Raw genomic sequence first — 111776 nt, 5'->3', positions numbered from 1 at the left:
GCCTCGCTGGCGGGATGTTTCTTGCGGCGCAATGCCTCAACGTGCGCCGGCCGGACCGACAGCAGGACCGCCTCGGAGATCGAACACAGGAAGGACACGACAAGTGCAAGGGCCAGATAGGCCAGGAGAAGCGTCATTTGCGGGCCGTCATGGGCAGCTGCAGCATGGATACGCGACCGGTCTAGCCTGTTTCGCGATCCATGCCGAGCCTGGAGCCGCCTACTCCGCCGCGACAGCCATTTGCCCGGCGCGGTAGAGCGTGCCGGGTCGCGCACCGGTCAGCCGGCCCTTTTCCATCACGATCTCGCCGGACACGATGGTCGCGTCATAGCCGCGCGCGCCCTGCAACAGGCGCTGACCGCCGGCCGGCAGGTCCTTCTCCATGTGCGGCGGTTCGGACTGGAGATTGTCGAGATCGATAATGTTGATATCGGCCTTCATCCCGGCACGCAGATAACCCCGATCCGTCATGCCCAGATAATCGGCCTGGGCACCGGTGAGCATGCGCACGACCTTCTCCAGGGTGAGGCGCCGTCCGCGTGTGCGGTCGCGTGTCCAGTGGGTGAGCATGTAGGTCGGCATGGACGCATCGCATACCGTGCCGACATGGGCGCCGCCGTCGGACAGGCCGTAGAGCGCCTGGGGATGCTCCATCATCTCGAGCACATTGTCGTAGTTGAGCTCGGTATAATTGTAGAGCGGCAGGTAGATCAGTTCCTGACCGTCGCGCTCGAGCAGCGTGTCATAGACCATCTCCATCAGCGGCACGCCGTTTTCGCGGGCCCGCGCGGCGAGCGAACGTTCCGGCGGCTGCTCATAGTCCGGCGGATCGCCGAGCTGGAAGAATTTCTCCGCCACCATCTCGATATGCTCCATCAGCAGATCGGCGAGCGGCGGCACGGACGAACCCGGCCCGGACAGCTTGTCGGTCTTTTCCGACAGGATCTGCGCCTTGAAAGCCGGCTCCTTCATCTTCGCGACCCGCTGGTCCAGCGGCAGGTGCGCGATGGTCTTGTAGCTGGGATAGCCCATGAAGGGGTGGAAGGTGCAGTTGAAGCCAAGGAAAACACCGATCGCACGCGGCGCCACCTGCATGCGGGCATCCACGCCCTCTGCCTTCAGCTTCTCGGTCAGCCCGATCAGCTTCTTCCACTGATCCGGCGCGAAATCGCGCTGCATCAGGGAGAAGGAAAACGGCCGGCCCGATGCCTTGGCATAGTCGGCGATGATCTCCCATTCTTCGTCGAAATCCTGCTCGCCGCGTTCGAGATTGAAATCGGACACAGCCTGCACCACGCCATGGCCCAGCCCTTCGAAGGCACGGGCAATGCCGGTCAGCTCGTCACGCGTGGATTCCGAGGACGGCGTCCAGTCGCCGTCGGCCGTCTTGTGCACATCCGACCGGCCCGTGGCGAAACCGATGGCGCCCGCTTCCAGCGCCTCGCGGGTGAGCCGTCGCATGGTGGCGATGTCGTCGTCATTGGCCGGTTCGGAGAACACGGCCCGGTCGCCCATGACATAAACCCGCAGCGGATCGTGCGGCACCATGGCGGCGATATCGATGGTGCGCGGCATTTTCGCCAACGCGTCCATGTATTCCGGAAAGCTTTCCCATTCCCAGGTCAGCCCCTCGTAGAGCGCGGTGCCGGGGATATCCTCGACGCCTTCCATCAGCTTGATCAGCTTGTCGTGATCGGCTTCGCGCACCGGGGCAAAGCCGACGCCGCAATTGCCCATCACCGCCGTCGTCACGCCATGATAGATCGAGGGACGCAATTCCTCGTCCCAGCTGGCCTGCCCGTCATAATGGGTGTGGATGTCGATAAAGCCCGGCGTGACGATCCGGCCGCTGGCGTCCAGCGTCCGCTTCGCCTCGCCCAGATCGGTGCCGATGGCAGCGATGCGTCCGTCCTTGACGGCTATGTCGGCAACACGCCCCTCGCCGCCCGAACCATCATGGATCGTGCCGCCCGTGATCTTCAGATCATACATGTCAGACCTCCCGGTTTCGCCCTCTTACGGGGCTGTTTTCGTCTCCCGCGCGATCTTCAGCCAATCGAGGCCGCGGTACAAGCCGATCAGCCCGGTACCCGCAACGAGGTGCCAGATGCTCCACATGCCGGTGATCGCGGCCGCGCCGCCCAGCCCGTCGAACTGGCTGAGCAGTATGATCAGGCCGAGACCGGAATTCTGGATACCGACCTCGAAGGTCAGCGAGCGCCGGCTGGGCGCATCCAGACGCAGCACCCGGCCGCTCAGCGCACCGAGACCGAAGGCCGACGCATTGTGGATCACGGCAATCGGAATGATGATCACCCCGATGGCGAGGATGATCGTCCAGTTCTGCACCACGCCGACGACGATCAGCACGCCGATCCCGGCCAGCGACAGAGGCATGAGCACGGCGCGGATGCGCGCAGCAAGCCGCGGCCAGCGCGCCGCGACCAGCATGCCGGCCGCCAGCGGTACGGCCAGCAGGGTCACGGTCTGGGTCACGAAGGGCATGGGCGAGATCTCGAGCTGCTGCACCAGTTGTGCGGTGGGCCCGTAGACCGACGACCAGAACAGGATCGAGACCGGCGTCGCCAGGGCTGCGGATACGCTGGAAATGGTCGTCAGCGAAACCGAGTACGCCGTGTTCCCCCGCGCGAAATGGGTCAAAAGGTTGGAGACATTGCCGCCCGGGCAGGACGCGACGACGAACATGCCCAGCGCGATACTGGCCGGCGGCGCCAGAATCAGCACGAGGCCGAGGGTGAGCAGCGGCAGCCCGAGGATCTGGGCGATGACCCCGCCGATAACGCGCACAGGCTGCTGCCGAACGGCCCGGAAATCCTCGATGTTCAACGCCAGTGCGACGGTGAACATCATCCCCATGAGGATGAAGGCCATCGCCAGCCGCGTTTGGTCATCAACTATGACCCGAAAAGAATCTATCTCGGCACCGGTCACGATTTCCCCTTAAAAACAATATTTTAAGTTCTGAACGTTGTTTGCCCGGGCAGCCTAGGCGAGTTGCAACCAATTGTCATTGGCCTGCAAAGGGTCGCAAAACTCCACCAAATCTGTATTCTCCGCCGCCAAACGCGGCGCGAATCCAGCCGGAAACGCAACCGGCGGCCGTGTTTTCGGGCAGGAATGAGTCTCCAGAACAGGAGTCGCCATTCCGATTTTTGCGTTTTGGGAGGACCGCTTTGGGCAGCGGTCCGGAGTTTGGGGGACCGGAAATGGGCCGGAAACGTTTCGACGAGATGTCGTGCGCGATTGCGCAAACCCTGAATCAGGTGGGCGACTGGTGGACACTTCTCATCGTCCGCGACGCGATGAAGGGGGCGCGACGCTTCAGCGATTTCCATGAAAGCACCGGCATAGCCAAGAACATCCTCACCGACCGGCTGAACAAGCTGGTGGAGAACGGCATCATGGTGCGCGAGGAAGTCGGCGTGCGCGGACAGCGTCAGGAATACGTGCTGACGGAGCGCGGCGAGGCGCTTTTCCCGATCCTGATGGCGATGCAGCAGTGGGGCGACAAGTGGATCTACGGCGAAGCGGGCGCGCCCGTCGAGATGTACGACACGCGCACCGGCGATCCGCTGGCGCCGATCCAGGTTGCCAATCATCGCGGCGAGGAAGTCACCCATCGCGATGTCGCCACCCGCGACAAGTCCGGCAAGATGCGCGAAGCGGGATAATCCCCTCCGGTTTTTGAATCGACATGAACATTGTTCACTCCTAGTCTGACGGCAAAACTGCCGTCATGTCAGGGAGGGGACACACGACATGAATCGACTCGTCTTTGCCGCGATTGCCGGCACGGCCGCGCTGACGCTCACGGCTTGTGGCGGCCAGCCGGAACGCGATATCACGACCGCTGACCGCGACTACCAGAACCAGCTGATCGAACAGCTGATCGATGCGCAGCCCGGCGATGTGATCGAGATACCCGAGGGGGTGTTCGCCTTCGATCGTTCGCTCAGCCTGACGGTCGACGGTGTCACCATCCGGGGCCAGGGCGCCGACCGGACCATCCTGTCCTTCCAGAACCAGTCCCAGGGCGCTGAAGGCCTCCTCGTGACGGCCAGCGACTTCACCATCGAGAACCTCGCCATCGAGGACACGGTGGGCGACGGGCTGAAGGTGAATGAGGGCGAGAACATCATCATCCGCGGCCTGCGGGTGGAATGGACCAATGGTCCGGACACCCGCAACGGCGCCTACGGCATCTATCCGGTACAGACGACGAATGTCCTGGTCGAGGACTCCATCGCCATCGGCGCTGCCGATGCGGGCATCTATGTCGGCCAGTCGCGCAATGTCGTGGTGCGCCGCAATCGCGCCGAGCGGAACGTCGCCGGTATCGAGATCGAGAACACGATCGGAGCCGACGTCTACGACAATGTCGCCACGGAAAACACCGGCGGCATCCTCGTCTTCAACATGCCCAACCTGCCGCAGCCGGGCTATCGCACGCGCGTCTACGACAATCACGTCTTCGCCAACAATACCGGCAATTTCGGCCATGAAGGCACGCCGGTCGCCTCGATCCCGGCGGGCTCCGGCATCGTCATCAATTCCAATGACGAGGTGGAGATCTTCAACAACACGATCGCCGACAACCGCACGGCCAACATCATCGTGTCGTCGCTGCATTCGACGGGGTATTCGGATTATGCCGTCCAGCAGGACTTCGACCCCTATCCCGAAGGCATCCACATTCACGGCAACACCTTCTCCGGCGGCGGCGACAATCCCGACGGGCTGGACCTGCAGGGCCTGAAAATCCTTGTCGCCGGACCGCTGGGACGCCTGCCGGACGTGCTGTGGGACGGTTATTACGATGCGGACAAGATGGTCGATGGTGCGATGCCCGACGACCGCCGCATTTGTCTGGACAATGGTGAGGCGGAAATCGTCAATGCCGACGGTCCGAACGGGTATGAAAACCCGGCAGTCGTGACCGATAACCACCGCTGTTCCCTGCCGCCGCTGCCGGCGGTCGAGCTGGCGCTGGCCGAATAGGCGCTCCATGTTGCGTTTCAGTGTCCTGGCCCTGGCCCTCCTGACCGCCGCCTGCGGCGGACGGGAGGCCGCCACGCCGCAATTCATCGAGACCGGCAATCCGGCCCTGTTGAGCGCATGGGGCATGATGAGGTCGGACGGGCGCTCGCTCGTCCTGGGTGACGGGGTCGTGCCCTATGATCTCAACACGCCGCTCTTCTCCGACTACGCCCACAAGCAGCGCACGATCTGGATGCCCGAGGGCGTCAGCGCGACCTATCGCGAGAATGACGTGCTGGACTTTCCGGTCGGCACCGTCATCACCAAGACCTTCTACTATCCGCGGACCGGTACGCCGGACGAGGTTCGCAGCACGCTGGAAACCGCGCCGGGGTGGAGGCCCGACGGTCTCGATCTTGCCGGAATACGCCTGGTGGAGACGCGCATCCTCGTCCACCGCGAAAGCGGCTGGGTTGCCCTGCCCTATGTGTGGAATGCCGACCAGACCGATGCCGAACTGCGCCGCGCGGGCGAGATCATCCGCCTGACGGCCACCGACGCAGACAGCCGTGAGCAGGACTTTGCCTATGCCGTGCCGAACGCCAATCAGTGCGCCGGCTGCCACGCGGTGAACAATACGACGCGGCAAATCCAGCCGATCGGCCCCGCGCCGCGCCACATCAATCGCGACTATGCCTATGCCGGCGGCGCGCAGAACCAGCTGGAACACCTTCACGCCGCAGGCTATCTGGGCGACTGGCCGGGCGCGGAAACAGCCCCGCGCGCGGTCAATTATCTCGATGCCGCAGAACCGCTGGATGCGCGCGCACGCGACTATCTCGACATCAATTGCGCGCATTGCCACAACCCCTCAGGCCCGGCCGACACGTCGGGCCTGCACCTGCAGCACGACGCCCCCACCGGCCCCAATCTGGGTCTGTGCAAACTGCCGATCGCGGCGGGTGGCGGCACGGGCGGGCGGCGGTTCGGGATCATGCCGGGCGAGCCGGAAGAATCCATACTCCTCTATCGAATGGAGACGAATGACCCCGGCGCGATGATGCCTGAACTGGGGCGCGCAATCCGTCATGAGGAAGGCATTGCCCTGATACGGCAGTGGATTTCAGAGCTGGATGCGGATTGCCAGGCGCGCGGCTGACCCTCGCCTGTCACGCGAATTTCGCGAACCGGCATATTGAGAGAGGTGAGCGGCAAGGTTAACGTCACGGCTGGCGCGTCACGACAACCGGACAATCCAGCCAGGCGCGCCGTCAACGGGGAGATCATCCATGCTTCTGACAACCATCGCCGTCCTTGCCCTGCAAACCGCACCGGCCGACATGCTGGTCGAGAACGCGCTTCAGGTATCGACCGCCCAGGGCAGCTACATCACCTATTTCAATGCCGACGGCACCTACACCTCCAATATCGGTATCGAAGGCACCTGGGAAATCCGCGGCAATGAAGTGTGCGTCGAGCGTTCGACCGGCGAACACGGCTGCGCGCCGATCCAGGAAAATCTCGAACTCGGCGCCAGCTGGGAAGGCGAGAATGCCGCAACCGGCGAAACAGTGACCTATACCATCGTCGCACGCGAATAGGCCCGCGCCAGCGCTGCAAATAAAAGGGGCGCTCGTTACGAGCGCCCCTTTCGTCTGCGTCCCGATCGCGACGGCGCGCTACTCGCCAAAGCTCCCGGCTGGTCCCGGGAAGACGACCGGCGTTTCCGAACCGTCCGTGGCGACAGCACTGACGCCGAAATAATAATTGTCGATCACGACATTCTCGAGCGTGTAGGTATCGGTGCGGCCGACGAACCGGCTCCACTGCCATTGCGGCTGATCGGTCAGGCGCCAATGCACGCGATAGCCGGCGAGATTCTCTGCCGCCTCGCCTTCGGCCATGTCCCAGCTCAACGTGGTGGACGGCTGCACCGCGCCCTCGATCTCCACATTGGCCGGGAAAGGCGGCGCGCCCGCCATCTGGGCCATAACGGCGACATTGAGCGCGGTCAGCTTGGCAGCATGGCCCGCATCCACGCCATCCATCGTATCGCCATAGACGCGGCCGTCCTCGGTGCGCAGATCCTGGTGCTGGCGGTCATAGTGCTCGTTCGTCTCCATGATCCGCACGCCCGGCATGCCCGCCTCGTTGAACGGGCGGTGATGGCCGCCGCGGCCGAACCGGTCGAGCCGGTAGACCATCATGACGTCAAGATTGGGGATGTACTGGTCGGCCGTACGATCGACGAAGCGCGCCAGATTGCGCGACGGGCTGTCGACCTCGCCTCCGGTAAAACGGCGCTGGCGGGCCTCTTCCTCGGTCTCCACATAACGCGTCCCTTCGGAGAAGACCCGCGCCGTCGTATTGTCGATCACGCCATTGATCCCGGCGATGTTGGAGATCATGTCATTGTTCAGCACGCCCTTGATGCGCCAGCCCTGCTCCAGCGCGTGCGCTGCGACGATACGGCCGCCAAACAGACCCTGCTCCTCGCCGGACAGGCCGGCATAGATGATCGAACCGGCGAACTCGTGCTGTGACAGGACGCGCGCCGCCTCGATGACGCCGGCCATGCCGGAGGCATTGTCATTGGCACCGGGGCTGTCGGATGTGCCGTCGAGCGGATCGGAGACCCGGCTGTCGATATCGCCGGACATCATCACGAAACGGTCCGGATCCAGCGTTCCGCGCTGGATGGCGATCACGGAGACAACCTCGGCAGGCTCGGGAATGCGCCGCTCGCCGGAGATCGTGTCCGAAACATACATCACCTCCAGACAGCCGCCGCACTCGGCCGAGATGCGCTCGAACTCGTCATGGATCCAGCGGCGGGCGGCACCGATACCGCGGCTGTCGCTTTCGGTTTCCGAGAGCGTGTGGCGGGTGCCGAAATCCACCAGCGTCTGGATATCCCGGCCGATCCGGTCGGCGGAGACCGCCGCAACATAATCGTGGACGGCGAGGACTTCAGCCGGCGGCGCGTGCTCCTGGGCCAGGGCCGGCATGGACAGGAGCGCCGCCGCAGCGGCGGCGGTGGTCAGATTACGCATGAGAGACTCCCCAATTCGTCTTGCCGCCAGTTTGGCGGCGATGCCGCGCGGGTCAAGCGGCGCGGCGCCCGGCCGGTGTGGCTTACGTCCGGCTAACCATACGCGCAGGTATACCGGAATTCAGCCTCTGATTGTGCTAGCGGTTGAACACTCAAAGCGGGCAAGCAGCTCTGCGATCACGGAGCACCAACCGGAGACGGGCAGATGGGGTTCTTCACGGCAATCGGGCACGGCTTCGCGCACTATGCCGACTTCAAAGGACGCGCGCGGCGCAGCGAATACTGGTGCTGGACACTGTGCGTCACCCTGGTGACAATCCTCACGCTGTATGCTGCCGCAGCGGCGGCTCAGCCCAAGAGCGGTACGGTCCTTTCCGGCCTGATCGGACTGGGACTTTTAGCCTTCTACCTGGCGATCCTCCTGCCCAGCCTGGCCGTAACGGTCCGCCGCCTCCATGACAGCGGCAAGTCCGGCTGGTGGTATCTTCTGACCTTCCTGCCCTTCGGCGGCTTCGTCGTCCTGATCTTCACCCTGCTCGACAGCGAGCCCGGTCCCAACCGGTTCGGCCCCTCGCCGAAGACGCCGGGGAGTTCGTACGGAGGAAGACAGCCGCAGGGAGCACCCGACTGGGTCGAACGGGCCGGGGCACGCGCAGCAGAGATTGCGCAGACCGGGCACCCGGCCGGCAATACATTGAGCAGTCGGCGACCGCCTGTATCGGGCGGTTTCGGTCAGCGCCCGACCTTCGGACGCCGCCAGACTCCGCCGGGCCCGGCGAGGGCCTAGTGATCTAGGGAACCAGCACGACCTTGCCGATCGCCTTGCGGCCGGAGAGCGAGTTGAAGGCGTCGAGGAAGTTCTCGAGCTTGTAGGTGCCCGCCACGTAGGGCTTGATCTTGCCCGCTTCGAACATGTCGAAGAGTTCCTGCATGTTCTTGCGGTGCTCCTGCGGCAGTGCCCCGGCCCAGGCACCCCAGAACACACCGACCACGCTGGCCACTTTCAGGAGCGGCAGGTTGAGCGGCAGTTTCGGGATATCGCCCGCCGCAAAACCGATCACCAGATGCTTGCCCCCGAAGGCGATGCCACGGAAAGCCGCTTCAGTGTACTCGCCGCCGACCGGGTCGTAGATCACGTCCACACCCTTGCCGCCGGTCAGTTCCTTGATGCGGGCCTTGAGGTCCTCGGTGGAGTAGTTGATCAGCTCGTCCGCGCCGTGCTCCTTGCACACCGCCAGTTTCTCGTCCGAGGAAGCCGCGGCGATCACCTTCGCGCCCATCGCCTTGCCCAGTTCCACCGTTGCCAGGCCGACGCCGCCGGCGGCACCGAGCACGAGAAGGGTCTGACCCGGCTTCAGCTCGGCCCGCTGTTTCAGGGCATGATAGGAGGTGCCATAGACGATGGTCAGGCCCGCAGCCGCCTCGAACGGCATGCTGTCAGGGATCTTCGTCAGGGCGGGTGCCGGCAGGACGGCCTCGGCAGCGAACGCGCCGGTCGGCGTGTTGAACATCACCCGGTCGCCAACGGCAAAGCCCTCGACACCCTCGCCCAGCTCGCGGATCACGCCGGCCCCTTCCGTGCCCGGCACGAAGGGCAGTTCCGGCTTGAACTGGTACTGGCCCCGCACACACAACAGGTCCGGGAAGTTGAGACCGCCCGCCTTCACATCGACCAGGACATGGCCCGGCTTCAGTTCCGGCGCGTCGATCTCCTCGACCTTCATGTTCGCTTCGGGTCCGAATTCGCGGCACAGGAGCGCTTTCATGGATGTCCTCCCCGGACTGTTCGTGTGTGGGTTTGAAACCTAGCCCAGCTTGACGCCGTGATGGGCAGCGGCCTTGGTCAGGAACTTGATCGTCTGTTCGCCGCCGGCCTGGAACTCCTTCTGGGCGGCGGGATCCTTGATAGCGTCGAACTGCGCCGCGACATTCTCCGGCGTCAGCTCTTCCGGCGGCAGATAGATGCCGTCGGTCTCGTAGATTTTCGTCGCGGCAAAACCGCCGGCACCGGCGCACAGGATGGTGCGCGAGGGGCCGTCTTCAGACACGAGGTAGACGAGCCCCGTCGACACGGTCTCCGGCTTCATCAGATCGAGCGCGGCCGGCGGCAGCAGGCCCTCGGTCATGCGCGTGGCCGCGGTCGGGGCCAGGCAGTTGACGCGGATGTCGTATTTCTGGCCTTCCAGATGCAGCGTGTTCATGAAGCCCACGACAGCCATCTTGGCGGCGCCGTAGTTGGACTGGCCGAAATTGCCGTAGAGGCCGGACGAGGACGAGGTCATCGCGATACGGCCGTAATTCTGCTCGCGCATGATGTCCCAGACCGCCTTGGTGCAGACGACAGAGCCCATCAGGTGCACGTCGACCACGGCCTGGAAATCGGCAATATCCATCTTGGCGAAGGACTTGTCGCGCAGGATGCCGGCATTGTTCACCAGCACATCGACCCGGCCCCAGCTGTCCATGGCCTGCTTGACCATGTCCGCGACCTCGTCGGCCCTGGTGACATTGGCGGTGTGCGAGATGGCCTCGCCACCCGCAGCGCGGATCTCGTTGGCCACGTCTTCCGCGGCCGAACCCGTGCCCGTGCCATCCACGGAACCGCCCAGATCATTGACCACCACCCTGGCACCGCGTGCCGCCAGCGCCATGGCGTGGCAACGTCCCAGACCCAGGCCGGCGCCGGTGACAATGGCCACGCGGCCGTCGTAACGAATCTCACTCATAACCAGTCTCTTCTCTTGAACGTGTCCGGTTCAGCCGACGATCTGCAGGGTCAGCCAGTGCGCCATCAGGGCCGGCTTGTCCTCGCCCTCGATCTCGACGGTGACGGCGTATTTCAGCATCCATTGCCCCGGATTGCGCTCGGTCGCGTCTTCCAGGACGAAACGGCCGCGGATCTTCTTTCCGGCCCGCACGGGCTGCAGGAAGCGCACCTTGTCGAAGCCGTAATTGATGCCCATCGCGATGCCGTCGAGCACCAGCGTCGTGTTTCCAGCGAGCGCGGACAGCATCGACAGCGACAGGAAGCCGTGGGCGATCGTGCCGCCGAACGGCGTTTCCTTCGCCGCGCGCTCCGGGTCGATGTGGATGAATTGATGGTCTTCGGTCACATCGGCGAAGACATCGATGCGCGACTGGTCGATCTCGATCCAGTCGGACACACCGATTTCCTGTCCGATATGGTCCTTCAGCGTGTCGGCCTTGATTACCGGCATCAGGCAGTCTCCTCGTCGTTCAGAAGCATTTTGCGCAGCCCCGGCTTGTCGATCTTGCTCGTGCCGCCACGCGGCAGCGGCCCGTCCATGCGCCAGATACGATCGGGCAGCTTGAAGGCCGCCAGGTGCGGTTTCAGGAAGTCGATGATGTCCTGGTCGGACAGATCAGCGCCGTCACGCAGCAAGAGCGCCGCGCCGACGCGCTCGCCCAGGCGCTCGTCGGGAATGCCGATCACGGCTGCTTCCAGAATGTCCGGATGCTTGGCCAGCGCGCCCTCGACCTCGAGGCAGGAGACGTTCTCGCCGCCGCGGATCACCATGTCCTTGATGCGGTCGACGATGAACAGGAAACCGTCCTCGTCGATGATCCCGACATCGCCGGTCTTGAACCATCGGTCCTCGGTCAGAACGGCCGCCGTGGCTTCGGGCTGGTTGAGATAGCCGCGAAACACCGCCGGCGACTTGATCCACACCTCGCCCGGTTCGCCGCGCGGGGTTTCGTTGCCGGCCTCGTCGACCGTCTTGATGAAGGTGACCGCCGGCAGCGGCAGACCGCAGGAGCCCGGCTTGGCCTGGTATTCCGAATAGCCGTTATAGGTGCCCAGCGCGTTGGTCTCGGTGAGGCCGTAGCCGGACGATGCCCAGGCCTTCGGGAAGACCTGGTTGATCTTCTCGACATGCGCCTCGGGACGTTTGGCACCGCCTGTACCCATGCCCTGCAACGTATCCAGTGTGACGCCGCGGCGCTCGGCTTCCAGCGTCAGCTCGTGCGACATGGTCGGCACACCCACCATATCGGTCAGCTTCTCGCGCTGGATCAGTTCGACCGCTTCACCCGCGTCCCATTTGCGCATCAGCACCATCTTGCGGCCGGAGAAAAGCGACAGCAGGAAAACGGCATGCGAACCGGTGCAGTGGAAAAGCGGCAGGCACACCAGCACACCCGGATCGCCTTCGGTGAAGTCCTCGTCATTATTGGCGAGGCGCAGGGATGCACCGAGCAGCGCAAAGGACAGGATCGTCGTCACGGCACCGCGATGGGTGAGCACGGCGCCCTTGGGCGAGCCCGTTGATCCCGAGGTATAGAAGATGGCGAAGTCGCTGTCCGGATCGATGGCGATGGCCGGCGGCTCCTGCCCTGCGCAGGCCGCGACCATGGCGTCGAACGTGTCGGCGACATCGTCGAGCTCACCACGGCCGGCAATCAGTGTGAGGCCCAGGCTTGCCTGGTGCGGCCGCAGCCGCTCGATCTGCCGCGCCCCGGCAATGACGATCTTGGCCCCGCAATCGGACAGGCCGAAGCCCATCTCCTCGCTGGTCCACCAGCCATTGAGCGGCACCACGACACCACCGGCGGCGATGACGCCGAGAAAGGCCGCCATCCATTCCGGCGAATTTCGCATCGCCAGGGCGATGCGCGTGCCGGGTGTCACACCGTGACGCTGGATCAGCGCGTTGGCAAAGGCCACGGAGCGGCCGACCAGTTCACCGAACGTCCAGCGCTGATCCTCGAAGATCACGCCCTCCTTCTCGGCGTGCTCCATCGCCTTCATCAGCAGGAAGCGCAGATCGCCCGGTGCATTCACATAGGCCGGCTGGCGAACGCCGAGAATTTCGGCCTCGCCAACATTGAGGACTTCCTCGGCCTGGGTGATCTGGCGGGCAATCGCTTCCAGCTGCGCGCGGGCGGGCGCCTGCTTGCGCTGAGCCATGATCAGCCCTCCAGGGTTTCGTTGATGTAGCGCTTGAGTTCCTTGCGCGCGATGACCATGCGGTGCACCGCGTCCGGACCGTCAGCGAAGCGCAGCGTGCGCAGACCAGTGAACATCATGGCCAGCGGCGTGTCCTGGGAAATGCCCGTACCACCATGCATCTGCATGGCCTCATCCACGGTTTCCAGAGCGACACGCGGTGCGATCACCTTGATCTGGGAAATCCACGGCGCGGCCGCGCGCGGATCGCCCTGGTCCATCATCCAGGCCGCCTTGAGGCACAGGAGGCGAGCCTGTTCGATCGCCATGCGGCGTTCGGCGATGATGTCGCGATTGGCGCCCAGCTTGGCCAGCGGCTGGCCGAAGGCCGTGCGAGAGACCGAGCGGCGGCACAGGAGCTCCAGCGCCCGCTCGGCCTGACCGATGGCCCGCATGCAGTGGTGGATACGGCCCGGCCCGAGGCGGCCCTGGGAAATCTCGAACCCGCGGCCGCGGCCGAGGATCAGCGCATCCTTGGGCACACGCACATTGGTGAACTTGATATGCATATGGCCATGCGGCGCATCGTCATGGCCGAACACGGTCATCGGACGCAGGATCTCGATGCCCGGCAGGCCGGCCTCGACGAGGAATTGCGAATGGCGGCCGTGACGGGGGGCGTCGTCGCCCTCGGTCTTGGTCATCAGCACATAGACCGAACAGCGCGGATCGCCGGCACCGGAGGCCCAGTATTTTTCGCCATTGAGCACCCACTCATCGCCATCCAGCTCGGCCTTGAAGGCGATATTGGTGGCGTCCGAGGAGGCGACGTCCGGCTCGGTCATCAGATAGGCCGAGCGGATCTTGCCCTCGAGCAACGGCTCCAGCCATTTCTTCTTCTGCTCGGCATTCCCGTAGCGCTCGATGACTTCCATATTGCCGGTGTCCGGCGCGGAGCAGTTGAAGGTTTCCGCGGCCAGGTGGGACCAGCCCATTTCCTCGGCGAGGTAGGCATACTCGACCGTGCTGAGGCCGTAGCCGCGATCGGAACCGGTCAGCCAGAAATTCCACAGGCCGCGCTCGCGCGCCTTCGCCTTGAGGCTTTCCAGGATCTCGGTCTGGCGGTCGGTAAAGGCGAAACGGTCGCCCGCCTTGCCGATCTCCGCGTGATACTCCGCTTCAAGCGGCATCACCTCGTCGCGAATCATCGCGCGAACCTGTTCCACCAGCGGACGTACCCGCTCCGTCATACCCAGATCCATCATTACTCCCCTTTATCGTCCTGGCTGTTGTCGTTTCTCGTTGAATTGTCAGACCGGCCGGCCGCGCTCGGCAACCATCATCCGGCGGAATTTCCGCATCCCGCCGAGCCAGCGGTCGCGCTGGGTTGCGCGGGCAGCTTCGTAGCCGGCGACGCTGGCGTGCGGCAGGGCAAGGAAACGCTTCTCTTCGATCGCAGCAATCGCTTCGGCCGCCACGTCGGAGGGTTCCACCACACCGTCGGCGCCGGCGATACCGCCATCCGAGGAATTCTCGCCCAGCATGGCCGTGCGGACCGCCTGAGGGCAGACACAGACCACCTGCAGCCCGTCATCGCCGTGCGTGATCGCCAGGCTTTCTGCGAAAGAGACCGCTGCGTGTTTGCTGGCCGTATAGGAAGACGCCCCGATCTGGGCGAGCAGGCCGGCGGCCGAGGCGACCAGGATGAACACCCCGCCGCCGCGCGGTTTCATGCGCGGCCAGACCTGGCGCGCACCGCGCACGGCGCCCATCACATTGACCTCGAAACTGTCCAGCCAGTCCTTGTCCGACGCGCCTGCCGCATCCCAGCTGGGGGCATCGGCGCGCAGGATACCGGCATTGGAGACATAGATATCGACCGGGCCGAGCTCGGCTTCGGTGCGATCGAGAAAGGCCGCGATATCGGCTTCCTTGGTCACATCCACCGTCGCGCCGATCCCGCCGAAGGCCTGGGCCGCCTCTTCAGCGCCTTGAAGGTCGGCCAGGGCGATCTTTGCGCCGCGGGCATGAAAGGCTTGCGCCATGGCGAGGCCGATGCCGCGCGCACCACCGGTGATCGCGACAACCTTGTTCGTGTAGTCCATCTTGTCCTCCCGGTGGACCGGCCTCAATACTTCCGCATGCGGGCGAACTTGTCAGCGTGGTAATTGGCGTCGCCGTAGAGCGCCTCGGCCACGCGGACCCGCTTCATGTAGAAGCCGATGTCGAATTCATCGGTCATGCCCATGCCGCCATGCATCTGCACGCCTTCGCGCGCCGCCAGCTGGGCGACCTGGCCCAGCTTGGCCTTGGCCGCGCTGACCATCATCGCCGCATGATCCGGCGCCGCATCGAGCGTCTGCAGGGCTTTCAGCACGATCGACTTGCCCAGCTCGACCTCGGAATAGAGGTGCGCCGCGCGGTGCTGCAGAGCCTGGAAGGTGCCGATGATCTGGCCGAACTGCTTGCGCTCCTTCAGATAACCGACCGTGCTGTCGAGGCATTGCTGGGCAGAACCCGACATCTCGGCCGACAGGCCGGCACGGCCTGCGTCCAGAACCGCTTCCAGCGCACCCAGACCATTGTCGACCTCGCCCAGAACGGCGTCGGCCGTCACATCGACATTGTCGAGCACGATGTCGGCCGCATGCCGGCTGTCGACCGTATCCTTGCGTTCGACCGTCACACCGGCCGCATCCCGCGGCACGAGGAAGAGCGTGATGCCCTCGGCCTCGTTTTCGCTGCCGGCAGTCCGGGCCGACACGATCAGCATGTCGGCGACATGACCTTCGGCGACGAAGGTCTTGCGGCCGTTCAGCTTGAAGCCATTGCCGGAGCGTTCGGCAGAGACCGCCACGCGGGACGGGTTGTGCTTGCGGCCCTCGTCGGCGGCGAGTGCGGTGATCGCCTCGCCGGCCGCAATCCGCGGCAGCCATTCCGACTTCTGACCATCGGACCCGAAACGCGACAGCGCGGTCGCGCCCATGATGGCGGTCGAGATATAGGGCGACGCCGTCAGCGTGCGGCCCATTTCCTCGGCGATCACACCGGCGGCAACATGCCCCATTTCCACGCCGCCATGGGCTTCGGGCACGAGAACGCCCGTCCAGCCCATTTCCGCCATGTCGGCCCACGTCTTGCGGTCAAATCCGTCTTCCGAGCCGCTGTCGCGCAGTTTGCGCAGCTGGCTTACCGGCGCACTCGCCTTGAGATAACCCCGGGCGGCATCCTTCAGCATGCCGGCTTCTTCATTCAGCACCATGGCCATGATGTTTTACTCCTTGGGTGCCCGGCTCAAGCAGACGGCAGTTCGAGAATGCGCTTGGCGATAATGTTGAGCTGCACTTCCGACGTGCCGCCCTCGATGGAATTGCCCTTGGAGCGCAGCCACATACGGGCCACATCCTCATCGGCATCCCACTCCAGGCCGGACGAACCGGCGCTGTCCATCATCAGCTCCATGCGGCGCTTGTTCAGCTCGGTGCCGTAGTATTTCAGCATCGACGAATTGGCCCCGGTGCCCTGCCCCGCCTTGGCCTCGTCGGCCACGCGTTCCATGGTCGACATGAAGGCGAGCCCGTCGATCTCGGCCCGGACAACATCGGCCCGCAGGATCGGATCGGCCAGCATGCCATGCTCGTTCAGCCCGACCTGCTGCACCGCGACATCGCCCATCGGGCGCATCGCGCCGGAGCCCATGCCGCCGATCATCTCGCGCTCATGGGTCAGGAGGTATTTGGCGACCGTCCAGCCCTTGTTCAGCTCGCCGACCAGATTGTGCTTCTCGGCCCGCGCATCGTCGAAGAAGGTCTCGCAGAAGGGCGACTTGCCGGAGATCAGCTTGATCGGCTTGGTCGTCACGCCCGGCTGGTCCATGTCGACGAGAATGAAGGAAATGCCCTCATGCTTGGGCGCCTGGAAATCGGTCCTCACCAGCACGAAGATCCAGTCGGCCTTGTCGGCATAGGAGGTCCAGATCTTCTGGCCATTGACCAGATAATGGTCGCCCTTGTCCTCGCACTTTGTCATCAGCGCTGCGAGGTCGGAGCCCGCATTCGGCTCGGAATAGCCCTGCGCCCAGCGGATCTCGCCGCGGGCGATCTTCGGCAGGTGTTCCAGCTTCTGCTCGTGCGTGCCGTATTTCAGAAGCGCCGGCCCGAGCATCCAGATCCCGAAGGACTGGACCGGTGCCCGGGCGCCGATCTTGCGCATTTCCTCGCGCAGCACCTTGGCATGTGCCTTGTCGAGACCGCCCCCGCCATATTCCACAGGCCATTCCGGCACCGTCCAGCCTTTTCCGGCCATCCGGTCGAGCCACAGTTTTTGCGGTTCGGTGAAGTTGAACGTCTTGCCGCCCCAGACGACATCTTCCTCGTCCTGGATGGGCTGGCGCATTTCCTCGGGACAATTGGCTTCGAGCCAATCCCTCACATCGGCACGGAAGGCGTCTAGATCGGCCATACTCTCCCCTTTATCGATCGTTTTCGAGCATTCGGTATGATGCACTTGCGAAGACGTTAGCGCCGTTGCAGCAAGGCGTCCATGGGTGTGTGCGGCGATTTCAGGGGAAAATTGGTCGCAGGCCAGCTCCGGTGCGCGTGCGAAACCGGATGTGAAAAAGCCCCGGCCGTGCGGCCGGGGCTTCCGTTCAGCGATAAGGTACCGCCTCAGGCAAACTGCGGTGCAATCTGCAGATTCTTGGCAAGACCGAGCCGGTGCATGATCAGCAGCATGGTGCCGTTATAGTCGACAATCCGGTTCCAGATGCCCTTGCGCGGCAGGTGCAGCGCGGATTGCGGGAATTCATGGTGATGATCGTGCAGCGCCTCGCCGCCGGTCAGCAGCGCCAGCAGATAGTCGACCCATTTCGGCGTCTTCATGTGGCCATAGACGTTCACGCCCAGCGTCGTGGCGTGGAACTGGATTGCGCGGCCGATCACGGCGCTGGCGTGCAGCAGGGCGGTAAGAATCAGCGAACCGCCGCTCAGCGCCACGACGAGATAGATGACCGCCGGAATGATCAGGTGCATCACCAGCGACAGGGTGATGTGGAAACGGTCGGCAAAGCGCACGACGGCGTTTTCCTTGAGCCACAGCGGCATCGGGCGGGCGAGATCCTTCTCGTCGCGCCACAGGATCCAGCCGACCCAGGCCCAGGCCTTGCTTTCGAGCGGATTGTGCGGATCGCCCGGCTTGTCGGCAAAACGGTGATGCTGGGAGTGATAGTTCACCCAGTCCTTCAGGGAGCCCTGCATCGCCAGGATGCAGTTGAACATGATGATCACCTGGGCCGGCCATTTGATCTCGCCGGCGCGGTGCTGCCAGATCCGGTGCAGCGGGCCGATGCCCTGGTTGCACACGAAGATCGACAGCCCGATGACGGCGATGCAGAGCGGCGCATACCACCAGTGCAGGGTCAGCCCGTTCAGCGCCAGGCCGAGCGCGACCATGGTGATCATCATCGCCACGCCGAGCGCGGGATAGATGAAGGCGGAAAAGGCGCTGGCCCAGTTCAGGGTACGCCAGGATTTCAGGATGGCCTCGGAACGCGAAAGGATCCGCTGGTCAAGATTCATGGGGTCTACTCATCGATAAGTGGGGCCCCCGAAGGGACTCGTCGCGAGGAATGTCTGCATTGCAGCGCGCCGGGTCAATCTCGGAATGGCCGCAGTGCGGTTTTCAATTATTGCTCCGTGGCCGGCAGAAGGACGTGAAAGGCGGCGCCCTCACCCGGCCGCCCCTCGGCCCAGATGCGTCCGCCATGACGCTCGGCGATACGCTGGCAAAGGGCCAGACCGACCCCGGTGCCGGGATAATCGCCACGCGAATGCAACCGGGTGAACACCTCGAAAATACGCGCCGCGTGCTCGGGCGGGAACCCGATTCCATTGTCGCGAACACTCAGGACGGCATTCCCCGCTTCGTCATTCACCAGCGACAATTCGATCCGCTGTGGCCGTTTCGGGTCGCGGTACTTCACCGCATTGCCGATGAGATTCGACAAGAGCTGGCGCGTCAGCACCGGATCGGCGACGACACGGCCCGGCAAGTCCCAACAGAGACTGCCGCCGGTTTCCGACAGTGCCAGTTCGAAGTCGCTGGCCACATCCAGCACCAGCGCATCCATGTCCAGCGGCTGCACCGTCATCGCTACATGGGCCGACCGCGAATAGCTCAGCAGATCCTGGATCAGTTTCTGCATCCGCCCCGCCCCGTCGATCATCGTGTCGAGCAGTTTGCGACCGCGGGCATCGAGCCGGCCGGAATAGTCGCGATGCAGAAGATCGCCGAAAGCGCGGACCTTGCGCAGGGGTTCCTGGAGGTCGTGCGAGGCGACATAGGCAAAGCGCTCCAGCTCGGCATTGGAGGCCTTCAGCGCCTCGGCATGCGCGGCCGCCATCTCCTCGGCGGCGCGGCGATCCGTGATGTCATGGGCCGAGCCCGCCAACCGGACCGGCCGCCCGTCCCGCCCCCGCAGCGAATCGCCATGCGCATGCACCCAGACGCTGCGACCGTCCGGCCGATTCATGCGGTGTTCGACATCAAACGGCACGGGCTCCGAGAAATGCCGCATGATCGCGGCCTGCACGGCTGCCTCGTCGTCCGGGTGAACATAGGAGAGGAAATTGTCCAGGGAGATGCTTGTCATGGCGACGTCCAGCCCCATGATCTCGAGAAAACGCGGCGACAGGGTTATCTCGCCACGCCGCACATCGAGATACCAGAAACCGGCGTTCGAGCCCCGCATGGCCAGATCATACCGCTCGTCGGCTCGCCGCAACGCGACATGCTGGCCGATCAGGGCCACGGCCGTCTCGAACACGCCCAGCTCGACGGCACTGCAACCGCCGGCGCGCGTTTCGGGAGAGACCAGGCAGACCGTTCCGTGCACCCGGCCGCCCGCCAGCAGGCGCGCGCCGATATAGGTTGCGAGCCCGTCGACCGGCAGGCGCGCCAGCACCGCTTCATCATCCGGCCGCGTCAGCACGACGGGCCGGTCGCTTTGCATGGATTGTTCGCACGGAGCGCCGGCAATCGGCACGACAGCGCCCGGAGCGATCTCGCCAGTCTCGCCCGCGACCGTCTCGACCGTCGCAATCCCGTTGAAAATTTCACTGACAAAACCGGCCTGGACACCGAAATAGTCGACAGTGCGCGCCAGGAGGCGGCGCACCGCCAGATCGTGATCCCGGCCAGCATCCGCACTGTCTTTTACCAGTGCCAGAACCAGCGCCTGCGCACGCGCAAGCGCATCGGCCGGCACGCCCGCCTTGAACTCAGCCATAACACTATCCCGGCAGATCCTGGACCCGCCGTACATCCTTGCCCATCAACACGATAGCAAACACAGGAGCGGTGTTGAGTGATGCTTTATTAGACCGCGTGTGGCCAACAGTCGCGTCCGCATACCGGATGCCGGATCACTCCAGAAATAACGCGTCTTCGTCCGATTTATCGTTTCTCGGGATAGACCCGGCATCATTCTTACGTTTTCGTAAGGATACTCTTTGTTCGATTCCTGTGGGGGACGATATGAAAGGCGGATTGCTGCTTCTTGCCGGAACTGTCGGGGCCGCTGCGATGGCAATGAGCTTTCCGCAATCCGTGCGCGACGACGTCGCGGCGCGTACAGCAGTGCCGGATCACATCTACCTCGAAGCCGAGCGGCAACTCGCCTTGTTCGTCAAATGGGCTCGCAGCGAGGATGACCGCCCGGCCCAGAGCGATCACCCCGATCAGGATGTCTGGCTGAACCAGGACACCACGGGACGGGACGTCAGCTAGTTGGCGTCAGTCGCCGCCGCGTCCTGCGCTTCCGCTTCCCGGATGCGCGTTTCCAGCATTGACCGGTAGCCTGCGTCTTCCGGCGCCTCGTCCAGCATTGTCTGCCATGCCTGGATGGCTTCGTCCCGCGCGCCATCCTGATAAAGCGCCTCGGCCAGGAAAAAGCGGGCACGGACATCCTGCGGATCGATGTCGAGCGCCCGCGAAAACGCCTCGCGTGCCCGCGGCGACATCTCGCCGCCTTCGGCAAACAGATAGGCCTGGCCCAGGGATGCGAACAGATAGGCACTGTCGGGAGCCCCGTTGATCGCGTTCTCGAACGCAATCGCGGCCTCGTCGAACCGTCCGAGCGTGAGATAGGCCTGGCCCAGCACCGCCCAGCCGCGCGGATCGTCCGGATTGGCCATCAGATCGGCGGCGAGTGCATCCACCTCATCCAGCACGGCCTGCATCTCGTCCGGTACCTCCGCCATGGGCGCGGGCGCAGCGCGACCAGCGAGCTGTGGCGACCCGATCTGCATGTAGATCAGCACGGCCCCCATGACAGTGACCATGCTGGCCATGATGATTGCCAGGCGCAGCCGCGGACTGGGCTGCGCCTTCACCTCGCCTGAACGCTCCAGCGCGGCCTGTTCACGGCGGCGGATGTCGAGCTCCGCAGCGCGGGCTTCGCCGGGCTCGACCAGGCCGAGATCCACATCGCGGCGCAATTCCTCGCGCTGGCCGGAAAACACGCTCAGCCCGGACGCGGCATCCGCGGTCTCGCGCCGCATGACCGGCAGGATCAGGCCCAGCGCCACCAGCGTGGCGATCACGGCAATGAGCAACCAGATCATGACAGGCCCTCCTCGTCCGAGAGGGCGCGGGCGCGGGCATCATCGCCCTCGCCCGTATCGTCACCGGCCATGAACGTCCGGCGCTGTCCGCGCACGAAGACGAGGATGGCAATCCCGCCCCCGGCAAGCACCACGAGCGGGAACAGCCAGAGCGCGATGGTATTGCCCTGAACCGGCGGCAGCATCAGCACATAATCGCCATAGCGATCCTGCAGATAGGCCTTCACCTCGGCGTCGCTGTCACCCGCCAGCAGACGCTCGCGCACCACGGCGCGCAGATCGGCAGCCAGCGGCGCGTTGGAATCGTCGATGCTCTGGCTCTGGCAGACCACGCAACGCAGCTGGTCGTAGAGCGCGCGCGCACGGGCTTCCAGCCGGGCGTCTTCCATACGCTCTTCCGGCCCCGGAGAAGCGAGGGCAGCGCCGGCCAGCATCAGTCCGGCAAGCATGGCGGCAAGCATCTGCCTCATGGCATCTCCTCCGCCTGCAGATGCTCGACGAGCGGCAGCAGCGTGCCCTCCCAGACGTCTTCCGTGATCACCCCGACATGGCGGTAGCGCACGCGCCCGGCCCGGTCGATGATGAAGGTTTCCGGCGCGCCCGTGATCCCCAGATCGATCGCCACGCGGCCCTCGGCGTCATTGCCGATGCGGACATAGGGATTGCCGTTGCGCTCGAGCCAGCGCGTGCCGGCGCCCGGCGGGTCCTTCCAGTCGATGCCATAGACCGGCACCACGCCCGAGCGGCTGATCTGCATCAGCATCGGGTGCTCGATCGCACAGGGCGGGCACCAGGAGCCGAATACGTTCAGCAGGCTCACCTCGCCGGCCAGATCCGCACTCGCCAGCCCGGTCTCGTGCCCCTGGATCGGCGGCAGGTCGAAGGCCGGCAGTTCGCGATCGATCAGCTGGGACGGGATCTCGCCCGGATTTTCGCGCAGCCCGAGGGCGAAGTATGCCGCCATCACGGCGAACAGGGCGAGCGGCAGGAAAAGGAAAAGCCGGTTCATGCCGAAGCCTCCCGCACAGTCCCGGCCGAGTCGACCGCCTTGCGCGCTGTCAGGGCGCGCCGGCCGCGGTCGGCAATCGACAGCACACCGCCCAGGGTCAGGATCGCCGAGCCGATCCACAGCCACATCGCGAAGGGATAGATATAGACATGCACCGGCCAGCCGCGCTCACGCGAGGGCTCGCCGAAGGAAATATAGAGATCGCCGGTGCCGCGCGTGCGGATCGCGCTCTCGGTCGTCGACATCTGGCGCACCGGATAGAAGCGGCGCTCGGCCACCAGCTCGCCCAGATCGCGCTGCCCGCGGGAGATGGCAAAACGCCCCTCCTCGGCCACATAATTCGCACCGTCAAAGCGGCGGACATCGTCGAGCTCGACCGTATAGCCGGCGATCTGCAGGCTCTGGCCCGGCATCAGGAAGGCGCTCGTCTCCTGCTTCCAGGCGCTGACGCCGGTGATAGCGAAGACGGTGATGGCGAGACCGAAATGCGCCACCGCCATGCCCCAGATGCCCAGCGGCAGGTTGATCGCCCGGGACAGCGAGGCTTTCAGCGGAATGTCACCGAGTTTGAGCCGCTGGGCGATATCGGTCAGCACACCGATCCCCACCCACACGGCCAGCGCCGTGCCCAGCGCACCGGCGATCTGCGTGCGGTCGGCGATCCACAGTGCCAGCACGCCCGCCGCCAGGGCTGCCACCAGGGCCGGCATCAGCTTGCGCAGCACCGGCTTCAGCTTGCCGCGCTTCCAGGCCAGCATGCCCGACACCGGAACCAGGATAAACAGCACGCCCATCATCGGGTTGAAGGTGGCGTTGAAGAAGGGCGCGCCGACGGTGATCGTCTCGTCCGACACGGTCGTGATGAAGAGCGGATAGAAGGTGCCGAAGAAGACCAGCGCGCAGGCCGCACCGATGAAGAGGTTATTGATCAGCAGCGTGCTTTCGCGGCTGACTTCGGAGAACACGCCGGTCGGCTTGAGGTGCGAGGCCCGCAGCCCGTAGAGCGCCAGCGAACCGCCGATCACCGCGATCAGTATGCCCAGGATGAAGACGCCGCGCTCCGGATCGACCGCGAAGGCATGGACCGAGGTCAGCACGCCGGAGCGCACCAGGAAGGTCCCCGCCAGCGACAGGGAAAACGTCATCAGCGCCAGCAGGATCGTCCAGGCTTTCAGCGTGTCGCGCTTTTCCATCACACGCAGCGAGTGGATGAAGGCCGTGCCGGCCAGCCAGGGCATCAGGGAGGCGTTCTCGACCGGGTCCCAGGCCCACCAGCCGCCCCAGCCCAGCTCGTAATAGGCCCAGGCCGCACCCAGAGCGATACCCACCGTCAGGAAACTCCAGGCCGCCAGCGCCCAGGGCCGCACGATCCGCGCCCAGCGCGCATCGACACGCCCTTCGATCAGCGCTGCCACGGCGAAGGAGAAGGTGATGGAGAAGCCGACATAGCCCGCATAGAGCATGGGCGGGTGCGAGGCGAGACCGGGGTCCTGCAGCAGCGGATTGAGGTCCTGCCCGTTCAACGGCGACGGCCAGAGCCGCGCGAACGGGTTGGAGGTGAACAGCAAAAAGGCCGTGAACGCCGCCGTCACCAGCGACTGGACGGCGAAGGTCAGCGAGACCAGCCGCGCCTCGACCGGTTTTGCGGACAGCGCCAGAGCCGCCGTGTAGGCCGTCAGGATCAGGCCCCAGAGCAGCATAGAGCCCTCGTGATTCCCCCACACGCCGGTCAGCTTGTAGAGGAAGGGTTTGTCGGTGTGCGAGTTCTCGGCGACCACCAGGGCGGAAAAGTCCGACACGGCAAACAGCACGGTCAGACAGGCAAAAGCCGTCAGCATCAGCACGAATTGCGCGATCGATCCGGCGCGCGCGAAACCGTGAATGGCCGGGTCTGCGGTGCGCAGCCCGATGAAGGTCAGGACGGATTGGGCCAGCGCCACCGCAAAGGCCAGGATCAGGGCGAACTGCCCGAGTTCAGCAATCATGCCGGGGAGGTGTTACAGACCGCGCCAAAGGTCAAGGTTCACGGTGTCGCAGGTCAGAGCCGGCCCGCCGCACTGAGCGCCGCGTGCAGCGTCGCGAATGGCAGCAGGAGCGATCGGGGACAATCCGGCCGCGCAACCGCACCATAGGCCGCGTACCAATGTGCGACGCGCTCGGATTTGGCATCTATTAGGAGAGCGACGCCGCCGGTCTGGCTTGCGGCCCGCAGGCAGCGGCGGCCGGCTGCCAGCAATAGCTGTCCCCCCAGTCCCTGCCCCTGGACCGACCGGTCAACCGCCAGACGAGCAAGGCGGAAAGCCGGCACGTCGTGTCGTGCCAGCCCCCGCTTCACGCTATCAGGAACGGCCTCGAAGGCCAGCGATGCCGGGCTGACGCTGTAAAAGCCCAGAACGGCCCCCGACGCCTCGTCAGAAATGGCCAGAAACGTCTTGGAGGCTCCACGCTCGTGCGCTTGCCGCGCATACCGCGCCAGGAAGGTGTCCAGCTCTGGTTCGCCGCACTGGAAGCCTGCGCGCGCATGACGCTTCGCGATCGCCTCCTCACGCCATGACGGCAGAGCCATCACGACTTGTCGGGCATGGCGAAAGCGGCGGCCATCAAGCGTTCATTCGGCTCCGGCGGGTTTTCGAGAAGGTCAAGAACCGCCTGACTGTCGCGCGCTGACAGGCGTTCAGTCTCGGCCGCCTCGATCGCGGCCCTCGCCTCGCGCATGGCGGTCGTCAGCACGAAAGCGGTCAGATCCGTGTTCTGAAGCGCGGCGGCACGCATCAGCAAGGCCTTGTCCTCCCTGTCGACACGGAAAGACATCCGGCTGTTCTCGGCGACATTCAAACGGGGCATGCCTCATCTCCAATGTACGCCTTGAATTACCACATCACACCGGATCTGTCGATTGTGCACTTTCAAAACACACAGAACCCTAGCGCCGCGATCCCCACCACAACACCGCCAGCGCCGGCAGCCAGGGCAGGATGCGCTCCGCCGGGTCGCCGGGGGCCCTCGCCCAATCGCCCAGCACTGCCATGACACCTGACAGGCTGTCTGCGCCGATGGCACCCAGCGCGTTGAAAAATACCGTCAGGCCGAAGCCGAGGCACATCGCCGTTCCGATGGCCCAGGCTTTCGGCTCCAGGCCCAGAACCCGCACCACGATGATCGGACCGAAGGCGGCGCCCAGGGCCGACCAGGCGAAGAGCACACGGGCAAAGATCGTCGCGGGCAGGCTCAGCGTCATCCATACGGCCACCGCCGCGATCACGGCCATGACGATGCGCGAGACCAGCACTTCCTTGCCGGCAAAGCGCCGCGAGAGGCGCATGTCGTGCGAGACGGCTGCGGAGGCCGAGAGCAGGATCGAGTCGACCGTCGACATCACCGCCGACAGGACGGCTGCTATGACCAGGCCGGCCAGGACCGGCGGCAGGAGCTGGTCTGCCAGCGTGTAGAAGAGCGCCTCACCATCGGCTGCCCCGCCGACAATGGCCCGTCCGGCCAGTCCCAGTATCGTCATGCCGGTGAACACGGCGATCGCCCAGACGATGGCAATGGTGAAGCCGCGCATGCGCGCGCCCTCGTCCTTCACGGCCATCAGGCGCGAGATCAGTTGCGGCTGGCCCATCGCATTGACGCCCACGCCCCACACGCCAAGGACAAATCCGATCAACACGAAACCGGCCTGGCCGCCGGTGATGTCGAGATAGCCTTCCGGTGCTGTTGCCGAGAGCGCATCGGCAATGCCGCCGAAACCGCCCGCGGCGATCAGCGCCGTCACGGGCAGCGCCACGGCGACCGCGGCCATCAGCGCACCCTGCAGCATGTCGGTGACACTGACCGCCCAGAAACCGCCGAGCAGCGAGTAGAGCAGGACGATGGCCGCGCCGATCAGGACGGATTCGGTGATACCCAGGCCGAACTGGGTCTCGAACGCCGCCGCTGCAGCGCCGAACTGGGCCGCGATGTAGAAGATGAAGCAGAACAGGATGAAGACCGATGCCAGTATACCGATCAGCGCGCGCGAACGATCCGCCAGCCCGGCGGTCAGGAAATCCGTCGGCGTGACATGGCCGCGCTCGGCGGTTTCCGCCCGCAGGCGGCGGCCGAAGAACAGCCAGACGGCGACATAACCGCCCCAGATGCCCGGCACCATCCACAGCGCGGAGAGCCCGTTGGCATAGACGAAGCCGGAAAAGCCCAGCAGCACCCAGGCCGAGGATGTCGAGGCGGCATAGGACAGGCCCGCCACCCAGGCGCCCAGCCCCTGGCTCGCCAGGAAGAAATCCCCCTCGGTGCGATTGCGCCGCGAGGCCCAGACCCCGACGCCGACAAGGACCAGCTTGTAGGCGACCAGCGTCGCCAGAACGATGAGATTATCCCCGTTCATCCTGCCCTCCCCGGCAAGATGTGCGGCGCTCGCGCAAAACGCAGCCCGCACATTTCAACTCCCCCGTGAGCCGGTTTAAGCTGGTTTGCAAGCCAGTACAAAGCCGCCGGCCGGCGGCGTTCCTTATCGACTGCAACGGGCCCGATGGAAACCGAACCGCTCCTGATCCGGCATGATGGCGATATCGCCGAACTCGTGCTCAACCGCCCGGGCAAGCGCAACGCCTTCACCGAAGCTATGTGGGCGGGCCTGCCGGACCTGCTCGATACGCTGGCCGAACGCTGCCGCGTGCTGATCGTGCGCGGCCAGGGCGACCATTTTGCCTCCGGCGCCGATATTTCCGAGTTCGAGGAGATCTACGCCACCCGCGAGCGTGGCGAGGCCTATTCGGCCAGTATCGCGCGCGCCCTCGATGCGCTGGCCGATTTTCCCCATCCCACCATCGCGATGATCCGCGGCTCCTGTATCGGCGGCGGCTGCGGCCTGGCGCTGGCCTGCGATCTGCGCTTTGCCGACGACACGGCGCGCATCGCCATCACGCCCGCCAAGATGGGCCTGCTCTACCCGTTCAACGACACCAAGCGGCTCGTCGATGCGGTCGGCGGATCGATGGCGAAGGACATGCTGTTTTCCGCGCGCCAGCTCGACGCGGCCGAGGCCGAGCGCGCCGGCCTTCTGGACCGCCGCTTCGAACCGGCACGCCTGGAGCCGGAAACGCGCGCCTACTGCACGCGTCTTCTGGACATGTCGCCCCTGTCCGCCACATACACCAAGAAGATGATTTCACGCGTCCTGGAGGGCCAGGACCACGACACGGACGAAACCCGCGCCTGGTTCGCCAACGCCTTTACCAGTGCGGATTTCAAGGAGGGCTATCGCGCCTTCCTCGACAAGCGCAAACCGGACTTCTCGCAAGGAGGAGCCGACATCCACAAGGGGACGGACGAGCCATGAACGACAGACCCGCCATCAAGGCCAAGGATGCACCCGATCTGGCCGGTTTCGACTGGCAGGATCCGTTCCGCCTCGACGATCAGCTGACCGAGGAAGAACGCCTGGTCCGCGACACGGCACATGCCTACGCCCAGGAAAAGCTGCAGCCGCGCGTGATCGAGGCTTTCCGCGAGGAAAAGACCGACCCGGCCATCTTCCGCGAAATGGGAGAACAGGGTCTTCTGGGCTGCACCCTGCCGGAAGAATATGGCGGCGCCGGTCTGGGCTATGTCGCCTACGGGCTGGTGGCGCGCGAGGTCGAGCGGGTGGATTCCGGCTATCGCTCGATGATGTCGGTCCAGTCCTCGCTGGTGATGTATCCGATCTATGCCTATGGCTCGGAAGAACAGCGTCAGAAATACCTGCCCAAGCTGGCTTCGGGAGAGTGGATCGGCTGTTTCGGCCTGACCGAGCCGGATGCCGGTTCCGACCCGGCCGGCATGAAGACGCGGGCGGAAAAGATCGAGGGCGGCTACCGGCTGACCGGGTCGAAGACCTGGATTTCCAACTCGCCCATCGCCGACGTCTTCGTGGTCTGGGCCAAGTCGGAGGCGCATGACGGCAAGATCCGCGGCTTCGTGCTGGACAAGGGGCTTAAAGGCCTCTCGGCGCCCAAGATCGGCGGCAAGATCTCGCTGCGCGCCTCGATCACCGGCGAGATTGTCATGGACGGCGTGGAAGTCGGCGAAGATGCGCTCCTGCCGCACGTCTCGGGCCTGAAAGGCCCGTTCGGCTGCCTCAACCGCGCCCGCTACGGCATTTCCTGGGGCGCCCTGGGCGCGGCGGAATTCTGCTGGCACGCGGCGCGCCAATACGGGCTGGACCGCAAGCAGTTCAACCGCCCCCTCGCCCAGACCCAGCTCTACCAGAAAAAGCTCGCCGACATGATGACCGAGATCTCGCTCGGCCTGCAGGCCAGCCTGCGCGTGGGCCGGCTGATGGACGAAGCTGCGGCTGCGCCGGAGATGATCTCCATCGTCAAACGCAATAATTGCGGCAAGGCACTCGATATCGCCCGCATGTCCCGCGACATGCATGGCGGCAACGGGATTTCCGAGGAATACCAGGTGATCCGCCACATGGTGAACCTGGAAACGGTCAACACCTATGAAGGCGCCCACGACGTGCACGCCCTCATCCTCGGCCGCGCACAGACCGGGCTGCAGGCGTTTTTCTGACGTTGAAGTTGCAGCATTGCTGCATGCGCCCTATCACAGAATCCGGTGCGCCCGATATCGCGCCGGATTCTGGGGAAGGTTGATGCCGGTACTGCTTGGGTTGCACGTTCTTGTCGCGCTCGCCTGCGCGATCCACGCCGTTCGGACGGGTCAGCCGATGTACTGGCTCTTCATCCTGTTCATATTTCCGGCTCTGGGGTCGGCGGTCTATGTGCTGGCCGTCATCCTGCCGGGAGCGGCGGGCAGTGCGACGGCGCACAAGGCCCGCGCCGCGGCGCAAAAGGCGATCGATCCGGGCCGCGAGGCCCGGGCTGCGCTGACCCAGGTCGAGATCAGCCGGACACCGGGCAGTCTCAAGCGCGCCGCCGACGCGCTCCTAGAGACCGGGCGTGGCGAAGACGCTCTGACCCTGGCCCGCGAGGCGGCATCCGGCGCTTTTGCAGAGGATGAGGGCATCCTGTTCACCCTCGCCCGTGCCCAGTTCGCGACGGGGCAGTACGATGCGGCTCTGGCAACGCTTGATACGCTGCGGGACGCGCATCCCGACCTGCGTCATCCGGAGGGGCATCTCCTGTATGCGCGCACGCTGGAAGCACTGGGCCGTACCGGAGAGGCGCTGACCACCTATGCGGCGGTCGCCGACTACTACCCCGGTCCGGAAGCTCGCGCGCGCTGGGCAATGCTGCTCGAGCAAGAAGGTGACGCGGAAACCGCCCGGGCCCGCTGGCAGGAAATCATGGCCGCCGCCAGGCACGCTCCGAAATTCGTCCTGCGCACGCACCGCAAATGGCTGGACATGGCGCGCAGCCGCGCGTGAGTACAAGCCTGCGCAGTCAGCGGCGCATGCCAAGCTGCGCCTCATCGTCCCAATGGACCTCTCGCCCGATCTCCGCCGTAGATGAGCGGAGCCTGCACAATGAATGCACCGGGATGCACAGCAGCCGCACCTCGCACTTGATGCCCCGCTCCGCGCCCTTTAAACCGGCACGTGGAGAGGTGGCCGAGTGGTCGAAGGCGCTCCCCTGCTAAGGGAGTATACGTCAAAAGCGTATCGTGGGTTCGAATCCCATCCTCTCCGCCACTTTTCGCCCCTTCCCGCGAGCCGCCCCGGCCTCCGATACCGCGGGTTTACAACCCTTCGGGCTGCAGAGGGCGCGCCGGCAAACCGCAACACGCGTGCGACCGGCGGCGCATGGCCTCCGGTCGCGGGACGCGTGTTCAGGACTGGTCAGTCGGCGGACGCGAGGGCCTCGCGTGCGGCTTCGTCGATGGTCCGGGCCACGATTGCTGGCTGGGTCATGAAGACAGCGTGGCTGGCAGAAACCTCGGTGACCCTGGCCCCGATACGTTCGGCCATGTGGTGCAGCATGGCCTGGGAGAAGGCCTTGTCCTCGGTTGCGATCACCGCCCAGCTGGGTCTTGTCCGCCAGGCCGCGTGCTGCAGCACGGTGCTGAAAGCACCCATATTGATCGGCACCTGGGAGTCCCGCATGAAAGCGGCGTCCGCATCGCCGACATCATGGGCGAAGCCGGTCTGGAAATGGTCCGGCGCGACAAAACCATAGCCGTCATCGGCGACATCGAGCACGAATTCGGGTGACGCGGTGAAGCCCTCATATTGCTGCGCCGTGGTCTCGCCCGCGTCCGGCGACAGCGCCGAGACATAGACCAGCCCGGCCACGTTCGGGTGGAGGCCGGCCTCGGTGATCACCGTGCCGCCCCAGGAGTGGCCGACAAGGATCGCCGGACCGTCCAGGCGGTTCAGCGCCCGGTGGGTGGCGGCCACGTCATCGGCCAGCGAGGTCAGCGGGTTCTGCACCAGGGTGACGCGGTATCCGCGTGCGGTGAGATCATCATAGACACCGCGCCAGCCGGAGGCGTCGGCAAAGGCGCCGTGTACCAGCACGACATTGCGGATGGTCTGGTCGCCGGGGATTGCGGTCTGCGCACCGGCCTGGCCGGTTACGCCGAGCGCGCCCGCGATGGTGGCCGCGGCGGCCGCGGCGAGGACAGTTGGAAGACGGGTCATGTGTTCGATCCTGGAGTGAGAGGGACTGGATTTGACGGGCCACACCGGCTGGCGCGGCCCGTCACGGCATCAGCTGCGGGCGAAGGCCAGCAGATCGGCATTGACGAGATCCGGGTGCGTGGCGAAGAAGCCGTGCGACAGCCCGGGGTAGGTTTTCAGCGTGCCGTTCTGCAGCAGCTTGATCGCCTTGTGCGCCGAGTTCGCGATCGGCACGACCTGGTCGTCCTCGCCATGCAGCACCAGCACCGGCACGGTGATCGCTTTCAGGTCCGCGGTGAAATCGGTTTCCGAGAAGGCCTTGATGCCGTCATAGTGCGCCTTGGCACCGCCGCTCATACCCTGCCGCCACCAATTGTCGATCAGGCCCTGGCTCACCTCGGCACCCTCGCGGTTGAAGCCGTAGAACGGCCCCGAGGGGACATCGCGGAAAAACTGCGCCCGATTGGCGGCCAGCGCGGCACGGAAGCCGTCAAAGACCTCGAGCGGCACGCCGTCCGGATTGCTCTCATTGCGGACCATGATCGGCGGAACCGCCCCGAGCAGAGCCGCCCTGGCCACCCGGCCCGGCTCGGCACCGGCCACGTAGCGCGCCACCTCGCCGCCACCGGTCGAGTGACCGACATGAATGGCGTTGCGCAGGTCCAGCGCCCGCGCCAGATCGGCGATGTCGGCGGCGTAGTGGTCCATGTCGTGCCCGTCCGGGACCTGCGCGGAGCGGCCATGGCCCCGGCGGTCGTGGGCGATCACGCGATAGCCCTGGCCCAGGAAGAACAGCATCTGGTTGTCCCAGTCGTCGCTCGAGAGCGGCCAGCCATGGTGGAAAACGACGGGCTGGGCGTCCTTCGGGCCCCAGTCCTTGTAGAAGATTTCCGTACCGTCGCGGGTCGTGATCGTTGCCATGATAAAATGTCCTTCGGTTGGTGCGGTGCGGGCCCGATTGCCCGCAGCTCCGTTTTCTGTGTGGACAGAGATAGGCAGATGGGTGCACGGAGGGGCGTGGCGAATCCGACAACAAGAGAGGCAAAACCGACAATGCCGCACGCGCCTGCGCCCGTGGCCGAAATCGGCCTGCTGATTTATCCTGACTGCCAGCTCTCCGCGATCTACGGATTGACCGACCTGTTCCGCATTGCCGGCGAGTGGTCCGGAGGGCGCACGATCCGCGTGTCGCACTGGGAGGCCGGTGCCGGGGATGTCGCCTGCGTCTGGGACAGCCATCCGGATCCGGCGCACCGGCTCAGCCATGCCATTGCCCCGCCCAGCCTGGTGATGCCCGAACGCATGGCGCCCGTCCCGCGTGCGGCTCAATGGCTCAGAGCGCAGCATTCACAGGGCACCGTGCTGGGGTCGGTGTGCGCCGGTGCCTTCATACTGGCCGAGACCGGCCTGCTGAACGGCCGCCGCGCCACAACCCACTGGGCCTTCGCCGAACAGCTCGCCCGGCGTTTCCCGGACATCCGGCTCGCCGAAGACCAGATGGTTCTGGACGACGGCGATATTGTTACCGCTGGCGGCATCCTGGCCTGGACCGATCTTGGCCTGACCCTTGTGGAGCGATACCTGGGTGCTGCGACCATGCTTGCCACGGCGCGCTTCCTGCTTGTCGATCCGCCGCGCTCCAGCCAGCGGCCTTTCGCCGCCTTTATCCCGCGCTTCGACCATGGCGATGCCGCCATCCGCCGGGCCCAGCACCATCTTCACGCGCGGTTTTCCGAGCCTCTCCATCAGTCCGACCTGCATGCCGTGGCCGGGATGACAGAGCGGACCTTCCTGCGCCGGTTCTCCGCTGCCACCGGGCACCGGCCCAACGCCTATCTTCAGCAGGTTCGTATCGCCAGGGCGCGCGAAAGTCTGGAACGCACGCTTGAGCCGGTGGACCGGATTGCCTGGAATGTCGGCTATGCCGATCCGGCCGCTTTCCGCAAACTCTTCCACAAGCTCGTCGGTACCACGCCCGCAGCCTACCGGCAGCGTTTCGGCATCGCGACGCGCTGACGCCCGCGCGGCCGCCTGCGCCGTTGGACTACCGACGGGGTACGGACCTGCGCGCGCGACCGGCAGGACTGGCAAGAATCATGGCCACACGCCGGCACACCGCCTCCGCCAAACCGTTTTCGATCGTCCGCATGTCCGCACGGGCGCCGTCGCTGGCGGGGCGTGGTTTTGTTGGCGTGGCGGTCATCGCTGCGGCAGCAGCGGCGTTTGGCGGCAGAACGCCCCTCAGGCCCGCCCGAGCAACAGCACGGAGAAGAGCTGGCCGGGGTCCGTATAGGTTGCTTCGCGTGACCAGGCCCCGGCCGCCAGCACGGCGTCCAGCTCGTCCAGATCGAACTTGCGGGAGTTTTCCGTGTGGATGGTTTCGCCGGCGGCGAAGTCGAAACGCTTGCCGCCGATCGTCACGCTCTGGTCGGCGAGGCTGACAAGATGCATCTCCATCCGGCTGTCCGCCTCGTTCCAGCGGGCTTCATGCCGGAAGGCGTCGAGATCGAAGTCGGCGCCCAGCTCGCGATTGATCCGCACGAGGAGATTGCGGTTGAAGTCCGCGGTCACGCCCTGGGCGTCGTCATAGGCCGGGATCAGGATATCCGGGCTCTTCTTCAGATCGACGCCAAGCACCAGAAGCCCGTCCGGACCCAGCTCCTCGGCGGCACCGGCCAGGAAGGTCTCGATATCGGCATCGTCGAGATTGCCGATGGTGGAGCCGGGAAAGAAGCCGACCCGGCGCGCCCGCGGGTCGATATCCGGCAGCGGGGGCGGGACCAGAAAATTGCCGACGACAGGATGGATGGGCAGTTCGGGATAGTCCTGCTGCAGAAGCGGCTTGGTCTTGGCCAGCATGTCTTCGGACACGTCGATCGGCACATAGCCGGCCAGCGCCTCAAGGGCGTCGAGCAGGATCCGCGTCTTCACCGACGCCCCGGCACCGTATTCGACCAGAACGGCCCCCTCGCCGATCCGCCGCGACAGGTCCGGCGCGGCGGCGGTGAGGATCGCGGTCTCGGTGCGTGTGGGATAGTATTCCGGTAGCGCCGTGATGTCCTCGAACAGATCCGAGCCGCGCGCATCGTAGAGCAGGCGCGAGGGCAGCGTTTTCTGGCGGCCGGCAAGGCCTTCGAGAACATCGTCCAGCATGATTTCTCCGCTTGGGGTGGTCTGGGTGGATAGAGAAGACAGGATGGGCCGCCGCGTCAGCGTGTGTCGCGTGCCAGCCGGAGCCCCGTGAATTGCCAGCGTTTCGCCGGATGAAAGAAATTGCGGTAGCCGGGACGCGCATGGCCTTCGGCCGTGGCGCAGGAGGCGCCGCGCAGCACCATCGTGCCACTCATGAATTTGCCATTGTACTCGCCGATCGCGCCGTCCGGCGGGCAATAGCCCGGATAGGCGGCAAAAGCGCTGGACGTCCATTCCCAGACATCCGTGTAAAGCCCGTGCAGCGCGCCCGGCTTTGCCGTGCGGGCGGCATGCTCCCATTCCTGCTCGGTCGGCAGACGGCCCCCGGCCCAGCGGGCGAAGGCGTCGGCCTCGTAGTGGGAGACATGACAGACCGGCGCATCGGGATCGACCGGCTGCGCGCCGCGCAGGGTCATCGTGTGCCAGCCGTCCGGCGTGGAGAACCAGTAAAGCGGTGCCTGCCAGCCTTCGGCCTGGCATTGCGCAAACCCGTCCGACATCCAGAAGGCCGGGCGCGCATAGCCGCCATCGGCGATGAATTCGAGCCATTCGCGATTGGTCACGACGCGGCTGGCCAGTTCGAACGGGTAGAGCCGGGCCTCGTGCACCGGCCCTTCGCAATCATAGTGGAAACCGTCCGGATCGCTGCCGATGGCGGCCAGCCCGCCCTCGAACGCCACCCACTGCGCCTCGCCCGCGACGGGCTGCGGCTGCGGCGCATCGGCCGCATAAACCGGCTTCAGCGGGTTCTGGGCGAACAGGTGGAGAATGTCGGTCAGGAAGAGTTCCTGATGCTGTTCCTCATGGGCCAGGCCCAGTTCCAGCATGGCAAGCGCGCGGGCATTGCCGTCCGAGAGGAGTGCGTGCATGTGCCGGTCGACGTGCCGGCGATAGTCGAACACCGCCTCCAGCGTGGGGCGGGTCAGCATGCCGCGATGCGGCCGGGCATGCCGGTCGCCGACCGCGTCGTAATAGGAATTGAACAGGAAAGCGTAGTCGGCGTCGAAACGGGCCGCCTCGCCGCGCTCCGGGGCAATCACGAACGCCTCGAAGAACCAGCTTGTATGCGCCAGATGCCATTTCGCCGGACTGGCATCGGGCATCGACTGCACCGTCGCATCGGCATCGCTGAGCGGTGCGGCGAGCGCCACGGTCCGTCCGCGGACACGGGCAAACCGGTCAACCGCACTCCCGGCCTTCAAGGAACCGGCCGGTTCACCGGTCTCGCCACGACCTGGCCGGAGAGCCTGGATACGGTCTTCGATCGTCTCGGAGATGTCGTGAGCCATCGCCTGCTCCGTCGCGCTCGTTGCGTCCGCATAGCGGAGCGCCGGAGGGATATCCACCCCCTTGCAGGCCGCGATGCCGGGATCGGTCTACACAAGCAGGTGAGGTCGCGGCGTGCAACCGCAACCTCCCGCAAACCGGGCCTTGTCCGGTCTGTCCGGTCACAACGGTGTCAGGAGGTTCCGGTTCCGCGTCCACCGCACGGCAGCGTCGCGCCCGCCCCCGAACGCCGCTAAACAGAGGACATGAGCACGGACGACACATTCGAGATTTTCCTGGCAACCGCTCCCGGTCTGGAAACCGCCCTGGCAGCCGAGCTGGACGCACACGGCTTTGCCGGGGCCACGGCCTCACCGGGCGGTGTCATCGTGCAGGGCGGATGGCCGGATGTCTGGCGGGCCAATCTCGTCGTGCGCGGTGCCAGCCGCATCCTGGCCCGCATCGGGGCTTTTCGTGTCGTCCACCTGGCGCAGCTGGACAAGCTGTCGCGCAAGTTCGACTGGGGCCGGGTCCTGCGCAAGGACGTGCCGGTGCGCGTCGAGGCGAGCTGCCGCCGTTCGAAAATCTATCATGCCGGTGCGGCCGCCCAGCGGGTCGAGACCGCGCTGCGCGAAAGCTTCGGCGCAACGGTCGAGGACACGGCACCGGTCTGCGTGCGGGTGCGCATCGAGGACAATGTCTGCACGCTCAGCGTCGACACCTCCGGCGAACTCCTGCACCGCCGCGGCCAGAAGGAAGCGGTCGCCAAGGCGCCGATGCGCGAGACCCTGGCCGCCCTCTTCCTGCGCGAATGCGGCTATGACGGCCGCGAGCCCGTACTCGATCCGATGTGCGGCTCGGGCACTTTCGTGATCGAGGCCGCCGAGATCGCGGCCGGCCTGCCCGCAGGACGCTCGCGCGACTTTGCCTTCGAGCAACTGGCCTCGTTCGACCCTGCAGCGTGGGACACAATGAAATCGCAGGCCCTGGCCGCGGCGTCCCCGCCCGGCGGCTTGCGCTTTTCCGGTTCCGACCGCGATGCCGGTGCGATCCGCATGGCCACCGCCAACGCCGCCCGCGCCGGGGTTGCTGGCTGGACGGACTTCTCTCAATGCCCGGTCGCCGACCTGCAACGCCCCGACGGTCCGCCCGGTCTGGTGATTGTCAATCCGCCCTATGGCGGCCGCATCGGCAAGAAGGCGGCGCTGGTGACCCTGCACGGCACGCTCGGCCAGGTCCTGCGCAGCCGCTTTGCGGGCTGGCGGATCGGACTGATCACGACGGATTCCGCACTGGCACGCGCCACACGCCTGCCTTTCGGCCCACCCGGCCGGCCGGTCGATCATGGTGGACTGAAAGTCCGTCTCTACACGACCGGCACGCTTAAATAGTCATCGCATCTTCCCTGCCCCCGGGCTTGGCGGATATTCTCCGGCAAAACGGGAGGGGCGCATGCGCTTTGTCATCATCATTGCAGCCATACTGGCCGCCATACTTGGCCTGGCCGCCTGGGGGCCGGGCTCGCTCAATGCGATGCATTTCGAGCCGCCCCTGCCCGATCCGGCGCTTGCGGCCCGGTTCGAGACCGAGACAGCGCCCCTGCGCCAGGAGCGCGAGGACCTGCATGGCGCGGAGGATCTGGAGCCCGGTCCGGACGGCCGTCTCTATGCCAGCCTCGCCGACGGGCGGATCATGGCGCGCGGCCCTTCCGGCGACTGGGAAATGGTGGCGGAGACCGGCGGACGCCCGCTCGGTCTGGCCTTTGGGCCCGACGGCACGCTGTTCGTCGCCGATGCGCGGCTGGGCCTGTTGCGCCAGACCGAGGGCGGCTGGCAGACTTGGCTGGCACCGGCGCCGGACGGCCCGCTGGTCTTTCCCGACGATCTCACCGTGCTGGAAGACGGGCGGATCGTGATGACCGACGCCTCGCTGCGTCACGGCTATGGCGACCACATGGCGTCCTTCTTCGAGGGCGACCAGACCGGCCGCGTCCTGCTGGTCACCGGTTCCGGCGCCTATGAGGAACTGGCCACCGGCCTCGGCTTCATCAATGGTGTCGATCATGACCCCGAGACTGGCCTGGTCTATCTCAACGAGACCTGGACCGGCCGTATCTGGCAGCTCGATCCGGATACCGCAGAGATGTCGGTCCTGATCGAGGGCCTGCCGGGCTATCCGGACAATCTGGAATTCGACCGCGAGAGCGGACTGGTCTGGGCCGCCATGCCATCCCCCCGCGCCATGGACCTGGAAGCCCTGCACCCGCGCCCCTTTGTCAAACGCCTGGCCTGGCGCTGGATCCAGCTGGCCGGTCCGCCGCCCCTGCCCGCGCGTCCGCCCATGGCCATCGCCGTCGACACGGACGGACGCCCGGCGTTTGCCTTGCGCGGTCCGGACGATGGCGCCGACGGCATCACGACCGCCCTCGTCTGGCATGGTGAGCTCTGGACAGCCGGTCTCGCGCGCGACGGGATCACGGTGTTTCCGGCGCCAGGCGACAGCGAGTAACGGCCGGATCAACGCGCAATGCGGGAGACGATCTCGCGCTCGCAGACCGTGACCATGTTCGGCCGCCGGCACACATCCGGACGTGTGCCGGTCGCCTGCCAGAAATCGACCAGACCGAACGCGTCCGCCCGCTCCCACATCGCGGCCCCGGTCCACAACGGATCGAACTCGGGATAGTGCAGGACCACGGCGAGCTGGGCCGCACGCGGATCGAACAGCGCGATATTCTCCATCGCCTGCGCCCAGTCCTGCGTGACGGCGTGCATGCGCGCGACCTGTGTGGTGTCGATATTGTCGCATCCGTCCAGATCGACGCGCTCGGCAACGGGAACACCGTCCCGCCGGGCTGACAGGTATGCCAGGGCACACGGATGTGCCTCCGGCGGCAACACGGCCCGAACGATCTCCACCGCGGCCTCCGGCTCGCCATAGTGCAGCTGGGCGACCATGGCGAGCCCCTGCAGACGGCGGGCGTCGGGAAACAGGCGGCTTTTCTGCTCGATGAAGGCAACCGCCTCGGAAGCCAGCCCGCGCTGGACAAGAGCCAGAGCCATGAAGGTCGAAGTCTGGAAGTGTACCGGCCAGATCGCTTCGAGGTCCTCGGCCAGCCTGAAGGCCTCGAGCTCCTGCCCGGTCTGCCGCAGGATATCGAAATAGCGGTTCTGGACCTGCAGGCCGAGCCAGCTGGAACGGGGCAGTGTCGCGAACACCGCGACCTGCTGCTCGCGGCTGCTGCCATACACCGAGGCCAGTGCTTCGGCGTAGGCCAGGACAGGGGCATCGGGATCAAGCCTGCGCGCAGTATCGATCAACCCGTTCGCCGCCTCTGCGACCTGCCCGGCGCGCGAATCCGCCTGGGCAAAGAAATGCTGCTCGGGACGCGACATCAGCGCCACGGCATGCAGGCCATGCATGAAGGCGCTGTCCGGGTATTGTTCCAGCAGGTCCGCTGTCAGTGTTTGCGGCTGGACAATCTGTCCGCCCGTTCGCACCAGGGCACACAGGGCAAGGAACTGGCTGACAACTCCTGTATCCGCAGCGATTCCGGGCTCGGCAAGGCTGCGCAATTCGCTCAGGCAGCGCAGATCGGCGGTCAGCACCATGGCGATATGACGAACCAGATCGGTGGCCGCCCGGCCATCCCGCTCGAACGGCTGGGTCAGCAGTACCGCTCCGCTCTGCCGGTCCGTCAGATTTACGCTCAGCGGCCCGGCCCGGTCGGCATTCGCGGCCTCGCCTGCAGACACGACCGACGCCACAAACTCCGACCGCGCCGGCGTGACTGCGAATACGGCGCGATCGACATTCAGCGCCCGGAAGGCCCGGTCGAGCTCATGCCCCGTTTCGCCCGGCATGTCGAAGCGCAGCGCGACGGCACCCTCGATCAGCCCCGGCCTCGGCCAGGCGAGGAAAAGGGCAGCGAATACGGTCAGGCCCGCGACTGCGCCTGCGCCCCATACCCAGCCCCGGCCGAAGCGTGACGGTCCGGAGCTTGACTGGCCAGGGCGGGCAGGCTGCGGCGTTTCGCGCCGCGGCTCCAGTTCCACCACCGCGCAGGTCAGGCGATAGCCGCGCTTGGGCAGGGTCTCGACCAGGGCATCGCTGCCGAAAGCCCGCAACTCCGAGCGCAGGCGCGAGACCGCTCGCGTCAAGGCTTCGTCATTACCGATGATATCGCCCCAGACGGTGTCGAGCAGGGCCTCGCGGCGAACCCCTTCGCCGGCGCGCGCGGCCAGTGTGCACAGCACGTCCATCACGCGGGGTTCCACCCGGCGGTTCATCTCGCCGCGGGTCAGTGTGCCACGGCCGGGATCCACCAGAATCCCGCCCAGCCGGAATGGCACATGTATCGGCGCAGGCCGCTCGGTCATCCCCCACCTTCCGAATTCTCGCGTCGAGCCGACAGATTTGTCCAGGAACGGCGCAAGAGCTAGGGCCGATCGGATCAAAAAACCTGACGAAAACCTCCCGAGCCGCAGATCGGTACAACTTTTTTCGCCCCCAAACCCTTTCAGGAGCGAATTTTTCTCCAACCGTGATCGCGGAGGTTGTTTCCGTCGGCAAAGCGTCAGGACCCGACAGCCGCAATCCGGTGAGATGTCCCGGCATCACCAGACACGGGAGATCGTGATGATCCGCACAACCAGCCTCGCCCTCGCCGCCATCCTGCTCTCCGGCACGGCGCTACAGGCCCAACAGTCCGAGCGCGGCCAGGCCGGCCGGGACTATGTCGTCCAGAACTATGAGCTGAGCACGGATGCCGGCCGCCGCGCGGTCCTGCGCCGTCTTGAGCGTGAAGTCGCCGCCGCCTGCGACTCGACACGCCGCATGTCGCTGCCGCGCGTCCGCGCTGCGGACAATTGTCACCATGCCGAGCTCGATCGCGTCGTCTCCGCCCTTGGCGACCCCCGCCTTCTGGCCCTGCACCGCAATGATCGCGCGGTGCAACTCGCGAGCGCGGATCGTCACTGACCGCGCGGGCCAGCCGGACGCCGCGCGGAATCCCTCCACTGCGGCGTCCCGACCGCCTGTGCTGCGGGCCATGGCCGCGCACAGGCGGTTCTTCATTGTCCACACGCCGGTAGCAGACAGGCCCGGCTTTCGGTGCTAACCCGGATGGGAAAGAGACATTCGGGGAAAGCCATGACACTGACACTTCGGCCGGCGCTGCCGGTCCTGTTCGCTGCAGCGCTGTTTGCCTGCAGCCCGGCATCGGACACCGAGACCGCGACGACAGAGACAGCCGGAACGGCCGCGCAGACCGCCGAAGCCACCCGCTTCACCGTCATGGTCGGCGGAACGGCGATCGGCGCGCTGGAAGTCACCCCGTCCGGCGACAGCTATTCGCTGGACTATGAGTACCGCAATAATGGCCGCGGCCCGACGCTGGCCGAAGAGATCACGCTGGACGGCGCCGGCATGCCGCTGAACTGGACGATCGAGGGCGCCACGACCTTCGGCAATCCGGTCGATGAGAGCTTCGAATATGCCGACAGCGAGGCCCGCTGGACCGACACGACCGGGTCCGACCAGGCGATCCCGGCGGAACCGGCCTTCTACGTACCCCAGAATGCCAGCCCCTACTGGCTCGCCATCGCTGCCCGCGCCCTGATGGACAGCGAGGACATGTCGCTGCCGGCCATCCCCGGCGGCACGCTGCGCCTGGCCGAAATGGAAAGGCTGGATGTCTCCGACGGCACGGATACGCGCACGGTGACCAGCTATGCCCTGTCCGGCACCTCGCTCGACCCGACCTATTTCCTGATGGATGGCCGGGCCTTCTTCGGCGTCATCAGCCCGCGTTTCTCGGTGCTCGCCGAGGGTTTTGAAGGCGAGGACGAACGCCTGCGCGAACGGGCCACCGAATATGGCGCCCGGCGCTATGAAGACATGCAGACGCGCTACGCCCACAATTACGGCGCGCCCGTGCGGATCCGCAATGTGCGGGTCTTCGACTCGGTGAACGCGACCCTGGGCGAGCCGGTCTCCGTCGTGGTGGTCGACGACACGATTGCCGCCATCGAACCGCTCGATGCCGAACCTGTCGACAGCGAAGTGATCATCGACGGCAATGGCGGCACGCTGGTGCCCGGCCTGTTCGAGATGCACGGCCATGTCGGCGAGGACGACGCGATCCTCAACATCGCTGCCGGCGTCACCTCGATCCGCGATATGGGCAATGACAATGAAGTCCTGGGCGAACTGATCGAGCGCATCCGGACCGGCGAGATTGCGGGCCCGCGCATCTTCCGGTCCGGCTTCATCGAAGGCCGCAGCCAGTACAACTCCAATAATGGCATCATCGTCGAGAGCGAGGCGGAAGCCGTCGCCGCCGTCGAGACCTATGCCGAGGCCGGCGATTTCATCCAGATCAAGATCTACAACTCCATCAATCCGGACTGGGTGCCGGCGATGATCGAGACGGCGCACGCCAACGGGCTGCGCGTCTCCGGTCACGTCCCGGCCTTCACCAATGCCGACGCCATGATCGCGGCCGGCTATGACGAGCTGACCCATATCAACCAGCTCATGCTGGGCTGGGTGCTGGAGGACGGCGAGGATACCCGCACCCTGCTGCGCCTGACGGCCCTGCGCCGCTTGCCCGCCCTCGACCTGCAGAGCGCGCCGGTGCAGTCGACGCTGGATGCGATGGCGGAGCGCGGTGTGGCGATCGATCCCACCCTGGCCATCCACGAAGCCCTGCTGTTGTCGCGCAATGGCCAGGTCTCGCCGGGCACGGTGGACTATATCGACCATATGCCGGTGGGCGTTCAGCGCTCGGCGCGCAGCGCCTGGGCCGATATCGCGACGCCCGAGGACGACGCCAATTACGCCGGCGCCTTCGACCAGGTCCGGGAAACCATCCGCATGATGCACGAGCGCGGCATCTTCATGGTGCCCGGTACTGATCTGGGCGGCGCCTTCGCCTATCATCGCGAGCTGGAACTGTACCAGTCAGCCGGCATGAGCCCGGCCGAGATCCTGGCCTGGGCGAGCCATGGCATGGCCGACTATCTGGGTGTTGCCGACCGGCTCGGCTCGATCGCGCCGGGCATGCGGGCCGACTTCTTCCTGGTGCCCGGAAACCCGGTCGAGGACCTCGCCGACATCAAGACGATCTCGCTCGTCTCGTCCGATGGCACCTTCTACTACCCGACCGAAATCTATCCGGAATTCGGCATCGAACCCTTTACCGAACTGCCCGGCGTGGCCGTTCCGAACTGACCGGGCAGCCGGGACCTCTGTCCGCGTTGGGGGAGAGGTCTGCACGGTCATCGCATCGCCAGTAACGCCTGCAACCTGCAGTGTGCGGGAACGCTCGCCCCATATCTGCGTTACCTGTTGAGGAGGACGTAGATGGCGAAGCTGGCACTGGTGATCAACCGGACCTCGGGGCGTTTCGTGCGCGGCGATACCGATGCACTGGCCGAAGAACTGACAGCACACCCGGCGATCGACGCGGTCTGGGAGTTCGGCGAGGACGATATCGAGGCCCGTATCCGCGATGCGGACACACAGGGTTTCGACGGGATTGCCATCGCCGGCGGTGACGGCACGATCCAGGCGGTCGCCTGCATGGCGCACCGCAATGGCGCGAAATGTCCGCTGCTGCCGCTGCCGCTGGGCACGGCCAACATGCTGGTCCACCGGCTCTACGGCCACCGCAGCGCCAGCGAGATGCTCGACACGGTCGGCGACACGCGCGTCAAGCCGTTCCGGCCCGGACTGGCCGGAGAGGAGATCTTCCTGGTCGCCGCCGCACTGGGCTTCCCGTCAACGGTCGCCCGGGCCCGCGAAATGGTGCGCGAGGCAGACGGTGTTCCGCCCCTGCCCTCCCTGTCGCGCCGCATCGCGGCGGCAGCCCGCCACGCCTTCAAACCCCGTATCCGGTACTGGCTGGACGGGGACGACCGCGACCGCAAGCGCGCCAGCGGCATCTATGTCGACCTCGACGGTGAAGCCGGGGACATGGCCTATGTGGCCGTTCACTGGCGCAATATCGGCGATGTCGCCTGGGCCGGCCTGACCCTGCTGACCGACATCCATGATGGCGAGCGGCCGGGCGTCAGCGGCCGGACAGCCTGCATCGAGGCCCGCTCCCGCAAGCCGCTGGCCCTGATGCTGGACGGTGAACCCGTCTTCATGCCGGGCAACCTCACCATCACACGCTCCGACACCCCTATCCGCTTCCTGAACTGGACAGAATGACCAAGCTTTTCCAGATCGCCGACCTTCATTTCGGTGCCGAGGACAGAGATCTGGTCGACGCCTTCGTCGACCTGTGCAACGCCTCCCGGCCCGATGCCGTCATTGCCGCCGGGGACTTCACCCAGAGCGGCCGCAAGAGCGAGTTCGACGCTGCCGCCCGCTTCCTTGGCCGTCTCGACCCGCCGGTTGTCGGCATTCCCGGCAATCATGATGTGCCCTCGCGCGCCCTGCACAGGCGTTTCACGACGCCCTGGCGGCGCTATGAACGCTCGGTGGGCCGGCACATGGCATCCAGCCTGGAAGACGGGGCACTGCATATCGAGGGCCTGCGGACCGCCCGGCGGGCGCAATGGCAGCCGGACTGGTCTCTGGGGCGCATCGGCCGGCCCAGCCTGGGCCGCGCGCTCGACCTGCTGGCGGAGCGCGATGCCGATCTCCGGGTGCTCACCTGCCATCACCCCATCCTGGCACCGGGTGGAAACCGCGGCCGCGCCCGCACCGCCCGGGCCGGCACGTCGGTCACCACGATTGCCGAACATTGCGACCTGGTTCTGACCGGCCATCTGCACGAGACCTTCGCCCTGCCTGCCGAGGGCCCGTCGCACACCTGCTGGTTCGTCGGCGCAGGCACGACATTCTCGCGCCGCACGCGCGGCGAGCCGGCCGGCTTCAACGTGCTCGACATTTCCGCAGACACGATCCGCGTCACGCATCACATCGCGGACGAGGACCGGCCCGCCTTTATCGTCCGGGACAGCCGGGTCCTGCCCCGGCGTGAGGGTCAGTACTGACCGATCTGCATGGCGGCGCGCACCAGCTGGGCCGTGGAATTGAGCCCGAGCTTGGCCATGATGTTCTCGCGGTGTTTGCGGACGGTGGAGACACGGACCGCCAGATTGTCCGCAATCGTGTCGACGGAATGTCCCCGCGCGATCTCGCGCAGGACGTCCCGCTCGCGCACGGTGAGGCTTCCGGCCTTGAGCACGCCGCCCTCCTCCTCGTCAGCATCGGGCTGACGTTTCGGGGTCCGGTGCGGCGGCGCCTCCGCCACGGCATCGATCGCGGCCAGCAGGCTGTCCCGCCCCGCCTCCTTGTGCATGAAACCGTCCGCGACGGCGGCCAGGGCCGCGCGCTCGCGCTCGTCCATGTGGGATCCCGTCAGCAACAGGAAGCGCGTGTGCGAACCGGCTTCGCGCACGCGTTCGATCACTTCCAGACCCGTCATGTCCGGCAGGGCGAAATCCACGACGGCGATATCGGGCTGCTGTTCCTGGAGAAGGACAATGGCGCTCTCGCCGTCCTCGGCAGAGCCGGCGAGTTCATAGCCCGCCTGCATGGCGATCGTGCCGCTGACGGCCTCTCGGACGATGGCGTGATCGTCGATCACCACCACGCGCCTGGAATTTTCCACCTTGGTCATGGTGTTGGCCTGTATCCCCGCTTGCCAGCCCGCGCCACCGACCGTTACACATTCACGCAGGGGAATAGTCTACACCGATAGCGTCTGGAAAAGTATGGATTATCCGCAGATTCGCCGGATCGACGGACGTTTTTCCGACGCCGCGCTCGAACAGGCCTTCCTGGCCGAAAGCTGGAGCGGAATCCGGCTGCAGGCCGGCATCACCCTGCTCGCCTTCTCGCTCGCCTGGCTGATCTCGACCAGTATCGACCTGTCCTACCTGCAGGGGACGGACCGTTTCGCGACGACGATCGCCAGCCGGATCGTGGCCGGCATTCTCGGTGTCACCGTCGGCGGCTGGATGCTGATCGCAGCGCCGCAAAACCCGCAGGGCTGGGCCGGCCGGCTTGTCTTCGTCTGGATCATCACCTCGACGATTGCCGCAGCTCTGGTCGCCTGCGCCTACCCGGCCGTGGAAACCACACCGGACGGTATTTCCGACGTGCTGGTCTTCACCAGTTTCTGGATGTCGCTGCACATCATCATTCTGGGGGTCGCGCTCGCCTATTTCCCGTGGGCGATCATGATCTCGGCCACCGGCTATGCCGTGAGCTATCTCACCCTCACCGTGATGTGGTGGGACGCCGCCGAACATCCGATGATCGGCCAGTCGGTGATGATGGTGTCGTGCTGTGCCTTCGGCTGGGTGATGGCGATCATGCTGTCGATCCGTGCGCGGCGCCGCTACTTCATCATGCGGCGCTATGAAGAGGCCAAGGAGGCCGCCGAACGGGCGCACGAATTCACCACCTTCCTGCTGGCCGCCACGGGGCATGACATCCGTCAGCCGGTCTTCGCCCTCGACCTCAATGCCGCGCGCCTGACCGAACTCCTCGAGCGCGGCGACACGGCGGCGGCCCTCGATGTCAGCCGCAGCCAGCAGATGGTCACGCGCAATGTCTCGCGCATGATCTCCTCGATCCTGGAAGTGGCGCACCTGGATGCGCGCAAGCGCACGGTCAGCCCGGATCGCCTGCCCGTCTCCCGGCTGGCCGGAACGCTCGTCTCGGCCTTCGGCGAGATCGCCGCGAACAAGAAGATCGCGCTGACAGCCGCCCGCTCGAGCGCCCATATCCACGCCGACCCGGGCATTGTCGAACACATCCTGGCCAATCTGGTGTCCAACGCCATCGCCCATTCCGGCGGCGACCGGATCGTGATCGGTGCACGGCGCCGCGGCGGCCATGTCGATCTCGTCATTGCCGACAATGGCAAGGGCCTGCCCGCCGGGGATACCGAACTGACCGCACGTGCCACTCCGCCCGCGGCCGGTGAAAAGAGCGGCGGAAAGCGCTCCGGCCTCGGACTGGAGATCGTTTTCCGCCTGGCCGAGCATGGCGGTCTGAAGCTGCGCGTCGTGTCGCGGGCGGGACATGGCGTGATGGCCGTGCTGACCTGTCCGGCGCGCCGGGCAGCCCGGTCATAGCGACCGGCCGGGACAAGAAATCCGGCCGTCTACGATAATCGTCGAATTCTACCGGCCCGGTGGCCCCGCTAAGCATCCCCCGCCTGACGCAGGGGGAAATCATGCCGCGCAACACACGCCTTTCGACCGCCAGCCGGTCGCTCACCGATACATTCCGCAACACGCTTCTGGCCACCTGCGCCGGTCTGGCCTTCATGGCGCCGGCCCTGGCCGACACCGAAGGCGACCCGGTCGATGACGGCCCAATCGCTCGTGGCACACCGCCGGAAGGCGGTACCATAGTCTACACGACCTGGCAGCCCGAGCGCCGGATCTGGATGGAATTCTACTGGGTGGTGCCGGAGGGCTATGGCGACGCCCATGGCGTGTGCCTGTCGCAGAGCTATTCCACGTTTTCCTCTGCCGAGCCGGAAGCGCGCGGCGGCCTGCGCAACCAGCCGCTGAGCTTCTGCAACCGCAATGAATACGGCGAGCTGGAACCCGGCCGCGCGCCCTGGGACCGGGCGAACCGCCGGAGCGCCGAGACCGAGCAGACAGGGTCACGCTTCATGCTGGATGACCGCCGTGATGGCGGAGACCTTCATCCAGCCTGCCTTCTGCCCTGGAACTGGTTCAAATGCGTGGCCGATAGCGATGCCGCGTCTGCGGGCGGCGGGGCCGGCGCCGGTACGGCAGCCGGCAGCCCCCTCGCCTTCGCCCGCGACATGCCCGTCGCACCGCACATCATCGCCGGCGACGATTCGACCATTGACGGCATTGTCGACACGGAAAACCAGTTCTCCAACGTGGTGCTGATCACCGTCGAGACGACGACCGGTTCCTCGGTGTGTACCGGCACGCTGATCAATCGCCGCCAGGTCCTCGCCGCCGCCCACTGCTTTGCCGGCGGCGACGTGACCCGTGTCGAGGTGTCCTTCGATCCGGAAGGCCAGACCGGCTATTTCGGCGCGATGAGCGTGACGGTGCACGAGAGCTATGATCCCGATACGTTCGGTGCCGATGTCGCCGTGATCACGCTGGATACCGCCTCGCTGGCCGCCGATCCGGTCACGCTGGAAGGCTCGGACGGCGCCAACACCATGGCCGGCAGCCGTATCGTGCTCGCAGGCTATGGCAGTTTCGGCACAGGCGAGACCGGTCAGCTCTCGATCGACGGGCGCCGGCGCCATGGCGTCAACACGCTCGACCTGATCGGCACCTGGGGCGATTTCTTCAACGAGACCGGCGAGCCCCTGCCGCCCATCCTGTCCGGCGAGCCCGGCAATTTCCTGTTCGTCGATTTCGACGGCCCGGGCGGGATCAATCTGCTGGGCGGCGGCGCCATTGATGGCGAAGCCTCCTCGGCCCAGGGCGACAGCGGCGGCCCGCTCTTTGCCGACACCGCCAACGGCCTGATCCAGATCGGCATCGTTTCCAACGGCAATAACCCTTATGGACCGCTGGGCGGGTATGGCACCTGGGTCGCCTATATCCCGGTCGCCGAATATATCGACTGGATCGAGGGGCTGGATCCCTTCATCGAACGCCATGCCCTGGCCGGCGACGGCTACTGGCACGACGCCGCGCACTGGGAGTATAGCGATATCCCGGAGAACGACCGCGGAGAGCCGGGCACGACCGTCGTCACCGACGCCTATATCGTGCCGGAAATCTACGAGGTCTATCTGGACGCGCCGGGCATCACCCGGGTCGCCCAGGACGAATATGTCGATGCGGTCTATGTCTTCGACGGCGCGACCCTGATCGTCGAGGATGGCGGCCAGCTGGCGCTGGATACCGGGATCGGCATGACCGGCGGCGAAATCCGTATCGAGGGCGATGTGATCGGTCAGGCGCTGGAACTGCATGGCGGCCTGTTCGATATCGCCGAGACCGGCAGCTATTCCGACTTCTCGCCCTATTATTCCGGCGGCATGAACCTGACCGGCGCAGCGGTACGCATCGCCGGCGAGCTCGCCACCGACTGGCTGCACCAGACCGGTGGATCGCTCTGGGTGACCGAGACCGGTGTCTTCTTCGACTATCTCGGCACGATGGTCGAAGGCGGCTCGATCGGCATTGACGGGATTTTCGACACCGCCTCCTTCAACCAGTTCGGCGGCTACACCTCGATCTTCTCCAACGGCGTGCTCTACGACGCCTCCGGCTCGACCTTCATTGCCGACAGCGAGCTCTATGTCGGCGGCATCCTGGACACGCTGGAACTGCTGATCGCCGACAGCACGGTGATGGGCGACGGCATCATCTATGCGCCCTTCGGTGTCTACCAGCTCGGCGGCACGCTGCTGCCCGGCTACAGCCTCGACGAGGAAACGCCCGGCGGATCCCTGATCATCGAGGGCGATTACCTGGCGGACGATGCCCTCTTCGTCGTCTCCACCGACGGCACGGCGACCGACTACCTCCATGTGCTCGGCTCTGCGAATATCGCCGGCGAGGTCTCGCTCTTCCAGCGCGGCAATGCCCCGCTGGCCCGCAACAGCCGCTTCACCTTCCTGGAGGCGGAAGGCGGGCTGACCGTCGGCGATCTCACCGTCGCCGACCCGCAGATATCCCCGATGCTGTCGCTGTCACTGGGCCAGACCGCAAACTCGGCCTATCTCCAGGTCGACGCCCGCGCCTATGCCGAGTTCGCCCAGACCGACCAGCAGCGCGCGCTGGCCACGGCGCTCGACGCGGCCGCCGGCGACGATGTGCCGTCCGGCGACTTCGCCGATCTCGTCAACACGCTGGACTACATGCCCGGCGAGGATGCACTGCGCACCGCGCTGCAAACCGCCAATCCGGGCGACACCTTCGCCATGGACCGGATGGGTGAAGGCCTGTCACGCGCCATGGGCGACGTGATCGCCGGGCGCATGGCGCTGTTCGCCGAAGGCCGTCATGGCGGCGGCATGGACATGGCCGGCACCGGCAGCAGCCCGGTCCAGCTGGCCTCGGCCAATGCCGGCAGTGTCGAGGTGCTCTCGGCCCTGCAGGCCGTCACGCGGGCCGCGAATTCCGGCCAGATGGACCGGATCAATGACCGCACCGGCGTCTATGTCTCCGTCGAGGGCGGCTGGGGCGAGACCGACCTGCCCAATGGCAGCACGGATCTGGAAAGCCACCACATCGTCGCCGGGGTCGATTTCGAACCGGCCGGGAACTGGCTGATCGGCGCCAATGCCGGCTTCTCGGACTATTCCGCCCACAGCGCGACGACCCACGTCCAGGGCGAATCCGTGTCGCTGGCCGCCTATGCCGGCTATGCCGGATCGCGCCTTTATGGCAGTGCCTATATCGGCGCCAGCCGGCTCGACTACGACCTCACCCGCTCCATCCTGCTGGGCGTGGCCGAGATGCGGGCAACTGCCTCGACGGACGCGAACCAGTTCGACGCCGGCTTCGACATCGGCGCCGACCTCATCGAGGGCAATGCGGTGTTCGGTCCGGTCCTGCGCCTGCGTCATGGCAATACCGATATCGACGGCTACAGCGAGACGGGCGCGGGCGTGTTCAACGCCACGCTGGCGGCGCGCGAAAACGACCGGACCCTGCTGGGCGCCGGCGGCCGTTTCGCCAGCGGCGGCAAGACCCGCTTCTTCGGCCAGCTGACCTGGGAACAGGATCTCTCCGAAGGCGACGGCCAGACCCGCGCCAGTCTCGCCGGTGCGCCCTCGGCCGGCTTTGCCGTGCTGGACGGCCATCATGATGACCGCTTCGCCTCGCTCGCCCTGGGTGTCGATATCGACGCCTCGGACCGGGTCGCGATCTCGGCCCGCGCGCGCAGCGATTTCGGCCGCGACACGGATGAGGACACAGCCCTCAGCCTGGCGATCAACTGGCGTTTCTGACCGCGACGCCCTCGCGGACAGACGGAGCACGGTCCGGCATTGCCGGGCCGGGCTTTTTCGTGGGCGGCGGGATTATCGCCCCGGACGCGGGACATTTGTTCCGATTATCCCCCTAATCGCCCCGCCCGGCTCTGCCTATATCGGCGCCACGAACAGGAGGGCGCCATGCGCTGGACGGGATTAGTCTTGTCACTTGCCATTCTCGGGCTGACGGTCAGCCTGCTTTTTGCCACGGGGTTCACCTCGTCCGGGCAGCTGACCGTGCGGTCGGCGCCGGACATGCAGGAAACCGCCCTGGTGAAGCCGGTTATGAGCTGAAACGGGAGACGTGCAGATGGATATAAAGATCACGCTTGAGGAAGACGGCTCAAAGGGCCGCTATGTCGCCCATGTCGCCGGACAGGCGGATACCGGCGAGATGACCTTCAGCCGCATCAGCCCGACGCGGGTCATCGTCGATCATACCGGCGTGCCGGACAGCCTGAAGGGCATGGGTGTCGGCTCGGCGCTGGCCCGCCATGTCGTGGCGCAAGCGCGCGAAAAGGGCTTCACCATCGTGCCGCTGTGCCCCTTCCTGAAAGCCCAGGCTGAACGCCATGCCGACTGGGACGACGTCATCGAGGGCATGAAGCGCTAGTTGTGCCTTCGCACCACCCTCTCCCCGGGGAGAGGGACCGAGGGAGAGGGGGAAGACACCGTCTTCTCCCAAAAGCCCTGACCGGGATTTCCCCTCATCCGCCCTTCCGGCCCCTTCTCCCCAGGGAGAAGGCGGTCGCGGGGCGTGCCCCTAATCCTCCGCCCACTGGCGCAGCAGGTTGGCCTTGCTTTTCAGCAGGAGGTCGAGTTCGGCGGTCTTGCCATCGCGTTCGAACAAGGCCCGGCAGGCGCGGTCGAGATCGAACAGGATTTCACGCTGGTCGGGACGACGCACCAGGCTGCGCACCCAGCCGACCACGGCGATCCGCTCGCCGCTGGTCACCGGCGCCACCCGGTGCAGCGCCGCGGTGGGATAGACCACCACCTCGCCCGGCGCCAGCTTGATCTCGGTCTCGCCGTCGACGCTTTCCATCACCAGCTCGCCGCCCTGATAGCTGTCCGGCTCGGACAGGAAGAGCGTGAAGGAGAGGTCGGCACGGCGTCCGCCCATCAGCGCGTCATCGACATGCAGCCCGTACTCCATGCCCTGCGTATAGCGCGAGACCAGCATGCGCGTGATCGATTTGGGCTGGGCGAAGGAGACGAAAAGCGGGTGCGCCATCAGCGCCTTGCGCACCAGATTGCGGATCGTGTCGATGCGCGGGCCGGCCTCGACCTGCTCATTGCGCTTCACTTCGCGCGCCGCCCAGCCGGCCGTCTTGCGGCCATCGGCGTAATCGCTTTCGCCCGCCAGCTGCCGGAGCTGTTCGACGGTCTCGGCGGCACATACATTCTGCAGACACAAGAGCATGAATTTACCTGCGACTAATTGTCATTTGCCGGAAATGGGTTTAGGCGGTCTATCAGGGTCGGGCAAGACGTTCCGACAACAAGGCAAGGGGAATGCTTATGGGTATCAAGCGCCGTACGCGAATCTGGACCACGGTCGGCACGGCCGCCCTGCTGGGCGGTCTGGCCGGGTGTAGCGAGCCGGCCAGCGACACGCCAGCGGACGAAGTGCCGCAGAGCCAGGCCGAGCAGCACGACACCGGTGCCGCAGCCGATCATGCAGCCGAACCGGCTGCGCCGGCCGGCGGCTGGTCGGAAGGCGAAGGTGAAGGAGAAGGCGGTTCCGGCGGCGGCGAGTTCGGCATCGATCCGGTTGCCGCGGAAAGCGACCCCGTCGTCTACATGATCGCGCTGGAAGTCATGCGCGCCCACTACCTGGCGGGCATCGACGCCTACCGGGCCGGCGACCGCACGGCGGGCGCGGAAATGTTCGCCCACCCGATCAACGAGATCTATATCGACTTCGAACCGGTGCTCGAAAATCTCGGCGCGCCGCTGTTCGGCGATACGATGACCGACGCTTCGGTGGCCCCCTATTCCGGCGCCGGCGAAGACGAGATTGTCGCCCGCGTCGACGACGTCCTGGTCGCCATCGACGATGCAGCCGGGTTCGCGCCGGAAAGCGACGCGTCAGAAGCCGAGGTCCATGCCCGCGTCCTGACGGATCTGCTTGAGCGCGGTGCCCTGCAGTACCGCGTTGCCGCCAGCGACGCGGAGGCAGGTGAAGCGTATCTCGACGGGTATGGCTTTGCCCGTGCCGCCGAACGCTACGCAGCCGGCCATATCGACGTGATTGCCGCCGCCAATCCGGCGCTGGCGGGCGTCTTTGCCGGCCTTGTCGACCAGCTGAACGCGGCCTTCCCGACCGCCCTGCGGCCCGACACGCTCGAAGACGATGCCGGCGCACTCGTCAGCGCCGTTGCTGCGGCGAAGGAAACGGTTAACACCCTGCCCTGATTGGATATATCGCAAGAGCGTGATCCAGGTCACGCTTTGCTGGCGCGACGCGCCATACAGTGTATCCGAGCAAAGGCCCGGCAGCCCATGCTGCCGGGCCTTTTCCTTGAATTCCGGCAAATAGTTTGAGGGTATTCATTTATTATTCGCCGCTTAAGTTGCGGAAACGGAACATAATTCCGCGTGGTGGCGTTCCACATGCCAGCATGTTGGGGGCTGAACGATCATGGACTATTTCGACGTCAACAATTTCATGCCCCATGGCATGTGTTACCTGTGGCGGCCGGAACTGGTGGGCATGCACGTGATTGCCGACCTGGCGATCGCCCTGGCCTACTTCTCCATTCCGATCGTCATCGTGCTGTTCCTGCGTCGGCTGAACCGGCCCATCCCCTTCCGCTGGGCCTTCGTGATGTTCGGGATCTTCATCCTGTTCTGCGGCATCAACCACCTCATGAACATCGTGGTTCTGTGGCATCCGCTCTATTATATCGAAGGCGCGCTGAAACTCCTCACGGCGGCGGCTTCGGTGGCCACGGCGGTCCTGATGCTGCCCCTGCTGCCGGTCCTTATCGACCGCTTCACCCGCATCGACGCGGAGGAAGACGCGGACAGCGCATGAACCTGACCCGGCCCGATATCTCCAGCAGCACACAGTCCGGCGGAGCGCGCTATGAAACGCTCAGCGGCCTGCTGGAAGCCTATCGCACGCCGGTCGCCATAATCCTGTTCGGGGTCATCGTCTCTCTGTCGCTCTTCTTTGCCACCCTTCTCGGTCACAGCCGGGCCAAGGAGCGCGAATTCCGCAATCACGCCGCCGCGCGCATCGCGGAAATCCAGACCGGCTTCACCGCGATCGAGGCGGAGCTGACCGAGCTGGCCCATGCGGCAGGCGCCGGGCTGGCACCGCAGACCGTGATCGGGATATTCGGGGTGGCCGATGGCGAGGTGGCAACGCCGCCCGTGCGCGATCTAGGACTGGTTTCCCGGGACGCGGCCCTTCATGCCATCGATGCCGGTACCGCGCGTCAGGTCCAGCGCGCCGTCGCCTATATGCTGGAACGCGGCCCGGCGCCGCAGACCCCGGTCCTCCTGCCCCTGCCCGCAGCCGCACCCGGCGAGGTGCCCTTCGTGCTCATCGCCCCGCTCCCGGCCGGCCCCTATGCCTACGCCTACGTCACATCCGATTTCGACGCCCTGGTGCAACCGACCGAATTGCGGTCCGATCCGGCCTGGGTGATTTCCAGCCTGTATGACGGCAGTCCGCAATTCGCCCTCGCCCGCAATGCCAACCTGCGGGCCCGGACCACACCGGCGATGATGGGCGTCATCTCCGTGCTCGACACGGCGCCCTATGCCCTGCACTGGTCGGGCGAGGCGCCGTTCGACGTGGTCGATATCGCGATCGTGCCGCGGCGCAGCTACCTGCTGCAGTTCGGTCCCCTGCCCTGGCTGGTGCTGGCCTTCTGCCTGTTCGCCACAGCGGCAATCGGTGCGCTGGCGCTCAAGGATGCGCGGCGGACCGCCGAGATCCGCCGGCAGGTCGATCTGAAGACCGCCGAACTGCGCCGCAGCCAGGCCGTCATCGAGGCCAAGAACGAGGAGCTGGCGCGCTTTGCCGCCCATGCCTCGCACGACCTGCAGGCGCCCCTGCGCGCGATGAAGGGCATGTCTTCCCTGCTGGTTGAACGCCAGATCGATCTGGACGACCGCAGCCAGCAGATGCTGCAACGGATCAATCGCGGTGCCGACCGCGCCCAGCGGCTCGTGCAGGACCTGTTGTCCTACACCAAGGCCGACATGGCGCAGGTCAATGCCGAGACGATCCCGCCGGAGACCCTGCGCAGCGAGATCGACGAATTGCTCGCCGCGACGGTCGAGGAGTGCGGCGGCCGCCTGCGCTGGCAGATCGATGCGCCGGTCGAGGCCGACCGTTTCCTGCTGACGCGGGCGCTGCAGAACCTCATCTCGAACGCCATCAAGTATCGCGCCGACCGGCCGCTGCGGATCGACGTGTCGACACGCACGGATGCAGATGGCTCGACGATTTGCGTGTCGGACAATGGCATGGGGATCGAACCGAAGCATTTCGAGCGCATTTTCCGCGTCTTCGAACGCCTGCACGGTGCCGACGAGATCGAGGGCTCGGGGATCGGCCTGGCCCTGTGCAAACGCGTCGCCGACCTGCATGGCGGGCGGATCTGGGTGGAATCGGAGCCCGGCGTGGGCAGCCATTTCTTCCTGCATATTCCCAGCGTCCAGGCGCCGCGCGCCGCCATCTCCAACGACCGCTGAACCGGCCAGCACCCGGCATGTGCAGCCGCGCCGCTGACGCGCAGGCGTGCCAGCTGGTATAGAGCGGACGAAACCCGGATACCGAAACGCCATGCCCCGCTACCTGATCGCCGCGCTCTACAAATTTGTCCCGCTGGACGCCGGCCCTGCCCTGCAGGCCCGCCTGAAATCGCTGTGCGCCGAAAACGATGTGACCGGCACGCTGCTGCTGGCGCGCGAAGGCATCAATGGCACGATTGCCGGGCCGGAAGCCGGATTGCGCACCGTTCTGGACGGGCTGCGCGCATTGCCGGGCTGCGCCGGTCTCGAACACAAGGAAAGCTGGGCCGACGAACAGCCCTTCCTGCGTCTCAAGGTGCGGCTGAAGCGCGAGATCGTCACCATGGGCGTGCCGGACATCGATCCGGTGGGCGGCGTGGGCACCTATGTCGAGCCGGAGGACTGGAACGACCTCATCCGCGCGCCCGATGTCGTCACCATCGACACCCGCAATGACTATGAGGTGCGGATCGGCCGGTTCGACGGTGCCGTGAACCCGCACACGGCCAGTTTCCGCGACTTTCCCGACTGGTTCCGCCAGTTCCGGGCCGAGCGTCCCAATACCCGTATCGCCATGTATTGCACGGGCGGCATCCGCTGCGAGAAGGCGACGGCTTTCGTGAAGGCGCAGGGCATTGACGAGGTCTTCCACCTCAGGGGCGGCATCCTGAAATATCTCGAGACCGTCGATCCCGCCGACAGCCTGTGGCAGGGCGAGTGCTTCGTCTTCGACCGCCGCATCGCGGTCGGTCACGGTCTTGCGCCGGGCACGCACGATACCTGCCATGGCTGCCGCGAGCCGCTGGCGCCGGAGGACCTGAAATCGCCGCTCTATGTCGATGGCGTCAGCTGTCCGCACTGCCATGATGCGCGGTCACAGGAGCAGCAGGCCCGCTATGCCGAGCGTCATCGCCAGGAACAGATCGCCGAAATCCGCGGCGAGCGCCATGTCGGGCGCCGCACGGAGGCGGAATGAGCGCCGGTGCGCCCATCCTCTACTCCTTCCGCCGCTGCCCCTATGCGATGCGGGCGCGTCTGGCCCTGCACGCGGCCGGCATCGCTGTCGAGCATCGCGAGATCCTGCTGCGCGACAAGCCGCAGGCCATGCTGGACGCTTCGCCGAAGGGCACCGTGCCGGTGCTCGTCCTGCCGGACGGGCGCGTGCTGGAGGAAAGTCTCGACGTCGCGCACTGGGCGCTGGCGCAGAACGATCCGGAAGACTGGCTCGCGCCCGGTGACGAGATGGCGCCGCTGATCGCGCGCTGCGATGGCGACTTCAAACACCATCTCGACCGCTACAAATACGCCACCCGCCACGACACCGACCCGGCCGAGCATTTCGAAGCCGGCAGCGCCTTTCTCGCAGAGCTGGACGCGCGGCTGTCCGGCGGCGGCCAGTTGTTCGGCGCACGGATGTCGCTGGCCGATGCCGCGATCTTTCCTTTCGTGCGCCAGTTCGCCCATACTGATCGCGAGGCCTTTGACGGGCTGGGCCTGTCCGGCGTGTCGCGCTGGCTGGACGATCACCTCGCCTCGCCGCGCTTTGCCGCCGTGATGGCCAAGCATCCGCTCTGGTCGCCGGACGGTCCGACGGGCTGACCGGAAAAACCGAATTGCGGATTCCGCGCAACACAGATCGTCAAAACGGGTTTTGGGGGTAGCGAATCGCTGTCATCGAACCGAAATATTCTGTATCGGTCCTGACGGATTGTGCAGGCGCAGCATTCTGCGCCCCTCCACCCCCCAGCCGCACGCCATGGCGACTGAAAGATCCCCGGAAGCCCGCGCTTCCGGGGATTTTTTATGATCGCAAGGAGGCGTATCCTTAACCGACGCACGCGAGGGTCCCGGAACCTGTACCGCGCCTGGTGCGGGCGTTTTTCATCGTCCTTTCCCGGGAGACATCCTTGCGCAAAACACTTCTGGCGGCCGGTTTCGGCCTTGCAATCCTCCCTTCCGCCCAGGCCCAGCACTGGACCTATGAAGGTCATGAAGGCCCCGATCACTGGGGCGAGCTGTCCGAGAGCTGGGGCGCCTGTTCCGCCGGCCAGCAGCAATCGCCGATCGATCTGGGCACGTCCAGCGGGCTGAGCCTGCAATCCATGGCGATCGACTGGCCGGAGACGATCCCGGGCACGGTGATCGACAATGGCCACACCATCCAGGTGAATGTCGAACCGGGCGCCAGCCTGACCATTGCCGGTCATGAATACGCTCTCGTCCAGTTCCACTTCCACGCCGCCAGCGAACACACGATCAATGGCCGCCATGCGCCGATGGAAGTCCATTTCGTCCATGCCGACAGCGAGGGCGGTCTCGCCGTGATCGGCGTGATGATCGAGGCCGGCGCGCCGCTGGCGAGCCTCGGCTCGGTCTGGGCGGTCAATCCGCAGCCCGGCGGATCGGGCGGCGTCGCCGCCTCGATCCATCTCGGCGAATTCCTGCCGGCCGACCGCAGCGCCTGGCGCTATGCCGGCTCGCTGACCACGCCGCCCTGCAGCGAGGTCGTCACCTGGACGGTCTTCCGTCACGCCGTCACCGCAAGTGACGCGCAGATCGCCTGGTTCGAGGACCGGCACCCGCACTCCTACCGTCCCGCCCTGCCGCTCAACCGCCGTCACGTCCTCCAGATCGGCGGTTAGCAAAAAGCCCCGGACCTTGAAGGTCCGGGGCTTTCTCTTTTCAGGGCCGGAAGGCGCCTATTCCCAGAAATAGGGCTGGCGCTGGCGATCGCCCGTGACCAGCTCGTTCATCGTCTCCGCCTCGTAGAGACGGCCATTGAGCATCACGTATTCGATCTCGTCGGTATTGCCGATATCCTCCAGCGGGTTTGCCCGCAGGAAGACGAGGTCGGCCAGCTTGCCTTCCTCGATCGTGCCGAGATCATTGTCGAAGCCGAGATGGCGGGCCGGCATCACCGTCGCCGTCATCAGCGCCTCGAGCGGGCTGAAACCGCCGCGCGCGAAGGACCACATCTCCCAGTGGGCCGCCAGGCCTTCCTGCTGGCCATGGGCGCCGATCGACACGTCGACGCCGCGCTCGAACAGCATGTGCGCCGTGCGGGCGTTGTCGTCATCGACGAAATCCTCTTCCGGCGCCGTCGTACGGCGCACCGAGGAGGCCTGCAGCTGGCGCGGCGGCGCATGCCGCGACAGGATCGGATGCTCCCAGACATTCATCGCCTGGCGCCAGTAGGGATCGCCGGCCAGACCGCCATAGGTCACCGTCAGCGTCGGCGTGTAGGCGACCTCGGTCTGGGAATACATCTGCAGCACGTCTTCATAGATCATCGAGAGCGGCAGATTGTGTTCGATCGAGGTATTGCCGTCCGCCACCATGGCCATGTCCATGTGGTAGTTGGAGCCGCCTTCGGCGACCACTTCCAGGCCCGCCTCTATCGAGGCCGCCACAACCTGCTGGCGCTGGTCACGCCGCGGCTGGTTGTAGTTCTTGATCGAGTGGGCGCCCTGGGATGCCAGGCGGAAGACGTGCTCGCGCGCATCCCCGATCGAGTTGATCTCCGCATAGACCGACGGCGCGCGGGCGCCGTAGACGATCTCGCCGGTGGAATAGATACGCGGGGCGAGATAGGTGCCGGCGCGCTGGTATTCCGAGGCGGTGAAGATATGGCTCGCCCGGCTGGACGGGTCGTGGATCGTGGTCACACCCAGCGCCAGGTGCGCGACGGCCGACCAGTTCTGCTCCGGCACCAGATCGCCCGTGCCCTGCGGCCCGTGGGCGTGGGCGTCGATGAAGCCCGGCGTGATCGTCATGCCGTTGGCATTCACCACACGGGCGCCTTCCGGCACCTCGACATCGGCACCGACAGCGACAATCCGGTTGCCCTCGATGATGATATTGCCGGCTTCGATGACACCGCCATCCTCGCCGGCCATGGTGATGATGCGGGCGCCGGCGATCGCCGTCACCCCCGACGGCCGGTCGGCCGTGGCCGTCATGGCCAGGCTGATGCCGCTTTCCGGCGGGGTATATTCGGTCTCGCGCGCCGGATCCGGACGGAAGTCCGCCAGCGGCACGGAGAAGAATTCCGGTCCCATCGACCAGTTGAGATGCGTGCCGCCCTCGCTCCAGTGGAAATAGGTCGCGCCATTGCCCGACACTTCCACCGTCGGCAGGGCCGAACCGTTCGATCCGCCCGACACCGATTGCGGTCCCGGCGGCAGCGGCATCACGAACACATCGTAATTCTGGCGGAAAGCGACATGGGCGCCATCGGGGGCGACCTGGTATTCGGTGATCATCTCGCCGGTGATGTGGGTGCGTTCCTCATGACCGTTGAGATCGACCGAGACGAGGCTGGCGCCGTCGCCGCCACGGGTGAAATAGACGCGGTCGTTCGAGGCACCGAAATGCGGCAGCGAACCGCTGTCGGTCACTTCGGTCATCTCGCCGCCTCCGGCCGGCACGCGGTAGATGCCCGTCGTTTCCGACCATTCCGGCGCGGTCAGATAACCGCCGCTGTCCTTTTCGAACACCAGGGTCGAGCCGTCCGGCGAGAAGCGCGGATTGGCGTAATGCCCCGGCTCCGGCGTCACCGTGCGCTCGCGGCCGCCGCGGGCGGACACGGTGCGGATCGAACCGAGTTCCTGGTCGTCCCAGGCGACAAAGGCGATGGTGCGTCCGTCCGGCGACCAGGTCGGCGTGATCTCGCGGCGCTCGCCCGGCTCCGCGCGGGTCAGGCGGCGCGGCTCGCCGCCGGCCGCATCGCGCACCCACAAGACGCCCAGGCTCTCGAACACGATCTGGCTGCCGTCCGGCGAGGCGGTGGCAAAGCGCGGCATGCGCGTGGTGAAGGTGTCCGGCGCCACCTCGACCTGCGGCCGCGGCGGATCGATCACGTCGCGCGTGTCGGAGACTTCAAAGGCGATATCCGTGACAGCGCCGGATGCCACATCCACCGAATGGAAGGTGCCGTCGGCCCAGTACACGATGGCGCTGCTGTCCGGCATCCAGTCCATGTTCGGATACATGCCGGTCACGCCCCAGGTTTCCTGCATGTCCTGGTCGACGGTCTCGACCAGACGGCGTTCCTCGCCCGAGTGCAGATCCTTGATGTAGAGGCCGGACTGGATGCGGTCGCGGCGGATGAAGGCCATGTAGCGGCCATCCGGAGACGGCGCCGGACGCACGGCACCGCCGGCCCCCTCGACCACCGTGTCGATCTCGCCCGTCTCCAGGTCGTAGCGGCGGATATTGAACAGTTCGGTGTTGGAATCCTGGGCGTAGATGAAGGTATTACCCGAGGTCACATTCTGCGTGTAATAGACGTAGCGGCCATCGGGCGAGAAGATCGGCTCGCCCAGCTCCTTCTGGAAATTCTCGTTGGGACGCTCGACCAGCTGCACGCCGTTTCCGCCCAGCACGTGATACATCCAGATCTCGCCGGTGCCAGCCGAACGCTGGGTGGTGAAGTGCTTGCGCGCCGCGATATAGCGGCCCGACGGGTGCCAGGTCGGATTGTTCAGGAGACGGAAGCTCTCATCCGTCAGCTGGCGGGCATCGGACCCGTCAGCATTCATGATCCAGATATTGTCGCCGCCGCCACGGTCCGAGGTGAAGGCGATCCGGCTGCCATCCGGCGAAAAGCGCGGCTGGTACTCCCAGGGCAGGCCGGACGAGATATTCGTCGCGACACCGCCGGTGATCGGCATGGTGTAGATATCGCCCAGCATGTCGAAGGCAATCGTCTGCCCGTCCGGGCTGACATCCAGCGACATCCAGCTGCCCTCGCTCACCTCGATGGGAATCGAGCGTGTCGGCAGCGGTGGATTGGCAACATCCCATTCCGCCTCGTCGCTATTCTGGAAAGCCAGGCCCGGCGCGCTTGCCAGAATGGTCGATGCCGCCAGTGTTGCAATAAATCGGGTCATATACCCCTCCCCAATACGTGTTTTCGCCGCGGAGCATAGGTCGCCCCCAAGGTGGCGACAAACTTACCGTTCTGTGAGGTTGGGGATGGGGGGGAATACCATGCAATGCAAAGCCGTGTATCGGGAGACACGCTGCCATCCTTCCCCTTGATGGGGAAGGTGGGCCGAGGCGGAGCCTCGGGTCGGAAGGGGTGAATCCCGGTGGCGGCGCTTTGAGCACAAAGCGGCAGACACCTCGCCGCCACCCCATCCACCACGCCTGCGGCGCGGTCCCCCTTCCCCATCAAGGGGAAGGATGGGCAATCCTCAGTGCGAACCGCCCAGCCGGCCCGGCTTCACCTTGTAGTCGACGGCCAGGCCGTAGGCCGGGTCGTCGTCGCTGTCGACCATCAGCTGGCCGGCGCGCGAGAGGAGGCGGTGGCAGTCGCGGCTGAGATGGCGCAGTTCCAGCTGCTTGCCGGCGGCCTCGTATTTGGCCGCCAGGTCTTCCAGCGCCTGCAGGGCCGACTGGTCGACCACCCGGCTGTCGGCGAAATCGACCACCACACGGTCCGGGTCGTTCTCGATGTCGAACAATTCCATGAAGCCGGCGGTCGAGCCGAAGAAGAGCGGTCCCTCGATGCGGTAGACCATCTGCCCCTCCTCACCCGCGACCTGGCGTGCATGGATGTGCGAAGCCGCCTTCCAGGCGTAGACCAGGGCCGAGACGATCACGCCGACGATCACCGCCACGGCGAGGTCGGCATAGACCGTCACGCCGGTGACCAGGATGATGACGAAGGCGTCCGAGCGCGGGATGCGGGTCAGGATGCTCAGGCTCTGCCAGGCGAAAGTGCCGATCACCACCATGAACATCACGCCCACCAGCGCGGCCAGCGGGATCTGCTCGATCAGGCTGGAGCCGACGAGGATGAAGGCCAGCAGGAAGAGCGCCGCCGAAATGCCGGCCAGGCGCAGGCGGCCGCCGGATTTCACATTGATCATCGACTGGCCGATCATGGCACAGCCGCCCATGCCGCCGAAGAAACCGGTCACCAGATTGGCCACACCCTGGGCGACGCATTCCTGGGACGCCCCGCCGCGGCGGCCGGTGATCTCGCCCACCAGGTTGAGGGTCAGCAAGCTCTCGATCAGGCCGATCGCCGACAGGATGAAGGCATAGGGCAGGATGATCTGCAGCGTCTCCAGGCTCAGCGGCACCATCGGGATATGGAATTGCGGCAGGCCGCCCTCGATCGAGGCGAGGTCGCCGACGCGCGGCACCGGCAGGCCGAAACCGATCACCAGCGCTGCGACCACACCGATAGCCACCAGCGGCGCGGGAACCACTTTCGTCACCTTCGGGACCACCCAGATCAGCGCCATGGTCAGGGCCACCAGGCCCAGGGTCAGGATCAGCGGCCAGCCGGTCATCCAGACATGCTCGCCGGCCTCATTGACCACTTTGAACTGTTCCAGCTGGGCCAGGAAGATCACGATGGCCAGGCCGTTGACGAAGCCCAGCATGACCGGGTGCGGCACCATGCGGATGAACTTGCCCAGTTTCAGCACGCCGGCCGTGATCTGGATAATCCCCATCAGCACGACGGTGGCGAACAGGTATTCGATCCCGTGTTCGGCCACGAGATGCACCATCACCACGGCCAGCGCGCCGGTGGCGCCGGAAATCATCCCCCGGCGGCCGCCGATCAGGGCCGTGATCAGGCCGACGATGAAGGCGGCATAGAGCCCGGCCAGCGGCGGCACACCGGCCACGAAGGCGAAGGCCACCGCTTCCGGCACCAGGGCCAGGGCGACGGTCAGGCCGGCCAGCAGCTCGATCCGGATGCGCGACGGGGTCAGCGGCGGCAGGGTGCCCCGGTCGCGGACAGACGCGGCGAGACGTTCCGTGAAGGCGGCAAGAGAGGTGCGGATCATGGCTGGGTCCGTTGTTCGGCAGGACCGCATCATGCAGGCCCCGCGGCAGGATGTCGCGATGCCGCCTCTTATGCTGCAACGCAGCAGATGGCCAGCCTTGCAACGCATCACCGATGAAAAATGATCGTCAAGGTCGCATTAACCACGCTTTTCAACGAAATATTCGTCCCGATCTGCGCATCCTGATCCGGAACGAAGGGGACTAGACGTGGATTATTCGAGCGTTGCCAAGCCATCCGGCACCGGCCCTGCCAATGATACGTCCGAGCCGATCCGGCCCGCCATCGCCGACACGGCGTCGCTGACCCGTGCCCAGCTGAAGGCCCAGGCCCGCGCACCGCAGCACCGCGTGAACCGCAAGGCGCTGAGCCATATCCTGCAATCCTTGGACATATTCGCCGTCATCATCCTGGCCGCGGCCGGCGCCTATGCCATGTCCGGCGGGCGCGTGACCGAAGTCGCCGCCGGCGAACTCCTGCCGGTTGCCGCCTTTACCGTGCTGGCCCCGGCCCTTCTGATGCTCAGCGGTGTCTACCGGATCGAACCGCGCGAGGTCGGCCTCTATCGCGTGGCCCGGGCCTTCATCGCGACGGGCCTGGCCGGTTCGGCGATCACCGCGCTCGCCCTCGTCACCGCGCCGCGCGCCACCGAGCTGGTCGCCCTGTTCGCCATGACGGGCGTGGGCGCCCTGACGGTATTGCATGTCATCTATGCCGTCTTCATCGGTCACTGGGCCCGCGCCGGCCGCCTGGCACGCAATGTCGTACTGGTCGGGGCCACGCCGAACGCCCGCAAGCTGATCGCCGCCAATGCCGGTTCCGGCACGGTGAACGTTGTCGGCGTGTTCGACGACCGCAAGTCGCGCAGCCCGGCCACCCTCGCCGGCGCGCCCTATCTCGGCTCCACCGACGACCTGTTCTCCTGGCCGCTGCTGCACGAGGTCGACCGCATCATCCTGACCGTGTCGCCCAAGGCGGAACAGCGCGTGCAGAGACTGCTTGCCAAGCTGCGCGCCCTGCCGCACTCGGTCTGCCTGCTGCTGGATCTGGACAGTTTCGATCCGGCCGAAACCTCGCTCGACGATATCGTCGGCGTGCAGGCCGCCCGCATGAACGGTGTCGAGGAACGCCTCGGCCACCTCGTGCTCAAGCGCGTCACCGACCTGGCTTTCGGCCTCGTCATGTCGGTGTTTGCCCTGCCCGTGATGGCGCTGATTGCGCTGGCGGTGAAGCTGGACAGCCCCGGCCCTATCCTGTTCCGCCAGACCCGCGAAGGCTTCAATGGCCGTCCGATCGAAGTGCTGAAATTCCGCACCATGCGCCACGATCCCAGGGGCCAGGACGGTCCGGTGCGCCAGGTCGAGTTCGACGATCCGCGTGTCACCCGTATCGGCGGCTTCCTGCGCAAGACCTCGCTCGACGAGCTGCCGCAGCTGTGGAATGTCGTCGCCGGCTCGATGTCGCTGGTCGGTCCGCGCCCGCACGCGCCGGGCATGCGCACCGGCGGGACGGAAACCTCCAAACTGGTGGCCGAATACGCCCACCGTCACCGCGTGAAGCCGGGCATTACCGGCTGGGCCCAGATCAACGGCTCGCGCGGTCCGCTGCATTCCCCCGAAGCCGCCCGCGAACGCGTCCGCCTGGACGTGGAATACATCGCCCGCGCGAATTTCTGGTTCGACCTCTGGATCATGCTGCGCACCCTGCCGGCCCTGCTCGGCGACAAGGTGAATATCAGGTAGCGCATCGCCGCTTTCCCCGGATCCTCCCCTCTGCTTTCCCCGGAGGAGCAAAGCGAATTCCGGGGCCGGGGGAAATACTGTCGAGCGTGCAGGACGACTAGGGGCACAACGCCACAACCGTCTCCGTCACCCTGACGAAAGTCAGGGCCCAGTTCACAAGGCTGGGCGGTCGCGAACGTGCGTTCGTCGTGCTTGCCTGCTGGCCCGTTTCTGAGCTTCAAACGCCCGAATTCCGCTACGCGGTCTGGGTCCTGACTTTCGTCAGGATGACGGCGTGGGGAGACGAACAATCTTGCCCCACTTGCCAGGACTGTTGTTCAACCTGAGGAAAGTGGTGTGATTGGGGAAATGCGGGGATCAAACCCCGTAAAACCCAGTCAACCGGTTCAGCTTGCGCATGGCCTTCCCCGTCAGGCGGGCCATCTGTCCGGTGCGTTCGGGGTGGGCCCAGTCGGAGGTGTCCAGTACGGCCTTGCGGGCGGCGCCGGCCCAGCCGGCGGGCGCGCAATAGCCGCCGGCAAGCCCGACCTGGCAGGTCGCCAGATCCTTCTTGAAGGCAAACTGGCCGGGGCCGAGATCGACGCCCTTCTGGCCGGCTTCGGCGGCGCGGCGGGCGCTTTCCACCATCAGCACGAGGCCCGGGCTGATCGCGCCGAGATCGCGGTCATAGGCGGGGAACCAGTATTGCACCAGCCGCTCGCTTGCCATGCCGACATAGACGGCGGCAAACTTGCCGTCGATTTCCAGGCTGGAGCAGACGCCCCGGAATGTGTCGCTGCGCCGGCGCAGCACGGCTTCGAGCAGTTTACGGGTCCAGCCGACCGAGAACACGTCGAACACGCCGCTCTCGGAGTATTGCGCGCGCTTCCAGGCGAGCATCTGCGCCATGGCTTCGGGACGCGTGTCGTGCATGGTGAAGCGATGGCCGCCCTCGGCCTCGTCCAGACGGCGGAACCGCGTGCGGATATTGCGCACGATCTTGGAATTGATCGAGCGGCGGTTCTCGTACCAGGCGTCGAACCCGTCCGAGACGTCGATGATCCAGCCGCCATCATAGCCCAGCGTGTGCGGCCGGAAGGCCGGCTGGCTGGCAAGCGCGCTGTGAAACAGGAAGATCGGGATGCCCGCGCCCTTCAGCCAGGCCATCAGGTCGACCGGGCGGCCCGGCTCGCCGATCACGCCATGCACATCGCCCAGCGGTCCGGCGAGCGGCCGCGCAAAGCCGAACTTGCCCGTGTGCAACGGCAGGAAGCCGACCGGCACGCCGTTTTCGCGCACCGTGACCACCCGCGTATCCGCCCGCACTTCCTCGCAGCATTCGGCAAAGTCGAGCGCGAAATACGGGCTGGCCAGCGCCGCGTCATTTGCTACGAATTCGGCCCAGGCCTCGCGCTCGTCGGCAGCGAGATCACCGGGTTTTTTCAGTGCCACATCCATGGTGATGAGCCTGCGTCATTGTCCCCGCTGCAACACTAGGTCGAACCCCTTATCAGGACATGAAGATTCCTGATGCCGGTCGCCTCGCGCGCGGCATCGCGCTTGCATGGCTCGCCTCAAGGGCGAGTGGAGCGTTTCATGCTTGGACGGTATCTTCTGGGTTATCTGCCGGTACAGGCCGCACAGGGGCTGGTCGGCTTTGGCAGCGTCGCCGTTTTCACGCGGCTGATGGCGCCGGAAGATTATGGCAGCTACGCCCTGGCGCTGGCCGCCATGTCCTTGACCCACATCCTGATTTTCACCTGGCTGGAAGCCGCTGTCGCACGTTTTCATGCGCGCGCGGAGCGCCGCGGCCGGATGCGCGAACACCTGATGACGGCCTATGCGGTCTATGCCCTGATCGCGCTGGTCGCGGGCACGGCGCTGATCGGCCTGGTCCAGATCCTGCCGCTGGACGAACGGCTCAAAACGGCACTCGCCTTCGCGGTCGTCGCGCTCCTCCTGCGCGCTGCGATGCAGATCGGTATGGAGACCCACCGCGCCCGGGGCGATGTGCGCCGTTTCTCCGCCCTGGAAGCGAGCTATCTCATGCTCGGCTTCATGATCGGTGTCGGCCTGATCCTGACGACGGATCTCGGTGCCGCCGGCATTTTCATCGGCCTGGCCGTGGCCGCCGGCGTGATGCTGGTCTTCGACCTGCCGGTGATGCTGAACCGCGCCCGCGGCGGCAGGCGCCAGAGCGTGCGCGTCGCCGCCTATGCCGCCTACGGCCTGCCGGTGACACTGTCCCTGATCTTCGAACACCTGCTCTCGGTGGGCGACCGTTTCCTGATCGCCGGCTTTCTCGGCCAGGGCGCGGTCGGCATGTATGCCGCCGGCTACGGTCTCGCCGACCGGCTGCTGGACATCATCTTCATCTGGTTCGGCGCGGCCGTGTGGCCGATGACGATCCGCGCCCTGGAACAGGACGGCAAGGCTGCCGCCCGGGCGGTCGCCGGACAGGCTGCCGGGCTGATGGGCCTGATCGCCTTCCCCGCCGCCGCCGGGCTCGCCCTGGTTGCACAGCCGCTGACCAGCGTGCTGGTCGGTGAGGCGCTGCGCGAGGAGGCCGCGCGCATCCTGCCCTGGATCGCCCTGTCCGGACTGATGAACGGCATGATGACCTATTATTTCCACGAAGCCTTCACCCTCACCCGCCGTACCGGCGTGATGGCGGCGATCATGAGCGCCTCGGCCATTCTCAATCTGGGGCTCAACCTCGTCTTCATACCGGCTTTCGGCCTGACCGGCGCCGCGCTGGCGACGGTGCTGGTCTATGCGCTGGCGCTGGTGGTGTGCGTGGTGACGGGCCGCAGGCATTTCGCCCTGCCCCTGCCCTGGGCCGAATGGATCAAGGCCGGCAGCGCCACCGCGATCATGGCGGCTGCCGTGCTGGCCGTGCCCGGACTGCCCGAAGCCTGGCAGACGCTGGCGGCAAAAGCGCTAACCGGCGCAGTCGTTTACGCGATTTCAGCTTATGTGTTCGATATTGCCGGATGCCGGCAATGGCTGCGCGATGCCCGCGCCCTGATCAAGCCGGCGGGGGCGACGACATGACCATGATGGCCGACACTTCCCTGCGCGAATATGCCAATGCGGCCAGCCAGGCTGCCGAACGGATCTCCATGTCCGTGCTGGTGCCCTTCTATGGCGACAATCCGGGCGGGCTGGTGCGGGCGCTGGAAGACCAGGCGGCCGGCGATGTCGAGATCGTGCTCTATGATGATGGCGAGCCCGACCGCGAGCTCAATGCCGCGCTGTCCCTGCTGCTCGCCAGCCTGGAAACTCCGGCGCGCCTCTTGACCTCGACCCGCAATCGCGGCCGCTCGGAAGGCCGCAACCTGCTGGCAGAACAGGCCCGCGGCGACTGGCTGGTCTTTCTGGATGCCGATATGCGCCCGGGCGGCCCCGCCTTCCTGCAGACCTATCGCGCCCTGGCCGCCCGCGGCGGGTTCGACGCCGCCTATGGCGGTCACGCCACCGACTGGCCGTCCGAACGCGAACTGGAACTTCACGCCGCCCTCACCCGTTCTTGCGAGGAACATGGTGCCGAGGAACGCAATGTCACCGGTCCGACGGCCTTCTGCTCGTCCAACATCCTGGTGCGAGCCGATGTGATGAAAGCCGTCCCCTTCGATACGGGCTTTACCGGCTGGGGGTTCGAGGATGTCGACTGGGCGGTCATGGCCGCCCGCGAGTTCACCCTGGTGCATGTCGACAACCCGGCCTGGCATGGCGGCCTGCAATCGCCGGCGGCTTTGCTGGCGAAATTCCGGGCCGGCGCCGTCAATTACCGCCGCCTGCTCGACCGTCATCCCGAACTGGCCGGACTGCCCGGCGCCCGTGCGGCGCGCACGCTGGCCCGCATTCCCGGCCAGGCGGCCCTGCGCGGCGTCTGGTCGACGATCACCCGCAGCCCTGTCCTGCCGATGAAGCTGCGCACCACGGCGCTGAAACTGTGGCGCGCCAGCTGGACCGCGGAGGCCCTGTCATGAACGCCCCCTACACGCCCGGCTCCGGTCTCGGCGCCGCCCTGAACCGCCGCTGGGTCCGCCTTGCGGCCCGCCAGCCGATGCGGATCGATCTCGACCATGCCATCGTCACCTTCACCTTCGACGATTTCCCCAAATCCGCCGCCACCACCGGCGCCGCCGTGCTGGAGCGTCATGGCTGGCGCGGCACCTATTACGCCTCGGCCGGCTATGCCGGCGGCGAGACCCATCACGGCACGATGTTCGATGCCGGCGATCTCGCCCGGCTGACCGCCGACGGTCACGAGATCGCCTGCCACACCTATGGCCATCTCGATGCGTCCGCCGTTTCCGGCCGCGCGCTGGTCGCCGATGTCGAGCGCAATGCCCGCGCCCTGGCCGCGATGGGCCATGAGGCCGAGATCACGTCCTTTGCCTTCGCCTATGGCGAGGCGACGCCGGCTGCCAAGCTGGCCCTGGGCAGCCGTTTCGCCACGCTGCGCGGCATCCGCGCCGGCATCAATCGCGGCACGGTGGATCGCGGTCTTCTGAAATCCGTACCGCTGGACGGCGGCGAGGCCGGCATTGCCCGTGCCATCGAGGCCGCCGGCACGCTGCCGGATCATCCCGGCTGGCTGATCTACTACGCCCACGACATCCAGGACGAACCGACGCAGTGGGGCTGCACCCCGGCCCAGTTCGAACGGGTGTGCGAGGCGGTCGAGGCGTCCGGCGCACAGGTCATGACCATGGCCGAAGCCGCGCGTCAGATGGGGAGAAAATCATGAGTGTGTCCGTCATCATCCCGACCTTCCGCCGGCCCGAAGGCCTGCGGCACGCGGTGGAAAGCGTTCTGGCCCAGTCGCACCAGCCCGGCCAGCTGGTGATCGTCGACAATGACCCGGCCGGCAGCGCCGCGCGGGTCGCCGCGACCGCGAAAGCCATCGCGCGCTGCGAGGTGGTCTATATCCACGAGCCGCAACCGGGTGTGTCGAATGCCCGCAATGCCGGCTTTGCCGCCGCCACCGGCCGCTATATCGCCTTCCTCGACGATGACGAGATCGCCTCGGTCGGCTGGCTGGAAGCCCTGCTGGACACCGCCCGCACGCTCGACGCCACCGTCGTGTTCGGCCCGCTGCGCGGCGAGGCGCTCGGCGTCTCCGGCATCCGCGCCGACCTGGCGCACCGGCTCTATTCCCGCGTCGGCCCGGCTCAGGACTGCCGCCTCGACAAGCCGTTCGGCTGCGGCAATTCCCTCATTGACCGCGATGCGTTCGAGATTGCCGACCGGCCCTTCGATCCGCGCATGAATACCTCGGGCGGCGAGGATGATGTCTTCTTCGCCCTGCTGGCCCGCCAGGGCGCCCGCTTCGCCTGGTCGGCCAGGGCGGTCGGCACCGAAACCGTCGACGCGACCCGCACCGGCTGGCGCTACCTCCTGGCGCGCTCCTTCGCCTTCGGACAGGGCGCGACCCAGTCGTGCAGCCGCGGCGGGCGCATGAACTGGCCGGGCATCGTGTTCTGGATGGGTGTGGGCCTCGCCCAGACGCTGGTCTACGGCTCGCTCGCCGGTCTCACCAGCCTGGCCATGCCCCGCCGCGCCGCCGAATTCCTCGACCGCTGCGTCCAGGGCGCCGGCAAATTCCTCTGGATCGAAGCCTTCGAACCGCGGTTTTACGGCCAGGTCGAGGGGTAGGCGCCGGGCTGGTTGAAGAGCGGAGACTTCCCCCGCTCTCCCGCTTTCCCCGGATTTATTCCGGGGTCCGGTTGAGTTTCCGCCGAAGCGCTGCCACCCGGATCAAACGCGTCTCCTGATGCCAGACCCCGGCACAAGGCCGGGGAAAGCGGTGTGTGTCATGGGAAAGCGGCGCTTGCGACGGGGCGGCACACGCAACCAACTTTCCCACCTAGACCCGAACCGCCGCCAGCCCGTCTGCGATCCGTGTGCGTGACGCCCGCGAGACACCGGCATCCGCCGCATGGCACGCCCAATCTGCGACCGCTGCGCTGACTTCATCGATCACGCAGCGCGCGCCGGCCGCGTCCAGATCGGCTTCGGCCCCGAGGCGCACAAGCGTCTCCCGGCCGATATCGCGGCCATGTCCCAGAACACTGGTTGAATGTTCGCCACCCGGCCCGTCCGTGAACACCAGGTCATAGGCCGGGGCGAGGCTCCAGCGCCCGTCGCGGTCCATCAGGAAGCTGAACTGTTTGGCGTGATCGTCACGATTGCGGGCCAGCACATTGAATACGGCCAGCCGGTACATGGCGATCGCCTCGCGCCGGTCGCGGGTGACGGCGCGCGCCAGGCGGATCAGCTCGCGATAATCCAGCGCCGGCAGGCGAAAATCGGAATACAGAAGGCCGCAGGCCGAATGCACGTGCAGACGCGCATCGCCCTCCCGGTCGAAACGCCGCGTGGCGAAATAGCGGGCCTCGTCCGGACCTTCGATCAGGCGGACATCGGGCATGATCACGCCGGCCGCCCGGGCCATAAGCGCATAGGCATATTCGATGGCGGCAATATCGGCCGGATCGTCGCGGCCGGGAAACTTCACCAGATAGCCGTCATACCCTTCGGGGATCGCGTCGGACCCGTGCCGGGCCTCGCCTGCCGCATCGAGCGCAATCAGGGCCTTGGGCCGCGCGCCCGCGGGAGAACCGCCGGCCTGGCCGAGCGCGGCAATCACCGCCCCCGCCTCGCCGGCCAGAACCCGCGCTGCATCCGCCGCCAGACGATCGAGATCGAGCGCCCCTTCGGCGCCATCCCAGACATCCATGGCCGGGGCATAGGTCAGCGCGCCGATCCCGCGGCGCCCGACACAGGCCAGACGATCCAGCGGTGTCAGCTGCGACGGCTCGAAACCCAGCTGCCGTGCGCGCCGGTCGACCAGGAGCCGCCCCCACCCGTCCGGCAGGCTGTCGGCAAACATGCCGTGAAGCCCCTCGAAGACGTCCCGCTTCCAGGCGGTTTCCAGCCCTGGGCCGGCCTGGTGATGCAGCGGCGATAATTGCAGGCCGGACGCGAGAAAATCCGGCGTATACTCCAGCCAGGCCAGGCCGTCGCGATAGGCCAGCCGTCCGACCGGCATGGCTGTGCGGTCATCCCATTGCAGCGTGACTTCAAGCGGCGTGCCCGGCGCGATCTTCACGTGCGCCGTCCCCGCTGCGGCCGCCGCGGCGGCTCCAGCACATCGCGCAACGATCCATAGCGCTGGTGCTCGGCCAGCAGCCCGTCCAGCGCGGCTTCATCGCCCAGCGCCATGGCGAGCCGGATAAAGGAGACGAAGGCGATCTCGCCCGTGCGTTCGAACTTGCGCAGCGTGGCCACCGGAACCCCGCTGCGCGCCGCCAGACCGTCCTGCGTCAGATCCGCATCAAGCCGCCGCGCCCGAAGCCGCTGCCCAAGCGTTGCCGACACTTCCTGCGGCGTTGAGAGTTTAAATGACATTATGATATCAGTTACTGAGGTAATTCCGGAATATTTGATACCATAATATCACTTGATTGACGAGCACTTCTTCCAACCCGCATTCCGCTGCTCCCCCACTTTCCCCGGAGAAACCCCCTCCCACTTTCCCCGGAGGAGCGAAGCGAATTCCGGGGTCCGGTTGAGTGTCCCCCTGTCATCCCGGATGGATACCCCGCGTAGGCGGGGTGAAAGTCCGGGACCTATAACCCCAGTGAATATCCAGCTATCGCAAACACCGAGCCTGCTTCCGTCTGACGGCGAGCGTATAGGTCCCGCCCCTGCGGCCTGCCTTCGCAGGCCGTCCGGCCGGGATGACAAATCGTCTTGAACTGCCCCCCCCTACCGCGATCCCTGTGCCAGTTTCGCAGCCCCCGCCGTGAACAGGATCCAGCTGAGCGAGTTCTGGTTCATCAGATTGCTTTCGGAGATCGAGGCCAGGCCCATGATGGCGAACTGGGCGAGGACCCAGTAGGTCTCGGGGCGCTGCGAGAAGATCGTGCCGGCGGCGCGGATCAGCGAGCGCAGATAGACGGTCACCATCAGCACGACGCCGGGAATGCCCAGCGCCAGCGCGATTTCCAGCAGGCCGTTATGGGCCGTGGGCACCGGCCAGCTCGTGCCGGCGCGGACCCAGTAGACCGGACCGTTCTCCACCGTCCAGAAGGCGCGATAGCCATAGCCCGTCCAGGGACGGCGCCAGACTTCCTCGATCAGGATGGCCCAGATATCGGTCCGGCCGGTCAGCGTGGCGTCGCGGCCGAGCATTTCGAGAAATTCCACCGGCGCGATCAGCAAGATCATGCCCAGCATGATGCCGCCCGTCAGTCCCAGGAAGAGAACCAGGGTGGCAAAGCCGAACCCCTGGCGGCAGGCCATGATGCCGACCGCCCCGCCCGTGCCCAGCGTCCAGGACAGGAGCGCCGTTTTCGAGGTCGAGAGCAGGACCAGCGCCGTGCACAGCAAGGCCATGCCGATCCAGATCCAGCGGCGGTCCGGATCGGCGCGCAGCGCCGCATAGGCACTTACCGCGCCCAGCGCCATCATGCCGCCCAGCGTGTTCTTCTCCCAGAACACGCCCTTCCAGGCACCGGCATGGACCGCATGGTCGATACCGATCGAGGGCACGGCGATGGCCATCACCGCGCTCGACACGGCAATCAGGCCGAAGGCCGAGGCGATCAGCAGGATCATTTCGCGCCAGCTCCAGCGCGAGGCCATCCAGAAGCCGAACAGGGTCGACATGATCAGGGCGAAGGAGCGTCGCAGCGTCGTGTCCGGATCGATCGACCAGATCACCGAGACGGCGGTCAGCGAGACCAGGCCCAGAAGCAGGACATTATTGGCCAGCGTGCCCAGCACGGCGCCGGGCCGCAGGGCGCACAGCGCCAGGGTGAGCGCATAGACCGGCAGCCAGATCAGCCGCAGGATGGCCGAGCTCTCCGGATCGGCCGGATCGGCAAACACCGGCCCGATCAGCGCGGTCGAGAAAAGATAGAGGCAGAGAACCGTCGCCGAGCCTTCAAGAGCCCGGAAAAAGGAAAAGCCCGGCGCATGGCGCCAGGCCGAGATCAGCGCCGGTTCCGGTGCGATATCGCGGGCCGGTGCCAGGCTCATGCCGCGCTCCGGGCCTGCCCGTCCGCGCGGTTGACGATGATGCCGGCGACCACGCCGCCACGGGCCTCGATCGCCTGGCGCCGGGCCATGATACCATCGGTGCGCGGCAGGCGCGCATCGGCCACCAGGATCACACCGTCCAGATCGCCGACCAGCGAGAGCGGCGCGCGGCTGTTGCCCGGCGCGTCGATGATCGCCAGGTCGATCGAGCGGCGCACGGCTTTCCAGTACTCCGGCGCGGGTCCGAGAATGACCTGTTTCACCGTGTCGCGGCGGGCCTGCATCTGGGTGACGAAAAGATTGGGGGCCACCGACTCGCGGGCGACGATCCGCGCCGGTGCATCGCCGGCCTCGATCCGCCAGAACGGGTCGCGGCCGAAACGGGCATCGAAAACCGGTCCCTGCACCCGCGCCGCCTCGGCCTGGGCATTGCCGGCAAAATCGAGATCGTAGAGCCAGACGCCGCGATACGAGCGCCGTGCGGCCAGGCGCGCCAGTTCGCGTGCCACCGTCGACGCGCCGGCGCCGCGGCTGGCGCCCATCACCATGAGAACACGCCCTTCCCCGCCGGGCCGGGCAATCGGCTCGAGCTGGTCAATCAGGGTTGAGAGGTCCTGGGTGAGATTCATGACGGGCCCGGAATCATTCGTGTCGCACCAGATTGCCCGCCGCGTGGTTAACGTCCCGCTTACGCAGAGCGATCGGCGATGCGCGCCAGCACGGGCAGACCGCCATAGGGGTCGTTCGCCGGCTCGGGCACATCCTGCGGCCGGCGCGTCTCGCGCGGACGGCGCAGCGCACCGGCGGCGACATAGGTGCGCCAATAGCCGCGCAGCAGGCCCAGGAAGAGCGCCACGCCCATGGCCAGCACGGCCGAGGCGACCAGCGCCAGCTTCTTCATCGACGCGCCTTCCAGCGGCGGCGAGGCCCGGTCGATCACGCGCACCGCATCGGCCGCACCGACAGCCGGGGCCCGGCGCGCTTCGGCGGTGGCTTCCAGCGCGGCAATCGCAGCGGCGGCCTCCTCGGCGGCGGCAACATTCTGGGCCAGGCGGGTATATTCGGTTTCCAGGCCGCGCAGGCGCTCGACATCACTGCGCACATCGCGCAATTGCGTTTCCAGCGATGAGGCCAGAACGGCCTGGGAGCGGGCATCCGCCTCGCGGCGGGCCAGTTCCGATTCCAGCTCCTGGCGCACCGGATTGGCGCCGGAGCGGCGCTGGCCTTCGCTGGCAGCGGCACCGCTGGCGACAAAGGCTTCCAGGGCCGCAATCTCGCGCTCCACCGCCGTCACCGCCGGCGCGCCCGGCTGATAGCGCGCGAGCAGGCTGGCACGTTCGGCGCGCAGATCGAGCAGGCGTCCGGAGACACCGTTCTCGACATAAAGCTCGATCTGCCCGGGGATCTGGTCGAGACGCTGGCGCAGGGCCGCGGCACCGGCCTGCGCCGCATCGCGGTCGGCGCGGGCGCCGTTCAGACGCTCGGCCAGATTGCCGACAAGGGTCTGGGAGGTCTGCTGTTCGGTGTCGAAATTCGACAGGCCGTGCTGGTCCAGGAAAGCGTCCAGCGCTGCACGCGTTTCCAGCACCGCCACATCGGCCTGCCGGCGGCGCACGCCCAGACCGGTCACGCCGGTCTCGATCAGCACTTCCTCGCGATAGGCCAGATAGGCATCGACGATCGCATTGAGGATCAGCGCGGCGCGTTCCGGATCATTGCTTTCGAAACTGGCATTGAGGGCGGAGGAGTTCGGTTCGCGCGAGACACCGAAACCGCCGCGCAGCACTTTCAGCGCCGCGCCGCGGGCATCGCCGTCGACCGCCTCGCCCAGCACCGTTTCCGCGCCCAGGCTGTCCAGCGCAATCCGGCGCACCGCTTCGGAGCTCAACAGCTCGCTTTCCGACTGCATGACCTGGTTCAGCATGAAACCGTCGCCCCAGCCGGCCGCGGCGGGCGTCGGGTCTTCGTTCAGCAGGACCAGAAAGCGCGATTCCGCGGTATAGCTGGTCTTCAGCGTCAGCATCGCACCCGCGACGCCGAGGGTGAAAATCACCGCGAAAACGATGGCGATGAAGCCGCGCTCGGCCCAGGCCAGGGCCACCACGTCGAACAGGTCCAGCTCCCGGCGGCCGGAAGCCACCGGACCGCCGGCCGGAGCCGGCTGGGTACCGGAAAAGTGGGACGCGCGAGTCATGCGTGCATATGAGCCGGATTGCGCTTAAAAATTTGTTATCCAACGCGGCCGAATATCCGCTCCGGACACGCTTGCGGAGAGTATTTCATGCGCGCGATCAAGACCGGCCTCTGCCTGGCGGCCCTGATGACCCTGCCCGGGCTCGCCGGCTGCGCCAGCCATGGCGCCGATACCGCGCCCGTCGCAGCCTGGGGCGAACCGCGCTTTGCGGCCTGGCAGGAGACCGATCCGGCCTACCGCTTCTATCCCGGCGACAGTTTCGAAGTGATCGTGCATTCGGCCCCCGAACTCTCCCGCACGGTCGAGATCGGTCCGGACGGGCGCGTCGCCCTGCCGCTGATTTCCGACCTGATGGTCGCCGGCCGCACCGATCGCGAGATCGGCGACACGATCGCCCGCGCCTATGCGCAGAACGTGCTCGTCAATCCGATGGTGGAAGTGCGCCGCGCCGGCCTGGGTCCTCAGAACATCATTGTCGGCGGCGAAGTGAATGCACCGGGCCTCGTCGAGATGACCGGTCCGATCGGTGCGCTGGAAGCGGTGATGCTGGCGGGCGGTTTCCAGAACACGGCTGCACGCGGCGATGTCGTCGTGCTGCGGCGTGCCCCCGGCGGCGACATGATGATGCGCACGGTCAACCTGCACGACGCGCTGCGGGCGCGCCAGGGTGCCGACAATATCCAGATCCGGCGTCACGACATCATCTTCGTGCCGCGCTCGACCGTCGCAGAGGTCAATCTCTTCGTGGAACAGTATGTGATGGGGATTGTCCCGCTCGACCAGGCGATGAGCTTCGCGATCGCCGACGCGATCACAAACAACTGATCCGCAGCTTTCACGCAGCCTGAATATCGGGAAAACGGGGCCATAGCGGCGCCGCTATTGCGTCTCGAGCGATCACAAACGGCCAGACGTCCGGCGAGCATCGGCCAAGCTGGCGTATGTCACTCAGTGTCGCACCAATGTTGCGCTTGTGGGGCCGTTACGGGTGGGCAATGTCACCGCTACGCACCGCCTTCGCAGCACGTGAGACGGAGACACACGCTCCGCCGGGCACAGGACTGCGATCACCCTGCCGGCGAGTATATCATACCCGCCGGCGGCGTGGACAGTCTGGTGCGGATTGCCGGCCTAGTGGCGGGTCGAGAGCCACTCGCGCGCAGCGCGCTGGGCCGCGGCGACTTCGATGGTCGACATCTGGTCGGAGATTTCCTGGCGATAATACTTCGCCGGCTCCGAGCCCATCAGGGCCGCCAGATTGAACCATTTGTGCGCTTCGACATAATCGATCTCGCCGCCCTGTCCCGTGGAATACAGGATGCCGAGCTTGCAGAGATCCTCGCCGGTCGGGTCGGCGAAAGCTGCCTGGTGGGCCTGGGCCGTTTCTACGTCCGTGAAAGCCATGGGTCTTCTTCCCTTTTTACAACACGCGGGCGCGGCCTTTCTTGGCATGTCACCCGCTTCACCATCCTGTCCGAATGCCTTCGAACATGAGGCGACTTTGCGCAAAGAGAATTGCTTTAAGGTTAAGGGAAATCAGGAAAAATACGCCTTAAATACTTACGCGCGTTAGGTTTTCCTACCAAGCGTTAAACGCGACATCCACGCATCGGCAAGGTTTGTACGCGCGCCCAGGCGGATTCTGCGGGGGGTCGCCAGCCGCACCAGGGTTAACAGCACCACGACAGCTGCGGAGATCAGGGCAAGCATGGCGTTGCGTTTCAGACGGTCCTGGTCCGCACTCTCGACAACCGGTGCCGGTATCGCCGGCTCCACCACGGTCAGAGCCGCCTCGCCCAGCAGTTCACGCACAGCCAGCACCCGGCCGCCAGCCATATCCACCAGCCCGCGCAAGCGCCGCACATCGTCCGGCCCCGCCAGCCCGTCCAGCAGCCGGATCGCGACCGCCGGCGAGGTCTGCGCCCGGATCGCTGCGATATCCCTCAGCATTTCCGACAGGGGCCCGGCACCCTCACGGGTACGGGCATCGATCCGGCCGCGCAGCAGCAGGGCCGTCTGGTCCGGCGCTGCAAAGGCGATATCCGCCCGCAGGCCTGTCGCGCTCAATGCCGCCAGCGCCTCGCCGGACGAAAGCACCGCAGCCAGATCGGCCTCGAGCGCGCTCCGGAAATCTTCCGTCAGCCGCCCGGCCCGGCCGGCCGCCTGCAGGATTTCCGCACCCGACATCGCAACACTCGGCGAGATCTGCAGCTGGACCAGTCCGGCCTCGACGGCCGCCAGTCCGAATGAGAGCGTATCGGCCGGCGCGTCCGGAATGATCGCCGCATCACAGCCCTCGAAGGCTGCCGCACGATGCGCGCAGGCCTGGATGACAAAGTGGCGCACACCGCCATAAAGGCGCGTGTCGCCGGCCACATCCTCGGCAACCAGGCCCGGCAGGCTGCGCATTTCGAACTCCCCCCGGGCGCGCCCGCGAAAGAAGGCCCGGGCGCTTGTATCGGCGATCGACCAGAGGAAAAGCGCCCGGTCATGGCGCTGGCGCAGGCGTTCGGGTGCCAGGACAAGCTCCGGCGGTTCCAGGCCCGCCGAACGCCCCGCAGCCAGCCGCTCGGAGAGGGCGCGGTCCATCAGGGCCTGGCGTTCCCAGGGCGGGCCGGCGCGCAATTGCGCATCCAGTGCGGCAGCATCGCCATCGCCGGCAAGAGACTCAAGCGCCAGACGGTCACGGCCGATCAGGTCGGGGCCCAGAGCGGCCCAGGCGCGGAAACGGTCGATATCCGCCCGCCGGCGCCGGTCTCCATCGAGGGCGGCGTCGAGCCGGTCTTCCCAGAACGCGCGCGGATCCATGCCGGGCGGTACTGCGGCCGCGATCGCAACGGACAGGCGGCCGGATGCGCTCTCATCCGCCGGCGGCGGGTCGAGGTCGCCGCGGCCGATCAGCCACTGTCCGCCAAACCAGCCGGCCGCCAGAAGGGAGAGGATCAGCCAGAGCGGCTGGAAACCCTTGTAGAGCGCCCGCCAGACCAGCCACACGACCAGTCCCGGCGGCGAGGCTTCCCAGGGCGACCGGGTCTCCTCGCGCCAGGTTTCCGCGCGTTCGCGGCGGGTGGCCTCGGCATGGGTCAAGCCGCTGCGCCAATAGGCTTCAGCGTCCGGCCGCCGGCGTGGCTCCGCACGATCCGTATCCGCATGGACGGTCTCCGCCATGACGCCCCCTTGATCCCGGCGGCAATCTTCCGGTTCGGGGCGATCCTGGCAAGGCCTTGCACGTCAGACGCGAGAAATCGCGGCCGACGCGGCGCAGGATGCGGTCAGGTCTTCGCCGTCTGTCCGAACAGGACGGCGCGCGCCTTCTTCATCTGTTCGCTGTCATCGGCCAGATTGCTGCGCAGATCATTGCCGACGGCCCGGCCTGCCTTTACGGCCGGACGCGCGCCGACGCGCTCGACCCAGGCTTTCAGCTTTGGGAAGTCGTCGAGATTCTGGCCCTGGCCTTCCGGCAGGATCCACGGCCAGATCGCCATGTCGGCAATCGAGTATTCGCCGGCGACATACTCCCGTCCGTCGGACAGGGCTCGTTCCAGAACGCCATAGAGCCGGTTCACCTCATTGGTATAGCGCTGCTTGCCGTATTCCAGCTTGCTCTCGTCCGGCTCGATCTTCTGCGCATAGGACCGGAAATGGTGCGCCTGTCCGGCCATCGGACCGAGACCGCCCATCTGCCAGAACAGCCATTGCTCGACCTCGACGCGGGCGCGTTCGTCGGCGGGATAGAACTGCCCGGTCTTGCGGCCGAGATACTGCAGGATGGCCGCACTCTCGAACACGGAGATCGGCTGGCCGCCCGGTCCGTCCGGATCGACGATCGCCGGCATGCGATTATTGGGGCTGATCTTCAGGAAGGCCGGCTCGAACTGCTCGCCCACGCCGATATTCACCGGCTTGAGTTCGTAGGGCAGGCCCATCTCCTCAAGCGCGATGGACACTTTCCACCCGTTCGGCGTGGGCCAGTAATAGAGTTCGATCGGGGCCGTCATGGCGCTCTCCTCAAAAAATCCGGTCCTTGCCAGATTGGCCCCCGTCGTCACCCGTTCAAGGGGATGCTGCAATCACGGCCGCGTGTGCGACCTTCGGGCGCTTGGCAGGACACGGCCAAAGCCGTATCTGTCGGCGCGAACAGACAACAGGCCGAACCATGCCCGATCAAGATATCCTGTCCCGCTTCCCGCCGGTCTCGATGACCCTGCTGGAGACCGACAAGGCACGCTTTGCCCGCGAACTGGGCCGCAGCTTCCGGGAATACGGTTTCGCCGCCATTTCCGACCACGGCCTGGACGAGGCGCTGATTGCCGGCGCCTATGCCAAGGCCGCCGAATTCTTCGCCCTGCCGGAAGCGACCAAGATGAAATACTTCGTCGAGGGCGGAGGCGGTGCACGCGGCTATACGCCCTTCGGCAAGGAAATCGCCAAGGACGCCAAGCATGTCGACCTGAAGGAATTCTGGCATGTCGGCCGCGACCTGCCCGCCGGTCACCCCTACGAAGCCGACATGGCGCCGAACCTCGTCCCCGGCGAGATCGCCGGCTGGCAGGAGACGGTGCACGGTCTCTATGCCGCCTTCGACGCAATGGGTGTGAAAGTGCTGCGCGCCATCGCGCTCGATCTGGGCCTGGAAGAGACCTTCTTCGACGACACGGTGAAGGACGGCAATTCGGTGATGCGCCTGCTTCACTATCCGCCGGTCACCGGCGATCCGGGCGGTTCGATCCGCGCGGAAGCCCATGGCGACATCAACACCATCACCCTGCTGCTGGGCGCGGAAGAACCGGGCCTGCAGGTGAAGACGCGCTCGGGCGAATGGGTCGACATGAACCCGCCGCCGGGCTGCCTGGTGGTGAATATGGGCGACATGCTGGCCCGCTCGACCAATGACGTCCTGCCCTCGACCCAGCACCGGGTGATCAATCCGGCCGGCGCGCGCACGGAATTCTCGCGCTATTCCCTGCCCTTCTTCCTGCACTACCGGCCGGACTACATGATCGAGACCCTGCCCGGCTGCGCGGGACCCGACAATCCGGACAAGTATCCCGAACCGATCCGCGCCAACGACTATCTCAACCAGCGCCTGCGCGAGATCGGTCTTCTGAAATAGGACGCTTCTAGTCTGCCGCCTCGAGCGCCGGACCGAGCAGTTCGGCCTCGATACTCACCGTCACCCGGTCGGCGACGCCGAACGAGGAGCCTTCGGGCGGGATGCCGTAGGCAAGGCCGAAAGCGGAACGATCGAAGGCGGCTGTGGCGGAAAAGCCGATGCGGGCCTGCGGATCGTAGGGCACCATGCCGGCATAGCCGCCATTATAGGTGACATCGAGCGTCAGCGGCTGCTCGATACCCATCAGCGAAAGCGTGCCGGCCACCTGTGCCGTGTTCTCGCCGGTCAGCGTCACATCGCTCGACACGAAGCGGATGACCGGATGATTTTCAACGTCGAGCCATTGCGCGCCGGTCAGTTCGGCGTCGAAATCCACATCGTCGAGCGGATAATGGGTTTCCAGCGAAGCCGGGTCGATCTCGGCCGTCACGGACATCGTTTCCGGCGCCTGCGGATCGAAATCCATCTCGACATCGAAGCGCGTGAAGCGGACCGGGTAGCGCGAGAATCCCATATGGTCGACATGAACGATGAGGCTGCCATGGGCCGTGTCGAGCCGGTAGGCACCCGCCGGCGGCGGATCCATCGGCGGCGGCGCGATATCCTGGGCCAGGATCGGAGCCGTCATCAGGGCGGCGGCACCAAGGGCTGTGAAATGAGACTTCATGATCAGTGTACCCCTTCGCGGGCTTCGGCGAGTTCCAGCGCCAGTTGTTCCAGCTGCCAGGCGACACCCTCACGGCGCGGACCGGCATTATCAAGACCGTCGAGGAAGGCGTCCTGCTCGACATAGGTCAGCCTGGTGCCGTCCTTGTCCGCCTCGAACGTGACCGTCGCCAGCGAGACCGAGATCGGTGTGCCGTCCATCGTCATGCGATAGGCCAGGATGATCCACGCACCCTCTTCGATGTCGTGGATCACGGCATCATAGGTGAAACGTCCGCCGTCCGGCGCCCGCCCTGATGCGCTTTCCAGGCCACCGACGCGGAAGTCGAGGGCATGCTCGATGTCGGCAAACCCCTCGGTCTCGGCAAACCAGCGGCGCTTGGCCGCCGGTTCCGCCCAGGCGGCAAAGACCGCGCGCGGCGGAAAATCATAGCGCCGGGTGAGTGTGAACGTGTCGTGGTCGACGCGGCGGTCGGTCATGCAATATCTCCCCTGAAGGGTTTGGTGTCGGGTTTCTCCACCCACACGCCCAGATGCGAGGCCAGAGCGGCGAGCAGGGTCTTCCAGCCCTCGCGCATCCGGTCGGCGTATTCGGCATAGGCAGCCGGGACATCCTGAACCAGGGTCAGGCTGGCGCCGGTCTTTTCCGGCACGACGGTCACCGTCACACGGCCACCCTCGGCCGGATCGATGTCCGCGCTGCGTCCGGTTGCGAACCGGAAGATCAGGCGGTGCGGCGGATCAATCTCTTCATAGATGCCGACAAAATGGGCATCGCCGTCCTCGCGCCGGTCGAGGATCACAAAGCGTCCGCCTTCGCGGGCGTCGATTTCGCACCGTTCGGCCGGGCGGCCCGAACGGACGAAGAGCCAGAGGCGGGCCAGTTCCGGATCGAGCCAGGCCCGGAATACGTCCTCCGGATCGGCTTCCAGATGTCGTGTTTCCGTGATGCTTGGCTGGTCTGTCATGGGATGGTCTCCCGCGTCAGGTGTGAAACAAGGTTTTCCAGCAGGGCGCCCCATCCTTCGCGATAGCCGGCGAAGATGTCCGAACCGGTCTCCGCCGCGATCTGCAGCGTCAGGCGCATGCGGGCGCCGGACCCGTCGGGATCGATCTCGACCGTCGCCAGCGCCGAGGACAGGTTGCGGCCTGCAAGGCTGACGGTCTCGGACATGATGATGCGGCGGTCCGGCACAATGTCCTGGTAGACGACCACCGCCTCATAGGCGTTGGCATCGCCATCGGCCCAGCAGCGGCTGATGTCACGGCCGCCGACCCGGAAATCGTCCGCGTCATAGACAAGATGAAGATGGTCCGCCGGCTTTTGCCACTGTGTCCGCCCCTCCACATCCTTCCAGGCCGCGAATATCTGCGCTGGCGTAGCGTCATAGCGCCGCTCCAGCGTGAAGCGTTCATGGGTGATCCGGCCGGTCATCTGGCATCTGCCTTCATCGCCGTCACGATCTCGACGAGCTGTTCGATCACGGTGCCCCAGCCATCATGGAAGCCCATGGCTTCATGGCGTTCGCGGGACGCCCTGTCCGGGTGCAACACCGTGGCGATGTAATGCGTTCCCGCACCGTCCGGCCTGAATTCGATCCCGGCGGTCATGTGAATGCCGCCGCAATGCTCGGCATCGCCCGCCGGCCGGTAGCCCGGCAGCAGCGCGCTGGTCCAGGCGATCCAGGCTTTCGGCTCGACCGCGACGAAGATGCCGGCATTGTCGAAGCGCTCGCCTTCGGGCGATTGCATCACAGTGCGGAACATGCCGCCCGGACGCAGGTCCATCTCGATCTCCGGCGTCGTCCAGGGGCGCGGCACCCACCATTGTTTCAGGCGATCCGGATCGGTCCAGGCCGACCAGACCAGATCGACCGGTGCATCGATACGGCGATCGATGGCCAGATCGGTTTCGGGGTTGAAGCGGGCCCAGTCACGTTTGCGGGTCATCGGGGGTTTCCTTTGCAGCCATGTCCCTGAGATAGGCGTCGAGCCGGTCGAGCCGGGTCTCCCACAGCGCTTTCTGCTTCGACAGCCAGTCCTGTGCCTCGCTCAGACGCGCGGTTTCCAGCCGGCAGGTCCTCACCCGTCCGGTCTTCTGCGTGCGGATCAGCCCGCCCGTCTCCAGCACTTTGAGGTGCTGCATCAGGGACGGCAGAGCCATGTCGAAGGGTTCGGCAAGCTCGGACACCGAGGCCGGCCCCTCGATAAGACGGGCGATCACGGCCCGGCGTGTCGGGTCCGCCAGGGCGTGAAAAGTGGAATCGAGATGCGTCTGATAGTTAGGCATATGCCTAGGCTTTCAGCGGAGAGCCGCGCCGTCAACCCAAAACTTATACATTCGCCTAACTTTGAGCCAACCTGTTGATCCGAAACGAAAACAGTCTGCGATTTCGCGGGTGCGATATTACTCGCCTCGATAATTTCCATAATTTCAATTGATTATCTTTCGCATACAGGCCGGCATAATCTGAAACCAGCAGCAAGACGCGACGGATCTGACCGGTTTTGCGCCGGCGGCGAGCCATTTCGGACTGACCCGGCCCGCCGCCACTCAGCAAACTGAAGGGCGCGGACCTTTCGTCCGCGTCCTCTTTTTTTTGTACCGGCGGGCAGGCATCTAGCCTTTCGGCATTTCCTTCACGTGGACATCCATCTGCGGGAAGGGGAATTCGATGCCGTTTTCGTGGAAGCTCTTCCAGATCGCCATGTAGACGTCGCTGCGCACATTGGAGAGCCCGTTCTGCGGATCGGAAATCCAGAAACGCAGGTCGAAATTGACCGAGCTGTCGCCGAACTCCATCAGATTGCAGACCGGCGTCTTGTCCGGCACGACACGATCGACGCTCTGGGCGGCGGCGATGGCAAGCTGCTGCACCTTCTCCATGTCGACAGTCGAGTAGGACACGCCGAAGGGGGCATGCTGGCGCACCACCCGGTCGGACTTGGACCAGTTGATCACGCCATTGGCGATGAAATGCTCGTTCGGGATGAGATGTTCGGTGCCGTCGCGCGTGCGCATCGAGACATAGCGCGACTGCATCCCCGTCACCCAGCCGAACTGGCCGTCGACTTCCAGCGCATCGCCCGGCTTGATCGACTTGTCGGCCAGCAGCGTGAAGCCGGCGGCGAAGTTCGCCACGGTCTTCTGCAGGCCCAGGCCGACCCCGATACCGACAGCACCGGAGAAGATCGCCAGCGTGGCCAGGTTGAAGCCGGTCAGCTGCAGCGCGATCAGCAGCGCCACGATCGGCAGGACAAAGCCCAGGACCTTGGCAATCAGCGCCCGCAAGGCCGGCGAGATCTCTTCGGCGCGCTCCAGCTGGGTGTTGATCGCCCGGCCGGCAAAGGACGCCGCCCAGAACAGCACGCCGAAATAGATCAGTGTGCGCAGCACGTCGAACAGGGAGAGATCGACAGGATCGCCCTCCTCCGTCTCGCCCAGCGGGATGGCCAGCGCCTGCAGCTGCATCACGACATCGTCGAGCAGGCCGAACACGTCGAGCGCGGCCACCGGCCAGGCGATGTAGAAAGCGACCTGCGACCAGAAGCGTGAGCGGATGATCAGCGTCACGGCGCGGATCACAAGCCAGGCCGTCATCAGGCTCATCGCCGCATTGATCAGATGGAAGGGCCGGTCGACCGCTCCCAGCACAACACGTTCAACCGCCAGCACGGCCAGGAGCGCCAACGGTGTGGCCAATGCAATCGCTGCCGTCAGCAGCCGCCGAGCCAGGCCCGTGCGGATCAGCTCACGCGTGTGCGCCTCGACCAGATGACGCAGCCGCGGACCGAAGATCAGTGCCGGGATGAAGGCCGCTGCCACCAGTCCGATCTGGATCGCGATATTGATGTCGAGCAGGGTTTCCTGGAGCCAGGTCAGGATTTCGCCGAAACGGCCCTGCATCGCGTCGAGCGGCAGGAGTTCGTCGAGAGCGGAATCATCCTGTGTCATGGGCCTTGTCGCTCCGGCTCGTGCGGTGAGATCAAAGGGTTAGCACGAGATGCGCGCGCAGGACCAGAGGCGGAAAGGAACGGGCGGCGGTTTCAGCCGTTGCAACCCGTATAGCCACAAGGGAGGTCATCATGGCCACTCTCCATGCGCGCGAACTGCGCACCGTGTGGCGGCGCCGGCTTTTTACCTTCGCGGTCGCCACCTTTATCGTCCTCGCCCTGCTTCTTGCCGTCGGCAGTCCGTTGATGGCTGAATACGTACAGCCGGGCCTGATCGGCCCTGTCGTCTTTGCCGTCGAATGGGTAGTGATTGCCACTGGCCTGACCTGGCTGGCACTGTTCGCCCTGTCGAAGCGGCGGCGGGACCGGCCCGGGACCGAATAGTCCGGGCGACTATTGCCCTCGATAATAGCGGCGGGCAACGCCGACAAAGATCGGGCTGGCCAGGAAAGCGTACCACGCCCCGGCGATACCCGCCGCGAACAATGAGAAGAAGACAATACTGGCCGCACTGTCATAGGCGCCGTTGGCGGCGCTTGCCGACAGGAGTGCGCCAGTGAGCCCGCACAGCGTGGACAGCCCGATTGCCGGCCCGCCGACGAGAAAGCGCTGCCACTTGAACGCCATGCCCGGCGGATGATCGAGCCGCCGCGCCCACCAGGTCGAGAGGGCAAAATCGGCGATCCAGACCACCGCAAAACCCGCCGACAATCCGAGCAGGATGGCGGCTGCCACGCCCCCGGGTCCGGACAGTGCCGTGACGGCCCGAAGGAGCGCGACGCAGGCCGCCACGCCCCCAGCGAGCAAGACAGTCCGGTTGGGGCGGCGTACCACCCTAGCCCAGCAGCTTCTTCTGCAGGATCTCGTTCACCGCCTGGGGATTGGCCTTGCCCTGCATGGCCTTCATCACCTGGCCGACGAACCAGCCCATCGCCTTGGGCTTTTCCTTCACCGAGGCGGCCTGATCGGGATTGTCAGCGATCAGCTGGTCGATCACGGCCTCGATGGCGCCGGTATCGGTGACCTGCTTGAGACCCCGCTCCTCGACGATCTTCGCCGGATCGCCGCCTTCGGCCCACAGGATCTCGAACACGTCCTTGGCGATCTTGCCGGAAATCGTCTCGTCCTGGATAAGCGCGACCAGACCACCCATCTGCGCGGCGGATACCGGGCAGTCGGTGATGGTCAGGCCTTCCTTGTTGAGGCGGCCATAGAGTTCGTTATTGACCCAGTTCGAGGCCAGCTTGGCATCGCGCCCCTCGGCCACTTCCTCGAAATAGGCGGCACGATCCTTGTCGGCCGCCAGCACGGAGGCGTCATAGTCCGACAGGCCGAGCACGCTGACAAAGCGCTCGCGCTTGGCGTCGGGCAGTTCCGGCAGACCGGCCTTGATCTCGTCGACCCAGGTCTGCTGCAGCTCCAGCGGCAGCAGGTCGGGATCGGGGAAGTAGCGGTAGTCGTGCGCTTCTTCCTTGGACCGCATGGAGCGCGTCACGCCGGTATTGGCATCGAACAGGCGGGTCTCCTGGTCGACCTTGCCGCCCTCCTCGAGGATGTCGATCTGGCGCTGGGCCTCATACTCGATCGCCTGGCGGATGAAGCGCAGCGAGTTGACGTTCTTGATCTCGCAGCGTGTGCCCAGATGCTTGAAATCACCCGTCTCGCGGAATTTCTCGTAGGCGCCCGGCTTGCACACCGACACGTTCACGTCGGCGCGCAGCTGGCCCTTTTCCATGTCGCCGCCACACGTTCCCAGATAGCGCAGGATGGTACGCAGTTTGGAGACATAGGCCGAAGCCTCTTCCGGCGAGCGGATGTCCGGCTTGGAGACGATCTCCATCAGCGCCACGCCTGACCGGTTGAGGTCGACATAGGTGGAGTTGGGGTCGAGATCGTGGATCGATTTGCCGGCATCCTGTTCCAGATGCAGGCGCTCGATACGCACGGTGAAACGCGAACCATCGTCGCGCTCGCACTCGATGGCGCCCTCACCCACGATCGGGAACTGGAATTGCGAGATCTGGTAGCCCTGCGGCAGATCGGGATAGAAGTAGTTCTTCCGGTCAAAGCGCGACCAGTTATTGATCTTCGCATTGAGGCCGAGACCCGTCTTCACCGCCTGTTCGACGACGTGCTCATTGATCACGGGCAGCATGCCCGGCATCGCCGCATCGACCAGCGAGACCTGCGTGTTCGGCGCCGCACCGAAGGCCGTCGCCGCACCGGAGAACAGCTTTGCGTTCGAGACCACCTGGGCGTGGATCTCCAGCCCCATCACGACTTCCCAGTCACCGGTCACGCCCGGCAGTGTGTAGCTATGTTCGGTCATCTCGCGCCCTTGCCTCGCAGATACTCGCCGATGGCCTCCATGACGCCATCGAAATTGTCGTTCACCTCGTGGTTCCACACACGGTGGACCGCAAATCCTTGCCACTCCAGCCACCGGTCGCGTTCCAAATCGCGACGCGCATGCCCGTCGAGCGTATGTTGTCCACCATCGACCTCGATGACCAGCTTCGGGTCGAAGCAGGCAAAATCGACGATGTAGTGCCCCAGCGGCACTTGCCGTCTGAATCTATACCCTTGGCGCTTCAGGGCTCGAAGCGCGCTCCACATCTTCACCTCCTGCGGCGTCATCCGCTTTCGCAGAGACCGCGCAATCCTCACCGGCCGGCCCGTCATGGCTGCCTCCATCCAACCGGTGCAGCCTGCCTGGATGGCAGCGGTCCAGGCCGTGACAGCCGTTACAGCCATCCTTCCCCTTGATGGGGAAGGGGGACCGCGCCGAAGGCGTGGTGGATGGGGTGAGGGCGAGGTGTCTGCGGCGACGCAGCGAACCTGCAAGCACCGGGATTCACCCCTTCCGGCCCGAGGCTTCGCCTCGGCCCGCCTTCCCCATCAAGGGGAAGGATGGCGTTCCCTCGCCTCCTCCGTCTCGTTCTTCTCCTCGTCATCCCAGGCCGGACGCTCGTCTTCCGGCGTATTCATCGCCGCGACCAGTACCCGGCCCGCCATCATCACGGTCAGGCCGAAAAACAGGAAACCGATACCGGGTGTCACCAGCAGCACGGTCCACAGATTGCGCGGCTCCAGCGGAGCGATGCCGCGAAACACCACCACGCCGGCCAGCACCAGCAGCGCGCCGACCAGGAAGGCCGGCCGCGACAGCTTCATCGCCGGGTGCGCGGGTTCAGTCATTGCCCGTGTCCCCGCCATCCGTGCGCTTGCGGCTGCCCGGCGCCGGGACGAAGGCCCGCCAGGCAGTGCCCAGACCGATGACGCACAGGGCCAGCCCGATCAGCAGCACCACGATCACCCACAGCGAGGGCAGTGTGCCCGCCCCCAGCGTGGCGATCAGCCCGTCGATGCCGCTCAGAACCAGCGGCACGGCGAACATCAGGCACATCAGCGCGATGGCCAGCACGATGATCCGCGTCGTCCAGACATTGGCGGCGCCGGTTTCGGGCGTATCGGGTCCGGGAGCGTCGCTCATCCCTTCGCTCCTGGCACCAGTGCGCTCCATCCGATCACGACACCGAAGGCGTTGAAGGCCATGCCCATGCCGAAAAGCAGCACCGCCGTGACGGTGGACAGATCCGACGACGTCATCTGGCCCGACAGGCTCAGAAAGCCCCAGAGTGCCAGCGGCACGCCCAGAACCAGTCCCATCAATGCGATCAAAAGCACGATGACCCGGTTGAACCAGTCATTCGCCGTCCTGTACGGCGCCTTATGCTCCAGCGGCGCGTCGCTCATCGCCCTACCACCACTTCTCCGCCTTGAAGCCGAAGCCGGCACTGTCCTCGATCGCGGCACCGACCTTGAACATGGTCCCTTCGTCCAGGGCGCGCGTGATCACCTGCAGCCCCAGCGGCAGGCCCGACTTGTCGAGCCCCGCCGGCACTGACATGGCCGGCACGCCGGCCAGGTTTGCCGTGACGGTGAAGACGTCGTTGAGATACATGGCGATCGGATCGTCCGACTTGGTGCCCAGACCAAAGGCGGCAGACGGTGCGGCCGGGGTCAGGATGGCGTCGACCTTGTCGAAAGCGTCGTGGAAATCCTGCAGGATGCGCGTCCGCACCTTCTGGGCGCGCAGGTAGTAAGCGTCGTAATACCCCGCCGAGAGCACATAGGTGCCGATCATGATACGGCGCTGCACCTCATGGCCGAAGCCTGCGGCGCGGGTCTTCTCGTAGGTATCGACGAGATCCTTGCCCTCAACGCGGTTGCCATAGCGCATGCCGTCATAGCGCGCGAGGTTGGACGAGGCCTCCGCCGGCGCAACGATGTAATAGGCCGGCAGGGCGTATTTCGTGTGCGGCAGGGAGATGTCGACAATCTCGCAACCGGCGGCCTTGAGCCAGTCGATACCCTTCTGCCAGACCTCATCGATCTCGGCGGGCATGCCGTCGACCCGGTATTCCTTCGGAACGCCGATCTTCAGACCCTTCACCGACTGACCGACCGCGGCGGCAAAATCCGGCACGTCATTGGGCAGCGAGGTGGAATCCTTGGGGTCGTGCCCCGACATCGCCTGCAACAGCAGGGCCGAGTCCTTCACCGTCTTGGCGAACGGGCCCGGATGGTCGAGCGAGGAGGCGAAGGCCACGACGCCCCAGCGCGAGGTGCGGCCATAGGTGCCCTTCACGCCGACCGTGCCCGTGAACGAGGCCGGCTGGCGGATGGAGCCACCCGTATCGGTGCCCGTGGCACCGAAGCACAGATCGGCGGCCACAGCGGCGGCCGAACCGCCGGACGAACCGCCCGGTGTCAGGCTCTCATTGCTGTCCTTGGCCTTCCAGGGATTGACGACCGGACCGGTGTTCGAGGTCTCGTTCGACGAGCCCATGGCGAATTCGTCCATCGAGGTCTTGGCGACGAAGACGGCGCCCGCATCCCACAGCTTCGACGTCACCGTCGACTCATAGGTCGGCTTGAAGCCCTTGAGGATGTTAGACGAGGCAGACGTATCCACGCCTTCCACGGCGAACAGGTCCTTGATGGCCAGCGGCACGCCTTCCAGAAGACCGCCCTCGCCCCTGGCCAGGCGCGCATCGGCAGCCTTGGCCATGGCCATGGTCTTTTCCTCGTCAAAGGCCGTGAAGGCATTCAGCGCCGGCTGGGCCGCCTGGCAGGCCGCAAAGGCCTCCTGCGCAAGCTCGGTCGCGGAGACCTCCTTGCCCTTCAGCTTGGCGGAAACCTCGTCGAGGGAGAGTTTGAGAAGATCGCTCATATGCCCCTACTCCACCGATTTCGGCACGACGAAGAAGCCTTCATCGGACTTCGGTGCATTGGCGAGAACCTTGTCGCGGATCCCGCCATCGGTGATCTCGTCCTTGCGCATCGGCAGCGGGAAGGCGACGGGCGTCGTCATGGCCTGCACGCCCTCGACATCGACCTCGTCGAGCTGCTCGATCCATTTCAGGATACCGTTGAGCTCTCCCACCAGGGTGTCGATACGGTCTTCCGGCTCGGCGAGTCGCGCGAGGCGCGCAATACGCCGGACGTCGTCAGCGGTCACGGACATTGAAAATCACTCCGGATAGTCGAAGCCGATTGAGTACCAACCCGGTTTCGCAGGTGCAAGAAAGCTTGACGGCTGCGCCTGCACGGCGCATTGGCGGCGCATGCCCGTTATCGCCCTGGAAGACCTGACCGACGGCCCCCTGATCGCGCTCGATCCGGGCACCAAGACGATCGGCGTGGCGTCTTCCGGTGCATCGCGCGGGCTGGCCACGCCGGTGGAAACCATTGTGCGCACCAAGTTCACCGCGGATGCCGAACGGGTCTTTGCGCTTTATGACGAGCGCAATGCCGTGGCCATCGTGATGGGCCTGCCGGTCAATATGGACGGGTCCGAAGGTCCGCGCGTCCAGTCCGTCCGCGCCCTGGCCCGCAATCTGTTGCGCCTGCGCGATATCCCCGTCGTCTTCCAGGACGAGCGGCTCTCCACCTTCGAGGCCGAGGAAAAACTGATCTCCGCCGGCGTTCGCCGCGACAAGCGCAAGGCCGTCATCGATGCCCACGCCGCCGCCAATATCCTGCAAAGCGCGCTCGACCGTCTGGCGCAGCTGGGCGGATAATGATCCTGCCCCCCATCCTTCCCCTTGACGGGGAAGGTGCCCGGCGAAGCCGGGCGGAAGGGGTGAATCCCGGTGGTCGCATAGTCGCAGAGACCTCGCCCCCACCCCCTCCGAGCCGGAGCTGCGCTCCGGCCCACCTCCCCCATCAAGGGGGAGGATGACTTTCGCGGCGCGCAAGGATAGCCATAGGTCATGCAGGCTTCGATCGTCTCCGCTCTCGTCCCCGTATTCGGCGTTATCTTCGTCGGCTGGCTGCTGCGCCGGTCCAGCCTTTTGCCGGATGACAGCTGGGCCCCGATCTCGCGCCTCGCCTATCTGGGCCTGTCCCCCGCCCTGCTCTTCTCCTCGATCAGCCATGCCGACCTCAGCAACATCCAGCTGGGCAGCTTCATCCTGGCGGCTGTGCTGGGCTTTCTGGGCATGGCGGCGATCACGCTGGCGCTGAAACCCTTCCTGCGCATTCCCGATCCCACCTATACCAGCCTCTTCCAGGCAACCTGCCGCTGGAACGGCCTCCTGATCCTGGCCCTGGGGATTGCCCTGTTCGGCGATGAGGGCGAGATCCTGGTGGCGCTGGTCATGGTGGTCTCCATCCCGCTGGTGAACATGGAGTGCGTGGCGGCGCTTTCGGTGTGGGGCGATGGCGCCAAGCCGAAATGGGATTCGATCCTCTATCGCATCCTCACCAATCCACTGATCCTGGGTTCGGCCGCGGGCGGGATCGTCAATCTGGGGAATATCCCCCTGCCCGGCATGGTGATCGACACGGTCGACCTCATGGGCCAGGCCGCCCTGCCGCTGATCCTCCTGTCCGTGGGCGCCGGTCTCAACTTCACCGCCATGAGGGCCCGGCCGCGGCTTCTTGCGCTGTCGGTCTTCATCAAGCTGATGATCGGGCCGCTGGTGTTCTACGGCATCGGCCGGGCGCTGGGCATCGAGGGCGTGCCGCTGACCATCCTCCTGCTCACCGGCGCTTCACCCGGCGCCGCCTCGGCCTATGTGCTGGCGAAACAGATGGGCGGTGATGCGCCGTATTCAGCCGGAGACATCACGGCATCAGCGCTGTTCTGCTTCGTGACCATCCCGTTCTGGCTTTGGGCGTTGGGGTGAACGGCTCAACGCTTGATCACCAAACGTCACCCTGACGAAAGTCAGGGCCCAGTTCACAGAACACGATCATGCCAAGCTTGGCTCAAATCAGCTCTGCGACCTGGGTCCCGACTTTCGTCGGGATGACGGTGTTGAGTGCTCAATCCCCCAGACAATACCGCTCACCCTCGTCCGCCAGACCGAAGCCGGCCTCGAGTACCTGCTGGCGTTCCGGCGCATCGGGGAAGCGGACCGGATTGGTGTGGTTGAAGTGGATGAAGCGGATCTTGGTCTTCTCCGAGGCCGGCAGGTCCGCGAAACGGTCCATGGAATGCGTGATGAAGGGATGCGGGAAGCCGGACATGTCGCGGCCGGGTATCTCGCCATTGGCGAAGAAGGTGGCGTCAAGATAGGCGACATCCACCGAGGCCACCGCCCGTTCGATCATGCCGGGTTCGCCATCCCCGGCCTCACCCCACGCATCCCACTCCTCCCAGCTGTCGATATCGGGGAGGAAGAGCGCCGAGCGGTCCGGCCCGTCGATGCGGAAGCCGACCACCTCGGTATATTCCTGGCGATGGGGCACTTCGAAGGGCGTCACTGTGAGCGAGCCCACGACGGACGGTTCGTCGGCCTGCAGGTCTACCAGCACGATATTGCCCAGACGCACCAGCTGGTCCCAGGGCCCGTTGGAAAACAGGAAGGCCGCCATGGACGGCATGACATGCACCGGCACGCCCCGGGCGCCCATGCTTTCAAAGCCGAGATACATCAGCCCGGTATAGTGGCCGATATGGCCATGGGTGAGGAATATCCCGTCCAGCCCGGGTCCCTCGCCCGCCGGCGGTGCAAATTCATCCAGACGCTGCAGCTGTTCGCGCATGTCCGGCGTCGCCTCGAACAGGTAGCGCGCATCGTGCGGGCGGTCGACGACGGCCAGCGAGGTCGCCAGCCGCCGCAGGGACGGATCGGCCCAGGCCGGGTCGTCCGGATTGCCCATCTGCGGCGCCCCGCCATCCTGGGCCACGCCCAGCACCAGAAGTTCAACCGCACAGCGTGGTGCGTCCTGGGCCGGAGCGGCAGCGGCGAAAACCGTGGATGCAAGAAGGGTCAGCGCCAGCGCGCCCGGACGAGTCATCATGGTGGAAACGAGAGGACAAGCCGCCGGGCGGGTCAAGCCTCGCGATTGCCAGGGCTCACCCCGCCTGCGGGGGAGCTGTCCGCGACAGCGGACTGAGGGGGCGGCGCGCAAGCGGCGCAGAGCGCGTCAGCGCGCATGGCTCTTCCCCATCGCCTCGCTACGCTCGGCACTTCCCCCGCCCACGCAGGGGAAGCCTTCGCGTCACGTCTTGCCCGTTGCCGCGACTGCCCCTATACCGCCGCAGACATCTTTCCGGGGCCTGACGAAACGGGAGGCGGGATGACCCGCGCCGCATTTTCCTACGACTTCCCCCACCGCCACCTGATCTCGGTGGCCGATCTCAATCCCGTCGACATCCGCATCATCTTCGAGCGCGCTGCCCGCTGGCTGGCGGTGAACCGCACGCCAGACAAGTCGAGCGATGTGCTCAAGGGGCTGACGGTGCTGAACCTCTTCTTCGAGGCTTCGACCCGCACCCAGGGCTCGTTCGAGATGGCGGGCAAGCGGCTGGGCGCCGATGTGGTGAATTTCGCCGTCGCCCACTCCTCGGCGTCGAAGGGCGAGAGCCTGTCGGACACGGCTCGCACGCTGGCGGCCATGCGTCCGGACATCATGGTGGTGCGCCATTCGGCGACCGGCGCGCCGCGCTTCCTCGCGGAACGGACCGGACTGGCCGTGGTCAATGCCGGCGACGGCATGCATGAGCACCCGACCCAGGCCCTCCTGGACAGCTTCACCCTGGCTCAGCACTGGGGCGAGGTGGGCGGCAAGCGCATCCTGATCGTCGGCGACATCCTTCACTCGCGCGTCGCCCGCTCGAATATCGGCCTGCTGAACATTCTCGGCGCAGAGATCCGCCTGTGCGCCCCGCCCACCCTGCTCCCCTCCGATGTCGACCAGTGGGGCTGCGACGTCTTCCACGATCTCGACGAAGCCCTTCAGGACTGCGACGCCGTCATGGCACTGCGCCAGCAGAAAGAGCGCATGTCCGGCGGCTTCGTACCCTCGGCCCGCGAATTCTTCCACCTGTTCGGGCTGACACACGAGCGCCTCGAGGTCTGCGCGCCCGACGTGCTGGTCATGCATCCGGGACCGATGAACCGGGGCACGGAGATCCACACCAAGCTGGCCGACGATCCGGAAAAGAGCGTGATCCTGGAACAGGTCGAAAGCGGTGTGGCCGTGCGCATGGCGGTGCTCGAACTGATCGGCGAGACGATCCGCCGCGACTTCGACAGCCGGGAGGCGGGACAATGAGCGAGACCAGCCTGGCCATTATCAATGCCCGCCTTGTCGACCCGGCCTCAGGGCATGACGGCCCCGGCGGGCTGCTGATCGAGGACGGCGTCATCGCCCAGACCGGCAGCGAGATCGATGTCGATGCAGCCGACGCAGTGATCGACGCGAAGGGCTGTATCCTCGCGCCCGCGCTGATCGACCTGCGCTGCGCCAAGGAACCGGCCCTCACGCCTGACGGCGAAACACTGGATACGCTGACGGCAGGCGCGGCGGCCGGCGGTTTCGGCACCATCGTGCTGGCCCCGAACGCCCGCGCGCCGCTGGACAAGGCGGACGGGTTTGCGGGCATGAATCGCGGTCTCGCGAAACACGGTGTCAATGTGCTCTCCGCCTGCGGCGCGACCCAGGGCCTGGCCGGCGAGCAGATGGCCGAGATCGGGCTGATGGTGCGCGGCGGTGCGGTCTACGCCGGCCAGGGCGACCGGCCCATTGCCGACACCCGCACCATGCGCCGCCTTCTGGCCTATACCAGCCAGTTCGATATCTGGCTCTCGGTGCGCCCGGCCGACTGGGCGCTGTCCGACGGAACCGTGGCGCTGGAGAGCGACTGGTCGGCCCGCATGGGCCTGCCGGCAGAACCCGCCCTCTCCGAACGCATCGCCATCGAACGCGACGCCGCTTTGGCCGAGCTGTCCGGCGGCAAGCTGATGATCGACCGCCTGTCGACGGCTGACGGACTGGCGGCCCTGCGCCGCGCCCGTACGCGCGATCAGGAGATCGCCGCGACCGTGGCCGTCGCCCACCTCACCCTCAACGAGGTCGATGCCGGCGGGCTGGACAGTGCTTTCCGCATGGATCCGCCGCTGCGCAGCGAAGCCGACCGGCGCGCCCTGGTCGAGGCGGTCACCAGCGGCGAGATCGACGCCGTGGTCACCGACCACCGCCCCACACCGTTTGACGACAAGGGCGAGCCCTTTGCTCTCGCCATCGCCGGCACGATGAGCCTGGAAACGGCGCTCGGCGCGATGCTGGGCCTGGTCCATGACGGCCAGCTGGAGCTGATCGACGCCCTGCGTGTGATGACCTGCGGCCCCGCCGATCTTCTGGGGCTGCCGCAGGGCCGGATCGCCGAAGGTGCACCGGCCGACCTGATCCTGATCGATGGCGACAAGCCCTGGGTCTGCGATCCGGACCGTTTCCACTCTGCCCGCGGCAATTGCGCCTGGGCCGGACGCCGTTTCCAGGGACAGGTCTTGCAAACTCTCGTCGGCGGAGTCACGATATACAACCAAAAGGCGTAAACCGGTCATGCAAACTTTCTATCTGGCAATCGCGGCTATCGGTGGCTACCTGTTCGGTTCCATCCCCTTCGGCCTTGTGCTGGTAAGGCTGGCCGGCCTGGGCGATATCCGTGCGATCGGGTCGGGGAATATCGGTGCCACGAACGTGCTGCGCACGGGCCGCAAGGATCTCGCCGCCGCCACGCTCCTGCTCGACGCCGGCAAGGCGGGCATCGCCGCCGCCGTCTTCGGCCTTCTCCTGGGCACCACGGCCGGCCTGGTCGCCGGCGCTGCCGCCTTTGTCGGCCACTGCTTCCCGGTCTGGCTGAAATTCAAGGGCGGCAAGGGTGTCGCGACCTTTGTCGGCACGATGCTGGTCGTGTTCTGGCCGGTCGGACTCGTGGTGATCGGCACCTGGCTGCTGATGGCCGCGATCTTCCGGATTTCCTCGCTGGCCGCCCTCACTGCCGCCCTCGCTGCCCCGGCCGCCGCCTGGTTCCTCGGCCGGACGGACGTGGCGATCATGGCCGGCGTGCTGACCGTGCTGATCTATGTCCTGCACCGCGCCAATATCGCGCGCCTTCTCAAGGGCGAGGAACCGCGCATCGGCGGCAAGAAGGATGCTGCGGCTCCGGCCACGGACGATCCCGGAGACACGGCCGCATGAGCGAAGCCGGGCCCGGCCACGCCGAAAGGGTGATGTGGCTGCGCCTGGCGCGCACAGAAGGGCTGGGCGCCGTCGGCTTTGCCCGGCTGATCGCCCGCTACGTCACGGCCGAGGCAGCGCTCGACGCCCTCCCCGGACGCTGCCGCAAGGCGGGCAAGCCGGCTCCCGTCATTCCCTCCCGCGAGACGATCGAAGCCGAACTGGATGCGGTGGACCGGATCGGTGGCGTGATACTCACCGGGATCGATCCCGGCTTCCCGCCACTCCTCGCCGCCATCCCTGCACCGCCGCCAGCCCTGGTCGTCAAGGGCGACCTCGCCCTGCTCGACCGGCCGGCCTGTGCCATGGTCGGCGCCCGCAATGCCTCGGCAGCCGGCCTGCGCTTCGCGCGCGAGCTGGCGCACGGGCTGGGCGGCGAAGGCATTGTCGTGGTCTCGGGTCTGGCCCGCGGCATCGATGGCGCCGCCCATGCCGGCGCGCTGGAGACCGGCACGATCGCCGTCGTCGCCGGCGGCATCGACCACATCTACCCGCCCGAGCATGCCGATCTGCACAATGCAATCGCCGAGCGCGGTCTTGTCGTCTCCGAACGCTCTCTGGGCCGCATCCCGACCGCGCGCGACTTTCCACGCCGCAACCGGCTGATCTCCGGCCTGTCCCGCGGTACGGTCGTGGTCGAGGCCGCGTTGCGTTCCGGCTCGCTGATCACGGCACGCTTTGCCGCCGAACAGGGACGCGAAGTGATGGCCGTGCCCGGCTCGCCGATCGATCCGCGCGCCCGCGGCTCGAACCAGCTCCTGCGGGACGGCGCCCATCTGATCGAAACCGTCGAGGATGTGACCGGGATACTCGCCGGCCTGCAGAGCCTGCCGCAGGTGCGCGAAGCGGCCCCCCAGTCCGGCGATGACCTCTTTGATGAAGACTGGCCGGACACGCCTGTGGACGAAGCCGCGGATGCCGGCAATGACGACATCAGCGGCACCAGCCGTATTCGCGGCCTGGTATCGCCAACCCCGGTCTCGGTCGACGAGATTGCCCGGCAGAGCGGCCTGCCAGCCGGAACGGTGTCGGCCATGCTGATGGAATTGGAGCTGACGGGTGAAGTCGCGCGCCTGCCGGGCGGGCTGGTCCAGCGCGTCACAGCCACACGCTAGACAGCGGACACAGCGTCAGCCGGACTCGCCGGCTTCCTCGATCGCGCGACCTTCCATTTCGACGATCTGGGCCGCGACCTCGATCAGTATGGCGGCCCGGTTCATCCGGAAACGATAGGCATCTTCACTGAGCGTTCGAAGGTGCCGGGACAGCTCTTCCGCTTCGGCGCCGCAGGTGAAAGCCGGAGCGGGACTTTTGTTGAAAAGGTCTGCCGAGCGTCGTGCGCGTTTCATCGCCGCCTCCTTCGCCGCGGCAAACTACAACCAAAAGAGGCAAGTGCGAGCGTGACGCGGATCACGACTTGTCGTTGAGATGATCCAGCAGCAAATCCCGCGCGTCCTGGACCTGGCGTGCCAGCGCTGCCGAGCCTTCGCCGGTGTCGGGATGCAGCTTCTTCATCAGGCGCCGATGCGCCTGGCGGATTGTCTCGGCATCGGCGGACGCATCGACGTCGAGAATCTCGCGCGCCTCGGCCAGGCTCATACCTGTTGCCGGCGCTGTGCCGGCCGATCCGCCGGAACTGCGCGAGCGGCGATGGGGAACGCGGATCGCCCGGCCCAGCATGCCGAGACCGAACAGGCCGATCGGCCCGCCGAGGATGACGGCGCCGCGCAGGCAGATCACCACGCCCGCGATCAGGGCGCCGCTTCCCAGGATGATACGCACCATGCGCGCGGCATCGTCCGTCTTCTGCTGCGAAAACCACCACGCCGCCCCCAGACAGGCGGCCAGCAGCAGAGCTCCGAAGACAAAAGCGGCCATGGCTAGAACGGGATGGGCTGACCTTCCAGGCCCGGCAGTTTGAGCACGATCAGCAGGTCGCGCAATTCCTGGCGCGCTGCGACATGGCTCATGGTGAAGGTGACGGTGGAGCCGTTCTCGGTCAGGTCCAGCAGGGTCAGCCCCAGCGGGAAGAGCTCCCGGTAGATGACGCGCTCGGCAAAGCCCGGTGCGAGCCGGAAACCGATCCTCTGGGAGAGCATTTTCAGCCCCTCGCCCACACGGCGCTTGTTGCGCGCATCCAGCATGGAGATACGATTGCGCATCACCACCCAGTCGATCGATTCCTTCTGCATCGCCGCCTTACGCTTGCGGCATTCCCAGACCATTTCGCTGTACAGGCTCGGACTGCCGACCTCGAACGTGTCCGGGTCGATCTCGGCCAGCAGGTCGAAATCGATGAAGCTGTCATTGACCGGCGTGATGATCGTGTCGGCGCTGGAATGCGCCAGCCGCGAATAGAGCGTGTCGGCGCCCGGCGCGTCGATGACGACGAAATCGCACTGGGTCTTCAGATCGGTCAGAGCCGCCGAGAAACGATCGGTCTCTTCCTGTTCGGCCAGGTCCAGATCGCGCTGGACCGACGGTGCAAGCGCAATCTCCACCGGCCGCGGCAGGCCGAGGCCATGCCGTTCGCACCAGCGTTCGCGATTACCCAGATAACGGCCGAAAGTCCGCTGGCGCAGATCGAGATCCATCGCGCCGACCGTCTTGCCCATGCGCATCAGGGCCACCGCCAGGTGCATGGCGACGGTCGACTTGCCGGCCCCGCCCTTCTCATTGCCCACCACGACGACATGCGCTTCACGCACGCCGTCGCGGACACGTCCGAGCGGGCGCGACGGCAAACGGAAGGCCGGATGTTTCGTCATGACTACCCAAATCCCCTGCGCGGCTCCGGCGCCGCAAGGGACACCGGACCGCGCCTGCCCGATACGGCGCTTCCTGCGCTCACCCGCCGTCCTCCGGCGACGCGAAAGGCCTGCCGGAATAATCGGTCGCCTGACAGTACTGGCCGGACGACCGCAAGGCTGTGCAGACCTCCAGGGCCGCCGCGCCGGTATCGAACGGCCCGGCCTTGAGGCGCAGGAAATCACCCTGTTCCGGGATATGGGCGTGTTCGAGGCGTGCGTCCAGACCAGCCAGCACCGGATAAAGGCCCTGCAGCTCAGCCCAGCCACGCAAAGCCATCGCCTCGCGCCGGTATGAGGCGAGATGAACGGCATGCATGACGCTTTGCGCATCTTCGAATTCCGGTGCCGGCGGCAGGTCCTGCGGGCCGTCAGCCCCCCGCCCCGGCCCCTCTTCGGCCGGCAGGCTCTCCAGGCCGACCAGCGCCGCCGCCAGAGCGCGCAGCTCGGGATAGACCTGGTCGAGGGTCTCCGGTTCGAAGCGGGCCAGATGCGCCAGTTCCCGTGCGGTCGCATCGGCCAGACGCGCCGGCTGGGTGTCGGCGACACCGGCTTCAACAGACACATCGCGATCACGGTCGCCGCCCGTCGTCGCGCAGGCGCTGACGATAGCGGCAAGCAGAATGGCTGGCAGAATTCTCATGGCGCTGTATCTAGGGCGAGTCGGATCGCTTGCCTGTATCATGGCTTATGATATTCCCCGGCCTGTCTGTTTTGCGGAACAACCATGCTCAATCTCCAGATTCCCCACGCCACGACAGTCTCGGCCCTGCGCGCGCGCATCCGCAGCTGGCGCGATGACCGGCTGTCCATCGGTTTTGTACCGACCATGGGCGCGCTGCACGACGGACATATCTCGCTCGTCCGGCTGGCGAAAGCCCATTGCGATCGTGTTGTCGCCAGCGTGTTTGTCAATCCCAGGCAATTTGCCGAGGGCGAGGATCTGGACGCCTATCCGCGCACCATGCTTGAGGATTCCGAAAAGCTCACCCTCGCCAGGTGCGACCTGATCTTCCTGCCGGACGTGGCCGAAATGTATCCCGAGGGCTATTCGGCCAATATCAGCATGCAGGGCGCGGCTGTAGGCCTGGAGAGTGTCGCCCGTCCGCATTTCTTCGACGGCGTCGCGACTGTCGTCGCCAAGCTGTTCAACCAGGTCCGTCCGGACATGGCCTTCTTCGGCGAGAAAGACTACCAGCAGCTCCTGGTGATCCGGCAGATGGTGCGCGACCTCAATTTCGGTATCGACATCATCGGCGGCGAGACCATGCGCGAGCGCGACGGCCTCGCCATGTCCTCGCGCAATGTCTACCTGTCGGCAGACGACCGCGTCCGGGCTGCCCGGCTCAACGTCATCCTCAAGGAGTTCGCGGCTGCGCTCAACGCCGGCATGCCGGCAGACCAGGCACAGAAGGCCGCGATGGCCAGTGCAGCCGCCGCCTTCGATGCGGTCGACTATGTCGAGGCCCGGTGTGCCGCAACCCTGGAAGAACTCCCGTCCGGTCCGATCGACCGCGATGCCCGCGTACTGGCCGCGGTGCGGCTGGGCTCGACCCGGCTGATCGACAACATGGCGGCAAAACGGCCTTCGTGATGCCCGAATTGCGGTTAAGCTGACCGCTCGTTCAGCCTGCAGCGGAAACCTCGATGATCTCGCGTCTTCTTTTTGCCCTTGCTGGCCTTGCCGTTCTCGCAGCCCCGGCGGCCGGCCAGGCACCGGTCTCGCGCGCTACAGCGGAAATCGTCGCCACCTATCCCCACGATACGGGTGCCTTCACCCAGGGGCTCTTCATCGAAGACGGCGTCCTGTTTGAAAGCACGGGGCAGGTCGGTGCGTCCGGCCTGCGCCAGGTGACCTTGGAAACGGGGCATGTGGAACGCCAGACCGCGCTCGAACCACCCTATTTCGGCGAAGGCTCCGTCCAGCTGGGCTCCAGCATCTACATGCTCACCTGGCAATCGGAGACCGGTTTCATCTTCGACGCCGGCACGTTCGAGCGCATCGGCACATTCGACTATGAGGGCCAGGGCTGGGGGCTGACGCATGACGGCACGCATCTCATCCTGTCGGATGGCACGGCAGAGCTGCGCGTGATCGACCCCGCCGATTTCTCCACGATGCGCACCATCGAGGTGACCCTGGCCGGGCGGCCGGTGCGGCGTCTGAACGAGCTGGAATGGGTCGATGGCGAGATCTGGGCCAATGTCTGGCAGTCGCCGCTGATCGTCCGCATCGATCCTGAAAGCGGAGCGGTCACGGGTCTGATCGACCTGACGGACCTTGTCCCGCCCGCCCTCGCCGGCAGCCATGACGCCGTGGCCAACGGGATCGCCTGGAACCGCGAAACGGGCCAGATCTACGTGACCGGCAAGCTGTGGCCGTCGCTCTACGAAATCCGGATATCCGAATAGGCCCTACCAGGCACCGATTTCCAGCAGTTTGGCGCGCAGGTCCGGTGGCAGATCATCGCCGCCTTCGACCGGACCGGCGACGTCCTGCGGTGCGTCCTCGGGCTTGAGATAGCGCCAGCCCTGGAAAGGCCTGCGCGGCGCGGCCGCGGTACGGATGACCTCGGTCGACATCACGATGGCACAGCGTTTCACCCCGTCCTCCCCGTCGACCGTTTCCAGCGAGATGATGTCGGAGCGGCAACGGATGGCGCCACCGATCACCCAGTAGAGCGATCCGCCGTTTTCCACCTCGTCGCGCTTTGCCGGCGTCATGCGGGTCACATGGACCGAGACCGGCGGTTCGCCGGCGGCCCGGCGCCGGGCCGCCGTGCGGGCCATGGACGCTTCCAGCTCCTCGATCGAGGAGACACCGACACAGAGCTTCACCAGATGCATGACCATGGGTCACAGTTAGGGCGACTCAAGGGGCCGGTCAAAGCGTCGTGGCCGTCCGGGTCAACGGGCGGCGTTGCCCAGATACTCGATCTCGCTGAAGCCGATTTCGAAACCTTCCTGGAAGGTCTGGAAGGCCGCGCTGCCCTCGATGTTCTGGGTAATGCGGACCAGGACCGGCGCCGGCAGGTCGGCCATCTCGGCGAACTCCTGTTCCAGTTCGAACCGGTTCACACGAATGGCGAAGTTCGGCTTGAAGCTTTCCGGCGCATAGAGTCTCAGATGGCGCACGCCCGGTTCGCTGCGGCCGACCGTGATCTCGCCGCGCAGATACTCGGCAAAGGCCGCATCCTCTTCGCTGTCCGCGTCCAACTGAGGCTGGAAGCGATAGGTCACATCATCGGCGTCCTGCAAATGCAGGTTCACCGTGCCCGGCAGGAAAAGCGCGTCTTCACTGTCAAAGAACAGGCCGCCCTCGTCCTCTTCGTCATCATCGCTGGTGATGACATCGTCCCAGATGGCCCGCTGTTCTTCCGTCAGATCGGCCTCCAGCGGAGAGACCAGCGTCCAGCGGTCCGCCTCGGGCTGGGCGCCGTCAAACCGGGCGACGATCTCTCCGGCGCTGCCGGTAAAGGTCAGAAGAAAGCGCCAGTCGGCGTCATTGTCCTGGGCGACGGCGCGGCCGAGCGCGGCCTCGAATGCCTCCAGCTCGTCCGCCGGCCCGGTCTGGGCATACGCAGGCAGGCTCATCAGGCTCGCTGCGCCCAGCGCAGCAGCAAAAACATGTTTCATTGTGCGGTCTCGATACGGTCATCCCTCGCCATCGGCCATAGCAGGGACCACCGGCGCGAACGCATTAAAATCCTGTCACCTTCGCTCGATCTCAAGCGGCCTGGCGGTTCACGAAACCGTCCGGCGCGTTCGGATCGATATCGAAGGTGCGCTCGCTCTTCGGCATGGCGCGCTCGGGCTCGCCGAACAGCTTGATCTTCAGCTTCACCATCGCCGTCAGCAGGCGCTTGCCCAGTGCGCCCAGGCCTTCGGTCGAGGTCGAGCGCGGCCTGTAGCCCAGCGACCGGCGCAGCACGCCATTGGCAAAGAGGATCGAGTTCTGCAGCCGCGATTGCGGCGTGGAAATCTCGAACGGCACCGACACGTTGACGCCGGACTGGTTCTCGATCCGGTGCGGACCGTGCAGCGGCCAGTTGGCCGCCATGCCCGGGTGCAGATCGACCGTGAAGGCATCGGCGTCCCAGGCCGGATCGAAATCGATATCTTCGGTCTTGTCCTTGTGCAGGACAGCCTCGACATCGTCGGTATTCAGATAGGGCAGACGCGGCGGATAGGTGCGGAACCGCTTCACGCCGCGCATGTGCCACAGCATGGTTTCCGACACATCCGAATGCAGGAAGACCTGGGCTGTCGGCGAGGAGATGAGAATGCCCGCTTCGGCGACCAGCGGCCGGAAGGACGGGTCGGCCTTCTTCATGTCGGCGAGCATCGCCTCGTAGATCGGCCGGTATTCCGGATCACGGTCCATGGCATGGCGCAGATTGATCCACAGCTTGCCGCGGCGCACCGCCTCGATCAGTTCCAGGCCCGACAGCGCACCGGGATCACCGGCCCGCCAGCTGTCATGATCCGTCGCATCATCGCCCATGGTGCAGAAATCGATCAGGTCACGCGGGTGCCGCTCGATCAGCGCTGCCAGCGCCATGTCGGAGAAGGCATGGTGCTCATGATAGCTGTGACGGATGACGACGGGCTGCTTGCGGAATTTCCGCCGCGCCTCGTCGGTCCAGCTGCTCGAAAAACGGGCCATATAGGTGTCGCGCATTGAACCGCTCCCTTGGATGTCCCCCCAGGAAGTGCAAGCAATATGCCGGTCTCGCGTGACACGGGAATGATGGAGTTTTCTTCCCACGGGACGTGGGGAAGTGGGCCGATGCACAGCATCGGGTCGAAGGGGCCTCCGGAGCCGAAGGCGTAGGAGGGAAGCGGCGGAGCCCGTCACGGACAGCCCCCGCCGCGCGATGCGCGGCGGCCCGTCCACCGCTTCGCGGTCCCCCTCCCCGCGTTCCGCGGGGAGGAAAAGCCGTTAAGCCGCCTCGTCCACCTCTTCAGCGAGCGTGACCAGGATATCGCCCTCACCTACCTGGCCGCCGGCCTCGACGCTGACTTCAGCAATCACGCCATCGCGCGGTGCGGCGAGCGCGTGTTCCATCTTCATCGCTTCCAGCACGACCAGCGCCTGTCCCCTGGTGACGCTGTCGCCCGGCTTGATGTTGACGGCCAGGACCTTGCCCGGCATCGGCGCCTTGATCACACCGCCTGCCTCGGCCGCATCGGCCAGGGCTTCCGGATGCGGTTCGGCAAACACCGTCACCCGGCCACGGCACGCCACGAGCATGCCGTCATCAACCGGTTCGCAGTGCGCAAGGATACGCTCGCCATCGACCACGGCCTCGAAGCTGTAGCCCTCGAACATCTCGCCGACCTCGAGCCCTTCGAGCACCGACACCGCGTCGCCGGCCCGAACCTCGATCCGCTCGCCTTCCAGCTTCAGCACGGCTTCCACCGGCTCGCCGCCAACCTCGAACCGGCAGGACAAGTGCGGATCGCCATTGAGACGCCAGCCGTCGGCGGCGTCGAACGGATCCAGCGCCGCCGCGATCACCGGTCGCAGGTCGAGCACGGCCAGCGTGGCGAAAGCCGCATCGGCCGGTTCTACGGCCGACGGAATGAGGCCGTCGATGCGCTCCTCAATGAAGCCCGTCGACAGTTTCTCATCCAGGAAATCCGGGTTGACGGCAGCGCGCCGCAGGAAGCCGGCATTGGTCTTCACCGGCCAGACGACCAGATCGTCGATCATCCCGGCCAGACGATGCGCCGCCTCGCGCCGGGTGGGTGCATGAGCGATCAGCTTGGCGATCATCGGGTCATAATGCAGCGACACCTCGCCGCCTTCCTCGACGCCGGTATCGACCCGCAGAGAACCGCCGGAGGCCGGCAGGTCCAGACGGTGAAGCGGCCCCGTCGACGGCAGAAAGCCGCCCGCCGGATCTTCTGCATAGAGGCGCGCCTCCATGGCGTGACCGGACAGGTGGATATCGTCCTGCTCGGGCACGGAGCCGCCGGCAGCGATCTTCAGCTGCAGCTCGACCAGGTCGAGCCCCGTGACCATTTCGGTGACCGGGTGTTCCACCTGGAGACGGGTATTCATCTCCATGAAGAAGAAACCGTCCTCGCGCAGCGGGCCGGAACCGTCGACGATGAACTCCACCGTGCCGGCGCCGACATAATCGACAGCCCGGGCCGCATTGATGGCGGCCGAGCACATGGCGGCACGCACGCCCGGCGTCATACCCGGCGCAGGCGCTTCCTCGATCACCTTCTGGTGCCGGCGCTGCAGCGAACAGTCGCGCTCGAACATGTGGACGACCCGGCCGCGGCTGTCGCCGAAGACCTGGACCTCGATATGGCGCGGATTGACGATGAATTTCTCGATCAGCACCCGGTCGTCGCCGAAGCTCTTGGACGACTCGCGCTTGCAGCTTTCCAGCGCAGCCGCAAAATCCTCCGCCTTCTCGACCTTGCGCATGCCCTTGCCGCCGCCGCCGGCCACGGCCTTGATCAGCACGGGATAGCCAATTGCGCCGGCTGCTTCGGCCAGAAGCTCCGGATCCTGGTTGTCGCCATGATAGCCCGGCGTGACGGGCACGCCCGCCTCTTCCATCAGTGCCTTGGCCCGGTCCTTCAGACCCATCGCACGGATCGCGGATGCCGGCGGTCCGACGAAGATGATGCCGTTGGCGGCGCAGGCTTCGGCAAAGGCGGCGTTCTCGGACAGGAAGCCATAGCCCGGATGGATGGCATCGGCCCCTGTTTCCTTCGCCGCGGCGATGATCTTGTCGGCGACCAGGTAGCTCTCTGCGGCCGGAGCCGGACCGATCGCCACAGCCGTGTCGGCCATGCGCACATGGGGCGCATCGGCATCGGCTTCGGAATAAACGGCGACGGTGCGGATGCCCATGCGCTGGGCGGTCCGCATCACACGGCAGGCAATCTCGCCGCGATTGGCGATCAGGAGCGTCTTGATCATGGGTCTGGCGCCTCGCTCTTGGAACCGGTCTGTGGATCTGGACGACGGTATTGCACAGCCGCCACCAGGACAAAACTGATGATCATCAGGAGGTACCACGAGCCCAGCTTGGCGAGCGACACCATGTGCCAGCTCACCTCCTGCCCCGGATAGGACCAGGCGCGCGCAAACGTCCCGATATTTTCTGCGAACCAGATGAACAGCGCGACCAGCAGGAAGCCGATCACCAGCGGCATCGGCCGGTAGGCCCGGTCGGGCCGGAACCAGACCACGCTCCGCCCGTAGAGCAGCACTGTCGCCGCGAACAGGACATAGCGGATATCGACCGTGTAGTGGTGGGCAAAGAAATTGATATAAACCGCTGTCGCCAGAAGATATTGCCACCACATATTCGGAAAGCGGTCGAATCGGAATTCGAAGATGCGCCAGACCCGGGCCAGGTAGGACCCGACGGCGGCGTACATGAAGCCGGAGAAGAGCGGCACACCCGCGATCCGCAGCAGGCTCTCCTCCGGATAGACCCAGCTGCCGGCATAGGTCTTGAAGATTTCCATCACCGTGCCGACAACGTGGAAGGCGGCGATCACCTTCGCCTCCTCCCAGCTTTCCAGCTTGCTCGCGATCAGCGCGACCTGGATCGCCAGGGCAGCCAGGGTGAGAAAGTCATAGCGCGCCAGCGCCGCGTCGGCCGGGTACCAGAGGAAGGTCGCCAGCAGCAGCGCCAGCATCAGCCCGCCGAACAGGCAGGCCCAGGCCTGCTTGATGCCGAAGCTGACGAATTCGAACACGCCCAGCGTGACCGGCCCGCACACAAACCAGGCCCGCAGCGCCTCGCGCCGCCGGTGCAGGAATGCCCGCGGATCGGGACGGCTGATCAGCGCCGGGTCCTCCGCCTATTCCGCCCAGTTCGGCTTGCGGCGTTCCAGGAAGGCGGCGAGGCCTTCCTGGCCCTCTTCGGAGGCCCGGCGGCGGGCGATCGCCTTGGCCGTGTGTACAACAAGGCCGTGATTGATCTCCTGGCCGAACACATCGTCGACCAGCTGCTTGGCATCGTGCACGGCGCCGGGCGCCGCGGAGAAGGCGAGCTTGGCGAGATGCTCTTCCATCTGCGCCATCTCTTCCATCGTCTCGACGGTGTACTGCGCCAGGCCGATCTTCTCGGCGAAGGTGCCGTCAAAGCCTTCACCCGTGGCGAACAGGGCGCGGGCCCATCGCGGGCCGATCGCACGCACGACATAGGGCGAGATCGTCGCCGGCGTCAGGCCGAGACGGACTTCGGAAAAGCGGATCTGGGCATCCTTCATCACCACGCCGACATCGCAGGCGGCCAGCAGGCCCGCTCCGCCGCCCATCGCAGCGCCATGCACCAGGGCCACGGTGAGCTGGGGCAGTTCGTGCAGGCGCTTGAGCATATTGGCCAGCGCCATCGCGTCTTCTTCATTGTCGGCCTCGGTGAACAGGGCCGACGCTTTCATCCAGTCCAGATCGGCACCGGCGGAGAAACTCTTGCCGGCCCCCCGCAGGAAGACGATGCGCACGCCTGCCTCGCTTGCCCGCAACGTCTCGAACGTGTCGGACAGCCGGGCGATGACCTCGGCATTGAAGGCATTGTGCTTGTCGGGACGGTTCAGCGTGATCACCGCCACACCGGCCGGGCTGACATCGAGAAGCACGGGCGCGTCGGACATGGGAAGGCTCCTTCATTTCGGGGCTGTGTGTGCCAAGGCTTAGCGCCCGCCCGCCGCCGTCACAATGAAAAAGCACAACTCATCCTTCCCCTTGATGGGGAAGGTGGGCCGAAGCGGAGCTTCGGGTCGGAAGGGGTGAATCCCGGCGGGGGCGAATTCGCGAACACCTCGCCCCCACCCCATCCACCACGCCTGCGGCGCGGTCCCCCTGCCCCATCAAGGGGCAGGATGAAGCGTGGCACATGAAAAAGGGCCGCCGGATTGCCGGCGGCCCTCTGTCTTTGCAGGTCTCGCGACAGGATCAGTCGCCGCGGAAGATCAGGCCCTTGACCAGACCCAGGACCAGGATGGCGACGAAATAGCCGATCGCCAGGGCGCCCAGATAGAGCAGATAATCGGTCTGGGTGAATTGCTGTATGAAACCGTTGAAGTCGAACCCGGTCGCCCCGCCCCGCACCATCGGCATCACGATATCCACGATGACATGGATGATCACGCCGACGACGGTGAAGATCAGGATAGCGCCAATCTCGCGCATCAGCAGCGCCAGGACCAGGGCAATCACGCCCAGCTGGATCCCCAGCATCATCCAGTTGACGGAGCTGACCCCGTCACCGGCATAGGCAATCAGCCCCGGCATGAAGAAGTCGATAGCGGGCTGGATATAGCCCATGATCTGGTCGAGAAATTCCATTACGCGGTCCCCTTCCGCAACTAACGCTGGCCCATCTTACCCCAAGTTCGAGCCATCCGTTAACGATCTTTCCAAACATGTCCCAAGGGAAGCCGGTTCTCCTGAGACGCGAACACCGCTATTTTCTGAAGACCATCCGCTTGATTGCAAACAGGATCGCGACAACGATCAAATAGCCGACAAACAGGACGCCGGCGTAGCGCCAGAAATGCGGCTCAAGCAGCGGCGGCAGGCTGAAACCGCCCGACCCGGCAATCACCGGTGCCAGGCTTTCCAGCACGATATGGGCCAGCGTGGCGCCGACCGCGACGAAGGGCAGGCGCGCCCAGGCGGTCATCATCAAGGTCGCCACGACAGCCACAAGCAGGCCGAGCACGGCGTTGACTTCTGCGAAGCCCTCGCGGGCAAACCCCAGAACGGACTCAAGCATGTTCGATACTCCCCCAGCGCTTGCCTGCTTGCGGCGATGCGGGGGAGATACTAGCGCGAATTAACCATTTGTCACGGAGAAAGCGTCCGGAGGCCCGGAGCAACTCTTTGAATTTTAGGGTATTCCGAGCCTGTCAGACGCCGCGCCGCCCGAGCGCTTCCACCTTGTGCAGCATCTTTGCCCGGCCTGGCACGCCCGCGGCTTCCACGCCGCCCAGTATCGTCCGGCGGACGGGCCTGAAGCCGGAAATACGCAGAATGCCCTTCTCCAGCGCCTTCACGCTGTGGCCGCCGAACATAGTGCCGTAGGCAAAGCCGGGCATGCCCATTGTCACGATGATCCGGGCCGACTTGCCCTTCATCTTCTGCGCCGGCCAGCCGGCACCGTCATTCGTCGTGGCGAGCAGGAATTCATTGCGCGCCAGCTGTTCCAGGAAGGCCTTGAGGCGGGCCGGCATACAGCCCAGCCAGAGCGGAAAAACCAGGACAAGATGATCGGCCGCCGCCAGCTTGCCGCGCTCGCCGACGATCTGCATGTCGGGCGGCGTATCGAATTCGGACTGGTTGTGCAGGAAATCGATCGGCAAGCTGCCGATATCGATCCGGCTGACTTCAAAGCCCGCCTCGCGGGCGCCGCGCTCATAGGCCTCCGCCAGCGCCGGAACGAAATGCTCCGGCGACGCGTCCGGATGTCCGTTGATAATGCAGATCGACCGTTTCATGACCGCACTCCCTGTGCGGTCTTTATACACCCGGCATCCGTGCTGGGCCGCGTGTCACGGCGCCGCAGGGCAATCTACATCCGGAACACGCCGAATTTCGTCTTCTCGATCGGGGCGTTGAGCGACGCCGAGAGCGACAGGCCGAGCACGCGGCGCGTGTCGGCCGGCGCGATCACGCCGTCATCCCACATCCGGGCGGTCGAGAAATACGGGTGACCCTCGGCCTCATAGGCCTCGCGGATCGGCTGTTTGAATTTCGCCTCGTCCTCGGCCGGCCAGTCCTCGCCGCGGGCTTCCATGGCGTCGCGCTTGACCGTGGCCAGCACCGAGGCGGCCTGCTCGCCCCCCATCACCGAGATGCGCGCATTCGGCCACATGAAGAGAAAGCGCGGGGAATAGGCGCGCCCGCACATGCCGTAATTGCCGGCCCCGTAGGAGCCGCCGATGATGACGGTGAATTTCGGGCCCTTGAACGTCGACACGGCCGTGACGAGCTTGGCGCCGTCCTTGGCGATGCCGCCGGCCTCGTATTTCGAGCCGACCATGAAGCCGGTGATATTCTGCAGGAAGACCAGCGGGATGCCGCGCTGGGCGCACAGCTCGATGAAGTGGGCCCCCTTCTGGGCGCTTTCGGAGAAGAGGATGCCGTTATTGGCGATAATGCCGACCGGCATGCCGTAGAGCCGGGCGAAGCCGGTCACCAGCGTCTCGCCATAGAGTTTCTTGAACTCGTCGAATTCGGACCCGTCGACGATCCGCGCGATCACCTCGCGTACATCGAAGGGTGCGCGCGTGTCGGTGGGGATGATGCCGCCCAGCTCGGCCGGATCGTATTTCGGCTCGCGCGGGTCGGTAACATCCAGATCGATGGTCTTCACGGTGTTCAGCGTGCCGACGATCCGCCGGGCCGTATGCAGGGCGTGCTCGTCATTTGCGGCATAGTGGTCGGCCACGCCGGAGACACGGGCGTGCACGTCGGCGCCGCCCAGATCCTCGGCCGAGATCACCTCGCCCGTCGCCGCCTTCACCAGCGGCGGCCCGCCCAGGAAGATCGTGCCCTGCTTGCGCACGATCACCGTCTCATCCGACATGGCCGGCACATAGGCGCCGCCCGCCGTG

At 65.9% G+C, this 111776-nt stretch carries 111 protein-coding genes and 1 tRNA gene (2 of these 112 only partly in view); 43 read left to right on the top strand and 69 right to left on the bottom strand.

The features are described from left to right. The 3 genes from PKE71_RS03015 to PKE71_RS03005 form a co-directional block, all read right to left on the bottom strand. Window positions 1-137, bottom strand: partial view of a CNNM domain-containing protein gene (locus PKE71_RS03015; protein ID WP_271185474.1) — the 5' end (the start) only. Its footprint begins 937 nt before the window's first position; 137 of the gene's 1074 nt are visible here — the first part of the coding sequence; it begins with the start codon at window positions 135-137; the stop codon falls past the left edge of the window. 82 nt (window positions 138-219) lie between these two features. Further along, a complete protein-coding gene (locus PKE71_RS03010; protein ID WP_271185473.1) occupies window positions 220-1992 on the bottom strand; it encodes an N-acyl-D-amino-acid deacylase family protein in 1773 nt (590 codons plus the stop codon). Window positions 1993-2016: 24 nt separating this feature from the next. Continuing rightward, complete coding sequence (locus PKE71_RS03005) at window positions 2017-2892, bottom strand: bile acid:sodium symporter family protein (RefSeq protein WP_271185472.1); 876 nt, start codon at window positions 2890-2892, stop codon at window positions 2017-2019. Window positions 2893-3227: 335 nt separating this feature from the next. Here PKE71_RS03005 and PKE71_RS03000 point away from each other — a divergent pair, with 335 nt between their 5' ends. The 4 genes from PKE71_RS03000 (at window position 3228) to PKE71_RS02985 (ending at window position 6599) form a co-directional block, all read left to right on the top strand. Continuing rightward, window positions 3228-3692, top strand: coding sequence for a winged helix-turn-helix transcriptional regulator (locus tag PKE71_RS03000; RefSeq protein WP_271185471.1), 465 nt, complete (start codon window positions 3228-3230; stop codon window positions 3690-3692). Window positions 3693-3780: 88 nt separating this feature from the next. Continuing rightward, on the top strand, window positions 3781-5019 hold the full coding sequence (locus tag PKE71_RS02995; protein WP_271185470.1) for a parallel beta-helix domain-containing protein: 1239 nt from the start codon (window positions 3781-3783) through the stop codon (window positions 5017-5019). Window positions 5020-5026: 7 nt separating this feature from the next. Then, the gene (locus tag PKE71_RS02990) at window positions 5027-6157 is read left to right on the top strand and encodes an SO2930 family diheme c-type cytochrome (protein ID WP_271185469.1); all 1131 of its coding nucleotides are present in this window, start codon (window positions 5027-5029) and stop codon (window positions 6155-6157) included. Window positions 6158-6287: 130 nt separating this feature from the next. Further along, complete coding sequence (locus PKE71_RS02985; RefSeq protein ID WP_271185468.1) at window positions 6288-6599, top strand: hypothetical protein; 312 nt, start codon at window positions 6288-6290, stop codon at window positions 6597-6599. A 78-nt stretch (window positions 6600-6677) separates the two neighbouring features. On the opposite strand, the gene PKE71_RS02980 is transcribed toward PKE71_RS02985, so the two are convergent. Continuing rightward, the gene (locus PKE71_RS02980; RefSeq protein WP_271185467.1) at window positions 6678-8051 is read right to left on the bottom strand and encodes a M28 family metallopeptidase; all 1374 of its coding nucleotides are present in this window, start codon (window positions 8049-8051) and stop codon (window positions 6678-6680) included. Between the two features lie 204 nt (window positions 8052-8255). Here PKE71_RS02980 and PKE71_RS02975 point away from each other — a divergent pair, with 204 nt between their 5' ends. Beyond that, the gene (locus tag PKE71_RS02975; protein ID WP_271185466.1) at window positions 8256-8837 is read left to right on the top strand and encodes a DUF805 domain-containing protein; all 582 of its coding nucleotides are present in this window, start codon (window positions 8256-8258) and stop codon (window positions 8835-8837) included. 4 nt (window positions 8838-8841) lie between these two features. Here PKE71_RS02975 and PKE71_RS02970 read toward each other — a convergent pair whose 3' ends face one another. The 10 genes from PKE71_RS02970 to PKE71_RS02925 form a co-directional block, all read right to left on the bottom strand. Next, window positions 8842-9816 carry an NADPH:quinone oxidoreductase family protein gene (locus PKE71_RS02970; protein ID WP_271185465.1) on the bottom strand — a complete coding sequence of 325 codons (975 nt, stop codon included), beginning with the start codon at window positions 9814-9816 and terminating at the stop codon, window positions 8842-8844. 39 nt (window positions 9817-9855) lie between these two features. Beyond that, window positions 9856-10776 (bottom strand): SDR family NAD(P)-dependent oxidoreductase, encoded by a 921-nt coding sequence (locus PKE71_RS02965; protein WP_271185464.1) that lies wholly within the window; start codon window positions 10774-10776, stop codon window positions 9856-9858. 30 nt (window positions 10777-10806) lie between these two features. Next, complete coding sequence (locus PKE71_RS02960) at window positions 10807-11268, bottom strand: MaoC family dehydratase (protein ID WP_271185463.1); 462 nt, start codon at window positions 11266-11268, stop codon at window positions 10807-10809. Further along, window positions 11268-12980, bottom strand: a complete 1713-nt coding sequence (locus PKE71_RS02955) for a class I adenylate-forming enzyme family protein (RefSeq protein ID WP_271185462.1) — start codon at window positions 12978-12980, stop codon at window positions 11268-11270. The genes PKE71_RS02960 and PKE71_RS02955 overlap by 1 nt, the downstream gene beginning before the upstream one ends. Before the next feature lie 2 nt (window positions 12981-12982). Then, window positions 12983-14221: an acyl-CoA dehydrogenase family protein gene (locus PKE71_RS02950; protein WP_373878786.1), complete on the bottom strand. Its 1239-nt coding sequence runs from the start codon at window positions 14219-14221 to the stop codon at window positions 12983-12985. 48 nt (window positions 14222-14269) lie between these two features. Further along, on the bottom strand, window positions 14270-15064 hold the full coding sequence (locus PKE71_RS02945) for an SDR family oxidoreductase (protein WP_271185460.1): 795 nt from the start codon (window positions 15062-15064) through the stop codon (window positions 14270-14272). Window positions 15065-15087: 23 nt separating this feature from the next. Next, window positions 15088-16227, bottom strand: coding sequence for an acyl-CoA dehydrogenase family protein (locus PKE71_RS02940; protein ID WP_271185459.1), 1140 nt, complete (start codon window positions 16225-16227; stop codon window positions 15088-15090). 26 nt (window positions 16228-16253) lie between these two features. Further along, window positions 16254-17420, bottom strand: coding sequence for an acyl-CoA dehydrogenase family protein (locus tag PKE71_RS02935; protein ID WP_271185458.1), 1167 nt, complete (start codon window positions 17418-17420; stop codon window positions 16254-16256). Window positions 17421-17626: 206 nt separating this feature from the next. Further along, entirely contained in the window at window positions 17627-18535 is a 909-nt protein-coding gene (locus PKE71_RS02930; protein ID WP_271185457.1) for a fatty acid desaturase family protein, read from the bottom strand. Window positions 18536-18642: 107 nt separating this feature from the next. After that, complete coding sequence (locus PKE71_RS02925; protein WP_271185456.1) at window positions 18643-20244, bottom strand: sensor histidine kinase; 1602 nt, start codon at window positions 20242-20244, stop codon at window positions 18643-18645. Window positions 20245-20492: 248 nt separating this feature from the next. On the opposite strand from PKE71_RS02925, the gene PKE71_RS02920 reads away from it, so the two are divergent. Further along, window positions 20493-20744, top strand: a complete 252-nt coding sequence (locus tag PKE71_RS02920) for a hypothetical protein (protein WP_271185455.1) — start codon at window positions 20493-20495, stop codon at window positions 20742-20744. On the opposite strand, the gene ccmI is transcribed toward PKE71_RS02920, so the two are convergent. The 7 genes from ccmI to PKE71_RS02885 all read right to left on the bottom strand — a co-directional run bounded on the left by ccmI (window position 20741) and on the right by PKE71_RS02885 (window position 26973). Continuing rightward, window positions 20741-21580 carry a c-type cytochrome biogenesis protein CcmI gene (gene ccmI / locus PKE71_RS02915; RefSeq protein WP_271185454.1) on the bottom strand — a complete coding sequence of 280 codons (840 nt, stop codon included), beginning with the start codon at window positions 21578-21580 and terminating at the stop codon, window positions 20741-20743. The genes PKE71_RS02920 and ccmI overlap by 4 nt on opposite strands. Then, the gene (locus tag PKE71_RS02910) at window positions 21577-22050 is read right to left on the bottom strand and encodes a cytochrome c-type biogenesis protein (protein WP_271185453.1); all 474 of its coding nucleotides are present in this window, start codon (window positions 22048-22050) and stop codon (window positions 21577-21579) included. Before PKE71_RS02910 ends, ccmI begins: the two co-directional genes overlap by 4 nt. Continuing rightward, window positions 22047-22589: a DsbE family thiol:disulfide interchange protein gene (locus tag PKE71_RS02905; protein ID WP_271185452.1), complete on the bottom strand. Its 543-nt coding sequence runs from the start codon at window positions 22587-22589 to the stop codon at window positions 22047-22049. Before PKE71_RS02905 ends, PKE71_RS02910 begins: the two co-directional genes overlap by 4 nt. After that, on the bottom strand, window positions 22586-24574 hold the full coding sequence (locus tag PKE71_RS02900) for a heme lyase CcmF/NrfE family subunit (protein ID WP_271185451.1): 1989 nt from the start codon (window positions 24572-24574) through the stop codon (window positions 22586-22588). The genes PKE71_RS02905 and PKE71_RS02900 overlap by 4 nt, the downstream gene beginning before the upstream one ends. Before the next feature lie 53 nt (window positions 24575-24627). Then, a complete protein-coding gene (locus tag PKE71_RS02895) occupies window positions 24628-25155 on the bottom strand; it encodes a GNAT family N-acetyltransferase (RefSeq protein ID WP_271185450.1) in 528 nt (175 codons plus the stop codon). Beyond that, on the bottom strand, window positions 25155-25433 hold the full coding sequence (locus tag PKE71_RS02890) for a type II toxin-antitoxin system TacA family antitoxin (RefSeq protein ID WP_271185449.1): 279 nt from the start codon (window positions 25431-25433) through the stop codon (window positions 25155-25157). Before PKE71_RS02890 ends, PKE71_RS02895 begins: the two co-directional genes overlap by 1 nt. A gap of 79 nt (window positions 25434-25512) precedes the next feature. Then, window positions 25513-26973, bottom strand: coding sequence for a sodium/proline symporter (locus tag PKE71_RS02885; RefSeq protein WP_271185448.1), 1461 nt, complete (start codon window positions 26971-26973; stop codon window positions 25513-25515). 144 nt (window positions 26974-27117) lie between these two features. On the opposite strand from PKE71_RS02885, the gene PKE71_RS02880 reads away from it, so the two are divergent. The 4 genes from PKE71_RS02880 (at window position 27118) to PKE71_RS02865 (ending at window position 30225) form a co-directional block, all read left to right on the top strand. Further along, window positions 27118-27927: an enoyl-CoA hydratase/isomerase family protein gene (locus PKE71_RS02880; RefSeq protein ID WP_271185447.1), complete on the top strand. Its 810-nt coding sequence runs from the start codon at window positions 27118-27120 to the stop codon at window positions 27925-27927. Continuing rightward, complete coding sequence (locus PKE71_RS02875; RefSeq protein ID WP_271185446.1) at window positions 27924-29144, top strand: acyl-CoA dehydrogenase; 1221 nt, start codon at window positions 27924-27926, stop codon at window positions 29142-29144. Before PKE71_RS02880 ends, PKE71_RS02875 begins: the two co-directional genes overlap by 4 nt. An 82-nt stretch (window positions 29145-29226) precedes the next feature. Then, window positions 29227-29961 (top strand): tetratricopeptide repeat protein, encoded by a 735-nt coding sequence (locus tag PKE71_RS02870; RefSeq protein ID WP_271185445.1) that lies wholly within the window; start codon window positions 29227-29229, stop codon window positions 29959-29961. A gap of 173 nt (window positions 29962-30134) precedes the next feature. Then, window positions 30135-30225, top strand: a tRNA-Ser gene (locus tag PKE71_RS02865). Window positions 30226-30372: 147 nt separating this feature from the next. Here the strand turns inward: PKE71_RS02865 and PKE71_RS02860 are convergent. Together PKE71_RS02860 and PKE71_RS02855 are read right to left on the bottom strand one after the other, a co-directional pair. Next, entirely contained in the window at window positions 30373-31173 is an 801-nt protein-coding gene (locus PKE71_RS02860; protein ID WP_271185444.1) for an alpha/beta fold hydrolase, read from the bottom strand. Between the two features lie 69 nt (window positions 31174-31242). Further along, on the bottom strand, window positions 31243-32073 hold the full coding sequence (locus PKE71_RS02855; RefSeq protein ID WP_271185443.1) for an alpha/beta fold hydrolase: 831 nt from the start codon (window positions 32071-32073) through the stop codon (window positions 31243-31245). 132 nt (window positions 32074-32205) lie between these two features. On the opposite strand from PKE71_RS02855, the gene PKE71_RS02850 reads away from it, so the two are divergent. Continuing rightward, window positions 32206-33168: a GlxA family transcriptional regulator gene (locus PKE71_RS02850; protein ID WP_271185442.1), complete on the top strand. Its 963-nt coding sequence runs from the start codon at window positions 32206-32208 to the stop codon at window positions 33166-33168. 225 nt (window positions 33169-33393) lie between these two features. Here PKE71_RS02850 and egtD read toward each other — a convergent pair whose 3' ends face one another. Further along, window positions 33394-34305: an L-histidine N(alpha)-methyltransferase gene (egtD, locus tag PKE71_RS02845; protein WP_271185441.1), complete on the bottom strand. Its 912-nt coding sequence runs from the start codon at window positions 34303-34305 to the stop codon at window positions 33394-33396. 56 nt (window positions 34306-34361) lie between these two features. Continuing rightward, on the bottom strand, window positions 34362-35633 hold the full coding sequence (egtB, locus tag PKE71_RS02840) for an ergothioneine biosynthesis protein EgtB (RefSeq protein WP_271185440.1): 1272 nt from the start codon (window positions 35631-35633) through the stop codon (window positions 34362-34364). A gap of 243 nt (window positions 35634-35876) precedes the next feature. On the opposite strand from egtB, the gene PKE71_RS02835 reads away from it, so the two are divergent. Together PKE71_RS02835 and PKE71_RS02830 are read left to right on the top strand one after the other, a co-directional pair. Next, a complete protein-coding gene (locus PKE71_RS02835) occupies window positions 35877-37001 on the top strand; it encodes a THUMP domain-containing class I SAM-dependent RNA methyltransferase (protein ID WP_271185439.1) in 1125 nt (374 codons plus the stop codon). Between the two features lie 61 nt (window positions 37002-37062). Continuing rightward, on the top strand, window positions 37063-38118 hold the full coding sequence (locus PKE71_RS02830) for an SMP-30/gluconolactonase/LRE family protein (protein ID WP_271185438.1): 1056 nt from the start codon (window positions 37063-37065) through the stop codon (window positions 38116-38118). Between the two features lie 8 nt (window positions 38119-38126). Here the strand turns inward: PKE71_RS02830 and PKE71_RS02825 are convergent, their stop codons facing one another. After that, window positions 38127-39989, bottom strand: a complete 1863-nt coding sequence (locus PKE71_RS02825) for a winged helix-turn-helix domain-containing protein (RefSeq protein ID WP_271185437.1) — start codon at window positions 39987-39989, stop codon at window positions 38127-38129. Window positions 39990-40248: 259 nt separating this feature from the next. Here PKE71_RS02825 and PKE71_RS02820 point away from each other — a divergent pair, with 259 nt between their 5' ends. From PKE71_RS02820 to PKE71_RS02805, 4 genes are all read left to right on the top strand, one after another. Further along, window positions 40249-40590, top strand: coding sequence for a UrcA family protein (locus PKE71_RS02820; RefSeq protein WP_271185436.1), 342 nt, complete (start codon window positions 40249-40251; stop codon window positions 40588-40590). 171 nt (window positions 40591-40761) lie between these two features. Next, window positions 40762-42843, top strand: coding sequence for an amidohydrolase family protein (locus tag PKE71_RS02815; protein ID WP_271185435.1), 2082 nt, complete (start codon window positions 40762-40764; stop codon window positions 42841-42843). 132 nt (window positions 42844-42975) lie between these two features. Continuing rightward, window positions 42976-43827, top strand: a complete 852-nt coding sequence (locus PKE71_RS02810; RefSeq protein WP_271185434.1) for a diacylglycerol/lipid kinase family protein — start codon at window positions 42976-42978, stop codon at window positions 43825-43827. Then, the gene (locus PKE71_RS02805; RefSeq protein ID WP_271185433.1) at window positions 43824-44618 is read left to right on the top strand and encodes a metallophosphoesterase family protein; all 795 of its coding nucleotides are present in this window, start codon (window positions 43824-43826) and stop codon (window positions 44616-44618) included. The genes PKE71_RS02810 and PKE71_RS02805 overlap by 4 nt, the downstream gene beginning before the upstream one ends. Here PKE71_RS02805 and PKE71_RS02800 read toward each other — a convergent pair. Then, window positions 44609-45247: a response regulator transcription factor gene (locus PKE71_RS02800; protein ID WP_271185432.1), complete on the bottom strand. Its 639-nt coding sequence runs from the start codon at window positions 45245-45247 to the stop codon at window positions 44609-44611. The genes PKE71_RS02805 and PKE71_RS02800 overlap by 10 nt on opposite strands. Window positions 45248-45341: 94 nt before the next feature. Between PKE71_RS02800 and PKE71_RS02795 the strand changes: the two genes are divergently transcribed. The 4 genes from PKE71_RS02795 (at window position 45342) to PKE71_RS02780 (ending at window position 51182) form a co-directional block, all read left to right on the top strand. Beyond that, window positions 45342-46712 carry a sensor histidine kinase gene (locus PKE71_RS02795; protein ID WP_271185431.1) on the top strand — a complete coding sequence of 457 codons (1371 nt, stop codon included), beginning with the start codon at window positions 45342-45344 and terminating at the stop codon, window positions 46710-46712. Window positions 46713-46813: 101 nt separating this feature from the next. Then, complete coding sequence (locus PKE71_RS02790) at window positions 46814-50545, top strand: autotransporter domain-containing protein (RefSeq protein ID WP_271185430.1); 3732 nt, start codon at window positions 46814-46816, stop codon at window positions 50543-50545. A gap of 165 nt (window positions 50546-50710) precedes the next feature. Further along, window positions 50711-50863: a hypothetical protein gene (locus PKE71_RS02785; RefSeq protein WP_271185429.1), complete on the top strand. Its 153-nt coding sequence runs from the start codon at window positions 50711-50713 to the stop codon at window positions 50861-50863. 16 nt (window positions 50864-50879) lie between these two features. Then, window positions 50880-51182, top strand: a complete 303-nt coding sequence (locus PKE71_RS02780) for a GNAT family N-acetyltransferase (RefSeq protein WP_271185428.1) — start codon at window positions 50880-50882, stop codon at window positions 51180-51182. Between the two features lie 150 nt (window positions 51183-51332). Here the strand turns inward: PKE71_RS02780 and PKE71_RS02775 are convergent, their stop codons facing one another. Next, window positions 51333-51992, bottom strand: coding sequence for a Fe2+-dependent dioxygenase (locus PKE71_RS02775; RefSeq protein ID WP_271185427.1), 660 nt, complete (start codon window positions 51990-51992; stop codon window positions 51333-51335). 98 nt (window positions 51993-52090) lie between these two features. On the opposite strand from PKE71_RS02775, the gene PKE71_RS02770 reads away from it, so the two are divergent. The 6 genes from PKE71_RS02770 (at window position 52091) to PKE71_RS02745 (ending at window position 57963) form a co-directional block, all read left to right on the top strand. Next, window positions 52091-52987 carry a hypothetical protein gene (locus PKE71_RS02770; RefSeq protein WP_271185426.1) on the top strand — a complete coding sequence of 299 codons (897 nt, stop codon included), beginning with the start codon at window positions 52091-52093 and terminating at the stop codon, window positions 52985-52987. 226 nt (window positions 52988-53213) lie between these two features. Further along, window positions 53214-53609, top strand: a complete 396-nt coding sequence (locus PKE71_RS02765) for a hypothetical protein (RefSeq protein ID WP_271185425.1) — start codon at window positions 53214-53216, stop codon at window positions 53607-53609. Continuing rightward, window positions 53606-55282 (top strand): sensor histidine kinase, encoded by a 1677-nt coding sequence (locus PKE71_RS02760; RefSeq protein ID WP_271185424.1) that lies wholly within the window; start codon window positions 53606-53608, stop codon window positions 55280-55282. The genes PKE71_RS02765 and PKE71_RS02760 overlap by 4 nt, the downstream gene beginning before the upstream one ends. Before the next feature lie 91 nt (window positions 55283-55373). Next, window positions 55374-56297, top strand: a complete 924-nt coding sequence (gene trhO, locus PKE71_RS02755; protein WP_271185423.1) for an oxygen-dependent tRNA uridine(34) hydroxylase TrhO — start codon at window positions 55374-55376, stop codon at window positions 56295-56297. Then, complete coding sequence (locus tag PKE71_RS02750; protein ID WP_271185422.1) at window positions 56294-56920, top strand: glutathione S-transferase; 627 nt, start codon at window positions 56294-56296, stop codon at window positions 56918-56920. The genes trhO and PKE71_RS02750 overlap by 4 nt, the downstream gene beginning before the upstream one ends. Window positions 56921-57228: 308 nt before the next feature. Continuing rightward, the gene (locus PKE71_RS02745) at window positions 57229-57963 is read left to right on the top strand and encodes a carbonic anhydrase (protein WP_271185421.1); all 735 of its coding nucleotides are present in this window, start codon (window positions 57229-57231) and stop codon (window positions 57961-57963) included. 57 nt (window positions 57964-58020) lie between these two features. Here the strand turns inward: PKE71_RS02745 and PKE71_RS02740 are convergent, their stop codons facing one another. Both PKE71_RS02740 and PKE71_RS02735 read right to left on the bottom strand, forming a co-directional pair. Further along, window positions 58021-61212 (bottom strand): amidohydrolase family protein, encoded by a 3192-nt coding sequence (locus tag PKE71_RS02740; protein ID WP_271185420.1) that lies wholly within the window; start codon window positions 61210-61212, stop codon window positions 58021-58023. A gap of 306 nt (window positions 61213-61518) precedes the next feature. Continuing rightward, a complete protein-coding gene (locus PKE71_RS02735) occupies window positions 61519-63129 on the bottom strand; it encodes a SulP family inorganic anion transporter (protein ID WP_271185419.1) in 1611 nt (536 codons plus the stop codon). 208 nt (window positions 63130-63337) lie between these two features. On the opposite strand from PKE71_RS02735, the gene PKE71_RS02730 reads away from it, so the two are divergent. After that, window positions 63338-64870 (top strand): exopolysaccharide biosynthesis polyprenyl glycosylphosphotransferase, encoded by a 1533-nt coding sequence (locus PKE71_RS02730; RefSeq protein WP_271185418.1) that lies wholly within the window; start codon window positions 63338-63340, stop codon window positions 64868-64870. A 357-nt stretch (window positions 64871-65227) separates the two neighbouring features. On the opposite strand, the gene PKE71_RS02725 is transcribed toward PKE71_RS02730, so the two are convergent. Continuing rightward, the gene (locus PKE71_RS02725) at window positions 65228-66307 is read right to left on the bottom strand and encodes a GNAT family N-acetyltransferase (protein ID WP_271185417.1); all 1080 of its coding nucleotides are present in this window, start codon (window positions 66305-66307) and stop codon (window positions 65228-65230) included. A gap of 138 nt (window positions 66308-66445) precedes the next feature. On the opposite strand from PKE71_RS02725, the gene PKE71_RS02720 reads away from it, so the two are divergent. Genes PKE71_RS02720 through PKE71_RS02705 form a run of 4 tightly spaced genes read left to right on the top strand, consistent with a single transcriptional unit; the run spans window position 66446 to window position 70513 of the window. Beyond that, a complete protein-coding gene (locus tag PKE71_RS02720) occupies window positions 66446-67903 on the top strand; it encodes a lipopolysaccharide biosynthesis protein (RefSeq protein ID WP_271185416.1) in 1458 nt (485 codons plus the stop codon). After that, complete coding sequence (locus PKE71_RS02715; RefSeq protein ID WP_271185415.1) at window positions 67900-68841, top strand: glycosyltransferase family 2 protein; 942 nt, start codon at window positions 67900-67902, stop codon at window positions 68839-68841. Before PKE71_RS02720 ends, PKE71_RS02715 begins: the two co-directional genes overlap by 4 nt. Next, a complete protein-coding gene (locus PKE71_RS02710) occupies window positions 68838-69605 on the top strand; it encodes a polysaccharide deacetylase family protein (RefSeq protein ID WP_271185414.1) in 768 nt (255 codons plus the stop codon). Before PKE71_RS02715 ends, PKE71_RS02710 begins: the two co-directional genes overlap by 4 nt. Further along, window positions 69602-70513: a glycosyltransferase family 2 protein gene (locus tag PKE71_RS02705; RefSeq protein ID WP_271185413.1), complete on the top strand. Its 912-nt coding sequence runs from the start codon at window positions 69602-69604 to the stop codon at window positions 70511-70513. The genes PKE71_RS02710 and PKE71_RS02705 overlap by 4 nt, the downstream gene beginning before the upstream one ends. Before the next feature lie 211 nt (window positions 70514-70724). Here PKE71_RS02705 and PKE71_RS02700 read toward each other — a convergent pair whose 3' ends face one another. The 5 genes from PKE71_RS02700 to PKE71_RS02680 all read right to left on the bottom strand — a co-directional run bounded on the left by PKE71_RS02700 (window position 70725) and on the right by PKE71_RS02680 (window position 76097). After that, window positions 70725-71969 carry a type II toxin-antitoxin system HipA family toxin gene (locus PKE71_RS02700; RefSeq protein ID WP_271185412.1) on the bottom strand — a complete coding sequence of 415 codons (1245 nt, stop codon included), beginning with the start codon at window positions 71967-71969 and terminating at the stop codon, window positions 70725-70727. Beyond that, window positions 71966-72268, bottom strand: a complete 303-nt coding sequence (locus PKE71_RS02695; protein ID WP_271185411.1) for a helix-turn-helix domain-containing protein — start codon at window positions 72266-72268, stop codon at window positions 71966-71968. Before PKE71_RS02695 ends, PKE71_RS02700 begins: the two co-directional genes overlap by 4 nt. Before the next feature lie 360 nt (window positions 72269-72628). Further along, window positions 72629-73903, bottom strand: coding sequence for an O-antigen ligase family protein (locus PKE71_RS02690; RefSeq protein WP_271185410.1), 1275 nt, complete (start codon window positions 73901-73903; stop codon window positions 72629-72631). Then, window positions 73900-74532, bottom strand: a complete 633-nt coding sequence (locus PKE71_RS02685) for a P-loop NTPase family protein (RefSeq protein WP_271185409.1) — start codon at window positions 74530-74532, stop codon at window positions 73900-73902. The genes PKE71_RS02690 and PKE71_RS02685 overlap by 4 nt, the downstream gene beginning before the upstream one ends. 59 nt (window positions 74533-74591) lie before the next feature. Further along, on the bottom strand, window positions 74592-76097 hold the full coding sequence (locus tag PKE71_RS02680) for a GumC family protein (RefSeq protein ID WP_271185408.1): 1506 nt from the start codon (window positions 76095-76097) through the stop codon (window positions 74592-74594). 87 nt (window positions 76098-76184) lie between these two features. On the opposite strand from PKE71_RS02680, the gene PKE71_RS02675 reads away from it, so the two are divergent. Further along, window positions 76185-76922, top strand: coding sequence for a polysaccharide biosynthesis/export family protein (locus tag PKE71_RS02675; protein ID WP_271185407.1), 738 nt, complete (start codon window positions 76185-76187; stop codon window positions 76920-76922). A 306-nt stretch (window positions 76923-77228) separates the two neighbouring features. Here PKE71_RS02675 and PKE71_RS02670 read toward each other — a convergent pair whose 3' ends face one another. The 3 genes from PKE71_RS02670 to PKE71_RS02660 all read right to left on the bottom strand — a co-directional run bounded on the left by PKE71_RS02670 (window position 77229) and on the right by PKE71_RS02660 (window position 80095). Further along, the gene (locus PKE71_RS02670; protein WP_271185406.1) at window positions 77229-77501 is read right to left on the bottom strand and encodes an SEL1-like repeat protein; all 273 of its coding nucleotides are present in this window, start codon (window positions 77499-77501) and stop codon (window positions 77229-77231) included. A 165-nt stretch (window positions 77502-77666) separates the two neighbouring features. Beyond that, window positions 77667-79265 carry a hypothetical protein gene (locus PKE71_RS02665; RefSeq protein ID WP_271185405.1) on the bottom strand — a complete coding sequence of 533 codons (1599 nt, stop codon included), beginning with the start codon at window positions 79263-79265 and terminating at the stop codon, window positions 77667-77669. Window positions 79266-79369: 104 nt separating this feature from the next. Further along, complete coding sequence (locus PKE71_RS02660) at window positions 79370-80095, bottom strand: glutathione S-transferase family protein (RefSeq protein ID WP_271185404.1); 726 nt, start codon at window positions 80093-80095, stop codon at window positions 79370-79372. Window positions 80096-80253: 158 nt separating this feature from the next. Here PKE71_RS02660 and PKE71_RS02655 point away from each other — a divergent pair, with 158 nt between their 5' ends. Next, window positions 80254-81210 carry an isopenicillin N synthase family dioxygenase gene (locus PKE71_RS02655; RefSeq protein ID WP_271185403.1) on the top strand — a complete coding sequence of 319 codons (957 nt, stop codon included), beginning with the start codon at window positions 80254-80256 and terminating at the stop codon, window positions 81208-81210. Between the two features lie 7 nt (window positions 81211-81217). On the opposite strand, the gene PKE71_RS02650 is transcribed toward PKE71_RS02655, so the two are convergent. The 7 genes from PKE71_RS02650 to PKE71_RS02620 form a co-directional block, all read right to left on the bottom strand. Further along, on the bottom strand, window positions 81218-81877 hold the full coding sequence (locus PKE71_RS02650; protein WP_271185402.1) for a YceI family protein: 660 nt from the start codon (window positions 81875-81877) through the stop codon (window positions 81218-81220). 2 nt (window positions 81878-81879) lie between these two features. Next, window positions 81880-82356, bottom strand: a complete 477-nt coding sequence (locus tag PKE71_RS02645) for an SRPBCC family protein (RefSeq protein ID WP_271185401.1) — start codon at window positions 82354-82356, stop codon at window positions 81880-81882. Continuing rightward, window positions 82353-82844, bottom strand: a complete 492-nt coding sequence (locus PKE71_RS02640; RefSeq protein WP_271185400.1) for an SRPBCC family protein — start codon at window positions 82842-82844, stop codon at window positions 82353-82355. The genes PKE71_RS02645 and PKE71_RS02640 overlap by 4 nt, the downstream gene beginning before the upstream one ends. Then, entirely contained in the window at window positions 82841-83311 is a 471-nt protein-coding gene (locus PKE71_RS02635; protein WP_271185399.1) for an SRPBCC domain-containing protein, read from the bottom strand. Before PKE71_RS02635 ends, PKE71_RS02640 begins: the two co-directional genes overlap by 4 nt. Then, entirely contained in the window at window positions 83308-83826 is a 519-nt protein-coding gene (locus PKE71_RS02630) for an SRPBCC family protein (RefSeq protein ID WP_271185398.1), read from the bottom strand. The genes PKE71_RS02635 and PKE71_RS02630 overlap by 4 nt, the downstream gene beginning before the upstream one ends. After that, window positions 83810-84166, bottom strand: a complete 357-nt coding sequence (locus PKE71_RS02625; protein ID WP_271185397.1) for an ArsR/SmtB family transcription factor — start codon at window positions 84164-84166, stop codon at window positions 83810-83812. Before PKE71_RS02625 ends, PKE71_RS02630 begins: the two co-directional genes overlap by 17 nt. A 330-nt stretch (window positions 84167-84496) precedes the next feature. Then, the gene (locus PKE71_RS02620) at window positions 84497-85831 is read right to left on the bottom strand and encodes a mechanosensitive ion channel family protein (RefSeq protein WP_271185396.1); all 1335 of its coding nucleotides are present in this window, start codon (window positions 85829-85831) and stop codon (window positions 84497-84499) included. Window positions 85832-85962: 131 nt separating this feature from the next. Here PKE71_RS02620 and PKE71_RS02615 point away from each other — a divergent pair, with 131 nt between their 5' ends. Continuing rightward, window positions 85963-86214 carry a hypothetical protein gene (locus tag PKE71_RS02615; protein WP_271185395.1) on the top strand — a complete coding sequence of 84 codons (252 nt, stop codon included), beginning with the start codon at window positions 85963-85965 and terminating at the stop codon, window positions 86212-86214. A 9-nt stretch (window positions 86215-86223) separates the two neighbouring features. On the opposite strand, the gene PKE71_RS02610 is transcribed toward PKE71_RS02615, so the two are convergent. The 8 genes from PKE71_RS02610 to gatC form a co-directional block, all read right to left on the bottom strand. Next, window positions 86224-86565 (bottom strand): hypothetical protein, encoded by a 342-nt coding sequence (locus tag PKE71_RS02610; protein WP_271185394.1) that lies wholly within the window; start codon window positions 86563-86565, stop codon window positions 86224-86226. A 100-nt stretch (window positions 86566-86665) separates the two neighbouring features. Beyond that, complete coding sequence (gatB, locus tag PKE71_RS02605) at window positions 86666-88159, bottom strand: Asp-tRNA(Asn)/Glu-tRNA(Gln) amidotransferase subunit GatB (protein WP_271185393.1); 1494 nt, start codon at window positions 88157-88159, stop codon at window positions 86666-86668. After that, window positions 88156-88584 carry an endonuclease domain-containing protein gene (locus PKE71_RS02600; protein ID WP_271185392.1) on the bottom strand — a complete coding sequence of 143 codons (429 nt, stop codon included), beginning with the start codon at window positions 88582-88584 and terminating at the stop codon, window positions 88156-88158. Before PKE71_RS02600 ends, gatB begins: the two co-directional genes overlap by 4 nt. 144 nt (window positions 88585-88728) lie before the next feature. Then, window positions 88729-89028 (bottom strand): hypothetical protein, encoded by a 300-nt coding sequence (locus PKE71_RS02595; protein ID WP_271185391.1) that lies wholly within the window; start codon window positions 89026-89028, stop codon window positions 88729-88731. Further along, complete coding sequence (locus PKE71_RS02590; protein ID WP_271185390.1) at window positions 89021-89323, bottom strand: hypothetical protein; 303 nt, start codon at window positions 89321-89323, stop codon at window positions 89021-89023. Before PKE71_RS02590 ends, PKE71_RS02595 begins: the two co-directional genes overlap by 8 nt. Then, window positions 89320-89586, bottom strand: coding sequence for a hypothetical protein (locus PKE71_RS02585; protein ID WP_271185389.1), 267 nt, complete (start codon window positions 89584-89586; stop codon window positions 89320-89322). Before PKE71_RS02585 ends, PKE71_RS02590 begins: the two co-directional genes overlap by 4 nt. A 4-nt stretch (window positions 89587-89590) precedes the next feature. Beyond that, entirely contained in the window at window positions 89591-91066 is a 1476-nt protein-coding gene (gene gatA, locus PKE71_RS02580; protein WP_271185388.1) for an Asp-tRNA(Asn)/Glu-tRNA(Gln) amidotransferase subunit GatA, read from the bottom strand. 6 nt (window positions 91067-91072) lie between these two features. Further along, window positions 91073-91360: an Asp-tRNA(Asn)/Glu-tRNA(Gln) amidotransferase subunit GatC gene (gene gatC / locus PKE71_RS02575; protein ID WP_271185387.1), complete on the bottom strand. Its 288-nt coding sequence runs from the start codon at window positions 91358-91360 to the stop codon at window positions 91073-91075. A 100-nt stretch (window positions 91361-91460) separates the two neighbouring features. On the opposite strand from gatC, the gene ruvX reads away from it, so the two are divergent. Next, window positions 91461-91916, top strand: a complete 456-nt coding sequence (gene ruvX, locus PKE71_RS02570) for a Holliday junction resolvase RuvX (protein ID WP_271185386.1) — start codon at window positions 91461-91463, stop codon at window positions 91914-91916. Window positions 91917-92108: 192 nt separating this feature from the next. Beyond that, window positions 92109-93026 carry an AEC family transporter gene (locus PKE71_RS02565; protein WP_271185385.1) on the top strand — a complete coding sequence of 306 codons (918 nt, stop codon included), beginning with the start codon at window positions 92109-92111 and terminating at the stop codon, window positions 93024-93026. A 139-nt stretch (window positions 93027-93165) separates the two neighbouring features. Here PKE71_RS02565 and PKE71_RS02560 read toward each other — a convergent pair whose 3' ends face one another. Further along, entirely contained in the window at window positions 93166-94146 is a 981-nt protein-coding gene (locus PKE71_RS02560) for an MBL fold metallo-hydrolase (protein ID WP_271185384.1), read from the bottom strand. A 279-nt stretch (window positions 94147-94425) separates the two neighbouring features. On the opposite strand from PKE71_RS02560, the gene PKE71_RS02555 reads away from it, so the two are divergent. The 4 genes from PKE71_RS02555 to dprA are packed head-to-tail and all read left to right on the top strand — an operon-like array spanning window position 94426 to window position 98486. Further along, window positions 94426-95403: an aspartate carbamoyltransferase catalytic subunit gene (locus tag PKE71_RS02555; RefSeq protein ID WP_271185383.1), complete on the top strand. Its 978-nt coding sequence runs from the start codon at window positions 94426-94428 to the stop codon at window positions 95401-95403. After that, window positions 95400-96686: a dihydroorotase gene (locus tag PKE71_RS02550; protein WP_271185382.1), complete on the top strand. Its 1287-nt coding sequence runs from the start codon at window positions 95400-95402 to the stop codon at window positions 96684-96686. The genes PKE71_RS02555 and PKE71_RS02550 overlap by 4 nt, the downstream gene beginning before the upstream one ends. A gap of 7 nt (window positions 96687-96693) precedes the next feature. Beyond that, window positions 96694-97332, top strand: coding sequence for a glycerol-3-phosphate 1-O-acyltransferase PlsY (gene plsY / locus PKE71_RS02545; RefSeq protein WP_271185381.1), 639 nt, complete (start codon window positions 96694-96696; stop codon window positions 97330-97332). Beyond that, entirely contained in the window at window positions 97329-98486 is a 1158-nt protein-coding gene (dprA, locus tag PKE71_RS02540) for a DNA-processing protein DprA (RefSeq protein ID WP_271185380.1), read from the top strand. Before plsY ends, dprA begins: the two co-directional genes overlap by 4 nt. 15 nt (window positions 98487-98501) lie before the next feature. Here dprA and PKE71_RS02535 read toward each other — a convergent pair whose 3' ends face one another. The 4 genes from PKE71_RS02535 to PKE71_RS02520 form a co-directional block, all read right to left on the bottom strand. Next, entirely contained in the window at window positions 98502-98720 is a 219-nt protein-coding gene (locus PKE71_RS02535) for a hypothetical protein (RefSeq protein WP_271185379.1), read from the bottom strand. Window positions 98721-98781: 61 nt separating this feature from the next. Then, window positions 98782-99249, bottom strand: coding sequence for a J domain-containing protein (locus PKE71_RS02530; RefSeq protein ID WP_271185378.1), 468 nt, complete (start codon window positions 99247-99249; stop codon window positions 98782-98784). A 2-nt stretch (window positions 99250-99251) separates the two neighbouring features. Continuing rightward, window positions 99252-100139, bottom strand: coding sequence for a division plane positioning ATPase MipZ (locus tag PKE71_RS02525; protein WP_271185377.1), 888 nt, complete (start codon window positions 100137-100139; stop codon window positions 99252-99254). A gap of 79 nt (window positions 100140-100218) precedes the next feature. Next, the gene (locus PKE71_RS02520; RefSeq protein WP_271185376.1) at window positions 100219-100821 is read right to left on the bottom strand and encodes an SPOR domain-containing protein; all 603 of its coding nucleotides are present in this window, start codon (window positions 100819-100821) and stop codon (window positions 100219-100221) included. Window positions 100822-100905: 84 nt separating this feature from the next. Here PKE71_RS02520 and panC point away from each other — a divergent pair, with 84 nt between their 5' ends. Then, window positions 100906-101772, top strand: a complete 867-nt coding sequence (gene panC / locus PKE71_RS02515) for a pantoate--beta-alanine ligase (RefSeq protein ID WP_271185375.1) — start codon at window positions 100906-100908, stop codon at window positions 101770-101772. 53 nt (window positions 101773-101825) lie between these two features. Next, window positions 101826-102590, top strand: a complete 765-nt coding sequence (locus tag PKE71_RS02510; RefSeq protein ID WP_271185374.1) for a glutaminyl-peptide cyclotransferase — start codon at window positions 101826-101828, stop codon at window positions 102588-102590. 3 nt (window positions 102591-102593) lie between these two features. Here PKE71_RS02510 and PKE71_RS02505 read toward each other — a convergent pair whose 3' ends face one another. From PKE71_RS02505 to PKE71_RS02460, 10 genes are all read right to left on the bottom strand, one after another. Next, window positions 102594-103025, bottom strand: a complete 432-nt coding sequence (locus PKE71_RS02505; protein WP_271185373.1) for a DUF1489 family protein — start codon at window positions 103023-103025, stop codon at window positions 102594-102596. Window positions 103026-103085: 60 nt separating this feature from the next. Next, complete coding sequence (locus PKE71_RS02500) at window positions 103086-103814, bottom strand: hypothetical protein (protein WP_271185372.1); 729 nt, start codon at window positions 103812-103814, stop codon at window positions 103086-103088. Between the two features lie 91 nt (window positions 103815-103905). Beyond that, window positions 103906-104859 carry a hypothetical protein gene (locus PKE71_RS02495; RefSeq protein WP_271185371.1) on the bottom strand — a complete coding sequence of 318 codons (954 nt, stop codon included), beginning with the start codon at window positions 104857-104859 and terminating at the stop codon, window positions 103906-103908. Between the two features lie 261 nt (window positions 104860-105120). After that, on the bottom strand, window positions 105121-107124 hold the full coding sequence (locus tag PKE71_RS02490) for an acetyl/propionyl/methylcrotonyl-CoA carboxylase subunit alpha (RefSeq protein ID WP_271185370.1): 2004 nt from the start codon (window positions 107122-107124) through the stop codon (window positions 105121-105123). Further along, a complete protein-coding gene (locus PKE71_RS02485; RefSeq protein ID WP_271185369.1) occupies window positions 107121-107936 on the bottom strand; it encodes a DUF817 domain-containing protein in 816 nt (271 codons plus the stop codon). Before PKE71_RS02485 ends, PKE71_RS02490 begins: the two co-directional genes overlap by 4 nt. Window positions 107937-108017: 81 nt before the next feature. Further along, window positions 108018-108812 carry an enoyl-CoA hydratase-related protein gene (locus tag PKE71_RS02480; RefSeq protein ID WP_271185368.1) on the bottom strand — a complete coding sequence of 265 codons (795 nt, stop codon included), beginning with the start codon at window positions 108810-108812 and terminating at the stop codon, window positions 108018-108020. Between the two features lie 301 nt (window positions 108813-109113). After that, window positions 109114-109506: a hypothetical protein gene (locus PKE71_RS02475; protein ID WP_271185367.1), complete on the bottom strand. Its 393-nt coding sequence runs from the start codon at window positions 109504-109506 to the stop codon at window positions 109114-109116. 118 nt (window positions 109507-109624) lie between these two features. Beyond that, window positions 109625-109936 (bottom strand): hypothetical protein, encoded by a 312-nt coding sequence (locus tag PKE71_RS02470; protein ID WP_271185366.1) that lies wholly within the window; start codon window positions 109934-109936, stop codon window positions 109625-109627. Window positions 109937-110069: 133 nt separating this feature from the next. Then, complete coding sequence (locus tag PKE71_RS02465) at window positions 110070-110657, bottom strand: NAD(P)H-dependent oxidoreductase (protein WP_271185365.1); 588 nt, start codon at window positions 110655-110657, stop codon at window positions 110070-110072. Window positions 110658-110731: 74 nt separating this feature from the next. Then, window positions 110732-111776, bottom strand: the 3' portion of a protein-coding gene (locus tag PKE71_RS02460) for a carboxyl transferase domain-containing protein (protein WP_271185364.1). 563 nt of this gene lie beyond the right edge of the window; 1045 of the gene's 1608 nt are visible here — the last part of the coding sequence; the start codon falls outside the window, past its right edge; its stop codon occupies window positions 110732-110734.

It is taken from the genome of Maricaulis virginensis (assembly GCF_027922185.1).
Lineage (GTDB): Bacteria > Pseudomonadota > Alphaproteobacteria > Caulobacterales > Maricaulaceae > Maricaulis > Maricaulis virginensis.
The sequence above is the reverse complement of the archived record's forward strand: the minus strand, read 5'-3'. Positions and strand labels throughout refer to the sequence as shown.

Bases quoted from the DNA above. Each gene is read 5' to 3' on its own strand.
- PKE71_RS02810 (WP_271185434.1), top strand. From the start codon at position 42,976: ATGGCGAAGCTGGCACTGGTGATCAACCGGACCTCGGGGCGTTTCGTG.
- ruvX (WP_271185386.1), top strand. From the start codon at position 91,461: ATGCCCGTTATCGCCCTGGAAGACCTGACCGACGGCCCCCTGATCGCG.
- PKE71_RS02790 (WP_271185430.1), top strand. From the start codon at position 46,814: ATGCCGCGCAACACACGCCTTTCGACCGCCAGCCGGTCGCTCACCGAT.
- PKE71_RS02930 (WP_271185457.1), bottom strand. From the start codon at position 18,535: ATGAATCTTGACCAGCGGATCCTTTCGCGTTCCGAGGCCATCCTGAAA.
- PKE71_RS02760 (WP_271185424.1), top strand. From the start codon at position 53,606: ATGAACCTGACCCGGCCCGATATCTCCAGCAGCACACAGTCCGGCGGA.
- PKE71_RS02935 (WP_271185458.1), bottom strand. From the start codon at position 17,420: ATGGCCGATCTAGACGCCTTCCGTGCCGATGTGAGGGATTGGCTCGAA.
- PKE71_RS02600 (WP_271185392.1), bottom strand. From the start codon at position 88,584: ATGGCTGTAACGGCTGTCACGGCCTGGACCGCTGCCATCCAGGCAGGC.
- PKE71_RS02920 (WP_271185455.1), top strand. From the start codon at position 20,493: ATGAAAGGCGGATTGCTGCTTCTTGCCGGAACTGTCGGGGCCGCTGCG.
- PKE71_RS02980 (WP_271185467.1), bottom strand. From the start codon at position 8,051: ATGCGTAATCTGACCACCGCCGCCGCTGCGGCGGCGCTCCTGTCCATG.
- PKE71_RS02585 (WP_271185389.1), bottom strand. From the start codon at position 89,586: ATGAGCGACGCGCCGCTGGAGCATAAGGCGCCGTACAGGACGGCGAAT.
- PKE71_RS02820 (WP_271185436.1), top strand. From the start codon at position 40,249: ATGATCCGCACAACCAGCCTCGCCCTCGCCGCCATCCTGCTCTCCGGC.
- PKE71_RS02765 (WP_271185425.1), top strand. From the start codon at position 53,214: ATGGACTATTTCGACGTCAACAATTTCATGCCCCATGGCATGTGTTAC.
- PKE71_RS02615 (WP_271185395.1), top strand. From the start codon at position 85,963: ATGGCCACTCTCCATGCGCGCGAACTGCGCACCGTGTGGCGGCGCCGG.
- PKE71_RS02470 (WP_271185366.1), bottom strand. From the start codon at position 109,936: ATGCTTGAGTCCGTTCTGGGGTTTGCCCGCGAGGGCTTCGCAGAAGTC.
- PKE71_RS02885 (WP_271185448.1), bottom strand. From the start codon at position 26,973: ATGAACGGGGATAATCTCATCGTTCTGGCGACGCTGGTCGCCTACAAG.
- PKE71_RS02905 (WP_271185452.1), bottom strand. From the start codon at position 22,589: ATGAACCGGCTTTTCCTTTTCCTGCCGCTCGCCCTGTTCGCCGTGATG.
- PKE71_RS02815 (WP_271185435.1), top strand. From the start codon at position 40,762: ATGACACTGACACTTCGGCCGGCGCTGCCGGTCCTGTTCGCTGCAGCG.
- PKE71_RS02830 (WP_271185438.1), top strand. From the start codon at position 37,063: ATGCGCTTTGTCATCATCATTGCAGCCATACTGGCCGCCATACTTGGC.
- PKE71_RS02495 (WP_271185371.1), bottom strand. From the start codon at position 104,859: ATGCGCGACACCTATATGGCCCGTTTTTCGAGCAGCTGGACCGACGAG.
- PKE71_RS02560 (WP_271185384.1), bottom strand. From the start codon at position 94,146: ATGATGACTCGTCCGGGCGCGCTGGCGCTGACCCTTCTTGCATCCACG.
- PKE71_RS02895 (WP_271185450.1), bottom strand. From the start codon at position 25,155: ATGGCTCTGCCGTCATGGCGTGAGGAGGCGATCGCGAAGCGTCATGCG.
- PKE71_RS02870 (WP_271185445.1), top strand. From the start codon at position 29,227: ATGCCGGTACTGCTTGGGTTGCACGTTCTTGTCGCGCTCGCCTGCGCG.
- PKE71_RS02500 (WP_271185372.1), bottom strand. From the start codon at position 103,814: ATGAAACATGTTTTTGCTGCTGCGCTGGGCGCAGCGAGCCTGATGAGC.
- PKE71_RS02620 (WP_271185396.1), bottom strand. From the start codon at position 85,831: ATGACACAGGATGATTCCGCTCTCGACGAACTCCTGCCGCTCGACGCG.
- PKE71_RS02970 (WP_271185465.1), bottom strand. From the start codon at position 9,816: ATGAAAGCGCTCCTGTGCCGCGAATTCGGACCCGAAGCGAACATGAAG.
- PKE71_RS02835 (WP_271185439.1), top strand. From the start codon at position 35,877: ATGAGCACGGACGACACATTCGAGATTTTCCTGGCAACCGCTCCCGGT.
- PKE71_RS02640 (WP_271185400.1), bottom strand. From the start codon at position 82,844: ATGACAGACCAGCCAAGCATCACGGAAACACGACATCTGGAAGCCGAT.
- PKE71_RS02590 (WP_271185390.1), bottom strand. From the start codon at position 89,323: ATGAGCGACGCTCCCGGACCCGATACGCCCGAAACCGGCGCCGCCAAT.
- PKE71_RS02910 (WP_271185453.1), bottom strand. From the start codon at position 22,050: ATGAGGCAGATGCTTGCCGCCATGCTTGCCGGACTGATGCTGGCCGGC.
- PKE71_RS02655 (WP_271185403.1), top strand. From the start codon at position 80,254: ATGCCCGATCAAGATATCCTGTCCCGCTTCCCGCCGGTCTCGATGACC.
- PKE71_RS02630 (WP_271185398.1), bottom strand. From the start codon at position 83,826: ATGACCCGCAAACGTGACTGGGCCCGCTTCAACCCCGAAACCGATCTG.
- PKE71_RS02675 (WP_271185407.1), top strand. From the start codon at position 76,185: ATGCGCGCGATCAAGACCGGCCTCTGCCTGGCGGCCCTGATGACCCTG.
- PKE71_RS02940 (WP_271185459.1), bottom strand. From the start codon at position 16,227: ATGGCCATGGTGCTGAATGAAGAAGCCGGCATGCTGAAGGATGCCGCC.
- PKE71_RS02770 (WP_271185426.1), top strand. From the start codon at position 52,091: ATGGGTATCAAGCGCCGTACGCGAATCTGGACCACGGTCGGCACGGCC.
- PKE71_RS02705 (WP_271185413.1), top strand. From the start codon at position 69,602: ATGAGTGTGTCCGTCATCATCCCGACCTTCCGCCGGCCCGAAGGCCTG.
- PKE71_RS02720 (WP_271185416.1), top strand. From the start codon at position 66,446: ATGCTTGGACGGTATCTTCTGGGTTATCTGCCGGTACAGGCCGCACAG.
- egtD (WP_271185441.1), bottom strand. From the start codon at position 34,305: ATGCTGGACGATGTTCTCGAAGGCCTTGCCGGCCGCCAGAAAACGCTG.
- PKE71_RS02510 (WP_271185374.1), top strand. From the start codon at position 101,826: ATGATCTCGCGTCTTCTTTTTGCCCTTGCTGGCCTTGCCGTTCTCGCA.
- PKE71_RS02695 (WP_271185411.1), bottom strand. From the start codon at position 72,268: ATGTCATTTAAACTCTCAACGCCGCAGGAAGTGTCGGCAACGCTTGGG.
- PKE71_RS02800 (WP_271185432.1), bottom strand. From the start codon at position 45,247: ATGACCAAGGTGGAAAATTCCAGGCGCGTGGTGGTGATCGACGATCAC.
- PKE71_RS02490 (WP_271185370.1), bottom strand. From the start codon at position 107,124: ATGATCAAGACGCTCCTGATCGCCAATCGCGGCGAGATTGCCTGCCGT.
- PKE71_RS02880 (WP_271185447.1), top strand. From the start codon at position 27,118: ATGGAAACCGAACCGCTCCTGATCCGGCATGATGGCGATATCGCCGAA.
- PKE71_RS02995 (WP_271185470.1), top strand. From the start codon at position 3,781: ATGAATCGACTCGTCTTTGCCGCGATTGCCGGCACGGCCGCGCTGACG.
- PKE71_RS02480 (WP_271185368.1), bottom strand. From the start codon at position 108,812: ATGTCCGACGCGCCCGTGCTTCTCGATGTCAGCCCGGCCGGTGTGGCG.
- PKE71_RS02680 (WP_271185408.1), bottom strand. From the start codon at position 76,097: ATGACTCGCGCGTCCCACTTTTCCGGTACCCAGCCGGCTCCGGCCGGC.
- trhO (WP_271185423.1), top strand. From the start codon at position 55,374: ATGCCCCGCTACCTGATCGCCGCGCTCTACAAATTTGTCCCGCTGGAC.
- PKE71_RS02925 (WP_271185456.1), bottom strand. From the start codon at position 20,244: ATGGCTGAGTTCAAGGCGGGCGTGCCGGCCGATGCGCTTGCGCGTGCG.
- PKE71_RS02525 (WP_271185377.1), bottom strand. From the start codon at position 100,139: ATGACGAAACATCCGGCCTTCCGTTTGCCGTCGCGCCCGCTCGGACGT.
- PKE71_RS02715 (WP_271185415.1), top strand. From the start codon at position 67,900: ATGACCATGATGGCCGACACTTCCCTGCGCGAATATGCCAATGCGGCC.
- PKE71_RS02950 (WP_373878786.1), bottom strand. From the start codon at position 14,221: ATGGATCTGGGTATGACGGAGCGGGTACGTCCGCTGGTGGAACAGGTT.
- PKE71_RS02670 (WP_271185406.1), bottom strand. From the start codon at position 77,501: ATGGCTTTCACGGACGTAGAAACGGCCCAGGCCCACCAGGCAGCTTTC.
- PKE71_RS02595 (WP_271185391.1), bottom strand. From the start codon at position 89,028: ATGACTGAACCCGCGCACCCGGCGATGAAGCTGTCGCGGCCGGCCTTC.
- PKE71_RS02690 (WP_271185410.1), bottom strand. From the start codon at position 73,903: ATGAGCCTGGCACCGGCCCGCGATATCGCACCGGAACCGGCGCTGATC.
- PKE71_RS02465 (WP_271185365.1), bottom strand. From the start codon at position 110,657: ATGAAACGGTCGATCTGCATTATCAACGGACATCCGGACGCGTCGCCG.
- PKE71_RS02625 (WP_271185397.1), bottom strand. From the start codon at position 84,166: ATGCCTAACTATCAGACGCATCTCGATTCCACTTTTCACGCCCTGGCG.
- PKE71_RS02645 (WP_271185401.1), bottom strand. From the start codon at position 82,356: ATGACCGACCGCCGCGTCGACCACGACACGTTCACACTCACCCGGCGC.
- plsY (WP_271185381.1), top strand. From the start codon at position 96,694: ATGCAAACTTTCTATCTGGCAATCGCGGCTATCGGTGGCTACCTGTTC.
- PKE71_RS02635 (WP_271185399.1), bottom strand. From the start codon at position 83,311: ATGACCGGCCGGATCACCCATGAACGCTTCACGCTGGAGCGGCGCTAT.
- PKE71_RS02900 (WP_271185451.1), bottom strand. From the start codon at position 24,574: ATGATTGCTGAACTCGGGCAGTTCGCCCTGATCCTGGCCTTTGCGGTG.
- PKE71_RS02565 (WP_271185385.1), top strand. From the start codon at position 92,109: ATGCAGGCTTCGATCGTCTCCGCTCTCGTCCCCGTATTCGGCGTTATC.
- PKE71_RS02945 (WP_271185460.1), bottom strand. From the start codon at position 15,064: ATGGACTACACGAACAAGGTTGTCGCGATCACCGGTGGTGCGCGCGGC.
- PKE71_RS02650 (WP_271185402.1), bottom strand. From the start codon at position 81,877: ATGAAGTCTCATTTCACAGCCCTTGGTGCCGCCGCCCTGATGACGGCT.
- PKE71_RS02660 (WP_271185404.1), bottom strand. From the start codon at position 80,095: ATGACGGCCCCGATCGAACTCTATTACTGGCCCACGCCGAACGGGTGG.
- PKE71_RS02665 (WP_271185405.1), bottom strand. From the start codon at position 79,265: ATGGCGGAGACCGTCCATGCGGATACGGATCGTGCGGAGCCACGCCGG.
- PKE71_RS02985 (WP_271185468.1), top strand. From the start codon at position 6,288: ATGCTTCTGACAACCATCGCCGTCCTTGCCCTGCAAACCGCACCGGCC.
- PKE71_RS02975 (WP_271185466.1), top strand. From the start codon at position 8,256: ATGGGGTTCTTCACGGCAATCGGGCACGGCTTCGCGCACTATGCCGAC.
- PKE71_RS02780 (WP_271185428.1), top strand. From the start codon at position 50,880: ATGGATATAAAGATCACGCTTGAGGAAGACGGCTCAAAGGGCCGCTAT.
- PKE71_RS02710 (WP_271185414.1), top strand. From the start codon at position 68,838: ATGAACGCCCCCTACACGCCCGGCTCCGGTCTCGGCGCCGCCCTGAAC.
- dprA (WP_271185380.1), top strand. From the start codon at position 97,329: ATGAGCGAAGCCGGGCCCGGCCACGCCGAAAGGGTGATGTGGCTGCGC.
- PKE71_RS02740 (WP_271185420.1), bottom strand. From the start codon at position 61,212: ATGACCCGATTTATTGCAACACTGGCGGCATCGACCATTCTGGCAAGC.
- PKE71_RS02875 (WP_271185446.1), top strand. From the start codon at position 27,924: ATGAACGACAGACCCGCCATCAAGGCCAAGGATGCACCCGATCTGGCC.
- PKE71_RS02960 (WP_271185463.1), bottom strand. From the start codon at position 11,268: ATGCCGGTAATCAAGGCCGACACGCTGAAGGACCATATCGGACAGGAA.
- PKE71_RS02990 (WP_271185469.1), top strand. From the start codon at position 5,027: ATGTTGCGTTTCAGTGTCCTGGCCCTGGCCCTCCTGACCGCCGCCTGC.
- gatC (WP_271185387.1), bottom strand. From the start codon at position 91,360: ATGTCCGTGACCGCTGACGACGTCCGGCGTATTGCGCGCCTCGCGCGA.
- PKE71_RS02725 (WP_271185417.1), bottom strand. From the start codon at position 66,307: ATGGATGTGGCACTGAAAAAACCCGGTGATCTCGCTGCCGACGAGCGC.
- PKE71_RS02520 (WP_271185376.1), bottom strand. From the start codon at position 100,821: ATGAGAATTCTGCCAGCCATTCTGCTTGCCGCTATCGTCAGCGCCTGC.
- PKE71_RS02805 (WP_271185433.1), top strand. From the start codon at position 43,824: ATGACCAAGCTTTTCCAGATCGCCGACCTTCATTTCGGTGCCGAGGAC.
- PKE71_RS02505 (WP_271185373.1), bottom strand. From the start codon at position 103,025: ATGCATCTGGTGAAGCTCTGTGTCGGTGTCTCCTCGATCGAGGAGCTG.
- PKE71_RS02955 (WP_271185462.1), bottom strand. From the start codon at position 12,980: ATGGCTCAGCGCAAGCAGGCGCCCGCCCGCGCGCAGCTGGAAGCGATT.
- PKE71_RS03000 (WP_271185471.1), top strand. From the start codon at position 3,228: ATGGGCCGGAAACGTTTCGACGAGATGTCGTGCGCGATTGCGCAAACC.
- PKE71_RS02535 (WP_271185379.1), bottom strand. From the start codon at position 98,720: ATGAAACGCGCACGACGCTCGGCAGACCTTTTCAACAAAAGTCCCGCT.
- egtB (WP_271185440.1), bottom strand. From the start codon at position 35,633: ATGGCTCACGACATCTCCGAGACGATCGAAGACCGTATCCAGGCTCTC.
- PKE71_RS02530 (WP_271185378.1), bottom strand. From the start codon at position 99,249: ATGGCCGCTTTTGTCTTCGGAGCTCTGCTGCTGGCCGCCTGTCTGGGG.
- PKE71_RS02850 (WP_271185442.1), top strand. From the start codon at position 32,206: ATGCCGCACGCGCCTGCGCCCGTGGCCGAAATCGGCCTGCTGATTTAT.
- PKE71_RS02860 (WP_271185444.1), bottom strand. From the start codon at position 31,173: ATGACCCGTCTTCCAACTGTCCTCGCCGCGGCCGCCGCGGCCACCATC.
- PKE71_RS02775 (WP_271185427.1), bottom strand. From the start codon at position 51,992: ATGCTCTTGTGTCTGCAGAATGTATGTGCCGCCGAGACCGTCGAACAG.
- PKE71_RS02685 (WP_271185409.1), bottom strand. From the start codon at position 74,532: ATGAATCTCACCCAGGACCTCTCAACCCTGATTGACCAGCTCGAGCCG.
- panC (WP_271185375.1), top strand. From the start codon at position 100,906: ATGCTCAATCTCCAGATTCCCCACGCCACGACAGTCTCGGCCCTGCGC.
- ccmI (WP_271185454.1), bottom strand. From the start codon at position 21,580: ATGATCTGGTTGCTCATTGCCGTGATCGCCACGCTGGTGGCGCTGGGC.
- PKE71_RS02855 (WP_271185443.1), bottom strand. From the start codon at position 32,073: ATGGCAACGATCACGACCCGCGACGGTACGGAAATCTTCTACAAGGAC.
- PKE71_RS03005 (WP_271185472.1), bottom strand. From the start codon at position 2,892: ATGGCCTTCATCCTCATGGGGATGATGTTCACCGTCGCACTGGCGTTG.
- PKE71_RS02550 (WP_271185382.1), top strand. From the start codon at position 95,400: ATGAGCGAGACCAGCCTGGCCATTATCAATGCCCGCCTTGTCGACCCG.
- gatB (WP_271185393.1), bottom strand. From the start codon at position 88,159: ATGACCGAACATAGCTACACACTGCCGGGCGTGACCGGTGACTGGGAA.
- PKE71_RS02555 (WP_271185383.1), top strand. From the start codon at position 94,426: ATGACCCGCGCCGCATTTTCCTACGACTTCCCCCACCGCCACCTGATC.
- PKE71_RS02890 (WP_271185449.1), bottom strand. From the start codon at position 25,433: ATGCCCCGTTTGAATGTCGCCGAGAACAGCCGGATGTCTTTCCGTGTC.
- PKE71_RS02965 (WP_271185464.1), bottom strand. From the start codon at position 10,776: ATGAGTGAGATTCGTTACGACGGCCGCGTGGCCATTGTCACCGGCGCC.
- PKE71_RS02795 (WP_271185431.1), top strand. From the start codon at position 45,342: ATGGATTATCCGCAGATTCGCCGGATCGACGGACGTTTTTCCGACGCC.
- PKE71_RS02785 (WP_271185429.1), top strand. From the start codon at position 50,711: ATGCGCTGGACGGGATTAGTCTTGTCACTTGCCATTCTCGGGCTGACG.
- PKE71_RS02825 (WP_271185437.1), bottom strand. From the start codon at position 39,989: ATGACCGAGCGGCCTGCGCCGATACATGTGCCATTCCGGCTGGGCGGG.
- PKE71_RS02750 (WP_271185422.1), top strand. From the start codon at position 56,294: ATGAGCGCCGGTGCGCCCATCCTCTACTCCTTCCGCCGCTGCCCCTAT.
- gatA (WP_271185388.1), bottom strand. From the start codon at position 91,066: ATGAGCGATCTTCTCAAACTCTCCCTCGACGAGGTTTCCGCCAAGCTG.
- PKE71_RS02475 (WP_271185367.1), bottom strand. From the start codon at position 109,506: ATGGAATTTCTCGACCAGATCATGGGCTATATCCAGCCCGCTATCGAC.
- PKE71_RS03010 (WP_271185473.1), bottom strand. From the start codon at position 1,992: ATGTATGATCTGAAGATCACGGGCGGCACGATCCATGATGGTTCGGGC.
- PKE71_RS02735 (WP_271185419.1), bottom strand. From the start codon at position 63,129: ATGATCCGCACCTCTCTTGCCGCCTTCACGGAACGTCTCGCCGCGTCT.